Source organism: Streptomyces sp. NPDC048417 (assembly GCF_040651615.1).
Taxonomy (GTDB): domain Bacteria; phylum Actinomycetota; class Actinomycetes; order Streptomycetales; family Streptomycetaceae; genus Streptomyces.
Window position 1 is genome coordinate 1 of the sequence record NZ_JBEZKI010000032.1, and the last position, 114,257, is coordinate 114,257.

Annotated in this window: 99 protein-coding genes, 1 tRNA gene and 1 pseudogene (1 of these 101 running past the window's edge); 61 read left to right on the plus strand and 40 right to left on the minus strand. The window is 71.2% G+C overall.

The features are described from left to right. Positions 1–178 precede the first annotated feature (178 nt). The gene (locus tag AB0D59_RS39310; RefSeq protein ID WP_362575844.1) at positions 179–2,464 is read right to left on the minus strand and encodes a transglycosylase domain-containing protein; all 2,286 of its coding nucleotides are present in this window, start codon (positions 2,462–2,464) and stop codon (positions 179–181) included. Positions 2,465–3,047: 583 nt separating this feature from the next. Here AB0D59_RS39310 and wblA point away from each other — a divergent pair. Continuing rightward, positions 3,048–3,386 carry a transcriptional regulator WblA gene (wblA, locus tag AB0D59_RS39315; protein ID WP_067046754.1) on the plus strand — a complete coding sequence of 113 codons (339 nt, stop codon included), beginning with the start codon at positions 3,048–3,050 and terminating at the stop codon, positions 3,384–3,386. A 224-nt stretch (positions 3,387–3,610) separates the two neighbouring features. Here the strand turns inward: wblA and AB0D59_RS39320 are convergent, their stop codons facing one another. Together AB0D59_RS39320 and AB0D59_RS39325 are read right to left on the minus strand one after the other, a co-directional pair. Beyond that, the gene (locus tag AB0D59_RS39320; RefSeq protein WP_362575846.1) at positions 3,611–5,140 is read right to left on the minus strand and encodes an ArsA family ATPase; all 1,530 of its coding nucleotides are present in this window, start codon (positions 5,138–5,140) and stop codon (positions 3,611–3,613) included. Further along, a complete protein-coding gene (locus tag AB0D59_RS39325; RefSeq protein ID WP_362575848.1) occupies positions 5,137–6,114 on the minus strand; it encodes an ArsA-related P-loop ATPase in 978 nt (325 codons plus the stop codon). Before AB0D59_RS39325 ends, AB0D59_RS39320 begins: the two co-directional genes overlap by 4 nt. A gap of 152 nt (positions 6,115–6,266) precedes the next feature. On the opposite strand from AB0D59_RS39325, the gene AB0D59_RS39330 reads away from it, so the two are divergent. From AB0D59_RS39330 to AB0D59_RS39345, 4 genes are all read left to right on the plus strand, one after another. Next, the gene (locus tag AB0D59_RS39330; protein ID WP_019992579.1) at positions 6,267–6,425 is read left to right on the plus strand and encodes a DUF4177 domain-containing protein; all 159 of its coding nucleotides are present in this window, start codon (positions 6,267–6,269) and stop codon (positions 6,423–6,425) included. After that, positions 6,422–6,889, plus strand: a complete 468-nt coding sequence (locus AB0D59_RS39335) for a RidA family protein (RefSeq protein WP_362575850.1) — start codon at positions 6,422–6,424, stop codon at positions 6,887–6,889. Before AB0D59_RS39330 ends, AB0D59_RS39335 begins: the two co-directional genes overlap by 4 nt. Before the next feature lie 151 nt (positions 6,890–7,040). Beyond that, positions 7,041–7,916, plus strand: a complete 876-nt coding sequence (locus AB0D59_RS39340) for an NUDIX hydrolase (protein WP_362575852.1) — start codon at positions 7,041–7,043, stop codon at positions 7,914–7,916. 2 nt (positions 7,917–7,918) lie between these two features. Next, a complete protein-coding gene (locus AB0D59_RS39345) occupies positions 7,919–8,749 on the plus strand; it encodes an MBL fold metallo-hydrolase (RefSeq protein ID WP_362575853.1) in 831 nt (276 codons plus the stop codon). Between the two features lie 38 nt (positions 8,750–8,787). Here the strand turns inward: AB0D59_RS39345 and AB0D59_RS39350 are convergent, their stop codons facing one another. Both AB0D59_RS39350 and AB0D59_RS39355 read right to left on the minus strand, forming a co-directional pair. Continuing rightward, entirely contained in the window at positions 8,788–9,618 is an 831-nt protein-coding gene (locus AB0D59_RS39350) for a nucleotidyltransferase domain-containing protein (protein WP_362575855.1), read from the minus strand. A 131-nt stretch (positions 9,619–9,749) separates the two neighbouring features. Next, complete coding sequence (locus AB0D59_RS39355) at positions 9,750–10,424, minus strand: Crp/Fnr family transcriptional regulator (protein ID WP_018547939.1); 675 nt, start codon at positions 10,422–10,424, stop codon at positions 9,750–9,752. Positions 10,425–10,676: 252 nt separating this feature from the next. Here AB0D59_RS39355 and nth point away from each other — a divergent pair, with 252 nt between their 5' ends. The 3 genes from nth to AB0D59_RS39370 all read left to right on the plus strand — a co-directional run bounded on the left by nth (position 10,677) and on the right by AB0D59_RS39370 (position 13,765). Further along, a complete protein-coding gene (gene nth, locus AB0D59_RS39360; RefSeq protein ID WP_362575857.1) occupies positions 10,677–11,747 on the plus strand; it encodes an endonuclease III in 1,071 nt (356 codons plus the stop codon). 97 nt (positions 11,748–11,844) lie between these two features. After that, positions 11,845–12,552, plus strand: coding sequence for a CoA pyrophosphatase (locus AB0D59_RS39365; RefSeq protein WP_362575859.1), 708 nt, complete (start codon positions 11,845–11,847; stop codon positions 12,550–12,552). Positions 12,553–12,565: 13 nt separating this feature from the next. Then, positions 12,566–13,765: a MarP family serine protease gene (locus AB0D59_RS39370; protein WP_362575860.1), complete on the plus strand. Its 1,200-nt coding sequence runs from the start codon at positions 12,566–12,568 to the stop codon at positions 13,763–13,765. A gap of 4 nt (positions 13,766–13,769) precedes the next feature. Here the strand turns inward: AB0D59_RS39370 and AB0D59_RS39375 are convergent, their stop codons facing one another. The 6 genes from AB0D59_RS39375 to AB0D59_RS39400 form a co-directional block, all read right to left on the minus strand. Further along, positions 13,770–13,949 carry a hypothetical protein gene (locus AB0D59_RS39375; RefSeq protein ID WP_351713367.1) on the minus strand — a complete coding sequence of 60 codons (180 nt, stop codon included), beginning with the start codon at positions 13,947–13,949 and terminating at the stop codon, positions 13,770–13,772. A gap of 127 nt (positions 13,950–14,076) precedes the next feature. Next, a complete protein-coding gene (locus AB0D59_RS39380; protein WP_362575862.1) occupies positions 14,077–14,997 on the minus strand; it encodes an alpha/beta hydrolase in 921 nt (306 codons plus the stop codon). Then, complete coding sequence (locus tag AB0D59_RS39385; protein ID WP_360492386.1) at positions 14,994–15,479, minus strand: phage holin family protein; 486 nt, start codon at positions 15,477–15,479, stop codon at positions 14,994–14,996. The genes AB0D59_RS39380 and AB0D59_RS39385 overlap by 4 nt, the downstream gene beginning before the upstream one ends. A 134-nt stretch (positions 15,480–15,613) precedes the next feature. Continuing rightward, a complete protein-coding gene (gene nhaA / locus AB0D59_RS39390) occupies positions 15,614–17,002 on the minus strand; it encodes a Na+/H+ antiporter NhaA (protein WP_362575864.1) in 1,389 nt (462 codons plus the stop codon). 190 nt (positions 17,003–17,192) lie between these two features. Beyond that, positions 17,193–19,151: an acetate--CoA ligase gene (acs, locus tag AB0D59_RS39395; RefSeq protein ID WP_362575866.1), complete on the minus strand. Its 1,959-nt coding sequence runs from the start codon at positions 19,149–19,151 to the stop codon at positions 17,193–17,195. 172 nt (positions 19,152–19,323) lie between these two features. Beyond that, a complete protein-coding gene (locus tag AB0D59_RS39400) occupies positions 19,324–21,759 on the minus strand; it encodes a SulP family inorganic anion transporter (RefSeq protein WP_362575868.1) in 2,436 nt (811 codons plus the stop codon). Positions 21,760–22,097: 338 nt separating this feature from the next. Here AB0D59_RS39400 and AB0D59_RS39405 point away from each other — a divergent pair, with 338 nt between their 5' ends. After that, complete coding sequence (locus tag AB0D59_RS39405; protein ID WP_362575869.1) at positions 22,098–23,360, plus strand: hypothetical protein; 1,263 nt, start codon at positions 22,098–22,100, stop codon at positions 23,358–23,360. A gap of 46 nt (positions 23,361–23,406) precedes the next feature. On the opposite strand, the gene AB0D59_RS39410 is transcribed toward AB0D59_RS39405, so the two are convergent. Further along, positions 23,407–24,393 (minus strand): ATP-binding protein, encoded by a 987-nt coding sequence (locus AB0D59_RS39410; RefSeq protein ID WP_362575871.1) that lies wholly within the window; start codon positions 24,391–24,393, stop codon positions 23,407–23,409. Positions 24,394–24,488: 95 nt separating this feature from the next. On the opposite strand from AB0D59_RS39410, the gene AB0D59_RS39415 reads away from it, so the two are divergent. Then, entirely contained in the window at positions 24,489–25,310 is an 822-nt protein-coding gene (locus tag AB0D59_RS39415) for an oxidoreductase (RefSeq protein ID WP_362575872.1), read from the plus strand. Positions 25,311–25,707: 397 nt separating this feature from the next. Here the strand turns inward: AB0D59_RS39415 and AB0D59_RS39420 are convergent, their stop codons facing one another. Continuing rightward, a complete protein-coding gene (locus tag AB0D59_RS39420; RefSeq protein ID WP_362575874.1) occupies positions 25,708–26,532 on the minus strand; it encodes an HAD-IB family hydrolase in 825 nt (274 codons plus the stop codon). A gap of 583 nt (positions 26,533–27,115) precedes the next feature. Between AB0D59_RS39420 and ssd the strand changes: the two genes are divergently transcribed. From ssd to AB0D59_RS39455, 7 genes are all read left to right on the plus strand, one after another. Beyond that, positions 27,116–28,210, plus strand: coding sequence for a septum site-determining protein Ssd (gene ssd / locus AB0D59_RS39425; RefSeq protein ID WP_362575876.1), 1,095 nt, complete (start codon positions 27,116–27,118; stop codon positions 28,208–28,210). Then, positions 28,207–29,388, plus strand: coding sequence for a TadA family conjugal transfer-associated ATPase (locus tag AB0D59_RS39430; protein WP_362575878.1), 1,182 nt, complete (start codon positions 28,207–28,209; stop codon positions 29,386–29,388). Before ssd ends, AB0D59_RS39430 begins: the two co-directional genes overlap by 4 nt. Before the next feature lie 152 nt (positions 29,389–29,540). Continuing rightward, positions 29,541–30,392, plus strand: a complete 852-nt coding sequence (locus AB0D59_RS39435) for a type II secretion system F family protein (protein WP_362575880.1) — start codon at positions 29,541–29,543, stop codon at positions 30,390–30,392. Next, complete coding sequence (locus AB0D59_RS39440; protein WP_362575882.1) at positions 30,389–31,168, plus strand: type II secretion system F family protein; 780 nt, start codon at positions 30,389–30,391, stop codon at positions 31,166–31,168. Before AB0D59_RS39435 ends, AB0D59_RS39440 begins: the two co-directional genes overlap by 4 nt. 66 nt (positions 31,169–31,234) lie before the next feature. Next, positions 31,235–31,414, plus strand: a complete 180-nt coding sequence (locus AB0D59_RS39445) for a DUF4244 domain-containing protein (RefSeq protein ID WP_362575884.1) — start codon at positions 31,235–31,237, stop codon at positions 31,412–31,414. A gap of 28 nt (positions 31,415–31,442) precedes the next feature. Further along, positions 31,443–31,763 (plus strand): TadE family type IV pilus minor pilin, encoded by a 321-nt coding sequence (locus AB0D59_RS39450; RefSeq protein ID WP_362575886.1) that lies wholly within the window; start codon positions 31,443–31,445, stop codon positions 31,761–31,763. After that, positions 31,760–32,146: an Rv3654c family TadE-like protein gene (locus AB0D59_RS39455; RefSeq protein ID WP_362575888.1), complete on the plus strand. Its 387-nt coding sequence runs from the start codon at positions 31,760–31,762 to the stop codon at positions 32,144–32,146. The genes AB0D59_RS39450 and AB0D59_RS39455 overlap by 4 nt, the downstream gene beginning before the upstream one ends. Here AB0D59_RS39455 and AB0D59_RS39460 read toward each other — a convergent pair. After that, a complete protein-coding gene (locus AB0D59_RS39460) occupies positions 32,097–34,565 on the minus strand; it encodes a DEAD/DEAH box helicase (RefSeq protein WP_362575889.1) in 2,469 nt (822 codons plus the stop codon). The genes AB0D59_RS39455 and AB0D59_RS39460 overlap by 50 nt on opposite strands. Before the next feature lie 83 nt (positions 34,566–34,648). Between AB0D59_RS39460 and bldG the strand changes: the two genes are divergently transcribed. The 11 genes from bldG (at position 34,649) to AB0D59_RS39515 (ending at position 51,768) form a co-directional block, all read left to right on the plus strand. Beyond that, positions 34,649–34,990: an anti-sigma factor antagonist BldG gene (gene bldG, locus AB0D59_RS39465; protein WP_010986038.1), complete on the plus strand. Its 342-nt coding sequence runs from the start codon at positions 34,649–34,651 to the stop codon at positions 34,988–34,990. A 239-nt stretch (positions 34,991–35,229) separates the two neighbouring features. After that, positions 35,230–35,664 carry an ATP-binding protein gene (locus AB0D59_RS39470; protein ID WP_362575890.1) on the plus strand — a complete coding sequence of 145 codons (435 nt, stop codon included), beginning with the start codon at positions 35,230–35,232 and terminating at the stop codon, positions 35,662–35,664. Positions 35,665–35,991: 327 nt separating this feature from the next. After that, positions 35,992–38,400, plus strand: a complete 2,409-nt coding sequence (locus tag AB0D59_RS39475) for a sodium-translocating pyrophosphatase (RefSeq protein WP_362575892.1) — start codon at positions 35,992–35,994, stop codon at positions 38,398–38,400. Between the two features lie 306 nt (positions 38,401–38,706). Continuing rightward, positions 38,707–39,315, plus strand: a complete 609-nt coding sequence (locus AB0D59_RS39480; protein ID WP_362575894.1) for a small secreted protein — start codon at positions 38,707–38,709, stop codon at positions 39,313–39,315. A 333-nt stretch (positions 39,316–39,648) separates the two neighbouring features. Beyond that, positions 39,649–41,178, plus strand: coding sequence for a class I SAM-dependent methyltransferase (locus AB0D59_RS39485; RefSeq protein ID WP_362575896.1), 1,530 nt, complete (start codon positions 39,649–39,651; stop codon positions 41,176–41,178). 468 nt (positions 41,179–41,646) lie between these two features. Next, a complete protein-coding gene (locus tag AB0D59_RS39490; protein ID WP_362575898.1) occupies positions 41,647–41,844 on the plus strand; it encodes a hypothetical protein in 198 nt (65 codons plus the stop codon). Between the two features lie 255 nt (positions 41,845–42,099). Next, positions 42,100–44,922 carry a type I DNA topoisomerase gene (gene topA, locus AB0D59_RS39495; protein WP_362575900.1) on the plus strand — a complete coding sequence of 941 codons (2,823 nt, stop codon included), beginning with the start codon at positions 42,100–42,102 and terminating at the stop codon, positions 44,920–44,922. A 180-nt stretch (positions 44,923–45,102) separates the two neighbouring features. Beyond that, the gene (tmk, locus tag AB0D59_RS39500) at positions 45,103–48,390 is read left to right on the plus strand and encodes a dTMP kinase (RefSeq protein WP_362575902.1); all 3,288 of its coding nucleotides are present in this window, start codon (positions 45,103–45,105) and stop codon (positions 48,388–48,390) included. 253 nt (positions 48,391–48,643) lie between these two features. Next, positions 48,644–49,849: a DNA polymerase III subunit delta' gene (locus AB0D59_RS39505; RefSeq protein WP_362575904.1), complete on the plus strand. Its 1,206-nt coding sequence runs from the start codon at positions 48,644–48,646 to the stop codon at positions 49,847–49,849. Between the two features lie 107 nt (positions 49,850–49,956). Next, positions 49,957–51,588: an alpha/beta hydrolase gene (locus tag AB0D59_RS39510; RefSeq protein WP_362575906.1), complete on the plus strand. Its 1,632-nt coding sequence runs from the start codon at positions 49,957–49,959 to the stop codon at positions 51,586–51,588. Between the two features lie 106 nt (positions 51,589–51,694). Then, positions 51,695–51,768 (plus strand) — tRNA-Thr (locus AB0D59_RS39515). Positions 51,769–52,037: 269 nt separating this feature from the next. Here the strand turns inward: AB0D59_RS39515 and AB0D59_RS39520 are convergent. Together AB0D59_RS39520 and AB0D59_RS39525 are read right to left on the minus strand one after the other, a co-directional pair. Further along, positions 52,038–52,997 carry a D-2-hydroxyacid dehydrogenase family protein gene (locus tag AB0D59_RS39520; RefSeq protein ID WP_362575908.1) on the minus strand — a complete coding sequence of 320 codons (960 nt, stop codon included), beginning with the start codon at positions 52,995–52,997 and terminating at the stop codon, positions 52,038–52,040. Between the two features lie 243 nt (positions 52,998–53,240). Then, the gene (locus AB0D59_RS39525; protein WP_362575910.1) at positions 53,241–54,188 is read right to left on the minus strand and encodes a hypothetical protein; all 948 of its coding nucleotides are present in this window, start codon (positions 54,186–54,188) and stop codon (positions 53,241–53,243) included. Positions 54,189–54,605: 417 nt separating this feature from the next. Between AB0D59_RS39525 and AB0D59_RS39530 the strand changes: the two genes are divergently transcribed. Beyond that, positions 54,606–55,499, plus strand: a complete 894-nt coding sequence (locus AB0D59_RS39530) for a glycosyltransferase (RefSeq protein WP_362575912.1) — start codon at positions 54,606–54,608, stop codon at positions 55,497–55,499. A gap of 398 nt (positions 55,500–55,897) precedes the next feature. Further along, the gene (locus AB0D59_RS39535) at positions 55,898–59,170 is read left to right on the plus strand and encodes a BTAD domain-containing putative transcriptional regulator (protein ID WP_362575914.1); all 3,273 of its coding nucleotides are present in this window, start codon (positions 55,898–55,900) and stop codon (positions 59,168–59,170) included. Here AB0D59_RS39535 and AB0D59_RS39540 read toward each other — a convergent pair whose 3' ends face one another. Beyond that, a complete protein-coding gene (locus AB0D59_RS39540) occupies positions 59,171–60,859 on the minus strand; it encodes a bifunctional 3'-5' exonuclease/DNA polymerase (protein ID WP_362575916.1) in 1,689 nt (562 codons plus the stop codon). 66 nt (positions 60,860–60,925) lie between these two features. After that, complete coding sequence (locus tag AB0D59_RS39545; protein ID WP_362575918.1) at positions 60,926–61,705, minus strand: Clp protease N-terminal domain-containing protein; 780 nt, start codon at positions 61,703–61,705, stop codon at positions 60,926–60,928. A gap of 144 nt (positions 61,706–61,849) precedes the next feature. Here AB0D59_RS39545 and AB0D59_RS39550 point away from each other — a divergent pair, with 144 nt between their 5' ends. Further along, positions 61,850–62,980: a DUF2786 domain-containing protein gene (locus tag AB0D59_RS39550; RefSeq protein ID WP_362575919.1), complete on the plus strand. Its 1,131-nt coding sequence runs from the start codon at positions 61,850–61,852 to the stop codon at positions 62,978–62,980. Between the two features lie 245 nt (positions 62,981–63,225). Here the strand turns inward: AB0D59_RS39550 and AB0D59_RS39555 are convergent, their stop codons facing one another. The 4 genes and pseudogenes from AB0D59_RS39555 to AB0D59_RS39570 form a co-directional block, all read right to left on the minus strand. Beyond that, on the minus strand, positions 63,226–63,750 hold the full coding sequence (locus AB0D59_RS39555; RefSeq protein ID WP_362575921.1) for a DUF4232 domain-containing protein: 525 nt from the start codon (positions 63,748–63,750) through the stop codon (positions 63,226–63,228). A gap of 173 nt (positions 63,751–63,923) precedes the next feature. Then, positions 63,924–64,400, minus strand: coding sequence for a hypothetical protein (locus tag AB0D59_RS39560; RefSeq protein WP_362575923.1), 477 nt, complete (start codon positions 64,398–64,400; stop codon positions 63,924–63,926). 228 nt (positions 64,401–64,628) lie between these two features. Beyond that, positions 64,629–64,934, minus strand: a complete 306-nt coding sequence (gene rpsN / locus AB0D59_RS39565; RefSeq protein WP_362575925.1) for a 30S ribosomal protein S14 — start codon at positions 64,932–64,934, stop codon at positions 64,629–64,631. Between the two features lie 18 nt (positions 64,935–64,952). Next, positions 64,953–65,123 (minus strand): annotated as a pseudogene (locus AB0D59_RS39570) (bL28 family ribosomal protein); the annotation flags it as partial. A 44-nt stretch (positions 65,124–65,167) separates the two neighbouring features. On the opposite strand from AB0D59_RS39570, the gene AB0D59_RS39575 reads away from it, so the two are divergent. Next, complete coding sequence (locus AB0D59_RS39575; RefSeq protein ID WP_362575927.1) at positions 65,168–65,689, plus strand: SRPBCC domain-containing protein; 522 nt, start codon at positions 65,168–65,170, stop codon at positions 65,687–65,689. Positions 65,690–65,819: 130 nt separating this feature from the next. After that, positions 65,820–66,089 carry a DUF397 domain-containing protein gene (locus AB0D59_RS39580; protein ID WP_351712088.1) on the plus strand — a complete coding sequence of 90 codons (270 nt, stop codon included), beginning with the start codon at positions 65,820–65,822 and terminating at the stop codon, positions 66,087–66,089. Between the two features lie 90 nt (positions 66,090–66,179). On the opposite strand, the gene AB0D59_RS39585 is transcribed toward AB0D59_RS39580, so the two are convergent. After that, positions 66,180–66,659 carry an ATP-binding protein gene (locus AB0D59_RS39585; protein ID WP_362575929.1) on the minus strand — a complete coding sequence of 160 codons (480 nt, stop codon included), beginning with the start codon at positions 66,657–66,659 and terminating at the stop codon, positions 66,180–66,182. A gap of 354 nt (positions 66,660–67,013) precedes the next feature. Between AB0D59_RS39585 and AB0D59_RS39590 the strand changes: the two genes are divergently transcribed. The 3 genes from AB0D59_RS39590 to AB0D59_RS39600 all read left to right on the plus strand — a co-directional run bounded on the left by AB0D59_RS39590 (position 67,014) and on the right by AB0D59_RS39600 (position 70,179). Beyond that, positions 67,014–67,838 (plus strand): helix-turn-helix transcriptional regulator, encoded by an 825-nt coding sequence (locus AB0D59_RS39590; RefSeq protein WP_362576054.1) that lies wholly within the window; start codon positions 67,014–67,016, stop codon positions 67,836–67,838. 170 nt (positions 67,839–68,008) lie between these two features. Further along, entirely contained in the window at positions 68,009–69,469 is a 1,461-nt protein-coding gene (locus AB0D59_RS39595; RefSeq protein ID WP_362575931.1) for an aldehyde dehydrogenase family protein, read from the plus strand. Between the two features lie 173 nt (positions 69,470–69,642). After that, complete coding sequence (locus tag AB0D59_RS39600) at positions 69,643–70,179, plus strand: DinB family protein (protein WP_362575933.1); 537 nt, start codon at positions 69,643–69,645, stop codon at positions 70,177–70,179. Positions 70,180–70,185: 6 nt separating this feature from the next. Here AB0D59_RS39600 and AB0D59_RS39605 read toward each other — a convergent pair whose 3' ends face one another. Then, positions 70,186–71,595 carry a glutamate decarboxylase gene (locus AB0D59_RS39605; RefSeq protein ID WP_362575935.1) on the minus strand — a complete coding sequence of 470 codons (1,410 nt, stop codon included), beginning with the start codon at positions 71,593–71,595 and terminating at the stop codon, positions 70,186–70,188. Between the two features lie 32 nt (positions 71,596–71,627). Then, a complete protein-coding gene (locus AB0D59_RS39610) occupies positions 71,628–72,914 on the minus strand; it encodes an ion channel protein (protein WP_362575937.1) in 1,287 nt (428 codons plus the stop codon). 129 nt (positions 72,915–73,043) lie between these two features. Between AB0D59_RS39610 and AB0D59_RS39615 the strand changes: the two genes are divergently transcribed. After that, positions 73,044–73,805, plus strand: coding sequence for a MerR family transcriptional regulator (locus AB0D59_RS39615; protein ID WP_362575939.1), 762 nt, complete (start codon positions 73,044–73,046; stop codon positions 73,803–73,805). A gap of 57 nt (positions 73,806–73,862) precedes the next feature. On the opposite strand, the gene AB0D59_RS39620 is transcribed toward AB0D59_RS39615, so the two are convergent. Further along, positions 73,863–74,237, minus strand: a complete 375-nt coding sequence (locus AB0D59_RS39620) for a YbjQ family protein (protein ID WP_362575941.1) — start codon at positions 74,235–74,237, stop codon at positions 73,863–73,865. A 138-nt stretch (positions 74,238–74,375) separates the two neighbouring features. Between AB0D59_RS39620 and AB0D59_RS39625 the strand changes: the two genes are divergently transcribed. Then, complete coding sequence (locus AB0D59_RS39625) at positions 74,376–75,350, plus strand: VTT domain-containing protein (protein WP_362575943.1); 975 nt, start codon at positions 74,376–74,378, stop codon at positions 75,348–75,350. A 131-nt stretch (positions 75,351–75,481) separates the two neighbouring features. Here AB0D59_RS39625 and AB0D59_RS39630 read toward each other — a convergent pair whose 3' ends face one another. Together AB0D59_RS39630 and AB0D59_RS39635 are read right to left on the minus strand one after the other, a co-directional pair. After that, complete coding sequence (locus AB0D59_RS39630) at positions 75,482–77,137, minus strand: threonine/serine exporter family protein (RefSeq protein WP_362575945.1); 1,656 nt, start codon at positions 77,135–77,137, stop codon at positions 75,482–75,484. Positions 77,138–77,289: 152 nt separating this feature from the next. Continuing rightward, a complete protein-coding gene (locus AB0D59_RS39635; RefSeq protein ID WP_362575947.1) occupies positions 77,290–77,781 on the minus strand; it encodes an inorganic diphosphatase in 492 nt (163 codons plus the stop codon). Positions 77,782–77,905: 124 nt separating this feature from the next. On the opposite strand from AB0D59_RS39635, the gene dacB reads away from it, so the two are divergent. The 6 genes from dacB to folE all read left to right on the plus strand — a co-directional run bounded on the left by dacB (position 77,906) and on the right by folE (position 85,664). Then, positions 77,906–79,504 carry a D-alanyl-D-alanine carboxypeptidase/D-alanyl-D-alanine-endopeptidase gene (dacB, locus tag AB0D59_RS39640; protein WP_362575949.1) on the plus strand — a complete coding sequence of 533 codons (1,599 nt, stop codon included), beginning with the start codon at positions 77,906–77,908 and terminating at the stop codon, positions 79,502–79,504. 142 nt (positions 79,505–79,646) lie between these two features. Then, entirely contained in the window at positions 79,647–80,780 is a 1,134-nt protein-coding gene (locus AB0D59_RS39645) for a zinc-dependent metalloprotease (protein ID WP_362575951.1), read from the plus strand. 191 nt (positions 80,781–80,971) lie between these two features. Beyond that, positions 80,972–82,066 (plus strand): tRNA lysidine(34) synthetase TilS, encoded by a 1,095-nt coding sequence (tilS, locus tag AB0D59_RS39650; protein ID WP_362575953.1) that lies wholly within the window; start codon positions 80,972–80,974, stop codon positions 82,064–82,066. A 49-nt stretch (positions 82,067–82,115) separates the two neighbouring features. Further along, entirely contained in the window at positions 82,116–82,676 is a 561-nt protein-coding gene (gene hpt, locus AB0D59_RS39655; protein WP_351747268.1) for a hypoxanthine phosphoribosyltransferase, read from the plus strand. Between the two features lie 207 nt (positions 82,677–82,883). Further along, a complete protein-coding gene (gene ftsH, locus AB0D59_RS39660) occupies positions 82,884–84,923 on the plus strand; it encodes an ATP-dependent zinc metalloprotease FtsH (protein WP_362575955.1) in 2,040 nt (679 codons plus the stop codon). A 135-nt stretch (positions 84,924–85,058) separates the two neighbouring features. Beyond that, positions 85,059–85,664, plus strand: coding sequence for a GTP cyclohydrolase I FolE (gene folE / locus AB0D59_RS39665; protein WP_362575957.1), 606 nt, complete (start codon positions 85,059–85,061; stop codon positions 85,662–85,664). A gap of 17 nt (positions 85,665–85,681) precedes the next feature. Here folE and AB0D59_RS39670 read toward each other — a convergent pair whose 3' ends face one another. The 6 genes from AB0D59_RS39670 to AB0D59_RS39695 all read right to left on the minus strand — a co-directional run bounded on the left by AB0D59_RS39670 (position 85,682) and on the right by AB0D59_RS39695 (position 90,870). Then, positions 85,682–86,170: a DUF3180 domain-containing protein gene (locus tag AB0D59_RS39670; RefSeq protein ID WP_362575959.1), complete on the minus strand. Its 489-nt coding sequence runs from the start codon at positions 86,168–86,170 to the stop codon at positions 85,682–85,684. A 52-nt stretch (positions 86,171–86,222) separates the two neighbouring features. Next, on the minus strand, positions 86,223–86,834 hold the full coding sequence (gene folK, locus AB0D59_RS39675) for a 2-amino-4-hydroxy-6-hydroxymethyldihydropteridine diphosphokinase (RefSeq protein ID WP_362575961.1): 612 nt from the start codon (positions 86,832–86,834) through the stop codon (positions 86,223–86,225). After that, a complete protein-coding gene (gene folB, locus AB0D59_RS39680) occupies positions 86,831–87,190 on the minus strand; it encodes a dihydroneopterin aldolase (RefSeq protein WP_351712124.1) in 360 nt (119 codons plus the stop codon). Before folB ends, folK begins: the two co-directional genes overlap by 4 nt. 257 nt (positions 87,191–87,447) lie before the next feature. Next, positions 87,448–87,951, minus strand: a complete 504-nt coding sequence (locus tag AB0D59_RS39685) for a nuclear transport factor 2 family protein (protein WP_362575963.1) — start codon at positions 87,949–87,951, stop codon at positions 87,448–87,450. After that, positions 87,948–88,946, minus strand: a complete 999-nt coding sequence (folP, locus tag AB0D59_RS39690; RefSeq protein ID WP_362575965.1) for a dihydropteroate synthase — start codon at positions 88,944–88,946, stop codon at positions 87,948–87,950. Before folP ends, AB0D59_RS39685 begins: the two co-directional genes overlap by 4 nt. Positions 88,947–89,058: 112 nt before the next feature. Next, positions 89,059–90,870: a phosphatidylglycerol lysyltransferase domain-containing protein gene (locus AB0D59_RS39695; protein ID WP_362575967.1), complete on the minus strand. Its 1,812-nt coding sequence runs from the start codon at positions 90,868–90,870 to the stop codon at positions 89,059–89,061. A gap of 224 nt (positions 90,871–91,094) precedes the next feature. On the opposite strand from AB0D59_RS39695, the gene AB0D59_RS39700 reads away from it, so the two are divergent. Next, a complete protein-coding gene (locus tag AB0D59_RS39700; protein ID WP_362575969.1) occupies positions 91,095–92,213 on the plus strand; it encodes an alpha/beta hydrolase-fold protein in 1,119 nt (372 codons plus the stop codon). 97 nt (positions 92,214–92,310) lie between these two features. Further along, positions 92,311–93,498: a hypothetical protein gene (locus AB0D59_RS39705; protein ID WP_362575971.1), complete on the plus strand. Its 1,188-nt coding sequence runs from the start codon at positions 92,311–92,313 to the stop codon at positions 93,496–93,498. 168 nt (positions 93,499–93,666) lie between these two features. Here AB0D59_RS39705 and AB0D59_RS39710 read toward each other — a convergent pair whose 3' ends face one another. Together AB0D59_RS39710 and AB0D59_RS39715 are read right to left on the minus strand one after the other, a co-directional pair. Then, a complete protein-coding gene (locus AB0D59_RS39710; RefSeq protein ID WP_362575973.1) occupies positions 93,667–94,995 on the minus strand; it encodes a PH domain-containing protein in 1,329 nt (442 codons plus the stop codon). Continuing rightward, positions 94,992–95,495, minus strand: coding sequence for a PH domain-containing protein (locus AB0D59_RS39715; RefSeq protein ID WP_362575975.1), 504 nt, complete (start codon positions 95,493–95,495; stop codon positions 94,992–94,994). The genes AB0D59_RS39710 and AB0D59_RS39715 overlap by 4 nt, the downstream gene beginning before the upstream one ends. A gap of 31 nt (positions 95,496–95,526) precedes the next feature. Between AB0D59_RS39715 and AB0D59_RS39720 the strand changes: the two genes are divergently transcribed. After that, positions 95,527–96,678 (plus strand): NADH-quinone oxidoreductase subunit D, encoded by a 1,152-nt coding sequence (locus AB0D59_RS39720; RefSeq protein WP_362575976.1) that lies wholly within the window; start codon positions 95,527–95,529, stop codon positions 96,676–96,678. A gap of 127 nt (positions 96,679–96,805) precedes the next feature. Here AB0D59_RS39720 and AB0D59_RS39725 read toward each other — a convergent pair whose 3' ends face one another. Then, positions 96,806–97,828, minus strand: coding sequence for an SAM-dependent methyltransferase (locus tag AB0D59_RS39725; protein WP_362575978.1), 1,023 nt, complete (start codon positions 97,826–97,828; stop codon positions 96,806–96,808). Between the two features lie 118 nt (positions 97,829–97,946). Here AB0D59_RS39725 and AB0D59_RS39730 point away from each other — a divergent pair, with 118 nt between their 5' ends. After that, on the plus strand, positions 97,947–99,152 hold the full coding sequence (locus AB0D59_RS39730; RefSeq protein WP_362575980.1) for a sensor histidine kinase: 1,206 nt from the start codon (positions 97,947–97,949) through the stop codon (positions 99,150–99,152). Between the two features lie 87 nt (positions 99,153–99,239). Continuing rightward, positions 99,240–99,914 carry a response regulator transcription factor gene (locus AB0D59_RS39735; RefSeq protein ID WP_362575982.1) on the plus strand — a complete coding sequence of 225 codons (675 nt, stop codon included), beginning with the start codon at positions 99,240–99,242 and terminating at the stop codon, positions 99,912–99,914. Between the two features lie 36 nt (positions 99,915–99,950). Here AB0D59_RS39735 and AB0D59_RS39740 read toward each other — a convergent pair whose 3' ends face one another. Next, positions 99,951–101,051 (minus strand): DUF5937 family protein, encoded by a 1,101-nt coding sequence (locus AB0D59_RS39740; protein ID WP_362575984.1) that lies wholly within the window; start codon positions 101,049–101,051, stop codon positions 99,951–99,953. Between the two features lie 100 nt (positions 101,052–101,151). On the opposite strand from AB0D59_RS39740, the gene AB0D59_RS39745 reads away from it, so the two are divergent. Further along, entirely contained in the window at positions 101,152–101,358 is a 207-nt protein-coding gene (locus AB0D59_RS39745; RefSeq protein WP_362575985.1) for a hypothetical protein, read from the plus strand. A gap of 116 nt (positions 101,359–101,474) precedes the next feature. On the opposite strand, the gene AB0D59_RS39750 is transcribed toward AB0D59_RS39745, so the two are convergent. Next, positions 101,475–102,653 (minus strand): beta-eliminating lyase-related protein, encoded by a 1,179-nt coding sequence (locus tag AB0D59_RS39750; protein WP_362575987.1) that lies wholly within the window; start codon positions 102,651–102,653, stop codon positions 101,475–101,477. Between the two features lie 198 nt (positions 102,654–102,851). Between AB0D59_RS39750 and AB0D59_RS39755 the strand changes: the two genes are divergently transcribed. The 10 genes from AB0D59_RS39755 to AB0D59_RS39800 all read left to right on the plus strand — a co-directional run bounded on the left by AB0D59_RS39755 (position 102,852) and on the right by AB0D59_RS39800 (position 111,291). After that, entirely contained in the window at positions 102,852–103,790 is a 939-nt protein-coding gene (locus AB0D59_RS39755; RefSeq protein WP_351748853.1) for a DUF2520 domain-containing protein, read from the plus strand. Next, positions 103,787–104,788: a pantoate--beta-alanine ligase gene (panC, locus tag AB0D59_RS39760; protein ID WP_362575989.1), complete on the plus strand. Its 1,002-nt coding sequence runs from the start codon at positions 103,787–103,789 to the stop codon at positions 104,786–104,788. Before AB0D59_RS39755 ends, panC begins: the two co-directional genes overlap by 4 nt. Then, positions 104,785–106,506, plus strand: a complete 1,722-nt coding sequence (locus tag AB0D59_RS39765; protein ID WP_362575990.1) for an L-aspartate oxidase — start codon at positions 104,785–104,787, stop codon at positions 106,504–106,506. Before panC ends, AB0D59_RS39765 begins: the two co-directional genes overlap by 4 nt. 5 nt (positions 106,507–106,511) lie before the next feature. Continuing rightward, on the plus strand, positions 106,512–107,489 hold the full coding sequence (nadC, locus tag AB0D59_RS39770; protein WP_362575992.1) for a carboxylating nicotinate-nucleotide diphosphorylase: 978 nt from the start codon (positions 106,512–106,514) through the stop codon (positions 107,487–107,489). A 4-nt stretch (positions 107,490–107,493) separates the two neighbouring features. Beyond that, positions 107,494–108,291 carry a type III pantothenate kinase gene (locus AB0D59_RS39775; RefSeq protein ID WP_362575994.1) on the plus strand — a complete coding sequence of 266 codons (798 nt, stop codon included), beginning with the start codon at positions 107,494–107,496 and terminating at the stop codon, positions 108,289–108,291. A gap of 142 nt (positions 108,292–108,433) precedes the next feature. After that, complete coding sequence (locus AB0D59_RS39780) at positions 108,434–109,051, plus strand: hypothetical protein (protein ID WP_362576056.1); 618 nt, start codon at positions 108,434–108,436, stop codon at positions 109,049–109,051. A gap of 298 nt (positions 109,052–109,349) precedes the next feature. Further along, positions 109,350–109,541 carry a hypothetical protein gene (locus AB0D59_RS39785; RefSeq protein ID WP_362575996.1) on the plus strand — a complete coding sequence of 64 codons (192 nt, stop codon included), beginning with the start codon at positions 109,350–109,352 and terminating at the stop codon, positions 109,539–109,541. 155 nt (positions 109,542–109,696) lie between these two features. Further along, on the plus strand, positions 109,697–110,134 hold the full coding sequence (locus AB0D59_RS39790; RefSeq protein ID WP_362575998.1) for a BlaI/MecI/CopY family transcriptional regulator: 438 nt from the start codon (positions 109,697–109,699) through the stop codon (positions 110,132–110,134). A gap of 9 nt (positions 110,135–110,143) precedes the next feature. Next, the gene (locus AB0D59_RS39795; protein WP_351712168.1) at positions 110,144–110,677 is read left to right on the plus strand and encodes an amino-acid N-acetyltransferase; all 534 of its coding nucleotides are present in this window, start codon (positions 110,144–110,146) and stop codon (positions 110,675–110,677) included. Positions 110,678–110,955: 278 nt separating this feature from the next. Then, positions 110,956–111,291, plus strand: coding sequence for an Lsr2 family protein (locus AB0D59_RS39800; protein ID WP_351748637.1), 336 nt, complete (start codon positions 110,956–110,958; stop codon positions 111,289–111,291). Here AB0D59_RS39800 and AB0D59_RS39805 read toward each other — a convergent pair. Next, positions 111,270–112,034: an SCO3374 family protein gene (locus tag AB0D59_RS39805; RefSeq protein ID WP_362576000.1), complete on the minus strand. Its 765-nt coding sequence runs from the start codon at positions 112,032–112,034 to the stop codon at positions 111,270–111,272. The genes AB0D59_RS39800 and AB0D59_RS39805 overlap by 22 nt on opposite strands. Positions 112,035–112,464: 430 nt before the next feature. On the opposite strand from AB0D59_RS39805, the gene AB0D59_RS39810 reads away from it, so the two are divergent. Next, positions 112,465–114,257, plus strand: the 5' portion of a protein-coding gene (locus tag AB0D59_RS39810; RefSeq protein ID WP_362576002.1) for an ATP-dependent Clp protease ATP-binding subunit. 733 nt of this gene lie beyond the right edge of the window; only the first 1,793 of its 2,526 coding nucleotides appear in the window; its start codon is at positions 112,465–112,467; the stop codon falls past the right edge of the window.

Genomic DNA, 114,257 nt, shown 5'->3' on the forward strand with positions numbered 1-114,257 from the left:
GGTGGGCGGGGTGCCCTCGCGGCGTGCGGCCCCTGGGCCCGGTGGGGTCCGGCGTCTCCCCGGGGGGGGCCGCACCTCTGCGAGAGAGGTGCGGCCCCGCCGTCGTACCGATAGGAATGCCTGCAGGAATGCCAGCAGTAAAGCCAGTAGGGAATCCGGTAGGAAAGGAAGAGGCAGGTCAGCCTCTGCCTCCTCCGTTCCCGTTGTTCCCGCCGTTCTCGTTGCCCTGGATGAAGCCGTCGGGGAAGGAGAAGGTCGGGGTCGGGGTGGTGGTGCCCGCGGTGGTCCCGCCGTCCGTCGTGCCGGCGTCGCCCGTGCCGCCGCCGATCAGACCGCCGATCAGGCCGCCCGTGTCGTCGCCGTGGCCGTTTCCGTTGCCCTTGCCGTGGTCGTCCTGGTCCGGGATGTCGATGAGGTTGAACGACTCGGACTGCTTGCCCTGCAGGGCGCCGGTCATGGCGTCCTTCCAGATCGGGCCGGGCGTGTCGGCGCCGTAGACCTCGCTGTGGTAGACGCCGCCGATGGTGATGTTGGTCATCTCGATGTTCTGCTTGGCGCTGCCGACCCAGACCGCGCCCGCGAGGTTGGGCGTGTAGCCGACGAACCAGGCGTTCTTGCGGGCGTCCGTCGTACCGGTCTTGCCGGCGCTCTCGCGGTCGTCCAGGCCGGCCTCCTGACCGGTACCGGAGTCGACCACTCCGCGCAGCAGGGTGTTGATGGTGTCGGCGGTCTTCTCGCTCATCGCCCGCGAGCAGGTCGACTTGGGCACGGCCAGGGACTTCTGCTCGTTGCCGACCTTCTGAGTGATCGACTCGATGGCGACCGGCGTGCAGTACATACCGCGGTCCGCGAAGGTGGCGTACGCGCTCGCCATGGTCAGCGGGGAGAGGCCGATCGCGCCGAGGGCGATGGACGGGGTCTGCGGGAGCTTCGAGCCGTCGCCCTGGTGGACGTGGAGCGCGTCGGTCATCTTGACCACCGGGCACAGGCCGATGTCGGAGATCAGCTGGACGAAGTAGGTGTTGATGGACTTCGCCATCGCCTTCTTCATCTGGTACGGCCCGACCTCGGACTCGTTCTCGTTCTCGACCTGCTCGTTCTCCGTGTTGACCCACTGCTTGCCGTCGCACTGCTGGACGGGGCTCGGGTAGTTCATCTTGTACGGCGCCGAGTACTCCTGCGTCGCCGCCTTGCCGCCCTCGATGGCGGCCGCGGCCACGAACGGCTTGAACGTCGAACCCGTCGGGAAGCCGTAGTTGGAGCCGCCGTAGTCCCGGTCGACCGAGAAGTTGTACTCGGTCTCGTTCTTGTTGTAGCCGTACGGCTTCGACTGGCCCATCCCCAGGATCTTGCCCGTGCCGGGCTCCACGAGGGTGGCGGCCGCGGCGACCGAGTCGGCCTTGTAGACGTGGTCCTTGATCGAGGTCTGCACCGAGTCCTGGGCCTGCGGGTCCAGGGTGGTGCGGATGGTCAGGCCGCCCTGGTTCCAGAGCTTGGCGCGTGCCTCGCGGGTCTTGCCGAAGGTCGGGTCGGTGAGGAAGACGTTCTCGACGTACTTGCAGAAGAACCCGGCGCCCTTGGCGGCGGTGATGCAGCCGTTCTTGGGCTGGGTGACATGCAGACCGAGCGGCGCTTCCTTGGCCTTGTCGGCCTCCGCCTGGGAGATGTCGCCGAGTTGGGCCATGCGCTCCAGCACGACGTTGCGCCGCTTGGTGGCCTCGGCCTCGTCGTTGACCGGGTCGTAGCGGCTGGGCGACTGCACGATGCCGGCCAGCAGGGCCGACTGCTGGAGGTTGAGGTTCTTGGCGTGCTGGGAGAAGTAGCGCTGGGAGGCGGCCTCGATGCCGTAGGCCTGCTCGCCGAAGAAGGTGATGTTCAGGTAGTTCTCGAGGATCTTCTTCTTGCCGAGCTTCTCCTCCAGCTGGATCGCGTACTTCAGCTCCTTGACCTTGCGGCCGAGGGTCTGCTGGGTGGCCTCGGCGACCTTGGTGGGGTCGTCACCGGCCTCCTCGATGAAGTAGTTCTTCACCAACTGCTGGGTGAGTGTGGAGGCGCCCTGGGCGACCCCGCCGCTCACCGCGTTCTTGTTCAGCGCGCGCAGGACGCCCTTCAGGTCGATGGCGCCGTGCTGGTAGTAGCGCGAGTCCTCGATCGCGACGATCGCCTTCTGCATGTACGGCGAGATCTCCTTGAGGTCCACCACCGTGCGGTCACGGGAGTAGACCTGGGCGATCTGGTTGCCCTTGCTGTCGAGGATCCTGGTCCGCTGGCTGAGCTGCGGGCTCTTCAGGTTGGCGGGGATGTCGTCGAAGCCCTGGACCGAACCCTTGGCCGCGAGGCCCAGGGCGCCGGCCGCGGGCAGCGCGATGCCCGCCATCACGGCTCCCGCGAGCACACTGACACCGAGGAACTTGGCGGCCTGCTGCGTGGCCGACAGACCACCGCCCGAGCGCTTCTTTGGCATGGGGGCAGCCTAATCCGTGGGGATGAGCATTCCGCGTGAGCGGGCGGCTCTCGGGATGTTCGAGTGCCGGATCGTGACATAGAGGGCGACGCGACCAGAACACGGGCTGGGCCGCGGCCCGACCCGCCTGTCGGCATGGCTGCGCCTCGCCGACGGCACGACGACATGAACGGCCTACCTTGCCATTCGCCGGACACGCGCGCAGGCCTTGGCCTAAGCTGCTCTCAACTGTCACAGCAGTGCGGCCACGTATCAATACGTCCGGCGACCCCGAATCGTTCCGGAACCCGCCCACTTTTTTTCGGGTGATGTGTTGATGGCGTGTCCGAATCCGCCTCGTGTGTCATCCAGCGTCCGTTGTGGCGCACCACGGCTGTCCCGGTTTGCCGGGATGATCACGTATGTCGCCAGCTCACTCCCGCGGGTGATCTGCCGCTTACCCATAGTCCGTTCGGGCCATTCGAGATTGGGCCCGAAGGGGGTGTTGCGCTGTGCCCACCTTCCGTAACGTCCTCAACTGGCGGCGGTGAATATGCCGCTGCCGCCGTGGGGGAGCCTCGATTCGGGAGAGGACGGCGCCGGTATGGGCTGGGTAACCGACTGGAGTGCGCAGGCTGCCTGCCGCACTACCGATCCGGATGAACTGTTCGTTCAAGGAGCAGCGCAGAACAGGGCCAAGGCGGTGTGCACCGGGTGTCCGGTACGCACGGAATGCCTCGCCGATGCGCTGGACAATCGCGTCGAGTTCGGCGTGTGGGGAGGAATGACCGAGCGGGAGCGCCGCGCACTGCTGCGCAGGCGGCCCACCGTGACCTCCTGGCGCAGGCTCCTGGAGACAGCACGCTCGGAGTACGAGCGGGGGACCGGCATCGTCCCCCTCGACAGCGACGAGGTGTACGAGCACTACGCGGCGGTGAGCTGAATCACCCGCCGCACCACCGACTGAACCACCCGCCGAACCTGCCGAGGGCATACGCCCTCCGGAGACTGGGCGGGCATGCGACTACGGGCCTGTGGCCGACTGACTACGGGCCTGTGACTACAAGCCCGTGACCGACCACCGGCATGACCGACCACCGGCATGCGGCGACGGGCCATGGCCGACTACCGGCTCCGTCGTCATGCACGGCCGACTACGGCATACAACTACGGGAGTTCGGGCCGGCCGGCCGCGAGCCGGTCGCCGATGTCCCGCAGTCCCGCGAGGTCGTGCACATCGCCGGGCAGCGCGGCCACTTCCACCACGGCCACCTCGGGGTGGCGCGCGGTGAAGCGGTCACGTGTGCGCTGCTCGCGGGAGAGCAGCTGCATGCGCTCGGCGTGCAGCCTCAGCAGGCTTGCCGTGAGCTGGTCGACGGTGCGGTCCGGGTTACCGGAGGAGTCGGGCTCGGACGCGTCGGGCCCGGGCTGGGACGAGGGGGATTCGCCTGCCTGGGGTGCCTGGGGCGTCGTCGTCGCGTCGAGTCCGGACGAGGGGGAGCCGTCGGACTCGGACTCGGACGCGGATGATTCAGAACTGCCGTACGTGTCGGGAGAGTTACGAAGTCCAGCTTTCCCGCCACCCTGATCCACAATGCGGGGCTCCTCAAGATTTTCCGCGACCTCAAGGTTTTCTGCGACCTCAAGGTTTTCCGCGGCGGCGAGAGCACGCTCGGCGGACAGCCGGTCGGCGCCGCTGCCGTGGACGCGGTTGAGGACCAGACCGACCAGCGGCATGTCCTCCGCGGCCAGCCGCTCCACGAAGTACGCGGCCTCACGCAGCGCGTCCCGCTCCGGAGCCGCCACCACCAGGAACGCCGTACCGGGCGCCTGAAGCAGCTTGTACGTCGCGTCCGCGCGCGTGCGGAACCCGCCGAACGTCGTGTCCATCGCGGCCACGAACGTCTGGACGTCCTTCAGCAGTTGCCCGCCGAGCAGCTTGCCCAGCGTGCCGGTCATCATCGACATGCCGACGTTCAGGAAGGCCATGCCCGCCCGGCCGCCCAGTTTCGCCGGCGCGGTGAGCAGACGGATCAGTTTGCCGTCCAGGAAGGAGCCCAGCCGCTTCGGCGCGTCCAGGAAGTCCAGCGCGGAGCGGGAGGGCGGGGTGTCGACGACGATCAAGTCCCACTCGTCCCGGGCCCGCAGCTGGCCCAGCTTCTCCATCGCCATGTACTCCTGCGTGCCCGCGAAGCCCGCCGAGAGCGACTGGTAGAAGGGGTTGGCCAGGATGGCGGCCGCCCGCTCGGCGTCCGCGTGCGCCTCGACGACCTCGTCGAAGGTGCGCTTCATGTCGAGCATCATGGCGTGTAGTTCGCCGCCGGCCCGGCGCCCACCGGCCTCGGCCGAGTCGCTCGCCCGCCGCCCGCCCTCCTTGGCCGAGTCGCCGTGCGGTGCCCCTGCTCGGTCCTCCGTGCCCTTCACCTTCCGTGGCACGTTGTCGAGCGAGTCGATGCCCATGGACTGTGCCAGCCGCTTGGCCGGGTCGATGGTGAGCACGACCACCTTGCGGCCGCGCTCGGCCGCCCGCAGCCCCAACGCCGCCGCGGTCGTCGTCTTCCCGACCCCGCCCGAGCCGCAGCACACCACGATCCGGGTGTTCGGGTCGTCGAGCAGCGCGTCGACGTCGAGCGCGGGCGCGTGGGCCAGCCGGCGCGTACCGTCCTGCGTCGGCTCCGAGTCCGGGTCCGAAGTCATGACATCCCCTGTTTCCGCAGCTCGGTGGCGAGTTCGTACAGGCCCGCCAGGTCCATCCCCTCGGCGAGCAGCGGCAGTTCGTGCCGCGGCAGGTCCAGCTCGGCGAGGACCGCGCGCTGCTCGTGCTCCAGCGCGTACCGCTCGGCGTACTCGTTGGCCTGTGCGAGCAGCGGGTCCACCAGCTGCCCGGCCTTCCCGCCGCGCCGCGCTCCGCCCAGCCCCGCGGCCGACAGCGCCTGCGCCACGGCGGTGCGCGGCACCGTCCGTACGAGTTCCAGATCGGCGGCGTCCAACACCTCCGGCCGGACCATGTTCACGATGACCCGGCCCACCGGCAGCCGTGCGGCGCGCAGTTCGGCGATGCCGTCGGCGGTCTCCTGGACCGGCATCTCCTCCAGGAGGGTGACCAGGTGCACGGCCGTCTCCTTGGACTTCAGCACCCGCATCACGGCCTGCGCCTGATTGTGTATCGGGCCGATCTTGGCGAGCCCGGCCACCTCGTCGTTCACGTTCAGGAAGCGGGTGATGCGGCCGGTCGGCGGGGCGTCCATGACGACGTAGTCGTAGATGAAGCGGCCGGCCTTGTCCTTCCTGCGCACCGCCTCGCACGCCTTGCCGGTCAGGAGGACGTCTCTCAGCCCCGGCGCGACGGTGGTGGCGAAGTCGATCGCGCCGAGCTTCTTCAGGGCCCGGCCGGCCCCGCCGAGCTTGTAGAACATCTGGAGGTAGTCCAGAAGGGCCAGTTCGGGATCGATGGCCAGCGCATAGACCTCACCACCCCCCGGCGCGACCGCGATCTTCCGCTCCTCGTAGGGCAACGCCTCCGTCTCGAAGAGCTGGGCGATGCCCTGCCGACCCTCGACCTCTACGAGAAGCGTCCGCTTCCCCTCGGTCGCGAGGGACAGCGCGAGTGCGGCGGCGACCGTCGTCTTTCCGGTCCCGCCCTTGCCGCTGACGACCTGGAGCCTGCTCACATCTTCGAGACTAACCAGTCGGCCGGACACTCACGCGGGAGGCTGTGGACAACCGTGCGTGCGGTCGGCCGCCGAGGCCGGTGGCAGCCGGTCGTGACCTGCACGGCGGTCGGCCACGTGTCCCGTCCGTCACAGCGGATACAGTCGGCCCCATGACCAAGTGGGAATACGCAACCGTGCCGCTGCTCGTCCATGCCACGAAGCAGATTCTGGACACCTGGGGCGAGGACGGCTGGGAGCTCGTCCAGGTCGTGCCCGGGCCCAACAACCCCGAACAGCTCGTGGCCTACCTGAAGCGGGAGAAGCCGTGACGAGCGCCGTCGAGGCCAAGCTGGCCGAACTCGGTCTTTCGCTGCCGGCGGTCGTCCCGCCCCTCGCCGCCTACCAGCCGGCCGTCCGGTCGGGTGCGTACGTCTACACCTCCGGCCAGCTGCCGATGGTGGACGGCAAGCTCCCGGTCACCGGCAAGGTCGGCGCCGAGGTCACCGCGGAGGAGGCCAAGGAACTGGCCCGCACCTGCGCGCTGAACGCCCTGGCCGCCGTGAAGTCCGTCGCCGGTGACCTGGACCGCATCGCGCGGGTGGTGAAGGTCGTCGGCTTCGTCGCCTCCGCGACCGACTTCACCGGCCAGCCCGGCGTGATCAACGGCGCCAGCGAGCTGCTCGGCGAGGTCCTCGGCGACAAGGGCGTGCACGCGCGCAGCGCGGTGGGCGTCGCGGTGCTGCCGCTGGACGCACCGGTCGAGGTCGAGGTCCAGGTCGAACTGCTGCCGTAACCGCATCCGGCTGTTGCCGAAAACGGCATCCGGCTGCCGCCGTGGCCGCATCGGGCTGCCGCCGCGACCGCGTCCGGCCTGTCCCCGTGGCACCTCCGGGTGCCCCGGAGCCCCTCTCGAACATTCGCTCCCCACGGGATAGCCTCCGGTAATGGCCGATGGACAGTGGTATCCCCCGGAGTGGCCGGACCGCATCCGCGCGCACGCGGAGGGCACCCTCGTACTGGTGTCCCCGAAGCGCGCGGCGACCGTCCTGCTCCTGAAGGACACCCCTGGCGGTCCCGTCGTCCACATGCTGCGCAGACGCGCCTCCATGGCCTTCGCCGGAGGCGCGTACGCGTATCCCGGCGGCGGTGTCGATCCGCGTGACGACGACCACCAGGTCCGCTGGGCAGGCCCCACGCGCGCGTGGTGGGCGCAGCGGCTCGGCGTCGACGAGGCGGCCGCCCAGGCGATCGTCTGCGCGGCCGTGCGGGAGACGTACGAGGAGGCCGGCGTCCTGCTCGCGGGCCCGGCCGCCGACGCCGTGGTCGGGGACACCACCGGGGACGACTGGGAGGCCGACCGCGCGGCTCTGGTCGCCCGTGACCTGTCCTTCGCCCAGTTCCTGGACCGGCGGGGCCTGGTCCTCCGCTCGGACCTGCTGGGCGCCTGGACACGCTGGATCACCCCTGAGTTCGAGACCCGCCGCTACGACACCTGGTTCTTCGTCGCCGCCCTCCCGGAGGGCCAGCGCACCCGGAACGCCTCCACGGAGGCCGACCGTACGGTGTGGATCCGCCCGGCGGAGGCGGCCGCCGGCTACGACAAGGGCGAACTGCTGATGATGCCGCCCACCATCGCGACCCTGCGCCAGCTGACGCCGTACGCCACGGCCGCCGAGACGCTCGCGGCGGCGCCCGCGCGGGACATGACGCCGGTGCTGGCCCGCGCCCGCCTGGAGGGCAGCGAGATCGTCCTGACCTGGCCGGGCCACGACGAGTTCACCAAGCGCATACCGACCGACCTGACGACCGGGGGAGCCTGAGCATGACGAACGCAGCAGCTCTGCCCGGCCAGCCGCGCGGCGGGGTCCTCTCAGGACCCGCCACCGCGCGGGCGGTCAACGTGCTGGCCCCCAACGCCTCCGTGATGACCCTGGACGGCACCAACACCTGGATCGTCGCCGAGCCCGACTCCGACCTGGCCGTGGTGATCGACCCCGGTCCGCTGGACGACGGCCACCTCAAGAACGTCGTCGACACGGCCGAGAAGGCCGGCAAGCGCATCGCGCTCACCCTCCTGACCCACGGCCACCCCGACCACGCCGAGGGCGCCGTCCGCTTCGCCGAGCTCACCCGCACGCGCGTGCGTGCCCTCGACCCGGCGCTGCGCCTGGGCGACGAGGGACTGGCGGCCAGCGACGTGATCACGACCGGCGGCCTGGAGCTCCGGGTCGTACCCACACCCGGCCACACCGCCGACTCCCTCAGCTTCCACCTCCCGGCCGACCGGGCGATCCTGACCGGCGACACCATCCTGGGGCGCGGCACGACGGTCGTGGCCCATCCGGACGGCCGTCTGGGCGACTACCTGGACTCGCTACGACGGCTGCGCTCCCTGACCGTCGACGACGGCGTCCACACGGTCCTGCCGGGCCACGGACCCGTCCTGGAGGACGCCCAGGGCGTCGTCGAGTTCTATCTGGCCCACCGCGCCCACCGGCTCGCCCAGGTCGAGACGGCCGTGGAGAACGGCCACCGCGGCCCGGCCGAGGTCGTCGCCCACGTCTACGCGGACGTGGACCGCTCCCTGTGGCTGGCCGCGGAGCTGTCGGTACGGGCCCAGCTGGACTACCTCGGCGAGCACGGGCTGATCTAACCGCAGCCCGGCACTTGGGCCTCGACCTGGACCTGGACCTACTCCCAGCCCTCGGGCCTGGGGGTCTTCGCGCCGTGCACGCGCGCGTACTCGTCCGCGAGCCACGGGCCCAGGTCGTCGACATACGTCCGCAGCACCGCGCGGTCGCCGATCGGCTCGTACCCCAACCCGGCGGCGCGGCGCAGCTGCTCGGACCGCTCCGGGTAGTAGTCGGCGAACGCCTCGGCCATCTCCCGCAGATCGCTGGTCCAGCCGTTCCAGCGGGGCATGACGAGGGTGAAGCCGGTGCGCACGAGATGCCGGGACATGAAGCGCACCAGGGGCCGCAGAGCCTCCTCGCTGTCGCCCGCGGCCGCGATCCGCTGCCGCCAGCGAGGCAGGTACCGGGCCAGGTCGCCGTTGGTCTCGCGGGCGAGCAGGGAGTCGGGGCGGTAGCGGGGCAGGAACTCGGCGAGGTCCTCGCCGAGCAGCGGGGTGCACAGGCAGGCCACGAACCAGCCGATGTCGTACCGCTCCAGATCGCTGAGCACGCGCGTGCGGGAGTAGAGCAGGGTCCCGACCCCGTCGATCTCCGGGAACTCCTTGTCGACGGCCTCGCCGAGGGCACCGGCCGCGTCCCGGTCGGCGCCGGTCGGCTCCGCGCGCAGGACGGCCACCAGATCCAGGTCGCTGCGCCCCACGCGCGCGGTGCCGCGCGGGATCGACCCGTAGAGGTAGGCGCTGTCCAGCCCGCCCCCGAAGACGTCCAGGAGCCGGTCGCGGGCGGCGGCGACCACGGGGCGGAAAACGTGCGGCACGCGCGCGTGCGAGCCCTCGCGCTCGATGAAGCCCTGGGGGTCGAGACCGCGGGACCCGACTGTTTCAGGCATGGGAAACCAAATATCAGCCCGTTGGGCGCTTGAGGACGAGGCCCCAGGCCGATGACGCGGGGGTCTGGGGGATCCGGGGGCGGTAGCCCCCAGAAACCGGCGCCTGCCGAGACGCGCCTGCCGAGACGCGCCTACCGGGACCGCTTCGCCAGCCGCTCGACGTCCAGCAGGATCACGGCCCGCGCCTCCAGACGCAGCCAGCCACGCTGGGCGAAGTCCGCCAGCGCCTTGTTCACGGTCTCGCGGGACGCGCCGACCAACTGGGCCAGCTCCTCCTGCGTGAGGTCGTGGACGACGTGGATGCCCTCCTCGGACTGCACGCCGAAGCGGCGCGACAGGTCCAGCAGGGCGCGTGCGACCCGGCCCGGTACGTCGGAGAAGACCAGGTCGGACATGGCGTCGTTGGTCTTGCGCAGCCGGCGGGCGACGGCGCGCAGCAGGGCGGTGGCCACCTCCGGGCGGGCGTTCAGCCAGGGCTGGAGGTCGCCGTGGCCCAGGCCCAGCAGCTTGACCTCGGTCAGCGCGGTCGCCGTCGCCGTACGCGGGCCCGGGTCGAACAGCGACAGCTCGCCGATCAGTTCGCCGGGGCCGACGACGGCGAGCATGTTCTCGCGGCCGTCGGGGGAGGTGCGGTGGAGCTTGACCTTGCCCTCGGTGACGACATAGAGCCGGTCGCCCGGGTCGCCCTCGTGGAACAGGGAGTCGCCACGTGCGAGGGTCACCTCACTCATGGAGGCACGCAGCTCCGCGGACTGCTCGTCATCGAGCGCCGCGAAGAGCGGGTTGCGCCGCAGAACGTCGTCCACGAGTTCTCTCCTTGTCGACCTGCTCAGGGGATCTTGCTCCCCGTTGGTACCAGGGGACCGTGCTCCCCATTTTGCCGGACGATTCAAACAGTGTGATCTGTCACAAGGATGCCGCACAGGTGTCCCGAGGTAAGCGGCAGGGGTCCAATCGGGGGCTGATCTTCCGGGTCCGGGGCGGATGTCGGTGCCGGGCTCTAGGCTGGCCGGGTGTCCAAATCGCCGGTGAGAGCACAGGCCAAGGGGGCTGGGCGGGTGGTTGTACGTCGTGATTCCGCTGTGGGCGAACAGGGGTCCGATGCTGCCCCTGGCGAGCCGAAAAAGGCGACAAAAGCGGCAGAGGCCGTAAAGAAGGTCGCTGCCGCGAAGGCTCCGACCGCGACGAAGAAGGCGGCGCAGAAGAAGGCCGTGGCGAAGAAGGCCGTGGCGAAGAAGACGGCACCGGCGAAGACCACGGCAGGGCAGACCGCTTCGAAGCGGCCCGCGTCCAAGGCCGCCGCGTCCAGGAAGGCCGCTGCCGAGAAGCCGCAGGCGGCCTGGAAGCCCGAGTCGCACACCGCCCTGGTCCGCCGTGCCCGCCGGATCGACCGCGAGCTCGCCGAGGTGTATCCCTACGCCCACCCCGAGCTGGACTTCGAGAACCCCTTCCAGCTCCTGGTCGCCACGGTGCTCTCCGCCCAGACCACCGACCTGCGCGTCAACCAGACCACCCCGACGCTGTTCGCGAAGTACCCCACCCCCGAGGAGCTGGCCGAGGCCAACCCGGAGGAGGTCGAGGAGATCCTCCGGCCGTGCGGTTTCTTCCGGGCCAAGACCAAGTCGGTGATAGGGCTCTCCAAGGGCCTGGTGGAGTCGTTCGGCGGCGAGGTCCCGGGGCGGCTCGAAGACCTCGTCAAACTGCCCGGCGTCGGCCGGAAGACCGCCTTCGTCGTGCTGGGCAACGCCTTCGGGCGCCCCGGCATCACCGTGGACACACACTTCCAGCGCCTGGTCCGCCGCTGGCGGTGGACCGCGGAGACCGACCCCGACAAGATCGAGGCGACCGTCGGCGCGCTGTTCCCCAAGAGCGAGTGGACCGACCTTTCGCACCACGTGATCTGGCACGGCCGCCGGATGTGCCACGCCCGCAAGCCCGCCTGTGGGGTCTGTCCCATCGCGCCGCTCTGCCCGGCCTACGGCGAGGGCGAGACGGACCCGGAGAAGGCGAAGAAGCTGCTCAAGTACGAGAAGGGCGGCTTCCCCGGCCAGCGCCTCAACCCGCCGCAGGCTTATCTGGACGCGGGTGGCAGGCCGGCGCCGCCGCTGGGCGCGGCATCAGGGACATGACCTAGGGATCTTCTGAGGGGCGAGAAACGGAACGATCAAGGAGTCTTCGGGCGTTGGAACGGGCAGGCGGGGGCAGCAGGGCAGGACGGGGGATGCCATGACACAGGGCGGCAAGGCGCACACGGGGGATCCGCGCGCGGGCGTGGCGCTCAGCAAGGACGGACTGCCGGAGTGGCTGGACCCGGTGGTGCGGGCCGCCGAGACGGTCCAGCCGGTCCAGCTGAGCCGCTTCCTGCCGCCGGAGAACGGCGCGGGACGGCAGTCGGCCGTGCTGATCCTGTTCGGCGAGGGCGAGCAGGGGCAGGAGCTGCTGCTCATGGAGCGGGCCGGTAGCTTGCGCTCGCACGCCGGGCAGCCCTCGTTCCCCGGTGGCGCCCTCGACCCCGAGGACGGCGACCCGAAGGCCGACGGGCCGCTGCGGGCCGCTCTCCGCGAGGCCGAGGAGGAGACCGGGCTCGATCCGGCCGGCGTCCAGCTGTTCGGGGTGCTGCCCAGGCTGTACATCCCGGTGAGCCACTTCGTGGTCACCCCGGTGCTGGGCTGGTGGCGCGAGCCGAGCCCGGTGGGGGTGGTGGATCCGAACGAGACGGCGAGGGTCTTCACGGTCCCCGTGGCGGATCTCACGAATCCGGCCAACCGGGCCACCGCCGTGCACCCCAGCGGCCATCGAGGTCCGGCATTCCTGGTCGAATCGACCTTGGTGTGGGGGTTCACGGCCGGGGTGATCGACCGGCTGCTGCACTACGCGGGATGGGAGCGCTCCTGGGACCGCGAGAAGCTGGTCCCGCTCGACTGGCGGTCATGACAGGGTGTCCACCGTGAATGTGCTGGACATCCTGTTGCTGGTCGCCGCCGTGTGGTTCGCGATCGTCGGCTACCGCCAGGGATTCGTCGTCGGCATCCTGTCGGTGATCGGCTTCCTGGGCGGCGGACTCGTCGCCGTCTACGTCCTGCCGGTGATCTGGGACGCGGTGACCGACAACGCCGAGGTGAGCACGACCGCCGCGGTGGTCGCCGTGGTCGTCGTCATCGTCTGCGCCTCGGTCGGCCAGGCCCTGACCACGCATCTGGGCAACAAGCTGCGCCGGTACATCACCTGGTCCCCGGCCCGCGCCCTGGACGCCACCGGCGGCGCGCTGGTCAACGTGCTGGCGATGCTGCTGGTCGCCTGGCTGATCGGCTCCGCGCTCGCGGGCACCACGCTGCCGACGCTCGGCAAGGAGGTCCGTAACTCCAAGGTGCTCCTCGGGGTGTCCAGAGCGCTGCCCAACCAGGCCGACACCTGGTTCGCGGACTTCTCCACGGTCCTCGCGCAGAACGGCTTCCCGCAGGTCTTCAGCCCCTTCGCCAACGAGCCGATCACCGATGTCTCGCCGCCCGACCCCGCCCTCGCGAACAGCGCGGTGGCCACCATCGCCAAGCAGTCCATCGTCAAGGTGACGGGCACCGCGCAGAGCTGCGGCAAGATCCTTGAGGGCACCGGCTTCGTCTTCGCCGACCGCCGTGTCATGACCAACGCGCACGTGGTCGGCGGCGTCGACGAACCCACCGTCCAGATCGGCGGCGAGGGCCGCAAGTACGACGCCAAGGTCGTCCTCTACGACTGGCAGCGCGACATCGCCGTACTCGATGTGCCGGACCTGCCGGCGAAGGCCCTGAAGTTCTCCGCCGCGGACGCGGCGACCAGCGACAGCGCGATCGTCGCCGGGTTCCCGGAGAACGGGTCCTACGACGTCCGTGCCGCCCGCGTGCGCGGCCGTATCACCGCCAACGGCCCGGACATCTACCACCGAGGCACCGTCCGCCGTGACGTCTACTCGCTGTACGCGACCGTCCGCCAGGGCAACTCCGGCGGCCCGCTGCTCACGCCCAAGGGCCAGGTGTACGGGGTCGTCTTCGCGAAGTCACTGGACGACGCCGACACCGGGTACGCCCTCACGGCCGACGAGATCCAGGCGGACATCGCCCGGGGCCGTACCGCGAATCAGCAGGTCGGGACCGACAGCTGCGCACTGTGAGGGATCATGCGCGGGTATGGCGCAGACGGACCGAGACCCAGCGGGCCCGGCGGCGCAGGATGTGCGGAATCCCCACCCTGAGGTCCGTGCCCGGCAGCTGCGGGGCGGCTCCTCGATGGGAGTTCAGACCGCCTGTCGTACGGCGGTTGCGGGGTGCGTCACTGTAGTCGTGCGTCCAGCCCATACCCCGACGTCTGCCCCCGCCCCAAGGTCGATAACCTCCGGCGTGGCCCTCAATCGGCCTATGCGCGGGGCATGTGGCCGTTCGTAGAACAGGTGTACAGATCCGGATACCGGGCGCATCGGCGCGGTCACCGATCGGGCTCGGGGTCTTTCAGCCAGTTGACCAGTTCGGTGGAGAACGCGGCCGGGTCCTCCTCGTGCGGGAAGTGCCCGAGCCCGTCGAACAGCCGCCAGCGGTACGGGGCTTCGACGTACTCGCCGGAGCCGGCCGCGCTGCGGGTGCGGGCCACCGGGTCCAGGGAACCGTGCAGATGCAGCGTCGGGACGCGCACCGGGCGCTTCATCCGGCGGTTGAACTGGATGCCGTCCGGGCGGGCCAGCGAGCGCACCAGCCAGCGGTACGGCTCGATCGAGCAGTGCGCGGTGGAGGGGATGCACATGGCCCGCTGATACGTCTCCACCGCCTCGTCGTCCGGCAGCCGGGGGCCTGACCAGTCCCGGATCAGCCGGCCGACCAGCGCGCCGTCGTCGGCGATGAGCTGCCGCTCGGGGACCCACGGCCGCTGGAAGCCCCAGATGTAGGAGGCGGCGGCGGACTGCCGGCGGTCCCGGAGCATCGCGGAACGCCAGCGCCGCGGGTGCGGCATGGACACCACCGCGAGCCGTCGTACCAGCTTGGGGCGCATCGCGGCCGCGGTCCACGCCAGATAGCCGCCCAGGTCGTGGCCGACCAGCGCGGCGTCCGGCTCGCCGAGGGAGCGGATGACGCCGGTGATGTCGAGGGCGAGGTTGGCCGGGTCGTAGCCGCGCGGGGTCCGGTCGCTGCCGCCGACGCCCCTGAGGTCCATGGCGACGGCCCGGAAGCCCGCGTCGGCGAGCGCGACCAGCTGGTGCCGCCAGGCCCACCAGAACTCCGGGAAGCCGTGCACCAGCATGACCAGCGGGCCGTCGCCGAGCTCGGCGATGTGGAAGCGGGCGCCGTTCGCTGCGACGTCCCGGTGGGTCCAGGGGCCTTCGAGTCGTACGGCCGAGGGGGCGGGATCGCTCATGACGACGAGCGTCCCACAGCCTCGATGGCCGGCACGTCGTCCCTGGGGAGCGCCGGACGCGGATGCGGCTTGGCGTTCTGCAGTACGCCCGCCGTCTCCTTCACCGACGCGGCGACCTTCTGCGGGCCCTGGCCCTTCTTGGCCTTCTTCGCGAACACCACGCCGATCAGCGCGAGGGCGACGGCCACCAGGACGTTCGCCGCGAAGGAGAGCAGGAAGCAGATCGCGAGATTCCAGTGGCTCCAGGTCCGAATGCCGTACGCCAGCGCGAAGTTGAGCATCGGCAGGGAGAACAGCAGGAGCACACCGGCCGCCGAGAAGGCGCCGCCGCTCGTCGCGCCCCGCTTGACGTCCTGCTTCAGCTGGGCCTTGGCCAGCGCGATCTCGTCGTGCACCAGCGCCGACATCTCGGCCGTGGCCGAGGCGAACAACTGGCCGATGCTGCGTTCGGCACCGACCGGGCTGCCGTCGGGTGCGCTCATCGCGGTCTCCCTCTGCGTACTTGTCATCGTCTTTTGTACCGTCTCGTCAGATCATGCCGGACGGTTGCCCTGCGCGCCTGCCCCGCCCACCACTTCGGCACGCGCGTCTTGCCCGCTGGGGCCCTGGCCGGCCCCTACCGGGTGGCCTGCCCGGCCTTCTCGGCGGCTATTCGGCGGTGTTCGGCGGCCTTGCGGTCGTAGATCTCCGCCATCCGCAGGTGGTACGCCGGGTCGTCCTGCTCGTAGACGTCCGGGATGCCGTCGAGGTCCTCGTCCCGCTCCTCGGCCTCGACCAGCCGCCGGTAGCGGGTGTTGCGTATCTTCAGCAGCACCGTGGCGCACAGGGCCGCGATCAGCGAGCCGGTGAGTACGGCGGCCTTGACCTCGTCGGTGAGCACGGCGTCGCCGGCGAAGGCGAGTTCGCCGATGAGCAGCGACACGGTGAAGCCGATACCGGCGAGCGAGGCGACCGCGAAGAGGTCGCCCCAGGCGAGATCCTCGCTGAGCGAGGCCCGGGTGAAGCGGGCGGTCAGCCAGGTCCCGCCGAATATCCCGACCGTCTTGCCGACCACCAGCCCGAGCACCACCCCGAGCGTCTCGGGCTTGCCGAACACGTCCCCGAGCGCCCCTCCGGACACCTTCACGCCCGCGCTGAAGAGCGCGAACAGGGGCACGGCGAGCCCCGCCGACAACGGCCGCAGCAGATGCTCGATGTGCTCGCCGGGGGAGTGTTCCTCACCCTTGCGGGTGGTGCAGCGCAGCATCAGGCCCATGGCGACACCGGCGATGGTCGCGTGCACGCCGCTGTTGTACATCAGCGCCCAGATGACGAGCGCGAGCGGCACGTACACGTACCAGCCGCGTACGCCCTTCCTCAGCAGCAGCCAGAAGACGGCGAGGCCCAGGACCGCGCCGCCGAGCGCGGCGAAGTCGATCCGGGCGGTGAAGAAGACCGCGATGATCAGGATCGCGAACAGGTCGTCGACGACCGCGAGGGTGAGCAGGAAGGCGCGCAGGGCGCCCGGCAGGGAGGTGCCGATGACGGCCAGCACGGCCAGCGCGAAGGCGATGTCGGTGGCCGTGGGCACCGCCCAGCCCTGGGTGGAGCCGCCGCCGACGAGGTTGGTGAGGGTGTAGACGAGCGCCGGTACGGCCATGCCGCACAGCGCGGCGACCACCGGCAGCACGGCCGCCTTGGGGTCGCGCAGATCGCCGGCCACCAGCTCGCGCTTGAGCTCGATGCCGGCGACGAAGAAGAAGACCGCGAGCAGGCCGTCGGCGGCCCAGTGGGCGACGGAGAGGTTCAGGCCGAGGGCACCGGGGCCGAGGTGGAAGTCGCCGACGCTCTCGTAGCTGTGGTGCAGCGCCGGTATGTTCGCCCAGATCAGCGCGGCCACCGCGGCGATCAGCAGCAGCACGCCGCCGACGGTCTCGGTCCGCAGCGCGTCCGCGACGAAGGTCCGCTCGGGCAGCGAGAGCCGGCCGAGGACCTTGCGGGCGGGGGTGATGCGGGGCGCGGACACGGGGACCTCCGGTCGGTGGGCAGGACGGGACTACTTGCCGACCAGACTTCCCGGCACACCTTGAGGAACACGCTACTTTGCTTAGTTTACCTAAGGTGTGATGGGAGTTGCCAGGTAAGTCTCACGGTAGGGGCAAAAAGGGCGCCCGGCGCGTTTCGCGCCGGGCGCCCTTCGGGACCGTCGGTCGGGGTCAGTCCTCGCTCGGCGCCGCCGGGAGCTTCGCCTGGATGAGGTCCATGACCGTCGAGTCCGTCAGCGTCGTCACGTCACCGAGCTGGCGGTTCTCGGCGACATCGCGCAGCAGCCGGCGCATGATCTTGCCGGAGCGGGTCTTCGGCAGCTCCGCCACCGGCAGCACCCGCTTGGGCTTGGCGATCGGGCCGAGCGTGGCGCCGACGTGGTTGCGCAGCTCGTTGACGAGGCCCTCGTCCTCGGCGTTCGCCGTGCCGCGCAGGATCACGAAGGCGACGATCGCCTGCCCGGTCGTCTCGTCCGCCGCGCCGACCACGGCCGCCTCGGCGACCGACGGGTGCGACACCAGCGCCGACTCCACCTCGGTCGTCGAGATGTTGTGCCCGGAGACCAGCATGACGTCGTCCACCCGGCCGAGCAGCCAGATGTCGCCGTCGTCGTCCTTCTTCGCCCCGTCACCGGCGAAGTACTTGCCCTCGAAACGCGACCAGTACGTGTCCAGGAACCGCTGGTCGTCGCCCCAGATCGTGCGCAGCATCGACGGCCACGGCTCGGTCAGCACCAGGTAGCCGCCACCGCCGTTGGGCACCTCGCGCGCCTCGTCGTCCACCACTGTGGCCGAGATGCCGGGCAGCGGGGTCTGCGCGGAACCGGGCTTGGTCGCGGTGGCACCCGGCAGCGGCGAGATCATCATCGCGCCGGTCTCGGTCTGCCACCAGGTGTCCACGATGGGGGTCCGGTCGGCGCCGATGTGCTTGCGGTACCAGATCCAGGCCTCGGGGTTGATCGGCTCACCCACGGAACCCAGCACCCGCAGGCTGCTCAGGTCGAACTTCGCGGGGATGTCGTCGCCCCACTTCATGAACGTGCGGATCGCGGTCGGCGCCGTGTACAGGATCGTCACCCCGTACTTCTGCACGATCTCCCAGAACCGGCCCTGGTGCGGGGTGTCCGGGGTGCCCTCGTACATCACCTGCGTCGCGCCGTTGGCCAGCGGCCCGTACACGATGTACGAGTGGCCGGTCACCCAGCCGACGTCGGCCGTGCACCAGTACACGTCCGTCTCCGGCTTGAGGTCGAACACCGCCCAGTGCGTGTAGGACGCCTGGGTGAGGTAGCCGCCCGAGGTGTGCAGGATGCCCTTCGGCTTCCCCGTCGTACCGGACGTGTACAGGATGAACAGCGGGTGCTCGGCGTCGAAGGCCTCGGGCGTGTGCTCGGCCGACTGCCGCTCCACGACCTCGTGCCACCACACGTCCCGCGTGTCGTCCCAGGCCACTTCCTGCCCGGTGCGCCGGACGACCAGCACATGCTCGACGTTGCCGGCCTTGCCGACCGCCTCGTCCACGGCCGGCTTGAGCGCGGACGGCTTGCCGCGCCGGTAGCCCCCGTCGGAGGTGATGACCACCTTGGCGTCGGCGTCCTGGATACGGGTGGCGAGCGCGTCCGCCGAGAAGCCGCCGAAGACCACGGAGTGCGCGGCGCCGATCCGGGCGCAGGCGAGCATCGCGACCGCCGTCTCCGGGATCATCGGCATGTAGACCGCGACCCGGTCGCCCTTGCGGACGCCCAGCTCCAGCAGGGCGTTCGCCGCCTTGGAGACCTCGTCCTTCAGCTCGGCGTAGGTGATCGCACGGCTGTCGCCGGGCTCGCCCTCGAAGTGGATGGCGACCCGGTCGCCGTTGCCGGCTTCCACATGCCGGTCCACGCAGTTGTACGCGACATTGAGCTCGCCGTCCTTGAACCACTTCGCGAACGGCGGGTTCGACCAGTCCAGCGTCTCGGTCGGCTCCTTGGCCCAGGTCAGCCGGCGGGCCTGCTCGGCCCAGAAGCCGAGCCTGTCAGCCTTGGCCTGTTCGTACGCCTCGGCCGTGACATTGGCGTTCTCGGCCAGGTCAGCGGGCGGCGCGAAGCGTCGCTCCTCCCTCAAGAGGTTGGCCAGGCTTTCGTTGCTCACGACATCTCCCTTTCCAAGGGTGTCCGTTGTGTCCCGGGCCACAGCTCATCAGACCTGGGGGTCCGGTGACAAGGGCCGTCGGGAAATGGTTTAGACCTGTCGGGTACGGCAGGACGTGCGGGCCCGCCGGTGCCGGCCTGGACGGCGCCGACAGGCCCCCGCCGCCCCTTCCTCAGGCCGGGCTGCGCAGCTCTTCCGCGCCCGGTACCCCCTCGAACACCTCTCCCTCTTCTTCGCCTCCGGCCCGGCGCAGCAGATACGCCTGCGCCTCGCCCACATGGAAGTACATCCCATGCAGCTCCAGCTCACCGGCTGCCAGCGCCCGCGCCACCGAGTCGTGCGCCCGCAGATGCTCCAGCTGCTGGACCACATTGGTCAGGCAGAGCCGCTCCGTCATGTCCGCCGCCGCCCGCCCGGCCAGCCGGACCCCCGGCCAGCCGCGGTCGGCCAGCCGTGTCAGGCTCGGCAGCCCGTGCCGCAGCCAGCGTCCGAGCGGACTCGTGCCGCCCTCGGCCCCGGAACTCAGCAGCGACTGCATCGCCCCGCACCCGGAGTGGCCGCACACCGTGATGGACCGCACCTTCAGCACGTCCACCGCGTACTCGATCGCCGCCGACACCGAGTCGTCGCCGTTCTCCTCACCCGGAAGGGGGACCAGATTGCCGACGTTGCGGACCACGAACAGGTCACCCGGACCACTGGAGGTGATCATCGATGTGACGAGCCGGGAGTCGGCGCAGGTCAGGAAGAGCTGCGACGGCCGCTGCCCCTCGCGCGCCAGCCGGGCCAGCTCCTCCCGCACCAGGGGCGCGGTGTCGCGCTGGAACGCGCTGATCCCACGGGCGAGTTCATGGCCCGCACCGTCCGCCCTGCCGCCGCCCCAGCGGACGAGTCCCGACCTGACGAGGTCCGGTCTCTGGACGAGGTCCGGTTCCTGGGTGAGGCCCGGTCCCTGGCCGTGACTCGCACGACGCTCGCGACCGTCCTCGTCCTCCGGTCCTCCGCCGTACTCCGCTGAGCGCACGCCCACCCGGCAGCCGGTCAGCTCGGCGGAGCCGCCCTGCGCGGTGTGGGCCCTGCGCCAGTCCCGCAGTGACTCGTACGCCGCGTGGTCCATGAACGAACCGGCCAACTCCACCACGGCGTGGGCGCCTTGGGGTACGAGATGCAGGGCTCTGCTGAGCCGGGGCACGGCGAGGAACGTCAGCTGGCCTCTTACATGTACGCGATGGACTCCCCCCTTCTCTTCATGGGTGATGCGGGTGCGGGCGAGGCGGTGCAGGGCGACGGCGACGGCCATGGCGACCCCGAGGAGCACGCCCTCCAGGACGCCGAGGATCACCACGCCAAGTGTGGTGACGACATACACCGCGACTTCACGGTGGCGGGTCACCGTGCGGATGTGGTGCAGGGACACCATCTGGATGCCGACGGCCATCACCAGGGCGGCGAGCGAGGCGAGCGGGATGAGATCCAGGACCGGGACCATCAGCAGCGCGGCGACTACTACGAAAACGCCGTGCAGCATCGTGGAGTTCCGGCTGACGGCACCGGATTGCACATTCGCCGAACTGCGCACCGCGACCCCCGCGACCGGCAGTCCGCCGAGCGCCCCGGAGACGATGTTGGCGGCGCCCTGACCGAGCAGTTCGCGGTCCAGGCCGGACCGGCCGACCCGGGACTGGGGTCCGGGGCGGCCGGCCAGCATCTTGTCCACGGCGACCGCGCCGAGGAGCGACTGCACACTGCACACCAGCGTGGTGGTGAGCAGGGCGGCGACGATGCCGAGCGCCGGCCCCTCGGGCAGCCCCGCCAGGGCGTGGCTGCTCCAGGACGGCAGGTCGACCCGGGGCAGGGCGAGCCCGGTGAGCGCGGCGGTCGCGGTGGCACCGGCGACGGCGACCAGGGCCGCCGGGACCGTACGCAGCAGACGGCCCGCTCGGCCGGGGATCCGGGGCCAGCCGAACAGCAGGGCCAGGGTCAGCGCGCTCATCGTCACGGCGGCCGGGTGCAGGTTGGCCAACTGGGCTGGCAGCGCCCGGACATTGGCGAGGACCGAGCTCTGCGGGTTGCCGCCGAGGACGATGTGCAGCTGGGCGACGGCGATGGTGACACCGATGCCGGCGAGCATGCCGTGCACCACGGCCGGGCTGACGGCGAGCGCAGTGCGGGCCACGCGCAGGCAGCCCAGGCCCAGCTGGGCCAGTCCGGCGAGGACGGTGATGCCGCAGGTGGTCCGCCAGCCGTAACGGTGGATCAGGTCGGCGGTGACCACGGTGAGCCCGGCGGCCGGGCCGCTGACCTGGAGCGGGCAGCCTCCGAGCCGCCCGGCGACCAGTCCGCCGACGGCCGCCGCGACCAGCCCGGCCTGGAGCGGGGCTCCGGTGGCGAGGGCGATTCCGAGGGACAGCGGCAGGGCGATCAGGAACACCGAGACGGACGCGGACAGGTCGGCGCCCTCGACCCGGAAGCGGCGGCGCGGGGGCTTGGGCGGGCTCGGTGACCGGTCGGCGCCCTTGGCGGGCTGGGGATTTGTGGCTTCGGCCCGAGCTCCGGCCTGGGCCAGGCCGAGGCTCTCGGGGTGGGTGGGTACGCAGGCTGATGACATGTTTCCCGTCTCCTCCGGGGCAGCGCGGTCGCGGATCAGGGGGTCCCCTCGCCAGTGGGCTGGGGCTCGGTCGCGGCCGTGGGTCACGGCGTGCAGTGGCGGGATGAATCAACAATCGGTAAACGAATCGTAATGCAGAGTAAAGGTCAAGCATGGATTTTCTGCGCAAATGGGGCACCTCTTCACCTCCATGGGTGAAGTGAGCAGTTCATCGGCTTGTCGTATTAATCCCTCTCTCGGTCCTATGCGACCTTGACGGCGCTGTCGGCACATACCCGGCACACCGCCATAAACGCCGTGATCGGCGTTCGCCGAGAGAAGGAAGAAGGTGGGCGGAATTGGCCGCCACCCAGAGAATTGCCGTCGGCGCCGTGACCGCCGCGGCCTGTGCCGCGTCGCTGGCGGGCTGCGCGACCGGCACCAACTCCGAGGAAGGGGCGCCCGGGCCGCAGAAGGGAGCGCCGGCGCCCCAGAGCGTGGTCCGTCTGATCGGGGACGGTTCCACCGCGTACACCGGGGCGCAGCCGCACCTGCCCCGGCCGGAGAAGCTCCAGCCCGGTGAGAAGCCCCCGCAGTTCGTGGTGTTCTCGTGGGACGGCGCGGGCGAGGACAGCCAGAAGCTGTTCTCGCACTTCCGCAAGGTCTCCAAGGAGAACAACGCGACCATGACGTACTTCCTCAGCGGCGTCTACATGCTGCCCGAGGAGAAACGTGACCTCTACCGGCCCCCGCAGCACTCGCCCGGCCGCTCCGAGATCGGCTTCAACGACGAGCAGGGCATCTCCGACACCGTCAGGCAGCTGCGGCTGGCCTGGCTGGAGGGCAACGAGATCGGCACCCACTTCAACGGGCACTTCTGCGGCCCCGACGGGGGTGTCGGCGAGTGGTCGGTGGCGGAGTGGAAGAGCGAGATCGCCCAGGCCAAGCAGTTCGTGAAGAACTGGAAGACCAACACGGGCATGAAGAACGCCGCACCGCTGCCCTTCGACTACGACAAGGAACTCATCGGCGCCCGCACCCCCTGCCTGGAGGGACAGAAGAACTTCATGAAGGCGGCGAGCCAGCTGGGCTTCCGCTACGACACCAGCGGTGTCAACGACCAGGTCTGGCCCAAGAGGAAGGAGGGGCTGTGGGACCTGTCGATGCAGCTCGTCCCCTTCCCCGGCCACTCCTTCGAGCAGCTGACCATGGACTACAACTTCATGGTCAACCAGTCAGGCACCTCGACCCAGGGTGACCCCGACAAGTACGACTACTGGGGCGACCAGATGCGTGACGGGCTGCTCCAGGGTTTCAACCGGGCCTACAACGGCAACCGCGCGCCGCTCGTCATCGGCAACCACTTCGAGTCGTGGAACGGCGGAACCTACATGCGGGCCATCGACGAGGTCGTCGAGAACGTCTGCAACAAGCCCGAGGTGCGCTGTGTCTCCTTCCATCAGCTGGCCGACTGGCTGGACGCCCAGGACCCGCAGGTCCTGGCGAGACTGCGCACCCTGAACGTGGGCGAGACCCCGCGTCAGGGCTGGGCGTCCTTCCTCTCCGGCCGTCCCGCCCCGGCACCGAAGGGGGTGCCCGGGGCGCCGGCGGTCAAGCAGTAGGCGGTGGGCGGGAGTCGGCGCCCCGCCGGCGGAGTGCCCACCTCCGTCAGACGGGCGCCGCCACTCCCTCGCCGAGCACGAAGCCGGGGTCGATCTGAGCCGCCAGGTCGGCCCCGGTGCGCTCGTTGCCCCACGACTGGGCGTTCTTCAGGTGGAAGTGGACCATCTGCCGGGTGTACCGCTCCCAGTCCCGCAGCTCGTACGTCGCGTCGGTGGCGACCTTGAGGGTGTGCAGGGCGCGGGAGTTGGCGTCCTCCAGGAGCTCGAACCGGGGCGGGCGGCCCTTCTCCATGGCGCGCACCCAGTCCGAGTGCCCGACCGTGACCAGCAGGTCGTCCCCGACCTCCGCGCGAAGGAAGTCGACGTCGTCCTGCCCCTGCACCTTGTTGCCGACGACCTTCAGCACGACGCCGAAGTCCCGCGCGTACTCCTTGTACTGGCGATAGACGGAGACCCCCTTCCGGGTCGGCTCGGCGACGAGGAACGTGATGTCGAAGCGGGTGAACATGCCCGAGGCGAAGGAGTCCGAGCCCGCCGTCATGTCGACCACGACGTACTCGTCGGGACCGTCGACGAGGTGGTTCAGGAACAGCTCCACGGCTCCCGTCTTGGAGTGGTAGCAGGAGACCCCCAGGTCGGCGTCCGTGAAGGGCCCGGTGACCATCAAACGGACGGCCCCGCCGTCGAGTTCCACCGGGCGCGCACAGGCGTCGTACACCGGATTGGGCTCCCGGACCCGGACCAGCCGCGAGCCCTCGCCGGGCGGGGTGGTCTTGATCATCGTCGCGGCGGAGGCGATGCGCGGGTTGTTGCCGCGCAGGTAGTCCTTGATCAGGGAGAGCCGCTCGCCCAGCGCGGGCAGCGCCGCCGACTCCGTCTCGTCGAGGCCGAGCGCGGGGCCCAGGTGCTGGTTGATGTCGGCGTCGACGGCGACGACCGGCGCGCCGGCGGCCGCGAGGTGGCGGATGAACAGGGAGGAGAGCGTGGTCTTGCCGCTGCCGCCCTTCCCGACGAAAGCAATTTTCATGTTCACGAAGAGTAGTCGTGCGATAGCTGTATGTGTCAGGTGAAGTGAAGAAGACCACTCCTTCGTGGAGTGGCGGCCAGCGGGTGCGTAGGGTCGTACTCATGAGTACGTCACGTGCGACCGCCGATCCGCTCGCGGCCCTGGGCTCGCTGCCCGGTGTGGCCGAGTCCGTGGAGTCCGTGCGCAAGGCCGTGGACCGGGTCTACGGGCACCGGGTCATGCGGCGCCGCAGCAACGCCGTCACCTCCGAGGCCGCGCTGCGCGGCGCCCGGGGCAGTGCGGCGCTGTCCGGCGCCGACTGGGCACTGGAGGAGGTCCGGCGGCGCTCCGACTTCGGTGGTGACGACGCGCGCGTGGTGGGTGCGGCCCTGCGGCTGACCGCCGAGGCGGGCCAACTGCTGTCCATCTGGCGGCAGTCACCGCTGCGCGTGCTGGCCCGGCTGCACTTGGTGGCGGCCGCGACCGGCGCCGATGAGGTGGGTCGGCCGCGCCGGGCCGGTGAAGACGTCGACGAGCCGCTGATCGAGCTGCCGCTGCCGGACGCCGACGAGGTGTCGGGGCGCCTCGACGGGCTCTCCGAGCTGATCATCGCGGGGAGTTCCGCGCCGGCGCTGGTGACGGCCGCCGTGGTGCACGGCGAGCTGCTCGCGCTGCGGCCCTTCACCTCGAACAACGGGCTGGTCGCGCGCGCGGCCGAGCGGATCGTGCTGATCGGCAGCGGCCTGGACCCCAAGTCGGTCTGCCCCGCCGAGGTCGGCCACGCCGAACTGGGCCGCGCCTCCTATCTGGCAGCCCTGGACGGGTACGTCTCGGGTACTCCGGAGGGCATGGCGGCCTGGATCGCGCACTGCGGCCGCGCGGTGGAGCTCGGCGCGCGGGAGTCGACCGCGGTGTGCGAGGCGTTGCAGCGCGGGGCGGCGTAAAGCCACTGGGCGGCCGGACGGCCACCGAAACGGGTTGCGGCGGTACGAGTCCTCGTACCGCCGCTGGCATGTTCACCGGGTTACCAGGCGTCCTCGAAATGTCGCCCATCAGGTCGGGTACTTTGCCCGTCACCTGGTGCGGCTGGCCCGTAATCGACGGGTCGACGTCGCGTGGGTGCCCGGTGTCCATGCTGGGTCCGTGGGGCCAGATGCGTTTTAAAGGTGATCCTCTCGGATGTCCTTCGGTCTCGCGGGCCGCTAACCCCTTTGTACTGCAAGCCCGGAGCAAGCGGAACCCCTGCCTGCAGTTCTTTACTTTTAGGTTCAAAGACAAGCTAAGTGGCGCTAAAGGGGCGCTGTTAGGTCGAACGGGTGAAAGAGGGAGTGGTGTGCCGGTTCAGGCGACCGAGTTCCGGCGCCGGCTCGCGTACCAGACCAGGCCCGCGGTGGCGGCGGCCGCTCCTATCGCGGCCGCGGCGACCAGGGCCGGGCGCGGCGGTGCGGAGATCCGCTGCTTGAGCCGGACCGGACGGTGGAAGTCCAGGATCGGCCAGCCGCGCCCGAGTGCCTCGCGGCGCAGCGCCCGGTCGGGGTTCACCACGTGCGGATGCCCGACGGCCTGGAGCATCGGCAGGTCGGTCGCCGAGTCGCTGTACGCGTAGCAGCGGTCGAGGTCGTACCCCTCGGAGGCGGCCAGCTCCCGGACCGCTTCGGCCTTCGTCGGACCGTAGGCGTAGTACTCCACCTCGCCGGTGTAGCAGCCGTCGTCGCCGACGACCATGCGGGTGGCCACCACCCGGTCGGCGCCCAGCAGTTCGCCGATCGGCTCGACCACCTCGGCGCCCGAGGTGGACACGATGACGACGTCCCGGCCGGCCCGGTGATGGGCCTCGATGAGGGAGGCGGCCTCGTCGTAGATGATCGGGTCGATCAGGTCGTGCAGGGTCTCGGCGACGATCTCCTTGACCTGCTGGACATTCCAGCCACGGACCAGACCGGACAGGTACGCGCGCGTGCGCTCCATCTGGTCGTGGTCCATACCGCCGACCAGGAACACGAACTGGGAGTACGCGTTGCGCAGGACCGCCCGGCGGTTGATCAGACCGCCTTGGTAGAACGACTTGCTGAAGGTGAGCGTGCTCGACTTCGCAATGACCGTCTTGTCCAGGTCAAAGAAGGCCGCTGTGCGGGGCAAGGAGTGGTTTTCCACGCCCCCGAGCATAGGCGCCCACCATTCGGCGTAAGGTGGGGCGCGTGGGTTTGCCTGAGAGGCCTCTCGGGTACACCATGGAAGTCACGGATCGTTCGCGACCGTGCTAACCCGGTCCGGCTCCTCCCCCCCCGAGTCGGCCGTGGAGACGACCCCCACTCTCCCCCCCGGTGGGGGTCGTCGCATGTCCGGACGGGTTTTTCCTCTCTTCTCCGAGTCCTGAGATCTTGGTCGGGCGGCTGCTGCCGTCCCTTTCGCATGCCCATGATCCGTCACGCTGGGTAGTCGTGACGCTGCTCTGTGGAAGTCGCCCAGAGCCCAGAACGGGACTCACCGGTATGGGTGACAGCGATATTCACAACCATCGGGTTGTCCACAGTTTTGGACCAAGATCCACACGATTTCCGGGTTCGCTGCACCGTGATTCCAGCGCGCTCCGGCGGCGGCGAGTTCATGGCCGGTTCCGATTGCCGGGCGCCAATGGCCGGTTTCTGTCGGCCGTGCATATGGAGGCCGCTTGCCGGTTCTTCACACGTATGGGAATCGCGTGGCCCCGGAGGCCGCGCGCAAGAACGCAGCCAAGGGGGAAGCTCACGTGGCCGGAACTGTCACCCATGAATCACCGTCCGCCGCCCCGGGACGGCCCGGACGCCCGATGATCGTCACCGAGGACGCCGATCTCCTCGACGACCTGTTGCGCCTGTGCGCGGCGGCCGGCGCGAAACCCGAGGTCCACCACGGGGTACCGGAACGCGGCGGCTGGGAGTCCGCCCCGCTCGTCCTGGTCGGCGACGACGTCGCGCGCCGGGTGCGTGGGGCCGCGCGCCGACGCGGGGTGGTGCTGGTCGGCCAGGACCAGGACGACCCCGATGTATGGAAACGCGCCGTGGAGATCGGCGCCGACCATGTCCTGATGCTGCCCGACGGCGAGCAGTGGCTGGTGGACCGGATCGCCGACGTCGTCGAGGGTGTGGGCCGCCCGGCTCTCACCGTCGGGGTGATCGGCGGCCGGGGCGGGGCCGGCGCCTCCACGCTGGCCTGCGCGCTCGCCGTCACCTCCGCGAGGGAGGGACTGCGCACCCTCCTCGTGGACGCGGATCCACTGGGTGGCGGAATCGACGTACTCCTCGGCGCCGAGACGGCCGAGGGCCTGCGCTGGCCCGCGTTCGCCGCCTCGCGCGGGCGGCTCGGCAGCGGCGCCCTGGAGGAGTCACTGCCGGAACTGCACTCGCTGCGGATCCTCAGCTGGGACCGCGGCGACAGCGTGGCCATCCCGCCGCCCGCCGTCCGCGCGGTGCTCGCCGCCGTCCGCAGGCGGGGCGGCACGGTCGTCGTCGACCTGCCGCGGCGCCTGGACGACGAGGTCGCCGAGGTCCTCACCCAGCTCGACCTCGCCGTCCTGGTGGTTCCCGCCGAACTCCGCGCGATCGCGGCGGCGGGCCGGGTGGCGGCCACCGTCGGCATGGTCGTGCGCGATCTGCGGGTGGCGGTACGAGGCCCGTACGCGCCGGGACTGGACGACCGCGAGGTGGCCCGGCTGCTCGGCCTGCCGCTGGCCGGCGAAGTGCCCGTCGAACCGGGCCTGTCCCGCCCTCACCGGAAACCACCGGGTGCCGCCGCCCGTGGACCGCTGGCCCGCTTCTGCAAGGGCTTCTGGGAGCGCACGCTCGTCGAGGCGGGTGGCGTATGAGGCCCGGCACCGTGGGCGCGGACGGCCCGGCCCTGCTCGACGGGGTCCGGCGCTGGCTGGCCGAGAGCGGCGCCGAACCGACCCCCGCGCGCGTGGCGCAGGCGCTGCGCGCACAGGGCCGGGTGCTCGGCGACGCCGAAGTCCTCGGCGCGGCCGAGCGACTGCGCTCCGAACTGGTCGGCAGCGGCCCTCTGGAACCCCTGCTCGCCGATCCCACGGTCACCGACGTCCTGGTGTCCGCCCCGGACCGGGTCTGGGTGGACCGCGGTGGCGGCCTGGAACTGACCCCGGTCACCTTCCCGGACGCGGCGGCCGTACGGCGCCTCGCGCAGCGACTGGCCGCGGTGGCCGGCCGGCGCCTGGACGACGCACGTCCCTGGGCGGACGCCAGGCTGCCCGACGGCACCCGCCTGCACGCGGTCCTGCCCCCGGTGGCGGTCGGCTGCACCTGTCTGTCCCTCAGGGTGGTGCGGCCGCGGGCGTTCACGCTCGACGAACTGGTGGCGGCCCGGACCGTGCCACCGGGCGGCGACCGGATCCTGCGCGCGCTCCTGGAGGCCCGGCTCTCGTTCCTGGTCAGCGGCGGCACCGGCACCGGCAAGACGACCCTGCTGAGCGCGCTGCTCGGCCTGGTGGGTCCGGGGGAGCGGATCGTGCTCGCCGAGGACTCGGCGGAGCTCAGGCCCGAACACCCGCACGTCGTACGGCTGGAGACCAGACCCGCCAACCAGGAGGGCGCAGGCCTGGTCACCCTGGAGGACCTGGTTCGCCAGGCGCTGCGGATGCGTCCCGACCGGCTGGTCGTCGGCGAGGTGCGCGGCCCCGAGGTCGTACACCTGCTGGCCGCGCTCAACACCGGGCACGAGGGCGGCTGCGGCACGGTGCACGCCAACGCGGCGGCGGACGTCCCGGCCCGCCTGGAGGCGCTCGGTACGGCCGCCGGGCTCGACCGGGCCGCCCTGCACAGCCAGTTGGCGGCCGCGCTGTCGGTGGTGCTGCACCTGGTACGGGACCGCACGGGCCGACGGCGGATCGCCGAGGTGCATGTGCTGGAGCGGGACCCCTCGGGGCTGGTGCGGACGGTACCGGCACTGCGCTGGGGTGCGGAGGCCTTCGCGCGCGAGCCGGGGTGGGAGCGGCTGCGGGGGCTGCTGCGAAGTGACGCCAGTGGTCTCTGAGCCTGAAGTGATCTGAGTCATCTGTGGGCTCGAAGTGACCGACTGGTCCGTGGGTCCGAAGCGGCCGAGTCACCCGGTCCGCGGTGGCTGAGTCGCGATCCGAAGTGACCTGAATGGTCTGCGAGTTGGAAGGGGTTTGTGTGATGGGTGGGATGACGGTCGGTGTGGCCGTGACATGCGGCGGGATCATGGCGTGGCTCCTCGCCGAACGGCAGTGCGAGGTACGGCGGGCGCGGCTGTTGCTCGCCGGAGGCGGGTCGGTGGCCGCCGGACCGCCCTCCTGGGAGCGGACGATCGGGGAGTTGCGGCGCCTGTGCGGCCGATGGCGGAGTGAGTGGTGGGCCCTGACCGTCGGCATCGCGCTGGCCCTCCTCGCCGCCTCGGTGCTTCCGGTCCTCGCGGGGGCGGCCGGGATGCCGGTGCTGCGCAGGCTGCGGCTGGCCCGGCAGGCTGTGCGGGTCCGGCAGGCCCACGCCGACGCGGTGATCGCGCTGTGCGGGGCGCTTGCCGGTGAGGTGCGCGCGGGACGGCAGCCCGGTGAGGCGCTGCTGCGGGCCGCCCGGGACTCCGGCGGGCTGGGCGAGGCCCAGGCGACCGTGGTCGCGGCGGCACGCTTCGGCGGGGACGTGCCGGGCGCGCTCGCTACGGCCGCACGCCAGCCGGGCGCCGACGGCCTGCTGGGGCTCGCGGCCTGCTGGCGGGTGGCCGTCGACCAGGGTGCCGGGCTCGCGGCCGGCCTCGACCGCCTGGACGCGGCCCTGCGCGCCGAACGGGACCAGCGCGCCGACCTGCGTGCCCAGTTGTCCGGCGCCCGGGCCACCGCGGTGCTGCTTGCCGCACTGCCCGCCCTCGGCCTCCTGCTCGGCTCGGCCATGGGCGCCGACCCGCTGCGCGTACTGCTGCACACCGGGGCCGGGCTGGGCTGCCTGGTCGCCGGAGCGGTGTTCGAGGGCGCCGGGATCTGGTGGGCGGCCCGGATCGTGCGGGGAGCTGAGGCGGCATGAGCGCGGAAGTTGTCCACAGGCTGGGGGTGACGGTCGCGGTGCTGCTGGCCCTGGGCTGGTCGGCGTGGCGACTGGAGCGGGCCAGGCGCAGGCGCTGGGCCCGACGCAGGGTGGGCGAACTGCTGGCTCTGGAGATGCCGGAGCGGCGGTCCGACGTCGGCGGTGCCGTCCGCGGGTGGCTGCCGGCGGTCGGTGTGGTGTGCGGCGGCTGGGTGCTGGTCGGTGGGGTCGTCGGAGTGCTGCTCGGGCTGGGCGTCGCCCTGGGGCTGTGGCAGTGGCGGCGCCGAGAGGGGGACGCGGGACGGGCGGCGCAGGCCGAGGCGTCCCGGGCCGCTCGCCAACTTCCGCTCGCCTCCGACCTGCTGGCCGCCTGCATCGCAGCCGGGGCGGGCCCGGTGGTAGCCGCCCAGGCCGTCGGCGAGGCGCTCGGCGGACCCGTCGGAGAAGGGCTTGCGCGGGGTGCGGCGGAGGTCCGGCTGGGCGGTGAACCCGCCGAGGCCTGGCGGCGGTTGGCGGCCTTGCCGGGTGCCGCCGCCCTCGCCCGGCTGCTGGAGCGCGCGGACGAGTCCGGGCTGCCGGCGGCCACCCCGGTCGCGCGGCTTGCCGCGGACGCCCGCGCGGAGTGGGCGAGAAGCGCGACCACGCGGGCGCGGCGGGCGGCCGTGCTGATCTCCGCGCCGGTGGGGCTGTGTTTCCTGCCCGCGTTCATCGCGGTCGGGGTCCTGCCCGTGGTGATCGGGCTGGCGGGCGGGGTCCTGCGAGGGGGTGGTGGATGACCGGGGGCGACAACGGGCCGTCAACAGGAACTGATCACTGAATTCAAGACATTCAAGGGAGTCGAGATGTACCAGAAGATGCGGAAGTTGCTGCGCGGGGACGCGGGAATGGTCACGTCCGAGTACGCGATGGGGATCATCGCCGCCGTCGGGTTCGCGGCGGTCCTCTACGCGGTCGTGACGAGCGGGCAGGTCAGTGCGGAGCTCCAGGCCATCGTGAAACGAGCCCTCAGTGCGCGGATGTGAGCAAGGGCGCGGGACGGACCGCGGGTTCGTGACGGCGGAGGCGGCCGTGGTCCTGCCGGTGCTGGTGGCGTTCACGATGGCGCTGGTGTGGGGGCTGCTCGTGGTGGCCGCCCAGATCCGGTGCGTGGACGCCGCCCGCACCGGGGCGCGGGCCGCCGCGCGGCAGGACGCCGAGGACGCGGTGGTCGCCGTGACGAAGCAGGCCGCGCCGGACGGGGCGACGGTCACGATCGGCCGGGAGGGCGACCAGGTGCGGGTGACGGTGGTGGCGAGGCCGCCGGTGCTGGGCGGGCTGCCGTTCCAGGTACGGGAGTCGGCGGTCGCGCTGGCGGAGGAGGCGGGGCCGTGAGACGCCGGTATTCGGATCGCGGGTCGGCCACCGTCTGGAGCGTCGGCGCGATCGGCGTCCTCTGCGTGGTGTTCGGCGTGGTGCTCGGGCTGGGGCAGGTTGTCGTGGTCCGGCACCGCGCGGCCGGGGGTGCCGACATGGCGGCCCTCGCGGCCGCGGATCACTGGGCCGAGGGGACCACCGCGGCCTGCGCCCGGGCGGACCGGGTGGCGCGGGCTCAGGGTGCACGGCTGACGCGGTGCGTGATCGTGGGAGACGTCTCGGATGTGACGGCTGCGTCGGGTGGTGGGCCGTTCACGGCGGAGGTCCGGGCCAGAGCGGGCCCCACTGCCGCTAGCCCTCCGCCGGCTTCTCCTCCGGCGCCCCCTTCAGCAGCACCGTGAGGAGCCGCACCGCCCCCCGTTTGTGCAACGGATCGTTTCCGTTCCCGCACTTGGGCGACTGGATGCAGGAGGGGCACCCCGCGTCGCACTCGCACGCGGCGATCGCCTCCCGTGTGGCCGTGAGCCACGCGCGGGCCGTGTGGAACGCGCGCTCCGCGAAGCCCGCGCCGCCCGGGTGGCCGTCGTAGACGAAGACCGTCGGCAGCAGCGTGTCGGGGTGCAGGGGGATCGACACGCCGCCGATGTCCCAGCGGTCGCAGGTCGCGAAGAGCGGGAGCAGGCCGATGGAGGCGTGTTCGGCGGCGTGCAGGGCGCCGCCGAGGATCTCCGGGTTGATCCGGGCCTCGTCGAGCTGGTCCTCGGTGACGGTCCACCACACCGCGCGGGTGCGCAGTGTCCGAGGAGGGAGATCGAGTTTCGTCTCGCCCAGCACCTCGCCGGTGATGAGCCGGCGGCGGAGGAAGGAGACCACCTGGTTGGTGACCTCGACGGAGCCGTAGCAGAGGCGGCCGTCGCCCCAGGGGACCTCGATGTCGGTCTCCAGGACGGAGATGGCCGTGGTGTCGCGGGCGACCGTGGAGTACGGCGGCTCCGCCTGTTCGACCAGCGCGACCGAGTCCTCCAGGTCCAGGGAGCGCACGAGGTACGTGCGGCCCTGGTGCAGGTGGACCGCGCCCTCGTGGACCGTGGAGTGCGCGGCGCTCGCGTCCACCGTGCCGAGCAGCCGCCCCGTGCCCTCTTCGACGACCTGCACCGGGCGGCCGCCCTCGCCGCGGATGTCGGTCAGCTCGGCGGCCCGCTCCCGCCGGGTCCAGTGCCACGCCTTGGTACGGCGGCGCAGCAGCTTCGCGGCCTCCAGCTGCGGCAGCAGGTCCTCGCAGGCGGGACCGAACAGGTCGAGGTCGTCGTCGGTGAGCGGGATCTCGGCCGCGGCGGCGCACAGGTGCGGGGCGAGGACATACGGGTTGTCGGGGTCGAGGACCGTCGATTCCACCGGTTGGTCGAACAGGGCCTCGGGATGATGGACGAGGAACGTGTCCAGCGGGTCGTCGCGGGCCACCAGGACCGCGAGGGCGCCCTTCCCGGAGCGGCCCGCGCGACCCGCCTGCTGCCACACAGAGGCCCTCGTACCCGGGTACCCGGCGATCAGTACGGCATCCAGCCCGGAGACGTCCACGCCCAGCTCCAGGGCCGTGGTGGCGGCAAGCCCGAGGAGCTCCCCGGAGTGCAGCGCGCGTTCCAGGGCGCGCCGTTCCTCGGGGAGGTAGCCGCCGCGATAGGCCGCGACACGCCGGGCGAGGGAACGGTCTACCTCGGCGAGCCGTTCCTGGGCGATGAGGGCGATCAGCTCGGCGCCGCGCCGGGAGCGCACGAAGGCCACCGACCGCACGCCCTGCACGGCGAGGTCGGTCAGCAGGTCGGCGGTCTCGGCGGTGGCGGTACGGCGGACCGGGGCGCCCTTCTCGCCGTGCAGCTCGGTCAGCGGCGGCTCCCAGAGGGCGAAGACCAGCTCGCCGCGTGGGGAGGCGTCCTCGGCGATCTCCACGACCGGCAGCCCGGTGAGACGGCGGGCGGCGACGGCCGGCTCGGCGGCGGTCGCGGAGGCCAGCAGGAAGACCGGGGAGGCGCCGTAGCGGGCGCACAGGCGGCGCAGCCGGCGCAGCACCTGGGCGACGTGCGAGCCGAAGACGCCCCGGTAGGTGTGGCACTCGTCGATGACGACGTACTTCAGCGACTTCAGGAAGGAGGACCAGCGGGCGTGCCCGGGAAGTATCCCGCGGTGCAGCATGTCCGGGTTGGTGAGCACGTAGTTGGCGTACTGGCGGATCCACTCCCGCTCCTCGTACGGGGTGTCGCCGTCGTACACCGCGGGCCGTACGGCGTTACCCAGCGGTTGTGAAAGTTCCTTCACCGATCGGCACTGATCTGCCGCCAGTGCCTTGGTGGGAGCCAGGTAGAGGGCGGTGGCGCCGCGGCCGTTGGGTGATTCGGAACCGTCCAGGAGGGTGGAGAGGACCGGCACGAGATAGGCCAGGGACTTGCCGGAGGCGGTGCCGGTGGCGACCACCACCGAGTCGCCGTCCAGGGCGTGCTCGGCGGCCAGCGCCTGGTGTTCCCAGGGATGCTCGATGCCGCCCGCCTGCACGGCCGCGACAACCTCCGAACGAATCCGGTCAGGCCAGACGGCATGCCGACCCGCTCGCGGGGGCAAGTGCTCCGTATGAGTGATGCGCGAAGCCCGGCTCGGCCCGGAGGCGAGCCGGTCCAGGACCGTGCCCGGAGAGAACCCGGACGCGGCCGGAACCGAGGGTCGATCGGATCGGTGATTTATGGCCATCGGGACCGAGTGTGTCACTGGCGTGACGGACAATGGGGCCAAGGCGTCGTGCACGCCTGCCGGTAAGTGATTGAATGCCATCGCGGCTGGCGTACCGTCCCGGGGGCCGCAAGCCGAGGTGTCCCAAGGGGCGACCCGCTCGATAGCAAGGTGCTGGAGGATCCGTGGACCTGTCCCTGTCGACCCGTACCGTCGGCGATCGTACGGTCGTCGAGGTCGGTGGCGAAATCGACGTATATACCGCGCCCAAGCTGCGCGAGCAGCTGGTCGAGCTGGTGAACGACGGGAATTTCCACCTCGTCGTTGACATGGAGGGCGTGGATTTCCTCGACTCCACCGGGCTCGGCGTACTGGTCGGCGGCCTGAAGCGGGTGCGAGCCCATGAGGGCTCGCTGCGCCTGGTCTGCAACCAGGAGCGCATTCTGAAGATCTTCCGAATCACCGGTCTCACCAAGGTGTTCCCGATCCACACCTCGGTCGAGGAAGCGGTGGCGGCCACCGACTGACCCGGGCCGGCCGACGGCTTCCGGACCGCCGATCGGTCCGCGCCGTCCGGCCGGCCTTCGACACGGGCTCGTACAGAGCAGTACGCATGCCCGTGTCGCCCCCCGCCCGCTCGGGCCCGCGTGCCCGTGCCGGCAGCCGTTCACGGGTCGCAGGCCCGCGGCGGACGCAATTCATCGGGGGGGCCGGGTTTTCGGCGATCCGGCCCCCTACCGCACGCCCGTAGTTCCGAGGGGGACGTATGGCCACCGTTGAACTCCGCTTCAGCGCGCTGCCCGAGCACGTCCGCACCGCCCGACTGGTGGCGGCGGCGGTGGCACGCAGGGCCGGAGTGGACGAGGCCGTCCTGGACGAGGTCCGGCTGGCCGTCGGCGAGGCCTGTTCCCGCGCTGTTGGTCTGCACCAGAGCGCCGGCATCACCGAGCCGGTGCGGGTGGCGCTGATCGAGGACGAGAAACAGTTCTCCATCGAGGTCGGCGACGAGGCACCCCGTTCCGCCCCCGTCGACCGGGCGACCGGTGCGGCGCCGGACGCGGACGTGGAGGCCGAGGAGGACGAGATGGGCCTCGCGGTCATCAGTGGTCTCGTCGACGACGTGGAGGTCACCGCCGGGGAGCACGGCGGCCTGATCCGCATGACCTGGCCGACCATCCCGCCCGGAGTCGCGCTCACCTGAGAGTCACCCGATCATGAGCAGGGCCCTGCTGAGCAGGGCCCTTCTTCTTATTTTCCGGCGAATGTCATCCGGTCGCCGAATTCGTGAAAGAATTCACGATCAATGATCCGGTGGATCGCCCGATAATTGGATCAAGCGCCGAATAGGCCAATGGTGATCGTCAATGCTTTTAGAGCGTTACCACTTTCGGGTTCGTCGGCGTGACCTCGATCATCTGCTGAAGAGCACGAGAAGGCCAATTCCGCTTACCGTCCCCTGTTTAGATCACTCGTGGGTACCTACAATCCGTCCACATCTTGAGCTCAGCCCAAGCGTCAAGGAGGACGAATGGCGGGGCTTTCTACCCCTCATCAGTTGGGTCACCCCACAACCCTCGCGGCCGCGGTCCTGACCGACGACAACCGGGTCCTGGTAGCGGTGATCGCCGTCGTGGCGCTGGCCGCGCTCGTGGTCGCCTGGATCCTGGTGCGCCAGGTGCTCGCGGCCGGCGAGGGCACCGACAGCATGAAGAAGATCGCGGCGGCGGTCCAGGAAGGCGCGAACGCCTATCTGGGCCGGCAGCTGCGCACCCTCGGCGTATTCGCCGTCGTGGTGTTCTTCCTGCTCCTACTGCTGCCTGCGGACGACTGGAATCAGCGCGCCGGCCGGTCGATCTTCTTCTTGATCGGCGCGGCCTTCTCGGCGACCACCGGTTATATCGGCATGTGGCTCGCCGTGCGCAGCAATGTGCGCGTCGCCGCGGCCGCCCGGGAAGCCACCCCGGCGGCAGGCGAACCGGAAAAGGATCTCACCGCCGTCTCGCACAAAGCCATGAAGATCGCTTTCCGCACAGGCGGCGTGGTCGGCATGTTCACGGTGGGGCTCGGCCTGCTCGGCGCCTCCTGTGTGGTGCTGGTGTACGCGGCCGACGCGCCGAAGGTGCTCGAAGGATTCGGCCTCGGTGCCGCCCTGATCGCCATGTTCATGCGTGTCGGCGGCGGCATCTTCACCAAGGCCGCCGACGTCGGCGCCGACCTGGTCGGCAAGGTCGAACAGGGCATTCCGGAGGACGACCCGCGCAATGCCGCGACCATCGCCGACAACGTGGGCGACAACGTCGGCGACTGCGCGGGCATGGCGGCCGACCTCTTCGAGTCCTACGCGGTGACCCTGGTCGCCGCGCTGATCCTCGGCAAGGCGGCCTTCGGGGACGCGGGTCTCGCCTTCCCGCTCCTGGTGCCGGCCATCGGTGTGCTCACCGCCATGATCGGCATCTTCGCGGTCGCCCCGCGCCGCAGCGACCGCAGCGGCATGAGCGCCATCAACCGCGGCTTCTTCATCTCCGCGGTGATCTCGCTCGCACTGGTCGCGATCGCGGTCTTCGTGTACCTGCCGGGGAAGTACGCCGACCTCGACGGCATCTCCGACGCGGCCATCAGGGCCAAGGACGGCGACCCGCGGATCCTCGCGCTGGTCGCGGTCGCCATCGGCATCCTGCTGGCGGCCGTCATCCAGCAGTTGACCGGCTACTTCACCGAGACCAACCGGCGTCCGGTCATGGACATCGGCAAGTCCTCGCTGACCGGCCCGGCCACCGTGGTCCTCGCCGGCATCTCGATCGGCCTCGAATCGGCCGTCTACACCGCCCTGTTGATCGGCCTCGGCGTCTACGGGGCGTTCCTGCTCGGCGGTACGTCGATCATGCTGGCGCTGTTCGCGGTGGCGCTGGCCGGCACCGGCCTGCTCACCACGGTCGGTGTGATCGTCGCCATGGACACCTTCGGGCCGGTCTCGGACAACGCGCAGGGCATCGCCGAGATGTCCGGCGACGTCCAGGGCGCGGGCGCGCAGGTACTCACCAACCTGGACGCCGTCGGCAACACCACCAAGGCCATCACCAAGGGCATCGCCATCGCCACCGCCGTCCTCGCGGCGTCGGCGCTCTTCGGGTCGTACCGGGACGCGATCACCACGAACGTGCAGGACGTGGGGGTGAAACTGACCGGTACGGGTGCTCCGTTGACCCTGTCGATGGACATCTCGCAGCCCAACAACCTCGTCGGCCTCATCGCCGGCGCGGCGGTCGTCTTCCTCTTCTCCGGACTCGCCATCAACGCGGTGTCGAGGTCGGCGGGTTCGGTGGTCTACGAGGTGCGGCGGCAGTTCCGCGAGCACCCCGGGATCATGGACTACACGGAGACGCCCGAGTACGGCAAGGTCGTCGACATCTGCACCAAGGACGCCCTGCGGGAGCTGGCCACGCCGGGACTGCTCGCCGTGATGGCGCCCATCTTCATCGGGTTCACGCTCGGCGTCGGGGCCCTCGGCTCCTATCTCGCCGGCGCGATCGGCGCGGGCACCCTGATGGCCGTCTTCCTGGCCAACTCCGGCGGTGCCTGGGACAACGCCAAGAAACTCGTGGAGGACGGCCACCACGGCGGCAAGGGCAGCGAGGCCCACGCCGCCACGGTGATCGGCGACACCGTCGGCGACCCCTTCAAGGACACCGCGGGACCCGCGATCAACCCGCTGCTCAAGGTCATGAACCTGGTCTCGCTGCTCATCGCACCAGCGGTGATCAAGTTCTCGTACGGCCATGACAAGAGCATCGGCATCCGGATCCTGATCGCGGTCCTCGCGCTGGTCGTGATCGTCGGCGCGGTGTACATCTCCAAGCGGCGCGGTATCACCGTCGGCGACGACGAGGACAGCGCCGAACGCGTGGCCAACTCGGCCGATCCAGCGGTGGTTTCGTAAGCGGTCTTACGACGGCCGCCAGGGCTCTCGCGAGGGGGCTCGGCCAACGAGCGGGCGGATGGCGTGTACTGACACGCCGTCCGCCCGTTTCGTGTGCCAGGGGCGCCCGCCGGTTCTCGTGCGCGGCCGGGCGCGGTCGTGCGCTCCGGGTCCGGGCGTGCCGGGTGTGCCCGTCGTCTCGTCGTGAGCCTTCTCTCCCAGGTGCAAATTCACCTAAAAGCATACTTAGTGGACGCCGTCCATGGGGGTGCTGTCCGTGCGCCGTGTAGATTCCGGGGGCCGAGAGCCATTGAAGGGACCTATCCGGTGAACAAGAAGCTCGCGGCCGCACTGTCCGGCGGTGCGGTACTGGTAGTGGCGCTGTCCGGGTGCAGCAGCAACAAGGGCACCGACCCGAAGCTGATCGCCTGGGCGAAGACCGTGTGCGACGCGGTGCCGGCGCAGGACGCGAAGATCAAGGCGGCCAACGAGGCCATCGCTCAGACGGCCTCGGACACCACGAGTTCGCCCGCGACCATCCAGAAGACCGACTCCCAGGCCTTCCAGGACATGTCCGACGGCTACAAGGCGCTCGCCACGGCCATCGGCAGCGCCGGCGCGCCCCCCGGGATCGACGACGGCGCCAAGCGCCAGCAGGACGTCGTCAAGAACCTCAACAGCCTCTCCGCGTCCTATGCCGACCTGAAGAAGAAGGTCGACGGGCTCAACACGAAGAACCAGGCGAAGTTCGCCTCCGGTCTGCACGACGTCGCCTCCCAGATGGCGGACCTGGAGACGCAGAACAAGAGCGGCACCGCGGCGCTGCAGGCCCTGGAGCAGGGCGAGGTCAAGAACGCGATCGCCGAGCAGGCCAGCTGCAAGAAGGTCTCCGTGACGACGTCGGCTTCGGCGTCGGCCTCGTCGACCACGAGCTGACGGCACGAGTCGGCGTCCGCCGCGGAAGTCCGAGGTCCGCTGCGGAGGCCCGGTGTCTGCCGCGGAGATCCGGCGATCGCTCCGGAAGCCGGAAGCCGGAAGCCGGAAGTCCGAAGCTGCGGGGCCGGAAGGTGCGGGGTTGGAACCCCGGAAGCCGGAAGCTGCGGGGCTGGAAGCCGCAGGGCCGGAAGCCCGGAAGCCGGAAGCCGAGGGCCCCGGTGACCGTTTCGGGCGCCCGGAGCCGCAGGGCGCGTCCCCACGGGCCGACGGGTGCCGGCAAGGGCCCCGGCCGCCGCGAGCTGCGGCGGTGTCCGCAAGGGGGCGCGGGCCACAATGGAGGGCGTGACTGACTCCGGCCTCGCCACCCTGCCCGCTTCCGACCGCCCCGACGTCGCCGCCCGGCTGCGCACCGCCCTGCTGGGCGCCTCCTTCACCGCCGACGGGCTCCTGGAACTGCTCGGCGCGCCCGCGTACGCGGCGCTGGCCCGCAGTGAGACGGTGCCTGCGCTCCGGGCCACCCGCGGGGACACACCGCTGGAGACGCTCGTCCGGCTGTTCCTGCTCCAGCAGCCCGTGCCGCACGCGCGCGTGGCGGACATGCTGCCCGTCGACGACCTTCTGGGGAGCGGCTGGCTGACCCGCGCGGGCGGCGACGAGGTCGCGGCCACCGTGGACGTACGGCCGTACGGCGGGCCCGACGGCGAGGACTGGTTCATCGTCTCCGACCTCGGCTGCGCGGTCGGCGGCGCCGGCGGCATCGGGCAGCGCCACGAGGGTGTCGTCCTGGGCGTCGGCGGCGCGTCCACGACGCTGGCCGGCATCACCGTCCGCACGCCTGTCTCGGCCGCCCTCGACCTCGGCACCGGCTCCGGAATCCAGGCTCTGCACGCCGCCCAGCACGCCACGCGCGTGACGGCGATCGACCTCAACCCGCGCGCGCTGCACATCACGGCGCTCACGCTGGCGCTGTCCGGCGCCCCGGCGGCCGACCTGCGCGAGGGCTCGCTGTTCGAGCCCGTCAAAGAGGAGGAGACGTACGACCTCATCGTGTCCAACCCGCCGTTCGTGATCTCGCCGGATGCCCGGCTGACGTACCGGGACGGCGGGATGAGCGGGGACGATCTGTGCCGCTCGCTCGTTCAACAGGCCGGGGAGCGGCTGACCGAGGGCGGGTTCGCGCAGTTCCTCGCCAACTGGCAGCACGTCGCGGGGGAGGACTGGCAGGACAGGGTCAGGTCGTGGGTGCCGCGCGGGTGCGACGCGTGGATCGTGCAGCGCGAGGTGCAGGACGTCAACCAGTACGCCGAGCTGTGGCTCCGGGACTCCGGCGACCACCGCGGGGACACGGCGGAGTACCAGGCGCGGTACGACGCGTGGCTCGACGAGTTCGAGGCGCGCAAGGTCAAGGGGGTGGGATTCGGCTGGATCACGTTGCGGAAAACCGGGGCCAACGTGCCCTCGGTCACGGTGGAGGAATGGCCGCATCCGATCGAACAGCCGCTCGGCGAGACGATCCGCGCCCACTTCGACCGCCTCGACTATCTCCGTGAGCACGACGACGCGGATCTGCTCGAAGGCCACTTCAGGCTCGCCGTCGAGGTGGTCCAGGAGCAGGTCGGGCTGCCCGGCGCCGAGGACCCGGAGCACGTGGTGCTGCGCCAGCACCGCGGGATGCGCCGCGCGACCAAGGTGGACACGGTCGGCGCCGGGTTCGCAGGGGTGTGCGACGGCTCGCTGAGTGCGGGGCGGATTCTCGACGCCATCGCCCAGCTGATGGGCGAGGACCCGGTGTTGCTCCGCGACCGCACGCCCGCACAGATCCGGCTGCTGGTGGAACAGGGGTTCCTGGAGCCGACGGGCTGACGAACGGGGAGGCCGGACCGGGAGGCCGCGCCGGCGGAGGGTGTGGGTTCCGTTGCGCGCCGGGGCGTGCCCGGTCTGCCTACCGATCCGCGGGACGCAGCGAGCCTGTCGTCCGGCCCGGACGCAGCGAGTCGGCCGTCCTGCCCCGGGAGACATCGAGCCGGTCATCCGGCCCGGTCTGCGCGGCTGCCCTGCCCTGCCCCGCCCGCCCCACCCCGGCCGGGACGCGTCGCCCTCGGCGGGGCGCTGCCCGGCCGTTCCGGCCGTCCCCGGAACACGCCGGGAAAGGAAAAGGGCCGGAAAAATGTGGCCAGAATGTTCACCTCGTAGCCAGTCGATCGTATGTTCGAAACGATGCCAGTGTCTCGTTCACCTCGATTTCGCGTGTCCGCCTCCCACCCGCCGTCCGCCCGTGTCAGTCTCCCGGCGCTGGGCAGTCACGGACGGCAGGGAAGGGGCGCACGGGCCATGGAGAGCGGACCGGCGATCTTCGCAGGGGCGGTGTTCGCCCTGTTCGGAGGCGCACTGCTGGTGTGGACCGGCATCCGGGTCCGGCGTGGTGAACCCGTCGCCCAGGGTGTGAGTCAGGTCGCATCGGCGACCCTCGCAAGCCTCGCCGCGGTGATCGCGCTGGGCCTCGCGGCGTACTGCCTGACCCGCCTCTGACGATGCCGTTCCGGTAATCGGAGCATCACGCTCCGGACAGGGCCGAGAGAGCGGCCGGGGACTCCGGGCGGCAGGAATGGCGGTAGTCGGGTTACCGTTCGAGTGGCCGTTGTGAGCTTTTCCCGTTTGACACGGGGGCGGGATGTACCGTCACACTCCGCAGCGTCACCAAGTGAGCGGGTATCCGTGCCCGTGCCACGACCCCGGGAGCAAGGCCTGGGGAGGCCCCAGCGTCGACCGGAGAGAAGAGCGAAGTTGTCCCCGACCAGCGAGACCGCACAGGGCGGCCGCCGACTCGTCATCGTCGAGTCGCCTGCCAAGGCGAAGACGATCAAGGGCTATCTGGGCCCCGGATACGTCGTCGAAGCGAGCGTCGGGCACATCCGTGACCTTCCCAACGGCGCCGCGGAGGTGCCCGAGAAGTACACCGGCGAGGTCCGGCGCCTCGGCGTGGACGTCGAGCACGACTTCGAGCCGATCTATGTCGTCAACGCCGACAAGAGGGCGCAGGTCAAGAAGCTCAAGGACCTGCTGAAGGACTCCGACGAACTCTTCCTCGCCACCGATGAGGACCGCGAGGGCGAGGCCATCGCGTGGCACCTCCTGGAAGTCCTCAAGCCCAAGGTCCCGGTCAAGCGGATGGTCTTCCACGAGATCACCAAGGACGCGATCCGCGAGGCCGTCGCCAATCCGCGCGACCTGAACCAGCGCATGGTCGACGCCCAGGAGACCCGCCGCATCCTCGACCGCCTCTACGGCTACGAGGTCTCGCCGGTCCTGTGGAAGAAGGTCATGCCGCGCCTGTCGGCCGGCCGTGTCCAGTCCGTCGCGACCCGGCTCGTGGTCGAGCGGGAACGCGACCGCATCGCCTTCCGGTCCGCCGACTACTGGGACCTGACGGGCACCTTCGCGACCGGCCGCGCGGGCGACCCGTCGGACCCGTCCTCGCTCGTCGCCCGCCTGCAGGCCGTCGACGGCAGGCGCGTCGCCCAGGGCCGTGACTTCGACTCGCTCGGGCAGCTCAAGACCGCGAACACCCTCCACCTCGACGAGGCGAACGCGCGCGCCCTCGCCGCCGCCCTGGAGAACACCCGGTTCGCGGTCCGCTCGGTCGAGTCCAAGCCGTACCGCCGCTCGCCGTACGCCCCGTTCCGTACGACGACCCTCCAGCAGGAGGCCAGCCGCAAGCTCGGCTTCGGCGCGAAGGCCACCATGCAGGTGGCCCAGAAGCTGTACGAGAACGGCTACATCACGTACATGCGTACGGACTCCACGACGCTGAGCGACACCGCGATCGCGGCCGCCCGTGCCCAGGTCACGCAGCTGTACGGCGCCGACTACCTGCCCTCGTCCCCCCGTGTGTACGCCGGGAAGGTCAAGAACGCCCAGGAGGCGCACGAGGCGATCCGCCCCTCGGGTGATCGTTTCCGCACCCCTGCGGAGACCGGGCTGACCGGCGACCAGTTCAGGCTCTACGAGCTGATCTGGAAGCGGACCGTCGCCTCGCAGATGAAGGACGCGACCGGTAACAGCGTCACCGTGAAGATCGCCGGCACCGCCGCCGACGGCCGGGACGTCGAGTTCAGCGCCTCCGGAAAGACGATCACCTTCCACGGCTTCCTCAAGGCCTATGTCGAGGGCGCCGACGACCCGAACGCCGAGCTGGACGACCGCGAGCGCCGGCTGCCCCAGGTCGCCGAGGGCGACGCGCTCTCCGCCGAGGAGATCACGGTCGACGGGCACTCCACCAAGCCCCCGGCCCGCTACACCGAGGCCTCGCTGGTCAAGGAGCTGGAAGAGCGCGAGATCGGCCGCCCGTCGACGTACGCGTCGATCATCGGCACGATCCTCGACCGCGGCTATGTCTTCAAGAAGGGCACGGCCCTCGTGCCGTCCTTCCTGTCCTTCGCCGTGGTCAACCTGCTGGAGAAGCACTTCGGCCGGCTGGTCGACTACGACTTCACCGCCAGGATGGAGGACGACCTCGACCGCATCGCCGCCGGTCAGGCCCAGGCGGTGCCGTGGCTGCGGCGCTTCTACTTCGGTGAGGGCGCGGCCACCGGCGGCGCGGCCGACGCGGGCAACGGCGACGGCGACCACCTCGGCGGCCTCAAGGAGCTGGTGACCGACCTGGGCGCGATCGACGCGCGCGAGGTGTCGTCGTTCCCGGTGGGCAACGACATCGTGCTGCGGGTCGGCCGCTACGGCCCCTACGTCGAGCGCGGCGAGAAGGACTCCGAGGGCCACCAGCGCGCGGACGTGCCGGAGGACCTGGCGCCCGACGAGCTGTCCGTCGAGCTCGCGGAGGAGCTGCTCGCCAAGCCGAGCGGCGACTTCGAGCTGGGCGCCGACCCGGAGACGGGCCACCAGATCATCGCCCGTGACGGCCGCTACGGCCCGTACGTCACCGAGGTGCTCCCCGAGGGCACCCCGAAGACCGGCAAGAACGCGGTCAAGCCGCGTACGGCGTCGCTCTTCAAGACCATGTCCCTGGACACGGTCACCCTGGCGGACGCCCTCAAGCTGATGTCGCTGCCGCGTGTCGTCGGCGCCGACGCCGAGGGCCAGGAGATCACCGCGCAGAACGGGCGCTACGGGCCGTACCTGAAGAAGGGCACGGACTCGCGTTCGCTCACCTCCGAGGACCAGCTCTTCACGATCACCCTCGAAGAGGCGCTGGCGATCTACGCCCAGCCCAAGCAGCGGGGCCGGGCCGCCGCCAAGCCGCCGCTGAAGGAGCTGGGCACGGACCCGGTCAGCGAGAAGCCGGTCGTGGTGAAGGACGGCCGCTTCGGGCCGTACGTCACCGACGGGGAGACCAACGCGACCCTGCGCTCCGGCGACAGCGTCGAGGAGATCACCCCGGAGCGCGGTTTCGAACTGCTCGCCGAGAAGCGGGCCAAGGCGCCCGCCAAGAAGACGGCGAAGAAGGCGCCCGCGAAGAAGACGGCGACCGCCAAGAAGGCCGCGCCCGCGAAGAAGACGGCCGCGAAGAAGACCGCCGCCAAGACGACGACGGCCGCGAAGAAGACGGCCGCCAAGAAGGCGACGGCTTCGAAGGCGGCCGCGGAGGACTGAGTCACCCTCAGGTACTCATACCGGCTGCACCGGTTCATATCGGCCAGGCCGTTTCATACCGGCCACACCGGTTCACACCGCCTTCGCAATGCGAACGCCCCGGCATCAACTTGGTGTCGGGGCGTGCGTAGCTGTGGACGGTCGCGGCGGCCTGTCGGTGGCTGCCGATAGGCTGAAAGCATGACGCCAGCCGAGCAGCCAACGGCCCCCCAGACAGAACCGGACGACGCACTGGTAGCGGATTCCCGCGAACGCGCCGTCCGCTCGCTGCTGCGCCGACCCGAGCTGAGGCGGTTGTGGAGCGCCCAGCTAGTCAGCGGCGTCGGCGACACGCTGGCGCTCCTCGTGCTTGTCGTGCTCACGCTCCAGGCGGCGATCGCGCAGGGTTCGTTCGGCGGCGGCTACCGCGGTGTGGCGTTCGCGGTGGCGATCGTCTTCGGGGTGCGCATTCTGGCCACCCTGCTCTTCGGCGCGGTTCTGCTGGGCCCGCTGTCCACGCTGACCGCCGAGGACGGCCCGCTGGACCGCCGCTGGACCATGGTCGGCGCCGACGGCCTGCGTGCGGCCCTGCTGATCGTCGCGCCCCTGTGGATCGACTGGACACCGGAGAACGCCCCGGCGGTGCTTCTGGTGACGGCCTTCGTCACCGGCATCGCCGAGCGCTTCTGGACGGTCTGCCGGGAAAGCGCGGCCCCCGCGCTGTTGCCCGCCCCGCCTCCGGAGGGCGCGACGGTACGACCGCTGCCGGACCATCTGGACGCACTGCGCCGCCTGTCGCTGCGTACGACCTTCCTGGCGGTCCCGCTCGCGGCCGCCGCGCTCGCCGTCGCCTCTCTGATCAACAACCTGCTGGGCACGGGCATCGAGTGGTTCGCCCAGCACCAGGCGGCCCTCGGGTCGTACGTGGCGGCGGGCCTGTTCGCCGCCTCCCTCTCGGTGCTGGTCTACCTGGAGGTGCCCGGCACGCGCACCCCGCGCGCGCGGTCGCCGCTGGAGGGCCTGCGCCGCCCCAAGGCCGGCACCGGCATCGACCGGGGCCGTACCGGCGCTATCCCGCTGCTCGTGACGGCCTGCGCCGCCGTCGCCGGTGCCCTCTCCGCCGCGGTCGCCGTTTCCGTGCTGCACGCCAAGGACCTGGGCGGCGGCCCGGTCCTGTATGGCCTGCTGGTGCTCGCGCTGACCGGCGGGGTCGCCATCGGTATCCGTACGGCGCCCGCACTGCTGGCGACGCTCTCCCGCCGCCGACTGCTCTCGCTGGCGATCGCCTTCACCGGCATCGCGCTGCTGGCCGGCGGCCTGGTCCCGGACGTCACCACCGTGCTGCTGATCGTCGCCCTGGCCGGTATCGGCGCGGGCGTGGCCGCCAACACCGGGCACACCCTGCTCGACCAGGAGACCGAGGACTACCGCAAGGCCCGCACCACCGAGCATCTGCACGCGGTGGTCCGGGTCGCCATAGCGCTCGGCGCGGTGATCGCGCCCGTGGTGGCCGCGCTGATCGGGCCGCACCGGATGGAGAACGGCAAGTTCGTGTTCGCGCACGGCGGCGCCGCGTTCACCCTGATGCTGGTCGGGGCGCTGCTGCTGCCGGTGGCCGCGCTGGTGCTGGCCAAGGTCGACGACCGCGCGGGCGTACCGCTCCGCCACGACCTGCGGGACGCGCTGCTCGGCGGCGACGACCCGGCGCAGGCGCCCACGACCAACGGCTTCTTCATCGCCCTGGAGGGCGGTGACGGTGCCGGGAAGTCCACCCAGGCCGTGGCCCTCGCCGAGTGGATCCGGGCCAAGGGCCACGAGGTCGTCCTCACCCGTGAGCCGGGCGCCACCCCGGTCGGCAAGCGGCTGCGCTCGATCCTCCTCGACGTCTCGTCGGCCGGTCTGTCGCACCGCGCGGAGGCGCTGCTGTACGCCGCCGACCGCGCGGAGCACGTCGACACCGTCGTCCGGCCCGCCCTGGAGCGCGGCGCGATCGTCATCTCCGACCGGTACATCGACTCCTCCGTCGCCTATCAGGGGGCCGGCCGCGACCTGTCCCCGACCGAGGTCGCCCGTATCAACCGCTGGGCGACCGACGGACTGGTCCCGCACCTGACGGTCCTGCTGGACGTGCAGCCGGAGACCGCCCGCGAGCGGTTCACCGAGGCACCCGACCGGCTGGAGTCGGAGCCCGCCGAGTTCCACGCGCGCGTACGGGCCGGTTTCCTGACGCTGGCCGCCTCCGACCCCGGCCGTTACCTGGTCGTCGACGCCGGCCAGGAACCCGAGTCGGTGACCACCGTCATCCGGGCCCGGCTCGACACGGTGCTGCCGCTGTCCGAGGCCGAGGTCAAGGCCGCCGAGGAGGCCCGCAAGGCCGCCGAGGAGGAGGCCCGCCGGAAGGCGGAGGAAGAGGCCGCGCGCAAGGCCGAGGAGGAGCGCCTGGAGCGGGAGCGCCAGGAGCAGCTCGCCAAGCTGCGCGCCGAGGAGGAGGAGCGCAAGCGCCGCGAGCTGGAGGAGGCGCAGCGCCGCGAGGCCGAACGGCAGGCGGAGGAGGCCCGGCTGCGCGCCGAGGAGGCCCGCAGGCGTGCCGAGGAGGAGCAGGCCCGGCTGCTCGCCGAGGAGAAGGCCCGCGCGGAGGCGGAGGCCCGCCGCCAGGCCGAGGAGGCGCGACGCCGCCAGCAGGCCGAGGAGGAGGCCCGGCTGCACGCCGAGGCCGAGGAACGGCGCCTGGACAAGCAGCGCAAGGCCGAGGAGGCTCTGCTCAAGGCCGAGCAGGCGCGGCGCGCCGCGGCGGACGCGGCGGCCGCGGCCGACGCGTCCGCCCGGGAGTCGTCCGCGCCGCGACCGACGGCGCCCGGTGTCACACCGGAGGCGACGACCATGCCGACGCCGGTGGTGCGGCCGGACGACGAGCCGCCGGTCGCGCCGAGGCGCGCGGTGGACGACACGACGGTGCTGCGGCCGGTCCGTGCGGACCGCGAGCCCACGCCCCGCGAGTCCGAGTCGGAGGTGACGGCGCAGCTGCCGCAGCCGCCGGCGGGTGCGGCCGACGAGACGGCGGTGCTGCCTCCGGTGGTGCCGGGGGCCGCGGACGAGACGGCGGTGCTGCCCTCCGTGGCGCCGGGCGCGGCGGACGAGACGGCCGTGCTGCCTCCGGTGGGTGCGGCCGACGAGACCGCCGTACTGCCTCCCGTGCGCGACGACGCCACCGCTCCCGCCGACGCCCCGGCGGACCGGATGCCGCCCGGCTTCTTCCGGGACGAGCGGACGGACGGGCCGGGCGGGAACCCCGACGGCTCCGAGGGCCGTACGCGCGAGCTGCCGCAGGTCGACGACGACGGCGCGGCCCGGCGACAGCGCCCTCGGCCCGACTGGGCCGAGGAGACCCCGCTGGACGACCTGCCGTCGCTGGCGGACGAGCTGCTGGGGTCGTACGAGGAGGAGGCCGACGACGAGCGGGGCCGTCGGGGTCGCGGGCGGCGCGGCTGACCCGTCCCGGGCCGCAGACGCTCGTACGGGGGTGGTGCGGGTCGGGGTGCCGGCCGGTGCCGCCCCCGTTGCTGTCGGCGCGGGGGCCGTCGGTGCGGGTTCGCAGGCGCGGTGCCCGTCACGCGGTGCCCGTCGGTGCGGAACCCGTTGTCAGTGGGCGCCCGCACAATGGAGTCCGGGCCACGGAAATGGTGGACTCGGGATCAGGTCTCAGAGATCAGGACGCGTGACGGACGAAAGGGCGGCGTGACCCATGAGCGTGTGGGACGACCTCGTCGGGCAGGAACGGGTGAGCGAGGTGCTCACCGCCGCCGCCCGGGACGCCGACGCCCTGGTCACCGCCGCCGCGGCTGACCAGCCGCTGCCGGAGACGTCGAAGATGACGCACGCCTGGCTGTTCACGGGCCCGCCCGGTGCCGGCCGGAACCAGACGGCGCGGGCCTTCGCCGCCGCCCTTCAGTGCGTGAGCCCCGACCGCGCCCTCGGCGGAGCCCCTGGCTGCGGCTTCTGCGACGGCTGCCACACCGCGCTGATCGGCACCCACGCGGACGTCGCCGCGGTCGCCGCCGTCGGCTCCGAGATCCTGGTCAAGGACATGCGCGACACGGTCCGCAAGTCCTACACGTCTCCAGCGACCGGTCGCTGGCAGATCATCCTCGTCGAGGACGCCGAGCGGCTGAACGAAAAGTCGGCCAACGCCGTCCTCAAGGCCGTCGAGGAGCCGGCCCCCCGCACGGTCTGGCTGCTCTGCGCGCCGTCGATCGAGGACGTGCTGCCCACGATCCGCTCCCGCTGCCGTCACCTGAATCTCAGCACCCCCTCGGTGGCGGCGGTCGCCGACATGCTCGTACGGCGCGAGGGCATCGAGCCCCAGGTGGCCGCGGCGGTCGCCCGCGCCACCCAGGGGCACGTCGACCGGGCCCGCCGACTGGCCACCGACCCGGCCGCCCGTGAGCGCCGTGCCGCCGTGCTGAAGCTGCCGCTGCGGCTGGACGAGATCGGCGCGTGCCTGAAGGCCGCCCAGGAGCTGGTCGACGCGGCGGCCGAGGACGCCAAGCAGCTCGCCGAGGAGGTGGACGGCAAGGAGACCGAGGAGCTGAAGGCGGCGCTCGGCGCCGCCCAGGGCGGACGGCTGCTGCGCGGCACGGCGGGCGTGATGAAGGACCTGGAGGACATGCAGAAACGCCGTCGTACCAGGACCCAGCGGGACAGCCTCGACGTCGCCCTCACCGACCTCACCGGCTTCTACCGCGACGTCCTCGCCCTCCAGCTGGGGTCCAGGGTCGCGATCGCCAACGCGGACGCCGAGGACGCCCTGGAGCGGCTGGCCCGCGCCGGCTCGCCCGAGTCAACCCTCCGCCGGATCGAGGCGATCGCCGGCTGCCGGGACGCCCTCGACCGCAATGTGGCGCCGCTGCTGGCGGTGGAGGCGATGACGATGGCACTCAGAGCGGGCTGAGCGTCGTACCGGGGGATCGGCGTTCACGTCGTTGACCGGGGTCACCCGTACGAGCCACAGTCAACACGCACCGCACGTAGATCATCTCTCAGCGTTACGCTCGATTGATGCACATCAGGCGAACCCTCCGCCGTACCCGGATCCGCACCCGTTCCCAGACGCGTACCCGGACCCGGACTCGCACCAGCGCCCTGACCGCGGCGGCTCTGCTGTCGGCCGCCGCCCTGCTCGTCTCCGCGTGCTCCTCCCCGCAAAGCGCGTCGACTTCGGCCTCGGCCGGCGTCGCCCAGCTGGCCGCGCTGCCCCGTTCGACCCCGTCCGCGCTGGCGCCGTACTACGACCAGAAGCTCAGCTGGCGCAGCTGCGGCGTCCCTGGCTTCCAGTGCGCGACGATGAAGGCCCCGCTCGACTACGCCAAGCCCGGCGCGGGTGACGTGCGGCTGGCGGTCGCCCGGAAGAAGGCGACCGGCAAGGCTAAGCCGCTCGGTTCGCTGCTGGTCAACCCGGGCGGACCGGGCGGCTCGGCGGTGGACTACCTCCAGCAGTACGCCGGTATCGGCTACCCCTCGCAGGTGACGGCACGCTACGACATGGTGGCGATGGACCCGCGTGGAGTCGCCCGCAGCGAGCCCGTCGAGTGCCTCGACGGATCGCAGATGGACACGTACACCGAGACCGACGTGACGCCCGACGACCGGAAGGAGACGGCCGAACTGGTCGGGGAGTACAAGAAGTTCGCGGAGGCGTGCGGGACGCACTCGGCGGAACTGCTGCGCCATGTCTCCACCGCCGACTCGGCGCGCGACATGGACATCCTGCGGGCGGTGCTCGGCGACCCGAAGCTGAACTACGTGGGGGCCTCGTACGGCACCTTCCTCGGCGCGACCTACGCGGGGCTGTTCCCGGAGCGGGTCGGACGGATGGTCCTGGACGGCGCGATGGACCCCTCCCTGTCCGCGCGCCGGATGAACCTGGAGCAGACGGCGGGGTTCGAGACGGCGTTCCAGTCCTTCGCGAAGGACTGCGCGAAGCGCACCGACTGCCCGCTGGGCGCGAAGGGCAGTACGCCGACGCAGATCGCGGACAACCTCAGCGCGTTCTTCCGGAAGCTCGACGCGCACCCGATCCCGACCGGCGACGCGGACGGCCGCCGGCTCACCGAGTCCCTCGGCACGACCGGTGTGATCGCGGCGATGTACGACCAGGCGGAGTGGGAACAGCTGCGCGACGCGCTGCACGCGGCGTTGAAGCAGAACGACGGCGCGGGCCTGCTCGCCCTCTCCGACAGCTACTACGAGCGCGATCCCGACGGCCACTACTCGAACCTGATGTTCGCCAACGCCGCGGTGAACTGCCTGGACCTGCCGCCCGCCTTCACCGGCCCCGAGCAGGTCGAGAAGGCGCTGCCCGAGTTCGAGAAGGCGTCGCCGGTGTTCGGGGCCAACCTGGCGTGGGCCTCGCTGAACTGCACGTACTGGCCGGTGCGGGCCGCGGGGGAGCCGCATCGCATCGAGGCGAAGGGCGCCGCGCCGATCGTTGTGGTCGGCACCACCCGGGACCCGGCGACGCCGTACCCCTGGGCCCGGTCCCTGGCCCGCCAGCTCACCTCGGCCCGTCTCCTCACCTACGTCGGCGACGGCCACACCGCATACGGCCGGGGCAGCGCCTGTATCGACTCGGCGATCGACACCTACCTCCTCAAGGACACCCCGCCGACGAAGGGAAGGCGCTGCTCATAGGCCCTGCCCACGCCCCGGGGCCCCGCTGCCGGGGCGTGTCCAGAGCACCCTCGGAAACTGTGTAGACTTACCGACGTCGCCGATCGCACCATAGTGCGGGCGACGCGCCGCCTTAGCTCAGATGGCCAGAGCAACGCACTCGTAATGCGTAGGTCTCGGGTTCGAATCCCGAAGGCGGCTCTGTGGAAGCCTCAGGACTCACTCGCCGTGACCTGGGGCTTTTGCTCTTATCGGATGCGACGTCGACGCTGAGCGCGTGCCGCCTTCCTGCCTCTCGTCTCACTTGTGGTCTGAAGTGGTCTCCCATGCGGCGCATCGCGTCCTCGGAGAGATGCGACCGGCCTCCGTCGTGGTGTGCGTGGAGGTGCTGCCAGGCGGTGACGTGGTGGTCCGGCGTGGGCCGGTAGGGAGCCCGGCGGGGGTACGGCCGCCGGGGGCACCACGGCACGTCAGCCGAGGACCCGGACCGGGGCGCCGTCGAGGTAGGCCTGGATGTCCTCCACGGCCTGGCCGTAGTAGCGCTCGTAGTTGGCGCGGGACACATAGCCGAGATGCGGGGTGGCGAGCAGTCGCGGCGCGGTGCGCATCGGGTGGTCGGCGGGCAGGGGTTCCATGTCGAAGACGTCGACGCCGGCTCCGGCGATACGGCCCTCGTGCAGCACGGCGAGCAGGGCGTCCTGGTCGACGATGGCGGCCCGCGAGGTGTTGATCAGATAGGCGGTGGGCTTGAGCAGGGCGAGTTCCGGGGCGCCGATCAGGCCCCGGGTCCGGTCGCCCAGCGCGAGATGGACGGAGACGAAGTCGCTGTTCGTCAGCAACTCCTCCTTGGAGGCGGCGAGTTCGACGCCGACCTCATCCGCGCGTTCCTCGGTGAGGTGCTGGCTCCAGGCAGTGACCTTCATGCCGAAGGCCAGCCCGACCTGGGCCACCCGGCTGCCGATCTTGCCCAGCCCGAGCAGGCCGAGTGTGCGGCCGTCCAGGTCGGCGCCGACGGTGGACTGCCAGGGGCCGCCGTTGCGCAGGGCGTTGTTCTCCTGGACGATGCCGCGAGCGAGGCCGAGCAGCAGGGCCCAGGTGAGCTCGAGCGGCGGTGTCGAGGAGCTCTGGGTGCCGCACACCGTGACGCCGGCCGCCTGCGCGGCCGCGTAGTCGATCACCGAGTTGCGCATACCGGAGGCGATCAGCAGTTTCAGGCGGGACAGCCGGTTCAGCAGCGAGGCCGGGAAGGGCACCCGCTCGCGCAAGGTGACCACGAAGTCGAAGTCGGCGAGGGCCGCGGCGAGTTCGTCCTCGCTGGCGAAGTGCTCGGTGAAGGAGACGACCTCCACCCGGTCGCCCAGCGTCGACCAGTCGGTGTACGTGCTCGCCACGTTCTGGAAGTCGTCGAGTACGGCGCAGCGGAATCGCATGTCGGTTCTCCCAGGTGTTCTCGCTGTCTGGGCACGAGCGCGCGCCCAGTCCGGGATCGCCCGGCAGCACGATCCTGCCCTGGTCGATCACGGCACCGCGGAACGGGTCGTCCATCGGGCCGAGATGGCCACCGAGGGCCGAATGCCGGGCCGGCGTGATCATGTCCGGGCGGCGCGCAGGCCACCGTACGGGGGTTTTCCCGTTCCGGGCAGCTTCGGTCAGAGGTCGGGTCAGAGATCGGGTCAGAGGTCGGTCGGTGCGGAGTTCCTGAGTTCTGGGAGGCGTTGGGCCAGGCGGTTGCCGAGGGCGGCATGGCGGAACTGGTAGGTGCGGCCCAGTTGGATGAGGACGTCCCGAGTGTGGAGGGCGTCCAGGTAGGTTCCGATGCGCCAGGGGAGACGGCCGTGGAGGGCGTGCCAGGCGTGGCTGACCGTCACCGGGATGGAGGTGGTGTGGCAGGAGGCCAGGATCCAGCCGATGGCCAGGCCGAAGAGGACGCCGTGGTGGAGGTGGAGGACCAGGACGGTCTTGCCGTCGCGGTTCAGGAGCCGGTCGCCGAAGCCGTAGACCACCGCGGCGGCGCCGGCCGTCTCCAGGAGTGTGGCGCTGAGGACGCAGCCCACCAGGACGCGGCGATCACTGGTGAGTGAACCGCGGGCGCTCGCGGAGTCGCCGTCCGGCCGGTGCTGGTTGTACCAGAGGAGCAGTCCGGCGAGATCCCGATCGGCACGCCGAGGCAGAGACCGAAGACGACGATCAGCGTGGTGCCGTAGCTCCAGCCGAACTGGCTGGTGAGGAACATCCCGGCCGGACATCCGATGCGTAGGAGCCGAGGTCCGCGCCGTACTGTCCGGCCGCCGCCCGCGGCAGACCGGTCGGCGCCGGTCCGTCATGGGGGCGGCGACCACCCGGTGGTCCTGTCCGGCCGGCCCTGTCCGGGCGGACAGGACCAGGGGGAGCAGCACCCCGGAGTCCAGGCCGCGGCGGACGGCCTCATGGACCCAGATCAGGTTCAGGGTGTCCTTGCGCTCGTGGGCCAGGATCTCGTCCGGTCCGGCGGCTCCGGGGGTGGGGCCGCTCTGCGGTGCCAGGACCGCGTAGGCCGTGTACGCCAGGCTGAGCAGTGCGACCGCGGTGGCCGGTCGGCGTTCCGGCTCGGCGACGCGGAGGGCCGCGCAAGAGATCAACATCAATGACAGGCGAGTCAGTTTCGGCGCTCTGGACCACCGTCCGCGTAACCGACGCAGATGTCTTCGCACGGTCCGTCCCCCGTTCGTGTCCTGTCGTTCATGTCCTTGCTGACATGTGGTCATGTCCTGTGATGTCGTGTCTTGCGTGACGTCGTCATGTTCCGTCGTCATGTCCCATTCCCGGCGGGAAGCGCGAATCCCCCGGTTCCGGCAGGTGAATCGAACAAGGAGTTCTGGAACGGGTGTTCGTGGAGGGGAACTTATGGTCGGCGAAAATGGTCGATCAAATGATTGTCAAAGCCGACACAAAGTGGGCCCATGCCCGGAGCCTTGGCGTATCTGGGGCAACATCCTGGTGAACGGTGAGTGTCTCGTGGTCAGGCGCGGGCTCCGCCTTCGGTCGGATGGGGTGAGGGCATGGCTCAGCCGAGGCTCGCGGTTGCCGTGGTGACCATGGGGAACCGGCCCGATGAAGTCGACGCCCTGCTCAGGTCCGTCGCCAAGCAGGACCTCGCCCCCGACCGCATCGTGATCGTCGGCAACGGCTGCCGGCTCCCCGAGTTCGCCCGCCGCCTCGACCTGCCCGGCGAGGTCACCACCGTCGACGTGGAGGAGAACCTCGGCTGCCCCGGCGGCCGCAACATCGCCCTCGCCCGGCTGCGGGCGTACGGCGACGTGGACGTCGTCGTCGAACTGGACGACGACGGGGTGCTCGTCGACGTCGAGGCGCTCCGGCAGGTCCGGGATCTGTTCGCCGCCGACCCCCGCCTCGGCATCGTCGGCTTCCGCATCGCGGACGAACGGGGTGAGACCCAGCGGCGGCACGTGCCACGCGTCGGCAACGCCGACCCGATGCGCGGGGGTTACGTCACCGGCTTCCTCGGCGGGGGGCACGCCCTGCGCATGGCCATGCTCACGGAGACCGGCGACTGGCCCGCCGAGTTCTTCTTCGCGCACGAGGAGACCGACCTGGCCTGGCGGGCCGCCGACGCCGGCTGGAAGATCCTCTACGCACCCGAGCTGCTCCTCCAGCACCCCCGGACCTCGCCGGCCCGGCATGCCGTCTACTTCCGGGTGACCGCCCGCAACCGGGTCTGGCTGACCCGCCGTCGGCTGCCCCTGCCGCTGATCCCGGTCCACCTGACGGTGTGGACGCTGATCACCCTCCTGCGCACCCGTTCGACGGGCGGGCTGCTTGCCTGGTTCGGGGGCTTCGTGGAGGGGATGCGTGAACCTGCCGGCGAGCGCCGGCCCATGCGCTGGCGCACGGTCTGGCGCCTCACCCGGCTCGGCCGCCCGCCCGTCATCTGAGTCCGGGGGCCGCCGGAGACGGGACGAGGGTCCCGGTCGTTCACCTCCGCCGACCGGGACCCTCTCGCGTCCCCGGATCCAGGCCTGCGGCGACACTCCCCCGAGTTGCGCGGTATACACGCGCGCCGTCGGGCCCGGTCCGATGCGAAGATCACATCAGGGTTCGCCAACGGATCGCTAACATATGGCCAGCGGTTCCTCCGGAGGTCACCAACCGGTCGGCGTGAAGGCGTCGTACGAGGCCGGGAGCAGGCCGGCAATCCTGCGGATTCCGGCTCGGACGGCACGGAGAAGGTGGCGGGAATTCGTTCTCGACGGGATCGGATTCCGCCAGGAGCCGGGTACCGGCGGGCATCCCCGCCGTGCAGCGCGGTCGGCCATGACCGTGCGGGAAGGCGATGGGCGGAGTGATGCGGCGGTACGAGCTGCGGTTCGGACTGCTGGGACCTCCGGTGCTGTATCTCCCCGGCGGCGAGGTCCGGCCCATCGGCAGCCCCAAGGTGCGCGCACTGCTGGCCGCGCTGCTGCTGGAGGCCGGGCGGGTCGTCTCCGTCGAGTCGGTCAAGGACGCGCTGTGGGGCGGGGCGCCCCCGGTGTCCGCGCAGGCCTCGCTGCACAACCACGTCACCCGACTGCGCCGGCTCCTCGACGACCCGGAGCGGCTGCGCGCCGTACCGCCCGGGTATCTGCTGCGCGTCGACGACGGTGAGCTGGACGTCGGCGTGTTCGACACGCGGGTGGCGCGGGCGCGCGCGGCGCACGGGCGCCGGGAGTGGGCGCCGGTGCTGCGCGCCTGCGCCGACGCGCTCGCGCTCTGGCGCGGCAGCCCGCTCTGCGGCCTCCCCGCCGACTTCGGCGGCTATGCCTTCGTGCAGCGCCTGGAGGAGGCCCGGCTGCTTCTGCTGGAGTGGCGCTACGACGCGGAGCTTGCCCTCGGCGGGCCGCGACTGGGGGGCGTCGTACCCGAGTTGGCGGCGCTGGTCGCGGAGTACCCGCTCCGTGAGGCCTACCACCGCCAGCTGATGCTCGCCCTCCACCGCACCGGCCGCCAGGCCGAGGCCCTCGCCATCCACCGCGACCTGCGCAACCGCCTGCTCGAGGAACTCGGCGTCGAGCCAGGGGCGTCGGTACGCGAGGCCCATGTGCAGGTGCTGCGGGGGAGTGGCGGGGCGGGGGGAGGGGAGTCGTACGGGGATGTGACTGACGCGGGTGTGCCGTTCGACGGGGTGCGTGAAACTGGTGCTGGTGCTGGTGCTGGTGCTGGTGCTGGTGCTGGTGCTGGTGCTGGTGCTGGTGCTGGTGCTGGTGCTGGTGCTGGTGCTGGTGAAGGCGCGTCGTGGCTGGTTGCGCAGCTCCCCGCGCCCCTTGGGGGCGCGTCAGGGGACCGTCAGTCGGCGGACGAGGACGCTGGCGCCGGTGCGGGGTACGACCCGGCTGAGGAGCGGCCCGCCGGTCCCGGTTCTACGCGCGGCGACTCCCGGGCGCCCCGGCCCGCTCAACTTCCCCCACCCCCGGCCTACTTCACCGGACGCACCGCTGTCCGTGAAGAACTGGGCGGTGCTCTCACCTCGGCGCCCACGCCGGCCGTCGCCGTCGTCAGCGGCATGGCCGGCGTCGGCAAGAGCGCACTCGCGCTGCATGTCGCCCATCGGCTGCGCGAACGCTTCCCTGACGGCCAGCTCTACGTCAACCTGCACGGCGCCACCCTTGGCGTACCCCCGCTCGCCCCCGCCCAGGCACTCGCCGCGCTGCTGCGGGACCTCGGCGCCGACCCCCGGCACATCCCCGAACACCCGGACGCTGCGGCCGCGTTGCTGCGCTCGCTGCTCGCGCCGACCCGCACCCTGCTGCTGTTCGACGACGCCGCGAACGCCGCCCAGGTGCGGCCGCTGCTCCCCGGTGGCCCCAGCTGCGCGGTGATCGTCACCAGCCGTTCGCCGCTCACCGCGCTCGACGGTGCCCGCCGGTTCGCGCTCGGACCGCTGACCGGCGAGGACAGCGCGGCCCTGCTGCGCACGGTCAGCGGGCGGGACGAGATCGACGCCGGTCACCCGCTCGTCGGCCTCACCGGTCGGCTGCCGCTCGCCCTGCGGGTGGTCGCCGCCCGGCTGGCCGCCCGCCGCGCCCTCACTCCCGAGGTGCTGGCCGGTCAACTCGCCGCCACCGAGGGCAGGTTGCAGCACCTCGAATACGACGACCTGAGCGTTCGGCGCTCCCTCGCGGTCGCCCATGACGCCCTCGCCGCCTCCGACCGGGCACCCGACCGCGACGCCGCCCTCGCCCTGCGTCACATCGGCGCGCTGGACCTGCCCACCTACGGCGCCCCCCTGATCGCCCGCCTCACCGGCACCGACGCGCGCCGCGCCGAGGCCGCCCTGGACCGGCTGGTCGACGTGGCCCTCCTGGAGGAGACCGCCTACGGCCGCTACACCCCGCACGACCTGGTACGGGACTTCGCACGGGAGCTGGCCGACGGGGCCGACGGGACCGGCCGGGCCGACGGGACCGGACGGACTGGGCGGGCCGACCGCACCGAGGCCGCACTCACCGCCCTGCGCTGGTTCGCCGCCGTCGCCGAACTCGCCCTCGTCGCGATCCTCGAACCCGGATTCGAACAGGGCGACCGGCTCCGGCCCACCGCCGCCCAGCCCGCCGAACACCAGCCGTACACCGCTGCCTTGCCCCCCTTCGAGTGTGCCGAGCATGCCTTCGCCTGGGGCGATCTGGAGCTGGAGAACATCGTCGCCCTGGTGGAGCGGTACGCCGACACCGCCGACCCGCGGATCAGCGGCCACCTCTCCACGCTCGTCCGGCTGCTCTTCCCCTATGTCCTGCGCAGCGGCCGGGTCGCCGAGATGGAGGTGCTCGGCACGGCCGGTCTGGCCGCCGCCCGGCGCCTGGGCGACGAGCCCGCCGAGGCCTACGCCCTGGGCGACCTCGCCGGGCTGCACTTCCTGACCGGCCGCCAGCGGGAGGCCCTCGCCCTGATCGACCAGGCCCTCGCCGTCTGGCGGCGGCTGGACGTGGTGTCCTGGATCCGGCGCTGCCTGAACAACCGGGGGCTGCTCCTCGAGGGGCTCGGACGGTACGACGAGTCGGGCGAGGCGCTGCGGCAGAGCCTGGAGTACTCCCGGCAGCTGAACGACCCCTACGGCGAGGCCGTCACCCACAGCCACCTCGGCAACCTCTACGAGCACACCGACCCCCGCGCCGCCATCGAGCAGCACCGGCGCTCACTGGCGATCGGGGACGCCATCGGCGCGGTCATCGTGCAGCACTCGGCGCACTGCAACATCGGCTACGCCCATCTCGCCCTCGGCGAACCGGCGGCCGCCGCCACGCACTTCGAGGAGAGCCTGCGCATCCTCGGCCGCCACGGCGACTGGCACGGCGAGTCCCAGACCCGGCTCGGTCTGGTCCGTGCCCTGCGCGAGCTCGGCCGCACCGACCGTGCCCACCACGAGTGCGCCGAACTCCTGCAGCGCGCCGATGGCCGCGCCGACCGCTACAGCGGCGGTCTGGCCCGCCACCAGCTCGGTCTGCTCCTGCGCGAGCAGGGGCGCACGACCGAGGCGTACGACGTCTGGCGCGCCGCCCTGGCCGCCCTGGACGGCACCGACGAGCCCGACGTCCTCGTGGAGCTGCGTGAGCTGCTGGCGGGCGGTGACTGATCACTTCGCGTCGGCATAGCACTCCACCACCGCCGTCGTGAACGGGAAACGGACCGGCGTCTCCCCGAACGTCAGCCGTCCCGCCAGGTCGGCCGCTTCCCTGATCGCCGCCACGACCGCCCCGGTCTCCTCCTCGGGACAGTGCACGATCACCTCGTCGTGCTGGAAGAAGACCAGCTCGGCCGCCAGGTCCGCGCAGGTCCGGCGCAGCGCCGCGAGCATCAGCAGAGCCCAGTCGGCGGCGCTGCCCTGGACGACGAAGTTGCGGGCGAAGCGGCCTCTGGCACGGGAGTTGGTGGACGCGTAGCCCGGTACCCAGCCGTCTGCCGCAGGCTCCTCCGCTTCCTGCTGGGGCATGCCCGCCTCCTCCGCGCCGTCGCCCGCACCGGCTGCCGGCGGACAGGTCCGGCCCAGCCAGGTCCGCACCAGCCGGCCCTCCTCGCCGGCCCGCGCCGCGTCGTCGACGTAGGCCACCGCCCGGGGGAAACGGCGTCTGAGCGCGGCCAGGTTCTTCAGGCCGTCGCCGGAGGTCTGGCCGTAGACCGCGCCCAGGACGGCGAGCTTGGCCTGTCCGCGGTCGCCGGAGAAGGCGCGGTCGGAGACGGACTGGTAGAGGTCGGTTTCCCGCCCCGCGACCTCCATCAGCCCGGGGTCGCGAGAGATCGCCGCGAGCACCCGCGGCTCCATCTGGTCGGCGTCGGCGACCACCAGCCGCCAGCCGGGGTCGGCGACCGCGGCCCGCCGGATCACCTTGGGGATCTGCAGCGCGCCCCCGCCGTTGGTCACCCAGCGTCCGGTGACCGTGCCGCCCGCCTGGAACTCGGGCCGGAACCGGCCGTCGCGTACCCAGTCCTGGAGCCAGGTCCAGCCGTGCGCCACCCAGATCCGGTACAGCTTCTTGTATTCGAGGAGCGGTTTCACCGCCGGGTGGTCGATGCCGGAGAGCTCCCAGCGGCGGGTGGACTTCACCTTGATCCCGGCCTGGGCGAAGGCCTTGACCACATCGGCGGGCAGGTCCGGGCGCACCCGCCTGCCGAACGCGGCCGACACCTCGTCCGCCAGCTCGGCCAGTCGGCGGGGCTCACCGCCGCCCGCGTACCGCTCGCCGAGCAGTTCCCGCAGCACCTCGCGGTGGTCCTCGGCGCTCCAGGGCAGGCCCGCGCGGTTCATCTCGGCGGCGATCAGCATCCCCGCCGACTCCGCGGCCGTCAGCAGCCGCATCCGGTCCGGGCGTTCGGCCCGGTCGTGGCGGCGCTGCTGCTCGGCGTAGACCGCGAGGAGTTCGTCGAGCGTCAGGCGGGCGGTGCCCTGCGGCTCGAACAGCGGGGACTGCGCGCCCGGTTCGGCCGAGCGCTGTGGTGGATCGGGCGGAACGGGGCCGCCGCGGAGGCGGGCCAGGGCGGCGGCGGCCGAGTGCGGCTCACCGGACCGTCCCTCGTGGCCCAGCAGGAGGGTTTCGGCGTCCTCGATGTCGTAGCACCGCTCTACTCGCACCCCCGTGGCGAGCAGACGCGGGTAGACCTCGGCGGTCGACCGCCACACCCAGCGCGTGACCTCCGGGCGGCCCCTGACCGCCCCGGCGAGATCGGACTCCCGCCGCACCGGCCCGGCGGGCAGCCCGTCCGGACCGAGGGGGGCGACATCCACGCCGCCGTCCTCGGCCGGAGCGAGAGCCCACCGGTCGGTCATGCTGCGAGTGTGGCATCCGGCACTGACAATGGGTCTGACCTGGGGATGTAGCGTCTCGACGGAGTTTCAGCCAGCCTCGCCCTCCCGCGCCTCCGCCGCTGCGCCCGCGGCCTCCGCCGCCGCGTTCTTCTGTTCCAGCAGCAGTCCCAGCACCTTGTGCATGTACTCCTCGGTCGCGGGCTTGGTGATGCCCAGTTCGCTGAGGACGCCCTCGCCGTTCTCGTGTTCCAGGAGGGCCAGCAGCAGGTGTTCGGTGCCGATGTAGTTGTGGCCGAGGCGCAGGGCCTCGCGGAAGGTGAGTTCGAGGGCCTTCTTGGCCTCCGGGCCGTAGGGGACGAGATCGGGGACGTTCTCGGCGGCAGGCGGGAGCGCGGCCGTCGCCCCCTGGCGCACTGCGTCCAGCAGGACGCCCTGCGCGATGATCGCCTTCGCCGCGATGCCGTCCGGCTCGGAGAGGAGGCCGAGGACCAGGTGCTCGGGGCGGCCCTCGGGGTTGCGTGCCGCGACCGCCTCGTTGTGGGCCGCCATGACCACGTTCTTCGCGCGCAAGGTGTAGCGGCTGAAGCCCTGGCTGGGGTCGAGGTCGGCCGACTCTTTGGGCACGAAGCGCTTCTGTGCCGCCTGCCGGGTCACGCCCATGCTCTTGCCGATCTCGGTCCAGGACGCGCCCGAGCGCCGGGCCTGGTCGACGAAGTGGCCGATCAGGTGGTCGGCCACGTCGCCCAGGTGATCGGCGGCGATCACCGCGTCCTGGAGCTGGTCGAGGGGTTCGGGGTGAACCGTCTTGATCGCCGCGATGAGGTCGTCGAGGCGTACGGATGCCGTGATGTTCGGGTTGCTCGCCATGTGTCAACCGTAGGTTGACACCCCAGCACTGTCAACCCTCGGTTGACATGCTTGGCCATTGTGACGGCGGGAAGCGCCGGACAGTTGTCCACAGGCTGTGGACGACCTCCGACGGCTGTCGGTGGCGCGTGGCACGATCGACGTGTGACCAGCAGCCAGCCCACCACCGTCGACCGAGCCTTCCAGAGCGCCCTGTACGACGGCACCGACTCCGGCCTCGACACGGGCGCGTCCCTCCTCGCGGCCGATTCCGCCGCGGACGCGGAACTCGCGCGCCGGGGCCGGGAGTTCGTCGCGGCGGCCTGGCGGCGCGGCTGGCAGCCCGCCGACGTCGTACGGCTGGTGCGGCGCGAGTTGGACGACCCGCACGTCCGGCTGGCTGCCGCGCTGATCCGGGCGCAGGCGCCGGACGACCGGCAGCGCGGCCCCCGCTGGCAGTCGCAGCTGGACGCGCTGCCGGACGGGCACGCACGCGCGGGTGACCGTTTCTCGCACGCCACCGCCGTCCTGGAGCTGTACCGGTTGCTGCTGCGGCTGCCCTCCCTGGAGCCCCTCGACGAGTCCGGGCCCCCCGCGGACCCGCACCGGCCGGAGTCCCGCATGCACACCCGGATCCGCGCGCTGCTCGCCAAGGCCGAGGCGACCGGCTTCCCGGAGGAGGCGGAGGCGCTCAGCGCCAAGGCGCAGGAGCTGATGGCCCGGCACAGCGTGGACGAGGCGCTGCTCGCGGTGGGGGCAGCCGCGCCGGACGCGCCCGGAGCCTGCCGGATCGGGGTCGAGCCGCCGTACGAGCAGGCCAAGGCGGTGCTGCTGGACGCGGTCGCCACGGCCAACCACTGCCGGGCGGTGTGGAACGAGCCGCTGGCCTTCTCCACGGTCGTCGGCTTCGAGGCGGACCTGGAGGCGGTCGAGCTGCTCTACACCTCACTGCTGGTGCAGGCCACGCACGCGATGGCGAAGGCGGAGGCGGCGCAGCGGGCGGGCGGCCGGAAGCGGACGAAGACCTTCCGGCAGTCCTTCCTGGCGGCGTACGCCCACCGGGTCGGTGACCGGCTGGCGGCCGCCGCGCGGGCGGCCGTCACCGAGACCGAGGCGCCCCAGGACCTGCTGCCGGTCCTGGCCGGCAGGGAGATGGCCGTGACCGACCACATGGAGCGGATGTTCCCGGAGACCACCACGACCCGCCTGCGCGGGGTGACCGACGAGGCGGGTTGGACGGAGGGCACGAGAGCAGCGGACCGGGCCCAGGTCCACTCACGCTCCCGACTGCCCTAGGCCCAACGCGCGATCCGGTCCGGCCGCGTCCGCCCGATGCGCGATCCGGCCCGGCCGGGACCGCTCAATGCGCGATCCGGCCCGGCCGGGACCGCTCAATGCGCGATCCGGCCCGGCCGGGACCGCTCAATGCGCGATCCGGCCCGGCCGGGACCGCTCAACGCGCGATCCGGCCCGACCCGGTCCGGCTCAACGCGCGATCCGGCCCGATCCGATCCGGTCCGGCCCCGTCCGGTCGCCCGGAATCAGTCCCCCGCCTGCTGGAACGCCCCCACCGTCGCGTTCGGCTTGTCCGCGGAGCCCTTGCCCGCCACCGGCCCGTACTTCCAGGGGAAGCTCTCCGTCGCGTCGCTCCCCGGCAGGGACACCGTCACCGACGTGGCCGCGAGGCTCGCCTTGTCGCCGTCCTTGCCGCGCACGTAGCTGATCGAGAACGTCGCGGAGTCGCCCTTGGCGAGCTTGAGCTTCTCGGACTTCGCGCCCGACAGGGTGGCCAGCGTCGCGGAGGTGCCGCCCGCCTTCAGCGTGACGCCGGCGAAGCCGTCCAGCGTGCACGGCGCGCTCTGGTTCGTGATGCTCACCGGCACCTCGCCGGTGTCACCCGCGGCCGGCGCGACACTCGCGGAGCCGACCTGGACGGAGACCTTGCCGACTTCGCAGGCCGAGCTGTTCTTGCCGCTGGCGCCGGCGTTGCCGGCGTTGCCGTCGTCGCAGGCGGTCAGGGCGAGGGCGGCGGCGAGGGCGGTGACGGTGAGCGGAATGGCGCGCATGAGCAGATCCCCATCGAGGTCGTGGCGGTGTCCCAGCATCATCACGCCCCTGCCGGGGTCCCGCGCGCCCGCCCCCGCCTCCGACCGCTTCGCGCCGTTACGTTCACCGGTCGGCGCGGGTCGGTGAAAGTACGCCCCAGCCGCCGAATACGCTCCGATTGCCCGTATTGCCCCTACTGTCCAAGGCTTGCTGTCGGCAGCCCGGACGGCAGCTTGCCGCCCGCCGCCTTGGTGTAGGTCTCCTCGCCGGATTTTCCGGACCAGGTGACCTTCATGCCGCTCTTGCTGACCGAGTCGACCATTCCGGTGACACGGTCCTTGCTGCCGCCCGTGCAGGTGAGGTGGATCATCCGCATCCCGGCCTCCTCGCCGGCGGTTCCGCTGCACACGGACCCGCCGGTCTCGAAGAGCCCGGCCTGCTTGCCGGTGATCACAAGGGCGACGATCTTGCCACCGCTCGTGGTGATCCAACTGCCCTGCAGCGCGTCGGACGAGGCCGTGGCGCCGTCCGATCCGGACGTGGCGGTCGCGGCCGTGCCCGACGAGGTGGCCGAGGAGTCGCCGGACCCGCCGGAACTGCCTGAGTCGCCGCCGCCGCTGCACGCGGCCAGCGCAAGCGCGCCCACCAGCGCCGCCGCGGCGGCGGCCACGATCCGCACCCCCGGCCGCGCGGCCGATGCGCCACGCGCCGCGGCCCCGGCGGAAGCCGTCTTCGTGTGCGCCGCAGCAGCAGTTGCAGCCGAAGCCGCGACCGAAGCCGCAGCCGTCTCCGTGTGCGTCGTAGCCGTACTCGCCATAGCCGTGGTCACCGCAACGCTCCCAAGCTCTAGGGGGTCGGCCGCCCGTTCGCCCGAACGACAGCGGCAAGCTACCAGGAGTCACCAGGAGGACTTGCGGACGCCAGGTAGGTATCCGCTGTGAGCCTGCTCCCGCAGATTCACGCGGGACAGACCGAAAGTGCGGAAGCAGCCGCGCGGGCGGCCGTCCATCTGGTCGCGGTTGCGTACGCGCGTGGCGCTCGCGTCGCGCGGCTGCCTGCGCAGCTCACGCTGGGCGGCGAGCCGCTCGGCCTCGGTGCCGGCCGACCGCGGGAGGATTCCCTTCAGTTCGGCCCGGCGGCCGGCGTGCCGGGCGACGCTCTCCTGCCGCCGCTCGTTCTTCGCGATCTTGCTCTTCTTCGCCATATCGGTGCCTCGCCCCCGTCAGACCTTCACGCCCCGCGCGCGGATGCGTGCCACGGCCGCCGTCACGCCGATCGTGTCGACCGTCTTCACGGCACGGGCGCTCAGCCGAAGCCGTACGTGCCGGTTCTCGTCCGGCAGCCACTACCGCCTGGTCTGGATGTCGGGGTCGAAGCGGCGGGAGGTCCGCCGGCAGCAGCCACGGCACGCAACGAACTCCAGGAGTTCTGCCCCCCATGCCCCGCGCGACCGACCGCGAGCCGGTGAAGGACCGTCCCGATCCGCTGGAGCAGGCGGGCGTGACCTACCATCCGCGTGGAGCGGTTCCTTCCGCATCCGCCCGCGAAGGTTGTCGCGCCCTCGCGGAGCCCGATCCGCTCGTGCAGGGGCAGATGCAGAGGGCCGGGAACTTCGTCCTGAGGTCGGTCACCGGCACCGGGCGACCTCGGCCCCGCGTCCCGACACCGCTCTCGGGCGTCGTCGACGTGCAGGTTCTCGCCCGCGACCCGGAGCGGAGGCGGTCCGTCCAGTGGGCCGATCCCGATCCGGCCAATCTCGCTCACTGGAACATCACATGGACGTTGGAACACCAGGGCCGCGGTACGCGTCTCTTCCTAGTGCATGAGGGGTTGGATCCGGACGACCCGGCGCAGGTGATGGCGCGCAAGAACATGGACGGGGACCGGCCGGTCGCATGTCTGCGCAGCTCCGGGGCAGACGCAGGAGCAGCTTGGGTAAAGCGGGCGTCAAAGCTGTAACCGGAGGCACACTCCGCGTGCACGTGCATCTGCTCATGCATCTGCACGTGAACAGGGTTATGATCCGGGTCAGTTGACCACGGCATCAATGGTCACATCAGCCAGTTAGTGCACCACCGGGGAGCGACCTGTGGACCTCGACGTTGACGGCGTGTACGGGGGGTTTGACGTGTACAACGGCATGGCTGCGACGCAGCTGGACGGAGTGGCCTGGCAGAAGAGCAGGCACAGCAACTCGCAGGGTTCCTGCGTCGAGTTCGCGCGGTTGCCGGGCGGTGACGTGGCGGTCCGCAACTCGCGCTTCCCGGACGGCCCCGCGCTCGTCTACACCCGCGCGGAGATCGAGGCGATGCTTCTCGGCGTCAAGGACGGCGAGTTCGATCACCTGATAGTGAGCTGAGGCCGGGCGCATCAGGAGAAACCCGGCGCATTCGCCGCAGAGCGCACGGTAACGCGCGTAGAAACCCGGCGTCCGAAGGCGCCGGGTTTCCTATTCGGTGGGCTGGAGCCGGAACAGGGCCCACACGACCTTGCCGCTGAGGGTGCCCGCCAGTGGGTGCCAGCCCCAGCCGTCACTGAAGGAGTCGACCAGGAAGAGCCCGCGGCCGGACTCCGCCGAGAAGTCGTCGGAGTCTCCGGGGGCGGGGGTGGCGTGGCTCGGGTCGCGCACCGCGCACACCAGCCGCTCGGTCCACCGCATCAGGTGCAGCCGCACGGCCGGCGCCTGCGGCGCGACGGGGTGCTCGGACTCACCGGGCATCGCGTGCCGCAGGGCGTTGGTGACGAGCTCCGAGACGACGAGGCAGATGTCGTCGAAGCGCTCGCCGACGTCCCACTGGTCGAGCGTTCTCCGGGTGAACAGCCGGGCCTCGCGCACCGCTTCGTAGCGGGCCGGCAGGGCGCAGGAGGCGGCGTCGGACACGGCCGCGGGATCAAGCGGCGGAAGGCCCTGCCGTAATGGCTTGAGCATGGTCGATCCATTCGTCCCCATGCGAGGCACTCCCGGGAATTCGCGGTCGTTGCGATGCAGCGGTGGCGCGGGACCATGGTTTCGGATGCGCACAGCAGATGCAAGGGCAGATGCACGTGCACGCGACCGAATTGGACCCTCCCGTACCGCTTGTTGGTCATTTTTTCCGCCAACTTGCAGCCGATGGCTCACTACCTGCTTGCAACTTCCTGTGCTTAAACTTTGGCCGCTTTCCGTTTCCGTAACCGGACGAGTACTGCTCGAAGTGTTTTAGTGGCAGACTGCGGGCCCTGAAGACGGTTGGGGAGGCTGGCGAACGTGAGCGCGGGAGAGCCCGGATCGGTGGTGCGGCGAATGCTGCTCGGCTCGCAACTCAGGCGGCTGCGTGAGGCCCGGGGCATCACCCGCGAGGCGGCGGGGTACTCGATCCGTGCTTCCGAATCGAAGATCAGCCGTATGGAGCTGGGTCGGGTGAGCTTCAAGACGAGGGACGTGGAAGACCTGCTGACGCTGTACGGCATCACCGACGAGGCCGAGCGCGAACAGCTCGTCTCCCTCGCCCGGGAGGCCAACGTGGCGGGCTGGTGGCACAGTTACTCGGACGTCCTGCCGACCTGGTTCCCCACCTATGTCGGCCTGGAGGGCGCGGCACATCTCATCCGCGCGTACGAGGTGCAGTTCGTGCACGGCCTCCTCCAGACCGAGGAGTACGCGCGCGCGGTGGTGCGGCGCGGCATGAAGGGGGCCAGTGAGGACGATGTCGAGCGCCGGGTCACCCTGCGCATGGAGCGGCAGAAGTACCTGGTGGCCGAAAACGCCCCGGACTTCCACATCGTCCTCGACGAGGCCGCACTGCGCCGGCCCTACGGCAGCCGTGAGGTGATGCGGGGTCAGCTCCAGTATCTCGTCGAGATCTCCGAGCGGTCCAACGTACGGCTCCAGATCATGCCGTTCAGCTTTGGCGGCCACTCCGGGGAGGGCGGCTCCTTCACGGTCCTGAGCTTCCCGGAGTCCGACCTGTCCGACGTGGTCTACCTGGAGCAGCTCACCAGCGCCCTCTACCTCGACAAGCGCGAGGACGTCGCCCAGTACGAGCAGGCGCTCAAGGAGCTCCAGCAGGACAGCCCCGGACCGGACGAGAGCCGGGACCTGCTGCGCGGACTGCTCCAGCTCTCCTGAACCCCGCACAGGGATTTCCCTCGGCCTTGCCGGGAGATGCCGGTAGATCGCCGAACTGGTGTCCCAACTCCCCTGTCACGCAAGTACGATGACGCGTGATCAGACCGTGATGTGGATGTGGATCGGGTGTCTGCATCGACTGCCGACGCAGCAGGGGATCGAGGGATCACATGTCGTCCTACTTCACCGACCTGGCCCAGCAGTACATCGACGGTGAGTGGCGCCCGGGGACCGGTTCCTGGGACATCATCGACTTCAACCCGTACGACGGGGAGAAGCTCGCGTCGATCACCATAGCCGCGGTCGAGGAGATAGATCAGGCCTACCAGGCCGCCGCACGCGCCCAGAAGCAGTGGGCCGCCACCAATCCCTACGCCCGCCGTGCCGTCTTCGAGAAGGCTCTGCGCCTCATCGAGGAGCGCGAGGCGGAGATCTCCGAGGCGATCATCGCCGAGCTCGGCGGCACCCGTCTGAAGGCCGCCTTCGAGCTGCACCTCGCCAAGGAGTTCCTGCGCGAGTCGATCCAGTGGTCGCTGCGCCCCGAGGGCCGGATCATGCCCTCCCCGGTGGACGGCAAGGAGAACCGCGTCTACCGCGTGCCGGTCGGTGTCGTGGGCGTGATCAGCCCCTTCAACTTCCCCTTCCTGCTGTCGATCAAGTCGGTCGCCCCGGCGCTCGCGCTCGGCAACGCCGTGGTCCTCAAGCCGCACCAGAACACCCCGATCGTCGGCGGCACCCTGGTCGCGAAGCTCTTCGAGGACGCGGGCCTGCCGGGCGGCCTGCTCAACGTCGTCGTCACCGACATCGCGGAGATCGGCGACGCCTTCATCGAGCACCCGATCCCCAAGGTCATCTCCTTCACCGGCTCCGACAAGGTCGGCCGGCACGTGGCCACCGTCTGCGCCTCGCACTTCAAGCGCTCGGTGCTCGAACTGGGCGGCAACAGCGCGATCGTGGTCCTCGACGACGCCGACATCGACTACGCGGTCGACGCGGCGGTCTTCAGCCGGTACGTCCACCAGGGCCAGGTCTGCATGGCCGCCAACCGCGTGCTCGTCGACCGCTCGATCGCCGACGAGTTCACCGAGAAGTTCGTCGCCAAGGTGAAGACCCTCAAGGCCGGCGACCCGAGCGACCCGGCGACCGTCATCGGCCCGCTGATCAACTCCCAGCAGGCGGAGTCGATCTCGGCCACGGTCGAGCAGGCCATCGCCGAGGGCGCGACGGCCCTGTTGCACGGCACGACCACCGACAACCTGGTCGAGCCCTCGGTCCTCACCGACGTCCCGGCCGACTCCGACCTGCTCCGGCAGGAGGTCTTCGGCCCGGTCGCCTTCCTCATCCCGTTCGACGGCGAGGAGGAGGCCGTACGTCTCGTCAACGACACCCCGTACGGCCTCAGCGGCGCGGTCCACACCGGTGACATAGAGCGGGGCGTGTCCTTCGCCAAGCAGATCGACACCGGCATGTTCCACGTCAACGACGGCACCGTCCACGACGAGCCCGTCGTCCCCTTCGGCGGCGAGAAGCACTCCGGCCTCGGCCGCCTCAACGGCGAGACCACCGTGGACTCCTTCACCACCCTGAAGTGGATCTCGGTCCAGCACGGCCGGAGCGGCTTCCCGTTCTAGCCGGTCGAAAGAGCCGGTTGAAAGAGCCGGTCGAAAGAGCCGACCGAAAGAGTCGGTCGAAGAAAGCCCTCGACGAGACCCTCACCCCGGGCCCTTTAGGACGCGATCTGTCCTAAAGGGCCCGTAGCTTCGTCGGTGTCAGGGCAACACGATCCGAGGAAAGGCTGCCGGTCATGGTCACTCACGTTTCCGCCGAAGCACAGGGCGACGAGCGCGGAGCACTGCTCTCCTTCATCGAGGAGCAGCGCGGCGGCATCCGCCGGGCACTGCTCGGCCTGACCGACGAGCAGGCGGCGAGCAGGCCCAGCGCCAGCGAGCTGTCCCTGTCGGGCCTGCTCAAGCATGTCGCCGAGGTCGAGCAGAGCTGGATCGCCCGCGCCAAGCAGGAGCCGCCCGCGATCGCTCGCGACCAGTCGAACTGGCACGAGACCTTCCAGCTGGTCGGCGACGAGACGGTGGCCTCGCAGCTCGCCTACTGGGAGGAGGTCGCCGCCGAGACGGAGAAGTTCATCCGTTCCGTCCCCAGCCTCGACGACGCCTTCCCGCTCCCGCAGGCCCCTTGGTTTCCTGAGGGCAGCGTCTCCATGCGCTGGGTCTGCCTCCACCTGATCCGCGAACTCGCCCGGCACGCGGGCCACGCCGACATCGTCCGCGAGTCCCTGGACGGGAAGACGGCGTTCGAACTCGTGGCCCTGGAAAAGGCCTCCTAGCGACTGCTAGTGGTGGAAGCTGGTGGCCGCGTCCTTGTCCCTGATCAACGGATGCGGCTGCCGGCGCAGTTCGGGCAGCAGCCGGGCCAGGTCCTCCAGGAACAGCTCGGCCAGGTCCTTGGAGAAGCCGTTGCGGCACACCACTCGCAGCACGGACAGGTCCTCCCGGTTCGCCGGGAAGGTGTACGCCGGCACCAGCCAGCCGCTCTCGCGCAGCCGCCGGGAGACGTCGAAGACGTCGTACGACGTCACGTGGTCGGCGGTGGTGAAGGCGAACACGGGCAACTCGTCGCCCCGGGTGAGGAGCCGGAAGTCGCCGAGCGCCTCGACACGTGCGGCGAGCCCCGTCGCCACGTCCCGCGAGGCCTGCTGCACCGCGCGGTAGCCGTCCCGGCCGAGGCGCAGGAACGTGTAGTACTGCGCGACCACCTGGGCGCCGGGGCGGGAGAAGTTGAGGGCGAAGGTGGGCATGTCGCCGCCCAGGTAGTTGACCCGGAAGACCAGCTCCTCGGGCAGCGCCTCCTTGTCGCGCCACAGCGCCCAGCCGACGCCCGGGTAGACCAGGCCGTACTTGTGCCCCGAAGTGTTGATCGACGCCACCCGCGGGAGGCGGAAGTCCCACACCAGGTCCTCGTCGAGGAAGGGCGCGATCATCGCGCCGGACGCGCCGTCGACATGGACCGGGATGTCGAGGCCGGTGCGCTCCTGGAGGGCGTCCAGGGCGGCGCAGAGGTCGGCGATCGGCTCGTACGACCCGTCGAAGGTGGAGCCGAGGACGCCGACCACCCCGATGGTGTTCTCGTCGCACAGCTCGGCGGCGCCCTGCGGATCCAGGTGGTAGCGGTCGCCCTCCATGGGCACGAACCGGGGTTCCACCTCCCAGAAGTTGCAGAACTTCTCCCAGCAGACCTGGACGTTGATGCCCATGATCAGGTTCGGCCGGGCGGCGCCGGGATAGCGGTCGGCGTTGCGCTGCGCCCAGCGGCGCTTCATCGCCAGCCCGGCCAGCATGCAGGCCTCGCTGGAGCCCGTCGTCGAGCATCCGATGGTGCCGGCCGGATCCGGCGCGTTCCACAGGTCGGCGAGCATCGCCACACAGCGCTGCTCCAGCTCGGCGGTGCGCGGGTACTCGTCCTTGTCGATCATGTTCTTGTCGTCGCACTCCGCCATCAGGACCCCGGCCTGCGGTTCCATCCAGGTGGTGACGAACGTCGCCAGATTCAGCCGGGCGTTGCCGTCCAGCATCAGCTCGTCGTGAACCAGCTGGTAGGCGGTCGAGGGCGGCAGCGGTCCGGCCGGCAGCCGGTGCGTGGGCGGGGCCTCGGTCATGCCGGCGACCGGGTTCGCCTCACCGAAGAACGGGTTGACGGACATGGAGCGCTCGCGGTGCTTCCCGGATCCTTTGTGGAGCGGCATGACAGGTGCCTCCTAGAGCAGTTTCACAAGGTTCAGTGCAGGGCCGTGCCGTCCGCCCGCAGTTGCATCTTCGGCCGTCCGGTCACCAGCAGCCAGGCGGGCAGCGACGCGATGCACAGCAGGGCGAGGATCGTCGGCGAGGCCACGAGCACGGCGGCCGTGAACAGGCTCACCCAGCCCTGTCTGGTGATCGCCAACAGCATGCCCAGCACGCCTGCCGCCACGCCCACCGAGGGCTGGACGGCGGGCACCAGGACGTGGGCGCACAACCCGAGGGCCGCGCCGATGAAAACCGACGGAAAGATCCGGCCACCGCGGAAGCCGCAGGCGCCGGCCACCAGCAGCGCGGCCAGCTTGACGACCGTCATCACCGCGTACTGTCCCGCCGACCAGCCCGCCGGGTTCTTCGCCAGTTCCGCGACCTCGTCCAGCCCCTTGAAGAGCGTCAGATGGCCGCCCAGCGCGCCCAGGAGGCCCAGAATCACACCGCCGGCCGGCAGGGCCACCATGGGGTGCCCGAGGCGCCGGAAGGCCCCGTGGACGTACGGCAAGGCGTAGACGGCGAGCATGCCGAGCAGCGCGGCCACGGGGGCGATCACCAGAGCCGCCAGCAGTTCGGTCCAGCGCAGCCGGCCGACCGCGGGCAGCCCGAGGTCCAGGGCCGGACGGGCCACCAGGGCCGTCGTCATCGCTCCCGCTCCCGCGGCCATCAGCGGCCCGAAGAGGTTGTCCCACAACGCCCCCTTCAGCTGCTTCCCGGCCAGTGCCTCGGAGATCACCAGGGCCGCCGCCACCGGCGTACCGAACAGCGCGCCGAGGGTCGCCGCGTCGGCCAGCGCGGGCCACAGCGAGCCCGGCAGCCGGGGCATCGCGAGGCGTCCCAGCCACAGCGCCAGCCCCACGTTCACGGCGATGATCGGGTTCTCGGGGCCGAGACTCGGCCCGCCCGCCAGCATCAGTACGGTCGCCAGCAGCAGCCCCGGCAGGACGACGGGGGGCAGCGCCACCGCCTCCAGGCCCAGGGTGGCCGGATCGGGCCCCGCGTGGCCGGGCACCTTCCACACCACCAGCCCGACGGCGAAACCGGTCGCGGTCAGCATCACCAGCATCCACAGCACCGAGTACCGCCCGATGCCGAGCGCGTCCGGCAGGTTGTTCCAGAGCACGTGCTGCAACCGCTCCGCCAGCGAACTCACCAGCAGGTACAACAGGCTGCTGCCGACCCCGACGACCAGTGCGGGCAGGATCAGCGGCAGCAGGGCACGCGCGGGGGCCGAGGGCGGGGTGGGCGGCGCCTGCCGCGCGGTGTCCTGGGCCACGGCCCCACCATAAGCGGGCAAAACAGACACAACATCCTGAGGGAAACGGGCGCCGTGCGGCCCCGAACCCAAAGGACTTGCACCTCACGTGACGTGAGGACCCAAGGTGGAGCACGGAAAGGAGCGGAAGTGAGCTACTCCGTAGGACAGGTCGCCGGATTCGCCGGCGTCACCGTGCGTACCCTGCACCACTACGACGAGATCGGCCTGCTGGTCCCGGGCGAGCGCAGCCCCGCCGGACACCGGCGTTACGGCGACACCGACCTCGACCGGCTGCAGCGGATCCTGTTCTACCGGGAGCTCGGCTTCCCGCTCGACGAGGTCGCGGCGCTGCTCGACGATCCGGACGCGGACCCGCGCGCGCAGCTGCGCCGCCGGCACGAACTGCTGACCGCCCGGATCGAGCAGCTGCGGAAGATGGCCGCGGCCGTGGAGCACGCCATGGAGGCACGCAGAATGGGCATCAACCTCACGCCCGAGGAACGCTTCGAGGTATTCGGCGACAAGGACCCCGAGCAGTACGCCGAGGAGGCCGAACAGCGCTGGGGCGGCACCGACGCCTACGCCGAGTCGCAGCGCCGGGCCGCCCGCTACACCAAGGCCGACTGGCAGCGCATGAAGGCCGAGGTCGACGACTGGGGCGAGCGTTACGCCGCCCTGGTGAACCAGGCCGAGCCGCCGACCGGCGCACGGGCCATGGACATGGCCGAGGAACACCGGCGGCACATCTCGGCCTGGTTCTACGACTGCCCGTACGAGATGCACCGCTGTCTCGCCGGGATGTACGTGTCCGACGAGCGCTTCAAGGCGTTCTACGACTCGATGGCCCCGGGCCTGGCCGAACACCTGAAGGGGGCGATCGAGGCGAACGCGGCGCGGCACACGACGTGACCCGGAGGTTGTCTGTGCCCGTCTGTGCCCGCCTTCTGTCTTTCTGCGCCTGTCTAGCTAGGCCTTGTCGAGTTTGTCGACGACGACGGCCGTGCCGTACGCGCACACCTCGGTCCCCGCGTCGGCCGCCTCGGTCACATCGAACCGGAAGGCCAGCACGGCGTTGGCGCCACGCGCGCGTGCCTGTTCCACCAGCCGTTCCATCGCCTGCGTGCGGGTCTGGACGAGCGTCTTCGTCAGCCCCTTCAGCTCACCGCCGATCATCGACTTCAGACCCGCGCCGATCTGACTGCCCAGGTGCCGGGAGCGCACGGTCAGCCCGAAGACCTCGCCGATGACCTCCCGCACCCGGTACCCGGGAACGTCGTTCGTTGTGACCACCAGCACATCGGGCTGGGGCCCCTGACCGCCGCCGAATTCTTCGATACCCATGTCCACAGCTATTCCCCAGGGGGCGCACAGTGCATCCTGGATCCACCGGTGGAACCTGGGGTGGACACATTGCGTTGATAGCTTTGTGCGGCCGCACAAGGAACCCGCAGTGCCTTCACCCCACAGGAGCCCGGAACCGTGATGACGCAAGCCCTCGGCCCGAGCTGGATGGATCCGAACCAACTTCTCGACTCGTTCGGCATCTGGGGCCTGCTCCTGGTGGTCTTCGCCGAGTCCGGCCTGCTGATCGGCTTCTTCCTGCCGGGTGACTCCCTCCTGTTCACCTGCGGCCTGCTGATCACCTCGAATCAGCTGAACTTCCCCCTGTGGGGCGCCATCGCCCTGATCTGCGTCGCCGCGATCCTCGGCGACCAGGCGGGCTACATGTTCGGCAAGAAGGTCGGCCCGTCGCTCTTCAACCGGCCGAACTCCCGTCTCTTCAAGCGGGAGAACGTCGAGAAGGCGCACGAGTTCTTCGAGAAGCACGGCCCGAAGTCCCTGATCCTGGCCCGCTTCGTGCCGGTGATCCGCACGTTCACGCCGATCATCGCCGGCGTCAGCGGCATGGCCTACCGCTCGTTCCTGGTGTTCAACGTCATCGGCGGTGTCCTCTGGGGCGCCGGTGTCACCCTGCTCGGCTCCTGGCTCGGCAAGATCGACGTCGTCAAGAACAACATCGAGGCGATCCTGATCCTGATCGTCCTCGTCTCGGTGATCCCGATCATCATCGAGTTCCTGCGGGCCCGCGCGAAGAGCAAGAAGGCGACGCCGGCGGAGCAGCCGCTCCAGCAGCACCCCGCCCCGCCGATGATGGACGACGCGACGACCCAGCTCCGCAGGATCGCCGCGACGTACCCTGAGCAGCAGTACGGCCAGCAGCAGCCGCAGCCCCAGCAGCAATACGGCCAGCAGCAGCCTCCGCAGCAGCAGTACGGCCAGCCCCAGCAGCCTCAGCCCCAGCAGCAGTACGGCCAGCAGCAGCCTCAGCAGCAGTACGGCCAGCCCCAGCAGCCCTACCAGCAGCAGCCGTACTACGGCGAGCCCGACTACAGCCAGAACGGCTACGAACGGCAGCAGAACCCGTACAACGAGGACCACTACCGAGCGCCGTGAGGCAACGCGCCTCTTGGGGGCGCGGGGCTGTATCGATATGCGGCTGCCGCCGCGGGCGCGACAAGCCACAACGCACCCGCACCCGCCGACGCACCACATCGGCCCCTGCTGTCGGCCCCCGCTGACGGCTCTCAGAACCCCCGCGTCCGCTTCGCGGCCCGCCGCTTCCCCGCCGAACCGACCCGCAGCCCCAGCCGCGAGATCTCCGACCCCAGATTGACCCCGATGGCGATGGCCATGGCGAGCGACGCCGCCTTGGCCAGCGACACCAGCCCCTTGTCGACCTCGTTCTGGGCCATCGACAGCAGCCCGAAGTAGGTCGCCGACCCCGGCAGCAACGGCCCGATCGCCGCGGTCGTGTACGGCAGCGCGGAAGCGAACCGGTACCGCGACAGCAACTGCCCGAACAGCCCCACCAGCCCGGCCGCCGCGGCCGTGGAGGCGACCGGCGAGATCCCCCCGGCGTAGTGCATCGCGCCGTAGACGCACCACGCCACCCCGCCGTTGAGGGTCACGGCCAGCACGGTGGACCGTTCCTGCTGGAGCAGCACCGCGAAGGTCAGGGACAGCACCATCGACGCGGTGATCTGCAGCAGCGGCCGATCGGAGGTGGTCAGCGCCGTGTCGGGGTTGAGCCGGCCGCCCAGCTTCACGCCGAAGTACAGGACCGTCAGCACCCCGATGACGATGCCGACGAAGAAGTACATGACCTCCAGCAGGCGCGCGGAGGCGGTGATGTAGAAGCCGGTGAGCCCGTCCTGGACGCCCGCGACGAGGGCCCGCCCGGGCAGCAGCGCGAACAGTCCACCGGTGACGACGGCGGACGCCGCGACATCGATGTGAGCGAGCGCGAACGCCACCCCGATCGCGGCCGGCGGCATCGCGGCGATCATGAACTGGTAGAACTCCGGCAGCCCCCGCCCCGCGCACAGCCACGCCAGCCGGTCGCCGAGCATCGCGCCGATCGCGGCCGCCACGAACACCAGGTAGTCACCGCCGACGAGCACCGAGGCAGCCCCGGCGAGCAGTCCGCTCGCGCCGGTCAGCGCCCAGCCGGGGTACGGGTGCCGGTTGCGGCGGATCTCCGCGAGCCGCCGGTAGGCCTCCTCCAGGGAGACATGGGTCTCGGGGTCGGTGAGGTCGTCCACGAGCCGGAAGACGGCGGCCAGACGCGTGTAGTCGGTCCCGCGCCGCCGTACCGTCCGGGACGCCGTCACCGGGTCCTCGACGAGGGAGGGCTGGTAGGAGATCGCCAGCAGCGTGAAGGTGACGTTCGGCTCGCACCGGTCGAGTCCGTACGACCGGCAGACCGCGAACATCGCGGCCTCCACGTCCTCCGCGCCCTCGCCGCCCGCCAGCAGCAACTCCCCGATACGCAGCGTCAGGTCGAGCACACGGGGAACGGCCGGCCCGCCCTCCTCGGCCTTCTGCACCGGCTCCGGCGCCGGCCGCTCGGTCACCGGCATGCGCAGCATCGTGCGCATCCGGTCCTGCCAGGGCGCGTCCTTGACGAGATTGACCGCGGGGAATCCGGAGGCGGGTGTGAAGGCGGGCGGGGCGTCCAGGGCGCTGTAGGTGCTCGGCATGCTGAACGCCGAGCCCTCCGGCTCGCCGGTCACCGGCTGTGGCGTCGCCAGCCCCTCCGGCACCACGAACTCGGACGTGGTCTCGGGCTCGACGCCGGCCTCCGGGACCGCGATGCCCGCCGGAACGGCGAACTCGGACGTGATCTCCGGGTCGTACCGCGCCTCGTCCGACCGGGGCTTGCGGTCCTCCTCCTCCGTCACCGTAGTAACGCTCCCATTAGCGACAACTTCACGTACGCCTCAGTATGCGCGTGACCACACAGCGGCCACCAAAAACCTGCCCGCGCGAGCCGGCCGACACGAAAAACGGGCCTCACGCGTGCGTGCGGCCCGTTTCCCGTGCGCGGACTGGATCAGTGACCGCCGTGCTCCTTGAAGCGCTTGTACGACCGCTCGATCTCCACCTCGGCGTCGGTGCGGCCCACCCAGTTGGCGCCCTCGACGGACTTGCCGGGCTCCAGGTCCTTGTAGACCTCGAAGAAGTGCTGGATCTCCAGGCGGTCGAACTCCGACACGTGGTGGATGTCGCGCAGGTGCTCCACGCGCGGGTCGGTGGCCGGGACGCACAGCAGCTTGTCGTCGCCGCCGGCCTCGTCGGTCATCCGGAACATGCCGATCGCGCGGCACTTGATGAGGCAGCCCGGGAACGTCGGCTCGTCGAGAATGACCAGCGCGTCCAGCGGGTCGCCGTCCTCGCCGAGGGTGTTCTCGACGAAGCCGTAGTCGGTCGGGTAGGCGGTCGAGGTGAAGAGACGACGGTCCAGGCGGATCCGACCGGTCTCGTGGTCCACCTCGTACTTGTTCCGCGAACCCTTCGGGATCTCGATCGTGACGTCGAACTCCACCGGTGACTCCTCCATGATCAACACATAGTTCTGGTGGTTAAGTGTCCCTCACGCAGGTGTGTGATCGCGAAAGGGGCTGGTGGTCGTGCCAGAGCTGAGGCCTTGGCAGTCCGCGAAACCGCGTGTGCGGACGATCGCGGATGCCGTGCGACCGCGTCTGGTACGCGTGGTGACCGCCACGAAACCGCAGTTCACGCGGTTGACGCGGGCAGTGGGACCGCAGTTGGCGCGCATCGGGCGCGCGACCGGACCCGGTCCGGCCACCCTGGTCCGCCCCCCTCGTCCTCGGACCTTCAGGACCTGGCAGTACACCGCGGGCGCCGCCACGGCCGGGCTCGCGCTGGCCGCCGGTGCGGTGACCGCGGCGGGCCCCTGGGACGCCGACGGTCAGCGTACGGCCGAGCGGAACCGCGCCGCCGCCCTGGAACACACGGGTGGCGCAGACCACGGTTCCGGCATCGCCGCGGGAGAACCCACCCCCGCGCCCAGCGCCGGATCCGTCCTGACGGGCCTGGGCGCCGCCATGAACACCGTGAAGTCGGCGCCGAGCGGGGAGCCCGCCGGAATCGCCGGAACGGCCGTCACGGACCTCCTGGGGCCCCTTCTGGACGCCTCGGCGCTCGGCGGCACCCGCACCGCCGTGGTCGTCGACGTGGCCACCGGTGCGCGCCTCTATGGCGCCGGCGCCGACACCGCCCTCACCCCCGCCTCCACCACCAAGATCGCCACCGCCGTCGCCGCCCTCTCCGCGCTCGGCCCCGACCACCGCATCACCACGCGCGTGGCCCTCGAACCCGGCACCAGGGAGGTCGTCCTGGTCGGCGGCGGCGACCCCACCCTGACCGCCCGCAAGGACACGGGCGGCTGGGCCAGTTTGCGCACCCTCGCCACCGAGACGGCGAGATCGCTGACCGCGCGGGGCATCAAACAGATCACGCTCTCGTACGACACCACGCTCTACAGCGGCCCCGACCTGCACCCGATCGGCGTCAACGACAACCTCGCGCGCGTGAGCCCCCTCATGGTCGACGAGGCCCGCACCGGCGCCTCCACCAACGGCCCGGCGATCCGGGTGAGCGACCCGGCGGCCGACGCGGCACGCAAGTTCGCCGGCTTCCTGACCGACGCCGGCATCAAGACCTCGTCGCCAGGCACCTCCAAGGCGAGCAGCCGGGCCGACACCCTCGCCACCGTCTCCTCGCCGCCGCTGTCCGCGATCGTCGAGCGCATGCTGACCAACAGCGACAACGACATCGCCGAGGCCCTGGCCCGCCAGACCGCGCTCGCGAGCGGCAAGCTGGCCAGCTTCGACGGGGGAGCGGCCGCGATCGACGCCCAACTCGCCAAGCTGGGACTGCCGATGACCGGTGCCTCCTTCCACGACGGCAGCGGCCTGAACCGTGACGACCGGCTGACGGCGAACCTGCTCACGGCCCTGCTCGTCAAGGCCGCCGACGCGGACCGGCCGGACCTGCGCGCGGTCCTCACCGGCCTGCCCGTGGCCGGCTTCACGGGCACCCTGAGCACGCGTTACACGGACGGCGCAGCAGGCGTCGTACGTGCCAAGACCGGCACCCTGACCGGGGTCAACACCCTGGCGGGCACACTCGTCGACAAGGACGGCCGCCTGCTGGCGTTCGCCTTCCTCGCGGCGGGCACGACGAGTCCGCAGGAGGCCCAGGACGCACTGGACCGGACGGCGACGGCGTTGGCGGGCCTGTGAACCACCGAGCTCCGCGTCTGCGGCGGACCGCCCGCCTCGGCCGACGCAGGCACCACCAACCCCGCCCACTGCACAAAACAGCCGCACCTCCACCAACCTCCACGGCCTGCCCCAAGTGGGAGCACTAACGTACGGTTGACGCATGACGAGCATCGGTGGCGCTGCTTCTTCTGGGATGGTCGACTGGAATCTCGCGGTGGCGACCGCGACCCGGCTCGTGCGGCCGGGCCCCGAGGTGAGCCGCGACGAGGCCCGGGCCATCGTCGCGGAGCTGCGGCGGCACGCGAAGGCCTCGGAGGAACACGTCCGGGGCTTCACTCGTATGGGCAACGACGACATCCACGACACCCCCGTCCTGGTGGTGGACCGCCCGGGCTGGGTGAAGGCGAACGTCGCCGGGTTCCGTGAACTCCTCAAGCCGCTGCTGGACAAGATGCAGGAGCGGCGGTCCGGCAGCCCGGGCGGCGCGGTCCTGGGCGCGGTCGGCGGCAAGGTCACCGGAGTGGAACTCGGCATGCTGCTGTCGTTCCTGTCGTCCCGGGTGCTCGGTCAGTACGAGACCTTCGCCCCCGCCTCCCGCGACCTCCCGGCGGACGAGCACGGCGGCGGACGGCTGCTGCTCGTCGCCCCGAACATCGTCCACGTGGAGCGCGAACTCGACGTACAGCCCCATGACTTCCGTCTGTGGGTGTGCCTGCACGAGGAGACGCACCGCACCCAGTTCTCGGCGGTGCCCTGGCTGCGCGCCCATCTCGAGGGCGAGATCCAGGCGTTCCTGTCGGAGACCGACGTCGACCCGATGACCGTCCTCGAACGCGTCCGGGACGCCGCCCAGTCGCTCGCCGGGAGCCGCCCCGAGGCCGAGGAGGACGACGGCGGGCGGTCGTTCGTCGAACTCGTGCAGACCCCGGCCCAGCGCGAGATCCTCGGCCGGCTCACCGCCGTCATGTCCCTCCTGGAGGGCCATGCCGACTTCGTCATGGACGGGGTCGGACCGGCGGTCGTACCGACCGTCGCCGAGATCCGCGAGAAGTTCCAGCAGCGGCGTGCCAAGGGTGCCTCCCGGCTGGACATGACTTTGCGCAAGCTGCTCGGCCTGGATGCCAAACTCCGGCAGTACCGGGACGGCGAGAGGTTCGTGCGGGCCGTCGTCGAACAGGTCGGCATGGACGGCTTCAACCGGGTGTGGACCTCCCCGAACACGCTGCCGACCAAGGCCGAGATCGCCAAACCGGCGGACTGGGTCGCACGGGTGCATCGCAAGGCCGAGTCGTGAACCGACGCAGGTGTGGTGAATCGGATCCTGCCCACGGCAGGCGAACGCCCCTCCAATCACCCGTCCGAGGGACCGTGAGCGATGGGTAGGCGTGCGATGCTCGGGGAACGGCCCGTTTCTGTCACCATCGACACACTCTGAGTGACCGATCTCGGGTTCACCCCCCGAAAACTTCATGAAGGGAACCGGACATGGGTCCCCATCCTGCGGTCGCGGCGATACGCCTGGCGGTCCGCCGCGTCCTCCACGACATCCTCACCGACACCAGCCGATGCAGCCGTACCACCGGTGAGCGCGCCGGTGGGCGCATCGTCGCGCGCCTGACGCGCCCCGTCGGAGACATCCCGGAACAGTCACCGAACGAGCGGCCCCCCTCCCCGCTCGTCCTCGTGGCGTGCTCCGGAGGCGCCGACTCGATGGCGCTCGCCTCCGCCCTCGCCTTCGAGGCCCCCAAACTCGGCGTCCGCGCGGGCGGCATCACCGTCGACCACGGCCTGCAGCCCGGCTCCGACCTGCGGGCCGAAGAGGTCGTCCTGCGGCTGCGTGAACTCGGCCTGCATCCGGCCGAGTCGATCACCGTGACCGTCGGCCGCGACGGCGGGCCCGAGGCAGCCGCCCGGGACGCCCGCTACGCCGCCCTGGACGCCGCCGCCGAGCGGCACGGCGCCACCGCGGTCCTGCTCGGCCACACCAGAGACGACCAGGCCGAAACCGTCCTGCTCGGCCTCGCCCGCGGCTCGGGCATTCGCTCCCTGTCCGGAATGGCCGCGGTCTCGGGGGCCGACGGCCGTTACCGCCGCCCGTTCCTCCAGCTGGACCGGCAGACCGCCCGCAAGGCCTGCATGGTCCAGTCCCTGCCGGTCTGGGACGACCCGCACAACGCGGACCCGGCCTACACCCGCTCCCGGCTCCGTCACGAGGGCCTGCCCGCCCTGGAGAAAGCCCTGGGCAAGGGTGTCGTCGAGGCCCTCGCCCGTACCGCCCAGCTCTCCCGTGACGACGCCGACGCCCTGGATACCTGGGCCAGCCAGGCGGAGGCCTCCGTACGGGACGCCGCGGGTCTGCTGGAATGCGCCAAGCTCTACGCCCTGCCACCCGCCGTCCGCCGCCGGATCCTGCGCCGCGCGGCCATCGAGGCGGGCGCACCGGCCGGTTCGCTCTTCGCCCGGCACATCGAGGAAGTCGACCGGCTGATCACCGGCTGGCGCGGCCAGGGAGCCATCAATCTCCCCGGCAAGGTCGTGGCCCAGCGCCAGGGTGGCAGACTGGTGATCCGGCAAGGCTGATTCCGTACCCCCCGGGGTCCGGGCTCCGCCGGTGGGACGACCGAAAGTGATGCGGGTGGACGCGAAAGACATGGGTGCCGACCTCCAACGGGTACTCATCACCAAGGAAGAGATCGACGCGAAGCTGGCCGAGCTGGCCGCGAAGATCGACGCGGAGTACGCGGGCAAGGACCTGCTCATCGTCGGCGTCCTCAAGGGCGCCGTGATGGTCATGGCAGACCTCGCCCGGGCGCTGTCCACCCCCGTCACCATGGACTGGATGGCCGTGTCCTCCTACGGCGCGGGCACCCAGTCCTCCGGTGTGGTGCGGATCCTCAAGGACCTCGACACCGACATCAAGGGCCGGCACGTCCTGATCGTCGAGGACATCATCGACTCCGGACTGACCCTGTCCTGGCTGATCAACAACCTCGGCTCCCGCGAGCCCGAGACCCTGAAGATCTGCACCCTGCTGCGCAAGCCGGACGCGGCCAAGGTGGCCATCGACGTCGAGTGGGTCGGGTTCGACATTCCCAACGAGTTCGTCGTCGGCTACGGCCTCGACTACGCCGAGAAGTACCGCAATCTTCCATTCGTCGGTACGCTCGCGCCTCACGTCTACGGCGGCTGAACCCCGGTTGATACGCCGGAGGGTCCACTTGCGTAAGACGATCGGGAACCCCAGCGGGTTTCTCGCCGTTGGAGCATGCAGAGACGGGTTTGCCAGCCGTCCGAGCCGCTCCGTGCGGCTTTGGGCACTCGTGCTGGGGTACCGTCAGAAGAACTGTCTTATCAAACTCACTATGGCAGGAGGGACGGGGCGACACGCTCCGTATGGATGGACGTGAAGCGATACTTCCGTGGGCCGGTCATGTGGATCGTGCTGGCCGTCCTTGCCGTGGTCGTGTTGATGCAGGTCGTCGGCTCGTCCGGCGGCTACAAGACGGTAGACACCGGCCAAGTCGTGGCGGCGATCAACAACAACAAGGTGGAATCGGCGAAGCTGACCACCGGTGACGAGCAGACCATCAAGGTCACGCTCAAGAACGGCGAGAAGGTCGACGGCAGCTCGAAGATCCAGGCGAGCTACATCGGCGACCAGGGCGTGACCATCGCCAACACCCTGCAGACCAAGTTCCAGGACAAGCAGATCCCCGACGGTTACACCGTCTCGCCGACCAAGCAGAACGCTTTCGTCGGTGTCCTGCTCTCCCTGCTCCCCTTCGTCCTCATCGTGGTCGTCTTCCTGTTCCTGATGAATCAGATGCAGGGCGGCGGCTCCCGGGTCATGAACTTCGGCAAGTCCAAGGCGAAGCTCATCACCAAGGACACCCCGAAGACGACGTTCGCGGACGTCGCGGGCTGTGACGAGGCCGTCGAGGAGCTCCACGAGATCAAGGAATTCCTCCAGGAGCCGGCCAAGTTCCAGGCGGTCGGCGCCAAGATCCCCAAGGGCGTGCTCCTCTACGGCCGTCCCGGCACCGGCAAGACGCTGCTCGCGCGCGCCGTCGCCGGCGAGGCGGGGGTGCCCTTCTACTCGATCTCCGGTTCCGACTTCGTCGAGATGTTCGTCGGTGTCGGTGCCTCCCGGGTCCGCGACCTCTTCGAGCAGGCCAAGGCGAACGCCCCGGCGATCGTCTTCGTCGACGAGATCGACGCGGTCGGCCGCCATCGCGGCGCCGGCCTCGGCGGCGGTCACGACGAGCGCGAGCAGACCCTGAACCAGCTGCTCGTCGAGATGGACGGCTTCGACGTCAAGGGCGGTGTGATTCTCATCGCTGCGACGAACCGGCCCGACATCCTCGACCCGGCGCTGCTGCGCCCGGGCCGTTTCGACCGCCAGATCGCGGTCGACCCGCCGGACCTGCTGGGCCGTCTGGAGATCCTCAAGGTCCACCAGAAGGGCAAGCCGGTCGCGCCCGACGTCGACCTCGCGGCGGTCGCCCGCCGCACGCCGGGCTTCACCGGCGCGGACCTGTCGAACGTGCTGAACGAGGCGGCGCTGCTCACGGCCCGCAGCGACCGCAAGCTCATCGACAACCAGATGCTCGACGAGGCGATCGACCGTGTGGTCGCGGGCCCGCAGAAGCGGACCCGGATCATGTCGGACAAGGAGAAGAAGACCACCGCGTACCACGAGGGCGGCCACGCCCTGGTCGCGGCGGCCTCCCCGAACTCCGACCCGGTCCACAAGATCACGATCTTGTCCCGCGGTCGTGCCCTCGGCTACACGATGGTGCTGCCGGACGAGGACAAGTACTCGACCACGCGCAACGAGATGCTCGACCAGCTCGCGTACATGATGGGCGGCCGGGCGGCCGAGGAACTGGTCTTCCACGACCCGACCACCGGTGCGGCGAACGACATCGAGAAGGCCACGGCCACCGCCCGCGCGATGGTCACGCAGTACGGCATGACCGAGCGTCTCGGCGCGATCAAGTTCGGCGGCGACAACACCGAGCCCTTCCTCGGCCGTGAGATGTCCCACCAGCGCGACTACTCGGAAGAGGTCGCCGCCCTGGTGGACGAGGAAGTCAAGAAGCTCATCGAGAACGCTCACAACGAAGCCTGGGAGATCCTGGTCGAGAACCGCGACGTCCTCGACAACCTGGTGCTCCAGCTCCTGGAGAAGGAGACCCTGGGCAAGGAGGAGATCGCCGAGATCTTCGCGGGGCTCCACAAGCGGCCCGCGCGGCCCGCGTGGACGGGCTCCTCCCGCCGTACGCCGTCCACCCGTCCGCCGGTGCTCTCCCCCAGGGAGCTCGCACTGACCAACGGGGCGAACGGCGCGACACCGGCGATCAGCACCGCGAAGTCCACGGCGGCCGAGTCCGCCCCGGCGGTCGAGAAGGCCCCGGAGGACCGTCCCGAGAGCTGACTCACACCGGTCTCGCCTGGCTCGGAATGGATGCCGCGCCCCTCAGGATCTAGCCTGGGGGGCGCGGCTTTTCGGTATGCCCGCAGATGAGGCGCGTGACCCACAGGCGCCCTCCCTAAGGAACGAGGCACCCAGATGACCGACCCCGTGACCCTGGACGGCGAGGGCACCATCGGTGAATTCGACGAGAAACGCGCCGAGAACGCCGTACGCGAACTCCTGATCGCGGTAGGCGAGGACCCCGACCGTGAAGGGCTCCGGGAGACTCCGGCGCGGGTGGCGCGGGCATACCGCGAGCTGCTGGCCGGGAACCACCAGCAGCCCGAAGAGGTCCTGACGACGACGTTCGACCTGGGGCACGACGAGATGGTCCTGGTCAAGGACATCGAGATCGTCAGCCTGTGCGAGCACCACATGCTGCCGTTCCACGGCGTCGCCCATGTCGGCTACATCCCGGCGGAGACCGGCAAGATCACGGGTTTGTCCAAGCTCGCGCGCCTGGTCGAGGTGTTCGCCCGTCGTCTGCAGGTGCAGGAACGTCTCACCACCCAGATCGCCGACTCCCTGATGCGGATCCTGGAGGCCCGGGGTGTGATCGTCGTCGTCGAGGCGGAGCACATGTGCATGTCGGTCCGTGGGATCCGCAAGCCAGGCGCCAAGACGACGACCTCGGCGGTCCGCGGCCAGCTCCGGGACGCCACGACCCGCGCCGAGGCGATGAGCCTGATACTGGCGCGCTGACCTTCCCCGTGCGGGGCTCAGGCGACGGGCTCGGCCCCGCTGTGGTGGTTGTCGTCGTCCTCCGGGAGCTTGCACACCCGTTCCAGGAACATCGCCGCCGCTATCACACCGATGCCGGCGACCACCGAGAAGGCAGCGTAGAGAGCCTGGTCGCGGCGGGCGGGGAGGTCGAGGAGCTCCAGCAGGAAGACGCCCGTGCCGCCGTACATGCCGGCGACCAGGGCCGCGACCAGGGCGCTGGCCTGGCCGAAGACGACCGCGCGGGCGGCCATCAGGGGGTCGACTCCCTTGGCGCCCGGGCGACGCTCGCGCTGGGCCCGGAGGCGGGCGCGCATGGAGAGCGCCGTGGCGAGCAGGACCACGGCGATCAGGGCGAGGACGATCGGGGCGGCCACCGGCACACTGGGCAGGGTCCCCACCGAGTTCCACAGGCGGGCTCCCGCCCACGACAGCACCCCGGCCACGACGAACACGCCGGCCAGCACCCTGATCCGCAGCTCTTTCACTGTGTTCCTTCAGCTCCCCCGCGCAGAGATGTGGTCGTGTCGACCTTAACGACTACTCGGGCAGTCGGAGTTCCAGGTCCGCACGTGCTTCCACACCGTGCCGGGTGACGACCGCCAGCAAGTCGGCGATCGTGCCGCGGCCGGGCAGCTGAGCCTCGGGATCGACGTCGTACCAGGGCGCCAGCACGAAGGCGCGCTCGTGGGCCCGCGGGTGCGGAAGGGTGAGCTGCGGATCGTCGGAGACGACGTCCGCGTACGCGACGATGTCGACGTCCAGGGTGCGCGGGCCCCAGTGCTCGTCCCGCACCCGGTTGAACGCCTCCTCCACCGCGTGCGCCCGCTCCAGCAGCGAGGACGGCGGGAGGGTGGTCTTCAGCACCACGACCGCGTTGTAGTACGTCGGCTGGCTGCCGGGCTCGACGCCCCACGGCTCCGTCTCGTACACCGGCGACACGGCCTTGATGCGAACGCCCGGGGTGTCCTCCAGGGCGTCGATGGCGCCCTGGAGGGTCTCCAGGCGGTTGCCGAGATTGGAGCCGAGGGCGACCACGGCGCGTTTGGGGTTGGAGAGGGTGGTGTCGGCGGCGTCGACCTGCTCGACGACGGAGGCGGGCACCGGCTGGACGGTCGGGTCGCTGGGACCCCGCAGAGAGGATGCGGTCATACTCGGCTCCGGGTGATGGTGACGGTGACGTCGTCGAAGGGGACGGAGATGGGCGCGTCCGGCTTGTGGACCTGGACCTCGACCTCTCTTACCCCCTCGTGCTTGAGGCAGACCTGCGCGATCCGCTCGGCGAGCGTCTCGATCAGGTTCACCGGCTCCCCCTCGACCACGGCGACGACCTCTTCGGCCACCACGCCGTAGTGCACGGTCTTCGTCAGGTCGTCGTCGGCCGCCGCCGGCCGGGTGTCCAGGCCAAGGACGAGGTCCACGAGGAAGGTCTGGCCCTCCTCGCGCTCCTTGGGGAAGACACCGTGGTGCCCGCGGGCCTTCAGGCCGCGCAGCGCGACACGATCCACGCGAATCACTCCTGCAATCGTCGGTAACGGCGAGGTCGCATCATGTGCGGGCGATCGACCGGCCTCAGACGAATCTACCTGCGGACACTGACAGAGCCAGGGCACGGGGCGGCGGCCCGCGCCGGGGCCGCCAGGGTTCATCGCGCGTTTTCCCTGGAGAACCCGGCGGCTCACGGGCCGGTAGCCGGACCTACCGGCGAGTTCGTGATTCCAGCCACTTCTTGCGCCACGCGGACCGCGCGGGCCGGCGCGGTCGCTCAGGAGGGCGTGTCGTCGTCCTCGTCCTCGTCGGTCTCGGACAGCACCGGGGAGGCGTGGTGGGACCAGAGCTTCCAGCCGTCCGGGGTGCGCCGGAACACGTTCGTGGCGACGACCAGCTGACCCACCAGCGGACCGAGCTCCTGCCCGCCCGCGGGGGCCGGGCCGCCGCTGAGGATGTTCTCCGTGCAGGTCACCAGGGCGGTGTCGCCGGTGACGGAGACATGCACGTCGGTGAGGAAGAACTGGATGTAGTCGGTGTTCGCCATGATCAGCGCGTACGACCGCAGGACCTCGCCGCGGCCGGTCAGCACCGGCCAGCCCGGGTGCACGCAGGAGACCACGCCGCTGTCCGCCGGGTCGTGGTACTCCTCGTCGACGCCCAGGTCGGCGGGGGTGAGCCAGAGGCCGGACACCGCCTCGAAATCGGCGCGCTCCAGTGCCTCGTAGAAGGCGGTGTTGGCGGCCTCGACCTGCTCGACGTCGGTGTGGGGGGCGCTCACCGGGCTCCCTCTGCGCGGCGGGGAGGGTTCTGCGAGATCTGCGACGCCTGCGAGGTCTGAGAGGCCTGCGCGGGTTGTGAGGCGTTCGCGGGCTGCGAGGCCTGTGAGGCGTGCGCGCCCGGCGCGTCCGGTCCCGTGCGCGCCCCCTCTATGGCGCGCGCGACCCGTACCGCGTCCGCGGTGGCGCGCACCTCGTGCACGCGCACTGCCCACGCGCCGGCGTGCGCCGCGAGCGCGGAGACGGCGGCCGTCGCCGCGTCGCGCTCCCTGGCCGGCGGGGGCGCCCCCTCGGGCCCGGCCAGGACCCGGCCGAGGAACCGCTTGCGGGAGGCGGCGACGAGTACCGGGTGCCCGAGGGCGTGCAGCCGGTCGAGGTGGGCCAGAAGGGTCAGGTCGTGCTCGGAGTCCTTGGAGAAGCCGAGGCCGGGGTCGACGACGATGCGGTCGGGGGAGATGCCGCCGGCCAGGACGGCGTCCACGCGCGCGTGCAGTTCGTCGAGGACTTCGGCGACGACGTCCTCGTACACGCCCCGGACGTTGCCGCCCTCCAGGAAGCCGCGCCAGTGCATGACGACGAACGGGGCGCCCGACTCGGCGACGACGGGGATCATGTCGGGGTCGGCGAGGCCGCCGCTGACGTCGTTGACGAGGGCCGCGCCGGCGGCGAGGGCCTGCTGGGCGACACGGGAGCGCATGGTGTCGACGGAGACGACGACGCCCTCGGAGGCGAGGCCGCGGACGACGGGAATGACACGGCGCAGCTCCTCGTCCTCGTCTACACGGGTGGCGCCGGGGCGGGTGGACTCACCGCCGACGTCGACGAGGTCGGCGCCCTCGGTGACGAGGTCGAGGCCGTGCTTGACGGCGATCGTCGTGTCGAACCAGCGGCCGCCGTCGGAGAAGGAGTCGGGGGTGACGTTCACGACCCCCATGACCGCGCACCGGTCCCATGCCGGAAGCCCTGCCACCTGGCCACGTCCGCTGTGGTTGCTCATACGTTCAGCGTAGGCCCAGGAAACGGCGGCCCCGCCGTGCGGCCTTCGAGTGGGCCCGAGCGGAGCCCGCAGGCTGGAGGGGGAGGGGCGTCCGCTCGGGCCGGTCATCGGGTCAGGCCGCTCGTATGCCCTGTTCGGCGACGCCGTGGGCGCAGGGGCGGGCGGCCGGGGTGGTGCGGCGCAGGAAGCGCGGCAGCGGGAGGGCGAGATTGACGAAGCCCTCGGCCTGCATCGCGGCGAGGCCGATCCGCGGGAGGTCGCCGGAGGCCCGGTAGACCACGAAGCGCGGCTCCCAGCGCGGCTGGAACTTGGCGTTGAACTTGTACAGCGACTCGATCTGGAACCAGCGCGACAGGAAGACCAGCAGCCCGCGCCAGGCGCGCAGCACCGGGCCCGCGCCGATCTTCTCGCCCCGCGCGAGCGCCGAGCGGAACATGGCGAAGTTGAGCGAGACCCGGGTGATGCCGAGCTTCGGGGCGGCCTGGAGGGCGGCCACGATGAGCAGTTCGTTCATCCCGGGGTCGGCCGCGCGGTCGCGGCGCATCAGGTCGAGGGAGACACCGTCGGCGCCCCAGGGCACGAAGTGCAGGATCGCCTTGAGGTCGCCGTAGGGACCGGGCTGGTCGTCCGCCTTGTGGGCGGTGGCGATCAGGCAGTCGCCGTCGGCGGGGTCGCCGATGCGGCCCAGGGCCATCGAGAAGCCGCGCTCGGTGTCGGTGCCGCGCCAGTCCTCCGCCGCCCGGCGGATGCGGTCCAGCTCGGCCTCGCCGAGGTCACGGATGCGCCGCACCCGGGTTTCGTAGCCGGCCCGCTCGATGCGCTTGACCATCTGGCGCACGTTGCGCATCGCGCGTCCGGCGAGCGAGAAATCCGCTACGTCCACCACCGCCTCGTCGCCCAGTTCGAGGGCGTCCAGGCCGGTCTCCCGGGTCCACACCTCACCGCCCGTCTCCGAGCAGCCCATCACGGCGGGGGTCCAGGAGTGGGCCTTGGCCTCGTCCATGAAGCGTTCGATGGCGCCGGGCCAGGCCTCGACGTCGCCGATCGGGTCGCCGCTGGCGAGCATCACGCCGGAGACCACGCGGTAGGTGACCGCCGCCTTGCCGCTGGGTGAGAAGACCACCGCCTTGTCGCGGCGGAGCGCGAAGTGGCCGAGGGAGTCGCGGGCGCCGTGCTTCTCGAGCAGTGCGCGCAGCTGGGCCTCGTCCTCCTCGGTGAGGTGCGCGGCGGGGTGTTCGGGGCGGAAGGCGAGGTAGATGGTGGTGACCGCGGTGATCAGGCCGAGGGCGCCGAGCGAGAAGGCGACCGTCCAGGAGGTCGATCCCTCGTAGTCGACGGGGCCTTCGAAGCCGAACAGGCCGTACAGGACGTGCGTGATGCGGTCGGCAAGGCTCGGGTCGCCGATCGTGCGCTTCGGGTGGGCGCTGACGATGACCAGCCCGAGGGCGAGCGAACCGGCGCTCATGAGCACGAAGTTGGCGAGCGCGCGCCACCGGCTGCGCGGGTCCGGCAGTGCCTTGAACTCGTCGCGGTGGAGCACCAGGGGCACGAACAGCGCCAGCGAGATCAGGGCTCCGATGACCGAGTGCCGGTACACGAACTGCGACACCGCGCCGGCCGGCAGGAGCGCGACCGCGGCCCGCCACGCCCGGCGCTTGCGCCGCTTGAGCCCGTGCGCGAGCAGCAGCAACAGCACGCCGGCGCTGAGCGAGAGCGCGGCGGCGAACGGCCCCATCGACCCGGGCAGCACCTCGGCCATGGCGTGCATACGGCTGTGCCGGAAGCGCGGGAACACACCCGCGGCGATGTCCAGGACGCCTACGACCGCGCACGCCCTGCCGACCAGAGCGGGGACCGCCTCAGGGCGCGGACCACGGACTATGCGCCGCGCCCGGCTTGATCGGCTCGGAACCCCGCCCGACATTTCCGCATCTATCCTGACAGACATCGCATCCCGTAGTTCTGCGAGAGACCTTGAATCCGGGCCCGATTCGGGCATCCGGCGACATTGCGCCCTCTAGGACGGTGTCTTGGGGGGAGAGGTTCACTCCCCATCGGAAAGCCGGGTCAAAGGCCAAGGAAAGACCGGGGCAAGCCTCGCTGAAAGCGGCGGTCGCCACGGGGGAAAGCGCAGGCAGGAAGTACCTCATGGGTCTCACGAGCGATAAAACACTGGCATTGGCGGTCTTGTCCGCCCTACTCCTGTTCATCGGCACGGTGTGGCTGTGGCCCCGGCTGGCCCGCCGCAACTGGCGGGCCGTCAGCGGTCGCGTCGGTCTTTTGCTGGCCACCCAGACGGCGCTCTTCGCGTGTCTCGGGATAGCGGCCAACCAGGCTTTCGGTTTCTACGCCAGTTGGGCCGACCTGTTCGGCAGGGAGACGGACCAGGGTGTCGTCATCGACCATGCGGCGGGCGGCGGTCCGCTCCAGGTGGTCGCCACCTCCCGCGTGCACGGCGCGGGCGGTTCGCGGCCGGGGACGGCCGGTCAGATCCAGCAGGTCGACATCGTCGGCCGTACGACCCGCATCACCACGCCCGCCTACGTGTACCTGCCGCCGGAGTACTTCCAGCCGCAGTACCGCACCCGCACGTTCCCGGCGGCGGTCGTCCTCACCGGCTACCCGGGGACCGCGCGGGCGCTCGTCGACAAACTGCACTACCCGCGCACGGCACAGCAGTTGGCCAAGGACGGGCGGATGCAGCCGATGATCCTGGTGATGCTGCGGCCCACGGTCGCACCGCCCCGGGACACCGAGTGCGTGGACGTCCCGCGGGGCCCGCAGGCCGAGACCTTCTTCGCCAAGGACCTGCCCGACGCCGTGACCGCGCACTACAGGGTCGGCAAAAAACCGGGAAGCTGGGGGATCATCGGCGACTCGACCGGCGGCTACTGCGCGCTCAAGCTCGCGATGCACCACCCCGGCGTGTACGCGGCCGGCGCAGGCCTCTCCGCGTACTACAAGGCGCCCGTCGACCCCACGACCGGTGATCTCTTCCAGGGCGAGGGAAGACTCCGCGACCGCGCGAACCTCTGGTGGCTCCTCGGGCACGAACCCGCTCCGGCCACGTCCCTGCTGGTCACCAGCAGTAAAATCGGAGAAACCAACTACAAGGACACGCTGAAATTCATCGCGCGCGTGCAGGCCACGAACCGGACCCGGATCTCGTCGATCATCCTCGACAGCGGCGGCCACAACTTCAATACCTGGCGCCGCGAGATCCCCGCGACGCTCCAGTGGATCAGCGGCCGATTGATCGATCACTGACCCCGGCCTCCGGCGATGCCCTGTGAAGACTTCGTTGTCGCCGTGTTTTTACGGCCCGTGGCACCACGATTCGCCTACGCGCGGTAAGTTTCTGGCCATGCCACGTGGACGTCACCGTCATTCCCCGCCTTTGCACAGGCTGTTGCCTCCCTCGGCGATCGCCGGTGTCTCCCTCGTCTGCGCGCTGGGCCCCTGGTTGTTCTCCCAACCGACGGCGCTGCGCACGCTGGCCGCGATAGCCGCGGCGACCGCGGCCGTCGGTGCCGCCGTGATGCGCCGCTGGGACACCGAGGCGGGCAAGCAGGTGGCCGACCTGTCACGCGCGCGTGCGAGCGACGAGTGGCGCCACGAGGAGCGGATCGCCGAGCTGGAGACCGACCTCGAGGAGTCGCGGGAACTGCGCGCCAAGCTGGAACAGCGGCTGCGCGCGAAGCGGGCGGAGCTGGCGGGACTGCGCAACGAGCACGCGTCCCTGCTGCGCCGCTACGCCACGGCCGAGACCGAGCGCGCGAGCGCCCTGGAGGGCCGCCGCCTGCTGGAGATCGAGGCCACCACGCCGTCGAACGCGCTGCCGGCCGCCCAGACCGCCGAGGAGGCGGACGGGCCCGACGCGGTTGTCGAGGAAGGTGAGGGGCTGGAGGTCGAGGAGTCGACTCCCGCGGTCTTCTCGCCGGAGGGTTCCAAGCTGTTCCTGCGGGCCAAGGTGGCATTGGCCCGCTTCGACGAGGGCGACGCCCCGGCGGCCGAGGCCGACACCGGCACCGAGGGCGCGACGGAGACGGCCGCCGCACTCGAGACGCCGAAGAGCGAGTCCGCACCGGAGGACGAGGAACAGGGGCAGCCCGAGGCGGTCGACGGGCATACGCGCGCGGCCGCCGTCACCACCGCCGAGCCGGCGGACACCATCCAGGCGCCGGCGGAGCAGGACGCCCCCACCACGACGGCACCGTCCGTCAACTCCGTCAAGCCCACCGGGCACTTCACGGTGCCGACCGCGGTGGCCGTGCTGCCGGCCGCCCCCATCCCGCGTCCGCTGGTCACCGGCGGGTTCGACTTCTTCGGCACCCAGAAGGACCCGACGGCCGGCGGGCTGGAGTCCATGCACAACGAGGACCTCGCGGACGTCGTCGGCCAGGAGGCGCTCGCGCTCCACAAGGCGGAGGCCGAGGCCGAGTTCAAGCCCGCCGACCCGGAGACCCGGGGCGTCGGCCAGGTCATCGACCTGACCGCGCACGACGAGACCGAGCAGATCAACATCGGGGGCCTGCGCAGCGCCGCCTCCTGAGCATCATCGGAATCCCGCGCCGATCCTGGGCCGGGGCACCCGCCGGGTGCCCCGGCCCAGGCGTTCCCCGGCCCGCCCTCGGGCCGCCGCGCCGCCCTCGGGCCGCCGCGCCGCCCTCGGGCCGCCGTGTCGCCAGAGGGCCGTCGCGCCGCCCCTCTCGGGCCGTGCTCAGGCCATCCAGCGGTCCGGGCGCGCCGACCGCCGCCCCGTCCGGGACCGCTCGGCCTGCTCCCGCAGCAGCGAGGCGGCCGCCTCCACGTCCCGCAGACGGGCCGTCACGGTCTTGTCGGCCCCCGTGTCCACATGAACGTCCGCGAGCCGCCACAGCCGCTCCCAGGGCCCCTGCGTCAGCCGCACGCTCTGGACCTTGGCGTGCGGGACCAGCGCCAGGCGCCGGCGCAGCAGCCCGTGCCGCGCGGCGAACACGGTGTCCGTGACCGCGAGCCCGTACCCGCGCGACCACAACGGCACGCACCAGCCGGCCCGCCGGGGCGGCCGCGACAGCTCACCGGGCACCGTCACACCGGGCAGCACGCGCGCCACGACCGACTCGGCGACCGCGCGCGGGGCGACCGGCACCAGCACCGAGTTCGCCGACCCGGCCACGTCCAGCTCCACCCGCACCCAGCGCAGCGGCCGCCACAGCAGCGGCTCCACGATCCGCACGGTCTGCACCCGCCCGGGCGGCACCGTCTCGTGCGTCCGGTCGAGCAGCCCGTGGTCGATACGCAGCCCGTCCGGGGACTCCCCGACCGTCCAGTCGTACTCCCCGACGAACCTCCCCACACTGGTCGTGGCCGCCGCGCCGAGCAGCGGCAGGGCGGTGGCGAGCACCGTCCACACGCTGTGCGTGGCCAGCCACAGCAACGGCGGTACGACGAGGGCGGCGGCCAGGGAGCCCCAGGTGGCGCCCGTCAGCACGAGGGAGAGCGCGAGCTTGCCGGGGGGCACGCGCATCAGCTCGTGCGCCGGAGCCTCGCCGACTTCGCGCGCCGTCTCGGGTGCGAATCCGGCGGCGCGCGCCAGGAGTTCCGCGCGGAGCGCCCGCGCCTCGCCCTGCCCCAGGAAGGCCAGCTCGTCCTTCTTGTCGGTACCGACGACATCGATGCGCAACTTGGCGACGCCCGCCACGCGCGCGAGGAGCGGCTGGGTCACGTCGACGGCCTGGATCCGCTCCAGCCGGATGTGCGCGGTGCGCCGGAACAACAGGCCGGTGCGTATGCGCAGTTCGCTGTCGGTCACCGCGAAGTAGGTGAACCACCAGGTCAGGAAGCCGTACAGCGCGCCCGCCGTGACCAGGACGGCGAGTCCGCCCAGGAGCATGGTCGTGGTCAGCTTCGTCAGCTGCTCCTGGGCCTGGTTCGGGTCGTGCACCGCCCAGCCGGTGAGCACCGCGACCGGCGCCCACGCCCGCCGGAACGGCGTCACGGGATGCAGCCGGCGCTCGCCCACGGCCTTGCCGGAGCGTATGGCGCCGGCCGCGCCGGGCGTGGTCACAGGCCCGCCGATCGGGCCTCGCCGAGCTCGGTGAGCCGGTCGCGCAGCCGTTCCGCCTCGGCCGGGTCGAGGCCAGGGATGGCCGCGTCGGTGGCCGCGGCCGCGGTGTGCAGCTGCACGCTCGCCAGGCCGAAGTACCGCTCGACGGGCCCCGAGGTCACCTCGACCAGCTGCATCCGCCCGTATGGCACCACGGTCTCCTCGCGCCACAGCACACCACGGCTGATCAGCAGGTCGTCGGCGCGCTCGGCATACCGCCAGGAGCGCCAGTTGCGGCCGAGCAGCACCCAGCCCCAGGCCGTCGCGGCCAGCGGCAGGAGCGCGAAGGCCGCCCACACCGGACCCGCGAGCAGACCCGTCAGCAGGCCCACGGCGAGCGTGAGCAGCCCCAGCCACACCACCAGCAGCAGCCGGCGCATCCGCAGCAGGCCGGGCGGCAGCCCTGCCCACACCGGTTCGGTCTCCGTCGCCCCGGCGCCGGCCGGGCTCCCCGTCTCCATAAGGTCAGCGTACGTACGAGAGACTGGGTCCATGACTCCTACGACGGAGACCACGGTCGGCATCGGCGGCGCCGCGGAGAGTACCGACATGGTGCTCAACATCGGCCCCCAGCACCCCTCCACGCACGGCGTGCTGCGGCTGAAGCTCGTGCTGGACGGCGAGCGGATCGTCTCCGCCGAGCCGGTGATCGGCTACATGCACCGCGGCGCGGAGAAGCTCTTCGAGGCGCGCGACTACCGGCAGATCATCATGCTCGCCAACCGCCACGACTGGCTGTCGGCCTTCTCCAACGAGCTGGGCGTGGTCCTCGCCGTCGAGCGCATGCTCGGCATGGAGGTGCCCGTCCGCGCGGTGTGGACGCGCACCCTGCTGGCCGAGCTGAACCGAGTGCTCAACCATCTGATGTTCCTCGGCTCCTACCCGCTGGAGCTGGGCGGGATCACCCCGGTCTTCCATGCCTTCCGCGAGCGCGAGGAGCTCCAGAACGTCATGGAGGAGGTCTCCGGCGGGCGCATGCACTACATGTTCAACCGCGTCGGCGGCCTCAAGGAGGACCTCCCGGCCGACTGGACCGTACGCGCGCGTGCCGCCGTTTCCGCCGTCCGCTCCCGCATGGACGTCTTCGACGGCCTGGTCCTCGGCAACGAGATCTTCCGCGGGCGCACCCGGGGCGTGGGCACCCTCGCGCCGGAGGCCGTGCACGCGTACGGCGTGAGCGGCCCCATCGCGCGCGCCTCGGGCGTCGACTTCGACCTGCGCCGCGACGAGCCGTATCTGGCCTACGGCGAGCTCCAGGACACCCTCCGGGTGGTCACCCGGACCGAGGGGGACTGCCTGGCCCGCTTCGAGTGCCTCCTGGAGCAGACCCACAACGCCCTGGACCTGGCCGACGCCTGCCTGGACCGGGTCGCCGAGCTGCCGCCGGGACCGATCAACCAGCGGCTTCCCAAGGTCCTCAAGGCGCCAGAGGGCCACACCTACGCCTGGACCGAGAACCCCCTCGGCATCAACGGCTACTACCTCGTCAGCAAGGGCGAGAAGACCCCGTACCGGCTGAAGCTGCGCTCGGCGTCGTTCAACAACATCCAGGCGCTGATGGAGCTGCTGCCGGGGACGCTGGTGGCGGACATGGTCGCGATTCTGGGGTCGATGTTCTTCGTGGTGGGGGACATCGACAAGTAGGGCACGGGTCGTGGGGCACCGGGCGCGGGGCGTGCGCACGGGCGCGGCGTGTGTTTGGCGTGCGGTCGTGCGCGCCGGGCGTTCGGCGTGAGGCGCGGGGTTGTACGGCGTGCGCGCCGGGCGTGAGTCAGAGCAGCGGGTTCTCGATGCCGACCGGTTGCAGCAGCCAGCCGAAGTCGCCGAGGCCGCCGGGGGCCGTGAGTTCGGCGGCCTCGCCGGCGCTCGCGAGGGCGCGTACGTAGGTGGCGGGGTGCGTGGAGGCGAGCGTGAGCGAGGGGCGTGCGCCGATGAGGCCAAGGGCGCGCAGAGCGACGCGTTGTGTGCAGAAGAGTGCTTCGGGGAGGCCGTACGCCGTGTCGAGCGCCGTGCACGCGTCCAGCGCGACGTGCGCCGTGATGTCGCACGACCCGTCCGGGACGGGCGCTGTCGCGCGCCCCTCGCGGAAGCCGGTGAGCGTGCCGAACAGAGGGCGTGTGTCCACGGTGTGCGCGTAGTCCACGGCCACCGCGAGCCCCTCCCGCACACAGGTGACGGCGTCCGCCCACGCCCGGTCCCGGGGCAGTCCGATCTCCGCGCGCAGCCCCGGCTCGGCGCCCAGCGGCCACCACCGCGCGAGCCACTCCGCGTCCACGCCCGAAACCCGCTCGCCGAGCAGTTCGGTGCCGTCGCGCCGGACGCGCACCAGCCGGGGTACACCTGCCGAGTCCACCTCGGCGACGTCGACCGGGACGTTGTCGAGCCATTCGTTGGCGAAGAGCAGGCCGGTGACCGTGCGCGGCAGCTCGGTCAGCCAGGTGATGCGGTCGGGCAGGCCGGGCGGGCGGGCGGCGACCTCGACGGCGCAGGCACGCGTGCGTGCCGCCACGTCGGCGGGCAGCGCGGCGAGCACGCCGGTGACCAGCTCGCCGCGGCCGGCGCCCATGTCGACGAAGTCCAGCGTCTCGGGGCGCCCCAGTGCCTCGTCGACCCGGCACAGCAGTTCGGCCACGGCCTCGGCGAACAGCCGCGAGGCGTGGACCGACGTACGGAAGTGCCCGGCCGGTCCCTCCGGGCGGCGGTAGAAGCCGCCGGGGCCGTACAGGGCCGCCTCGGTGGCCGCACGCCAGCCACGGGCGTCGTCGGCCGTCTCTCGCGTCGCCTCATCCGTCACCGGGCCAGACTAGGCGTACAGGTGATCACCTTCTCCACCTTGCGGAGTACGTGTGCGGAACAGGGATCGGCCCTCCGGTTGACCCCTGCACCTATCACGCTTCCCTACTCTGGGTTACGTGCAGCGCCTCTATGACTTCCTCCGCAGGAACCCGACATGGGTCGACAGCTTCTGGGCCGTCGTCCTGCTCGGGGTTTCCTGCGTGAGCGTCGTGAACCTCAGCGGGGCGCCCGGGCACCACGGTTCGACCGCCGCCATGCTGGCCGTGTCCGTCGTCATGGCCGTGGTGGTCGCACTGCGCCGCCGTTTCCCGGAGCCGATGCTGGTGCTGGCCGCCGCGACCGGCCTGGCCCAGCTGATCCTGAACGTCGAGACGACGGTCGCCAACTTCGCCATGCTGGTGATCGTCTGCACGGTCGCCGCGGTCGGCGAGCACTGGGCGTCCCGGTTCGCCCTCTACGCGGGGCTGTGCGCGGCGCCGCTGGCGCAGATCCGGTGGCCGCAGGAGAGGACGAGTCTGCTGGGGCACCTGGCGATCGTGGTGTTCCAGACGGTGCCGTTCGTGCTCGCCTGGGTGCTCGGCGACTCCATGCGGACCCGCCGCGCCTACTTCGCACAGCTGGAGGAGCGCGCCGCCCGGCTGGAGAAGGAGCGCGAGGCGCAGGCCAAGGTCGCGGTCGCTGCCGAGCGCGCCCGGATCGCGCGCGAGCTGCACGACGTGGTCGCGCACAACGTGTCGGTGATGGTGGTCCAGGCCGACGGTGCCGCCTACGTCCTCGACGCGGCCCCCGACCAGGCCAAGAAGGCCCTGGAGACGATCTCCTCCACCGGCCGCCAGGCCCTCGCCGAGATGCGCCGCCTGCTCGGCGTGCTGCGCACCGGCGAGCACAAGGAGGTCGGCGAGTACGTTCCGCAGCCCGACGTCGGGCAGATCGACGAGCTCATCGAGCAGTGCCGCAGCTCCGGCCTGCCCGTCGACTTCAAGGTCGAGGGCACCCCGCGCCCGCTGCCCAGCGGCGTCGAGCTGACGGCGTACCGGATCGTGCAGGAGGCGCTCACCAACACCCGCAAGCACGGCGGCCCCAACACGGGCGCCAGCGTGCGGCTGGTCTACTTCGACGACGGACTCGGCCTGCTGGTCGAGGACGACGGCAAGGGCGCCCCGCACGAGATGTACGAGGAGGGCGGCGCGGACGGGCAGGGGCACGGTCTGATCGGCATGCGCGAGCGGGTCGGCATGGTCGGCGGCACCCTCGACGCCGGCCCCCGTCCTGGCGGAGGATTCCGCATCAGTGCTCTGCTGCCCCTCAAACCGGCGCATTGACACGGACGCACGCCCCCGGTTGACACCTGTCACGCCCCCCGGGGCACCCCCGCAACAAGCCGATGAACGGAAACGGAAGAGGACCCGATGACGATCCGCGTGATGCTCGTCGACGACCAGGTGCTGCTACGCACCGGGTTCCGGATGGTGCTCGCGGCGCAGCCGGACATGGAGGTCGTCGCGGAGGCGGGCGACGGCGTCGAGGCCCTCCAGGTGCTGAAGTCCGCCGACGTGGACGTCGTGCTGATGGACGTGCGCATGCCCAAGCTGGACGGGGTGGAGACCACCCGCCGCATCTGCTCGGAGCCCGACCCGCCCAAGGTGCTCATCCTGACCACCTTCGACCTCGACGAGTACGCCTTCTCGGGGCTGAAGGCGGGCGCCTCCGGCTTCATGCTCAAGGACGTGCCGCCGGGTGAACTGCTGGCCGCCATCCGCTCCGTGCACAGCGGCGACGCCGTCGTCGCTCCCTCCACCACCCGGCGCCTGCTCGACCGCTTCGCGCCGATGCTTCCCTCCGCCGGCAAGGAGTCCCAGCACCAGGAGCTGAACCGGCTCACCGACCGTGAGCGCGAGGTCATGGTGCTGGTCGCGCAGGGCCTGTCGAACGGCGAGATCGCGAGCCGGCTGGTGCTCTCCGAGGCGACCGTGAAGACCCACGTGGGCCGCATCCTGACCAAGCTCGGGCTGCGCGACCGAGTGCAGGTGGTCGTCCTGGCCTACGAGACCGGCCTGGTCCGCGCGGGCGGCGGGCACGGCTGACCCACGCGCGCGTGGCCGACGCACGGCCCGCGCGCCCTAGCGGAGTATCCCTTCCAGGAAGTCGCTGCCGAGGCGGGCGACGACCGTGACGTCCAGCTGGTGCAGTACGTACCGGCCGCGGCGGCGCGTCGTGACGAGGCCCGCCTTCTTGAGCACGCCCAGGTGCCGGGACACCTCGGGTGCCGACAGGCCGTGCACCTGCGCCAGCTCGCTGGTGGTGTACGCGCTGCGCGCCAGGTACCGGCACAGCCGCATCCGGACGGGATGGGACAGCGCCGCCATCCGCAGCGTGAGAGCCTCCACCGACGCCGGTGCGGCGAGCTCCGGCGAGCCGACCGGATAGTGCAGCACCGGCTGCCAGCCATGGCGGTGCAGGACCATCAGGTGCGGCCAGCCGAGGCTGGTGGGCACCAGCAGCAGGCCGTCGGCCTCGGCCACGGCGTGGCCGTCGGTCAGCTTGTCCACGGTGATCCGTGCGCCCGCCTCGTCGAGTGTCACGACCGGCGAGACCGCCGCGAGCGCCTCGGCCAGCCCCTTGCGGCGCAGCAGCTCCGTCTTGTGCCGGGCGTCCGCCGCCAGCTGGTGGCGCAGCCGCGACCAGGCCTCGTCGAAGAACGCCTCGGCGCAGTCCTCCAGGAACCGGCGAAGCCACGCGCGCACACTCGGCGGATCGTCGAGCAGCCGCTGCGCGAACCGGACCTGCTGCGGACCGCGTGAGGCGGCCACCTCCAGCGCCCTGCGGCGCCCCACCGGATCCGACAGGAGGGCCGGCGCCCGCGTGTCGTAGGAGAGCACGCACGTGAACTCCAGAGCCGCGTCCACGAACTGGTCGTCCGTCAGCTTGTCCAGCTGGCCGAGCTCCTCGGTCAGCGTGCCGCCCGGGACGGCGCCGGGAACGGCCGCGTACGGCAGGAACAGGTCCGAGAACGTCGACCGCCACAGAAAGTCCGCCTCGCACATCCGGTCGGCCAGATGCGGCTCCATCCGGGCGGTCACGCCGGTCACCCAGCCCTGGAGGCCGGGATGGTGCCCCGGTTCGGACAGCGCGTGCAGCGCCATGCCGAGCTCGGCCAGGGGCGAGGGCACGACGGCGACCCTCTCCGGCCGCAGCCCCGTTATGTCGATACGCACGCTCATGTCCCCATCGTGCACCCCGCCACCGACAACGCCTCCTTCGATTGACGGGCGCCGTCAATCGACGCGACGGCGGCACGGCGGGCGCGCAGGCTGGGGAGCCATGAGCATCGTCCAGCAGTACTTCCTCGACACCTACCGCGCTCAGCAGCACGGGGAGCCCGCGCCGCCCGCGCCCGGCGCGCACGACATGCGCGTGGCGCGCGAGGCACATGAGTACCGACGTTTCCGCGCCGTCGTCGCGGGTCGGCCGGCGCGGGGGCGGATCCGGGGGGCTCTGGTGCGGTGGGTGCGCCCGCGCGCGTGGTGAGGGCGTGCGCCGGTCGCCCACGGGGTGCCAGGTGCCTTGCGACGGCGAGTGCGGGTCGTGCGTGGTTGCTCGCGCACGTCCCCGCACCTCTGAACGGGCGTTCCGGAACGGGGCCTCTAGGGCAACCGTGCCACGAAGTCCGCGACCGCCGCCCGCACATCCGCCGCCGTCCACTCAAGGCCCGCCGCCGTCACGGTCACCTCGGTCGTGGCCAGCCCCGGTCCCTTGGCCTCCCAGGGGCCGTTGAACAGGTAGGTGCCGGTCTCCTCCGCCTGGCGCACCGCCGCCTCCAGCAGCACCTCGCCGTCGTACGGCAGCCAGACCTGGAACTGGTGGGTGTGCGGTTCCTCGGGGAAGACGCGCGCCCAGGGAAGGCCCGCCTGGGCGAAGCCCTCGCGCAGCGCCGCGGCCACCACGCGCGCGTGCCGTACGAAGTCCGGCAGGCGGGGCAGCTCGCGCTCCAGGCCGGCCAGGGCCGCGAGCGCGGTCGGGAACTGCTGGAAGACCGTCCCGCCGTACCGGTGCCGCCAGGTCTTCGCCTCCTCGACCAGAGACTTCGGGCCGGCCAGCGCGGCGCCGCCGAATCCTTCGAGGGACTTGTAGAACGACACGTAGACGCTGTCCGCCAAGTCCGCGATCTCCTGCAGGGGGCGCCCGAAGTGGACGGTCGACTCCCACAGGCGCGCGCCGTCGAAGTGCACCACCGCGTCGCGCTCCCGCGCCGCCTCCACGACCTCCGTGAGCTCCTCCCAGGAAGGCAGCACGTAACCGGCGTCCCTGAGGGGAAGCTCCAGCATCAGTGCCCCGAAGGGCTCCTCGAAGTCGCGTATCTCCTGGGCCGTGGGCAGCCGGGGCTCAGCGGTGACGCGCACCGGGCGCAGGCCGGCGACCTCGCGGAAGGCGTCGCGTTCGTGGACCTCGGGGTGGGCGAGGGCGTGCAGGGCGACCGTGGGGTTGCCGGTGCGGGCCGCCCAGCAGCGCAGAGCCACCTGCTGGGCCATCGTGCCGGTCGGGAAGAACGCGGCGGCCTCGGTGCCCAGCAGGGCGGCGACGCGCGCCTCCAGGGCCTCGACGACTCCGTTGCCGTAGACGTCCCCGGGTTCGTCCAGGTCGTACACCTCGGGTGCCGCTTCCTGGAGCCGCGCGAGCCGTTCGCGCAGCGAGGCGCGGCCGCCCACGCGCGCGAGGACGCGTTCGGCCTTCCGGTAGGCGGCGGTGCGCCGCTCCCGCATCCGCTGTTCCGCCGATCCGGGTTCGTTCGGTTGGTCGTCCTGGGTGGTCGCCGTATCGCTCATGCCCTGGATGATGCCGTCACGCGGCACCGGCCGGCCTCGCATTTTCCGCCCCGGAGGCGGTCCGCAGGGACGCCCGGGGCGATGTGACCGGTCACCCACAGCCTGTGGACAGCCAACTTGGGCCGAACCCGATAGCGTTAACATGACGAGAAATCGTCCGGTACCCAGAGCGGACTGGAACGGGAAGGCCACCGTCGCGTGAGTACAGTCCAACAGCCAGACCCCAGTGACCGCCCCGCGCGGCTCACCGTCGGCGTCGTCGGCGCCGGTCGGGTGGGCCCCGCGCTCGCCGCGTCCCTGCAGCTCGCCGGGCACCGCCCGGTGGCCGTCTCCGGTGTCTCCGACGCCTCCCGGCGGCGCGCCGAGGCGATGCTGCCCGACATCCCGCTGGTACCCCCCGCCGAGGTCCTCCAGCGTGCCGACCTGGTGCTCCTGACCGTCCCCGACGACGCCCTGCCCGGCCTGGTCGCCGGCCTCGCCGAGACCGGCGCCGTACGGCCGGGCCAGCTGCTCGTGCACACCTCCGGGCGATACGGCGCCAAGGTCCTGGACCCGGCCCTGCGTGCGGGCGCGCTGCCGCTGGCCCTGCACCCGGCCATGACGTTCACCGGGACACCGGTGGACGTCCAGCGGCTCGCGGGCTGCTCGTTCGGGGTGACCGCGCCCGAGGAGCTGCGGCTGGCCGCCGAGGCACTCGTCATCGAGATGGGCGGCGAGCCGGAGTGGATCTCCGAGGAGAACCGCCCGCTCTACCACGCGGCCCTCGCCCTCGGCGCCAACCACCTGGTCACCCTGGTCGCCCAGTCCATGGAACTGCTCCGCACGGCCGGTGTCGAGGCCCCCGACCGGATGCTCGGCCCGCTGCTCGGCGCCGCCTTGGACAACGCCCTGCGCTCCGGCGACGCGGCGCTGACCGGGCCGGTCGCGCGCGGGGACGCGGGCACCGTCGCCGCGCACGTCACGGAGCTGCGCCGGCACGCACCGCAGGCCGTCGACGGCTATCTGGCGATGGCCCGCGCCACGGCCGACCGGGCGCTCGCCCAGGGTCTGCTGAAGCCGGAACTCGCCGAGGACCTCCTCGGCGTCCTCGCCGGCGGCACGAACGGCACCCACGGCACCGAGGGGAACACCCGATGAGCACCGCCCTGCTGCGCACCGCCGACGAGCTGCACGCGCGCGTGCGGCACGGCCGCCGTGCCGTCGTGATGACCATGGGCGCCCTGCACGAGGGCCACGCCACGCTGATCCGGAGCGCGCGCGAGATCGCCGGCCCGGACGGCGAGGTCGTCGTCACCGTCTTCGTCAACCCGCTGCAGTTCGGGGCAGGTGAGGACCTCGACCGCTACCCGCGCACTCTGGACGCCGACCTGAAGATCGCCGAACAGGCGGGCGCGGACGCCGTGTTCGCCCCGTCGGCCGAGGAGGTCTACCCGGGCGGCCAGCCCCAGGCGCGGGTCACCGCGGGGCCGATGGGCACGCTTCTGGAGGGCGCCTCGCGGCCCGGGCACTTCGACGGCGTCCTCACCATCGTCGCCAAGCTGCTGCACCTCACCCGCCCCGACGCGGCCCTGTTCGGGCAGAAGGACGCCCAGCAGCTGGCCGTCATCCGGCGCATGGTGCGGGACCTGAACTTCGGCATCGAGATCGTCGGCGTGCCGACGGTGCGCGAGGCCGACGGGCTCGCGCTCTCCAGCCGCAACCGCTATCTGTCGGCCGACGAGCGCCGCACGGCGCTCACGCTGTCGCGCGCGCTGTTCGCCGGACGCGACCGGCACGCGGCGCAGGAGGCGTTGCGGGCGCGGGCGCGAGAGGTGCCGTCCACGCGGGCGCGCGCCGAGGCGCTCAGCGCCATAGGGGAGTCCCGCGCGGCCGCCGACGCGCATGCCGTCGCCAAGGCCGTGCCGAACGCCGCCGCTGCCGTCCGCGCGGCCGCGCGGACGGTCCTGGACGAGGCCGTCCACTACGACCCGCCGCTCGCACTGGACTACCTCGCCCTGGTCGACCCCTCCGACTTCACCGAGATCGACGACGACTTCACCGGAGAGGCTGTCCTCGCCGTCGCCGCCCGGGTCGGGACGACCCGGCTGATCGACAACATCCCGCTCACCTTCGCCGCTCCCGGAGCCGCCTCGTGACCAGCACAGGCATACGACTGCACGCACCCGCCCCCGGGTGGTCCATCGACGCGGACGTGGTGGTGGTCGGGTCCGGCGTCGCCGGCCTGACCGCCGCCCTGCGCTGCGAGGCCGCCGGACTGACCACGGTCGTCGTCACCAAGGCGCTCCTCGACGACGGCTCCACCCGCTGGGCCCAGGGCGGCATCGCGGCGGCGCTGGGCGAGGGCGACACCCCCGAACAGCACCTGGACGACACCCTGGTCGCGGGCGCGGGCATGTGCGACGAGGGCGCCGTACGGATCCTCGTCACCGAGGGCCCCGACGCGGTACGGCGGCTGATCTCGACCGGGGCCCACTTCGACACCGACGCGGACGGCGACATCGAGCTCACGCGCGAGGGCGGCCACCACCGGCGTCGGATCGTGCACGCGGGCGGGGACGCGACCGGCGCGGAGGTCTCGCGCGCGCTGGTGGAAGCGGCTCGCGCGCGGGGCGTGCGGATGATCGAGAACGCGCTGGTGCTCGACCTGCTGACCGACGCCGAGGGGCGCACAGCGGGTGTGACCCTGCACGTGATGGGCGAGGGCCAGCACGACGGCGTGGGCGCCGTGCACGCCCCCGCGGTCGTCCTCGCCACCGGCGGCATGGGTCAGGTCTTCTCCGCGACCACCAACCCGTCGGTGTCCACCGGCGACGGCGTGGCGCTCGCGCTGCGCGCCGGCGCGGAGGTCTCCGACCTCGAATTCGTCCAGTTCCACCCGACCGTGCTGTTCCTCGGCGCCGACGCGGAGGGCCAGCAGCCGCTGGTCTCCGAGGCGGTGCGCGGGGAGGGCGCGCACCTGGTCGACGCGGACGGCGTGCGCTTCATGGTCGGCCAGCACGAGCTGGCCGAGCTCGCGCCCCGGGACATCGTCGCCAAGGGCATCATGCGGCGCATGCAGGAGCAGGACGCCGAGCACATGTTCCTGGACGCCCGCCACTTCGGCGCCGACATGTGGGAACACCGCTTCCCGACGATCCTGGGCGCCTGCCGGGCGCACGGCATCGACCCGGTCACCGAGCCCATCCCGATAGCACCGGCCGCGCACTACGCCTCCGGGGGCGTGCGCACCGACGCGCGCGGGCGCACGACCGTGCGCGGGCTGTACGCGTGCGGCGAGGTCGCGTGCACCGGCGTGCACGGCGCGAACCGGCTGGCCTCCAATTCCCTCCTGGAGGGCCTGGTCTACGCCGAGCGCATCGCCGCGGACATCACCGCGCGGCACGCGGAGAACCGCCTCCACGCGCGTGTGCCCGTCCCGGTCCCGCACCCCGACAAGCCCGCGCACCCGCTGCAGGCCCCCGAGGCGCGGTTCGCGATCCAGCGGATCATGACCGAGGGCGCCGGTGTGCTGCGCTCCGAGGAGTCCCTGGCCAGGGCCGCCGAGCAGCTCCAGCGCCTGCACACCGAGGCCCGTGACGCGCTCGCCGAGAACGGCAAGACCGCCGAGCCCGGTGTCGACACCTGGGAGGCCACCAACCTCCTGTGCGTCGCGCGGGTGCTCGTCGAGGCGGCCCGGCGCCGCCAGGAGACCCGCGGCTGCCACTGGCGCGAGGACCACGCCGACCGCGACGACACCGCGTGGCGCCGCCACATCGTCGTACGGCTGAATCCGGACCGCACGCTGGCCGTGAGCACCACCGACACCGCAGACTTCCCCCCGACCCGGCCGCACCAGCCACCCCAGGAGCAGTGACAGACGTGAGCACCAACGACCTTCCCCTCGCCGACGGCGGAGGCTGCGGCGACGGCTGTGCCTGTGGCGCCGAGGGCGACGAGGAGTACCTGGAGTGCGGGCTCGACCCCGCGCTCGCCGAACTCCTCGCCGCCGCCGGACTCGACCCCGTGGAGGTCGAGGACATCGCCAACGTGGCCATCCAGGAGGACCTGGACAACGGCGTGGACGTGACGACCGTCGCGACGATCCCCGAGGAGGCCGTGGCGACCGCCGACTTCGTCGCGCGCGAGGCGGGCGTCGTCGCGGGGCTGCGGGTCGCCGAGGCCGTGGTCTCCGTGGTCTGCACGGACGAGTTCGAGGTCGAGCGGCACGTCGAGGACGGCGACCGGGTCGAGGCCGGACAGCCGCTGCTGTCGATCACCACCCGCACCCGCGACCTGCTCACCGCCGAGCGCAGCGCGCTCAACATCCTGAACCGCCTCTCCGGCATCGCGACCGCCACGCGCGCGTGGGCGGACGCGCTGGAGGGCACCACCACGCGCGTGCGGGACACCCGGAAGACCACTCCGGGGCTGCGCTCCCTGGAGAAGTTCGCGGTGCGCTGCGGCGGTGGCGTCAACCACCGGATGTCGCTCTCCGACGCGGCCCTGGTCAAGGACAACCACGTGGTCGCCGCCGGCGGCGTCGAGCAGGCCTTCAAAGCGGTCCGCGAGGCCTTCCCGGACCTGGCGATCGAGGTCGAGGTCGACACCCTGCACCAGTTGCGCGAGGCCGTCGACGCGGGCGCCGACCTGATCCTGCTGGACAACTTCACGCCGGGGGAGTGCGAGGAGGCCGTGGCGATCGTGCACGGGCGCGCACTCCTGGAGGCGTCCGGGCGGCTCACCCTGGACAACGCGCGGGCGTACGCCGACACCGGCGTGGACTTCCTGGCCGTCGGCGCCCTCACCCACTCCTCGCCGATCCTGGACATCGGCCTGGATCTGCGCGAGGCGGAGTGATCCCATGCTCCTCACGATCGACGTCGGCAACACGCACACCGTCCTCGGGCTCTTCGACGGCGAGGACATCGTCGAGCACTGGCGCATCTCCACGGACGCGCGCCGTACCGCCGACGAGTTGGCGGTGCTCCTCCAGGGGCTGATGGGCATGCACCCGCTGCTCGGTGACGAACTCGGCGAGGGCATCGACGGGATCGCGATCTGCGCGACCGTGCCGTCCGTGCTGCACGAACTGCGCGAGGTCACGCGGCGGTACTACGGCGATGTGCCGGCCATTCTGGTGGAGCCCGGTGTGAAGACCGGGGTGCCGGTCCTGACCGACAACCCCAAGGAGGTCGGCGCGGACCGGATCATCAACGCGGTCGCCGCCGTCGAGCTGTTCGGCGGGCCGGCGATCGTCGTCGACTTCGGTACGGCCACGACCTTCGACGCGGTGTCCGCGCGCGGGGAGTACGTCGGCGGTGTGATCGCCCCCGGTATCGAGATCTCCGTGGAAGCGCTGGGCGTCAAGGGCGCGCAGCTGCGGAAGATCGAGGTGGCGCGGCCCCGGAGCGTGATCGGCAAGAACACGGTGGAAGCCATGCAGTCGGGCATCGTGTACGGCTTCGCCGGACAGGTCGACGGAGTGGTCGGCCGGATGGCACGGGAGCTGGCGGACGATCCGGACGACGTGACGGTGATCGCGACGGGCGGGCTGGCGCCGATGGTGCTGGGGGAGTCCTCGGTGATCGACGAGCACGAGCCGTGGCTGACGCTGGTCGGGCTGCGGCTGGTGTACGAGCGGAACGTGTCGCGGATGTGAGGCGACGGGGGCCGGGGGTGCGCGCGACGGGCGGCGGCCAGGTGGGTGGCCCCGTCGCGCCACACCCTGCCCCCTATGTCGAGTTTGTCTGATTTACGCGTATCTTCGGTCCATGCCCACGCCATACGGATCCCGCGGCGGCATGGCGTTCGGTGCGGAGGAGCTGCGTGTGCTCCGCCGTGCTCTCGCCCTTGCCCTTCACCCTGGTCCCGCCTCCGCCGAGGACATCAAGGACTGTCATCGGCTCGCCGAGTCGTTCGACGAGGCGATGCGTGAGGGGGCCCGGCTGCGTGCCTTCCTGGTGGCCGATCTCGTCCGCTACCGCGCGGCCCTGCCGGGGACCGTCGCCGGTTATCTCGCCCTCCTGGAGGAGGCGCTGGGTGCCGGACACCGACCCACCCCGGACGACCTCGCCGCGCTGCGGGCACTGCGCGGGAACCCCGGAGCCGCCACGCTGCTCCACCGTTGCCAGGAGCTCGCGGAGCGTGATGTGCGGGCCCGGCTCGCACAGGGTGCCCGCAAGGTGCCCGCACCGGCTGTTCCGGCGTCCAGGGTCCGTCTGACGGCCCTGCCGGGCGGTGCGGCCAAGGAGCCGGAGAGGAAGCCGAAGGAGAAGCCCGCCGAGCGGCCCGCCCCGCAGCCCGCGGCCCCCGAGCCCGTAGCGCCGAAGCGGCCCATTCCGACCCCGGGCGAGGTCTTCCCCCGGCGTCGGCCCACCCCGCCGCCCGCCGGCTCACAACAGCGGCTCGCCGCCGGCTGAGCGGGCCGCCGGGCGGCCGGCAGAGCGTCCGACCCAGCGGCCGGCAGAGCATCCGACCGGACGACGGCACGCCAAGAGGCAGACCCGAACAGCCGGCCGAGCAGCAGGCCGAAACGGCAGACCGAGCAGCAGACCGAACGGCAGACCGGGCGGCCCGCCAGCGGGCCGCCCGGCAGCCCGGTCTGCTGCTCGGCGGCACCGGGCCGAGCCGCCCGGGAAAACGGCAGCTCGCGCGCATTGCGCGACGCTTCGCCCACCCCGCCCCTTTCGCCCGGTCTCCCGTGGCTACTCTGGACGCATGGACTATGTCTCCGCGCTCCTGCCCCCGGTCGTCATGGCCGTTTTCTTCATCGGTCTGGTCCGGGTGATCGTGAAGACCCAGGGCGGCGCCGCCAAGGCCAAGGAGGACGCCGCCGTGGACGCCGCCCTCGCGCGCGCCGCGCGCGGAGAGAGCGCCCCGCAGGCCTCCGCCCCGAGCGGCGACGCCTGATCGCGGACCGCACCCCCGGGCGTACGACGTGCCGCACGGCGACAGCCTGCCTTCCGAGTCCTGCGCCCTTTTTGTTCGCCTTTGTCAACGAAAGTGCACGTCCGGCACGCCATTGGCGGGATCTCCCACTATTGTTCTGAGTTGTGCCTCGCCCATTGGGAGAACTCGAAGACGCGGTCATGACGCGGGTGTGGAAGTGGAACCGCCCGGTGACCGTTCGGGAAGTCCTGGAAGACCTCCAGCAGGAACGGTCCATCGCGTACACCACCGTGATGACCGTTTTGGACAATCTCCATCAGAAGGGCTGGGTGCGGCGGGAGGCCGAAGGGCGTGCCTATCGATATGAGGCCGTCTCCACCCGGGCCGCCTACGCCGCTGCCCTCATGAACGACGCGTGGTCCCAGAGCGACAACCCGGCCGCGGCTCTCGTCGCCTTCTTCGGGATGATGAGCGACGAACAGCGTCAGGCTCTGCGGGACGCCGTGCGGATCGTGCAGGGTCCGGATAGGCCGGAACAGCAGGAAGAACGCGAAGGCCGGGAAGCCCCGCAAGAGGAGAACCCCGGCTCCATGGCGGACCGCGGCGGGCGATAGCGTCCGCTCATGTCAGCGATGCGCCCCGAAGTCACCGCAAAAGCCATCACCGTCCGGCGGGCCAGGACCGGCGATGTCCCGGCGGTGCGTCGGCTCCTTGACGCGTACGTCCGTGACCGCATCCTCCTCGACAAGGCCACGGTGATGCTTTACGAGGACATCCAGGAGTTCTGGGTCGCGGAACGCGACGACAACGCCGAGGTGGTCGGCTGCGGCGCACTGCACGTGATGTGGGAAGACCTCGCCGAAGTGCGCACTCTCGCGGTGAAGCCGGGCCTCAAGGGCGCTGGCGTCGGCCATCAGTTGCTGGAGAAGTTGCTGGAGACCGCGCGTTGGCTCGGTGTTCGCCGAGTTTTCTGCCTGACCTTCGAAGTCGAGTTCTTCGGCAAGCACGGCTTCGTGGAGATCGGCGAGACGCCCGTGGACACCGATGTCTACGCGGAGCTGTTGCGTTCCTATGACGAGGGTGTCGCGGAGTTCCTCGGACTCGAACGAGTGAAACCGAACACCTTGGGCAACAGCCGGATGCTTCTGCATCTGTGATCGCCGAGAGGGATCGCGGCGGACAAGAGGCATCGGGGCGGAGTTGGCAGGAGATCGGACCGCTATTCCGGGCATCCCGCCTTGCCCAGGTGCCCTATGTCCGAAACGCGCATGTTTCCGGACGGGAGCGGGCCCCTCGGTCTCTCCCAGGGGTTTGTGTTTTTCACGCAAAAGCGGTTTGCTTTCCGACGTACTGCAGTACTGCATATAACAAGGGGCGGCGAAACGGCGGACGCCGCAGACCCCCGGCCCTCAAGTTATCGATGAAAGGAAATCCGGTGGCACAGAAGGTTCAGGTCCTTCTTGTCGACGACCTCGACGGCGGCGAGGCGGACGAGACCGTGACGTTCGCGCTGGACGGCAAGACGTACGAGATCGATCTCACGACCGCCAATGCGGACAAGCTGCGCGGCCTTCTCGACGCCTATGTCAAGGGCGGTCGTCGTACCGGTGGCCGTGCTTCGGGCGGACGTGGAAAGGCCCGTGCGGCTGCCGGCGGCAGCCAGGACACCGCGCAGATTCGCGCGTGGGCAAAGGAGAACGGCTACGAGGTCAACGACCGCGGCCGTGTTCCGGCGACGATTCGCCAGGCCTACGAGGACGCCAACAGCTGACTGTCCTCCGACCGGCGGCCCACACGCCACAACCGGATCCGGTGGCACTCGGTGGCCACCGTGTCCACCAGCCGTACGAGATCGGGGGCGCCCCCAACGCCCCCCATGGCCGACCCCGTCGACAGCGTCGACAGTCTCGGCAGCGAGTCCTCGAGCTCGCATCCCGACTCGGGGGGCCGCAACCAGACGGCGGCCCCCTGCACGGCTGCCCGGGGTTCCACCGGCTCGACGGGGCCCTCGACGGCTTCGGAAAGCGATCGGGTCCCGGTGGGGACCGGCTCGGGTCGCACCGGAGCGTCCATCCGGCCGTGCGCGCCCAGCGCCCGCAGGTCCAGTGCCAGCGCGCCCCACTCCAGCCAGTCCAGCAGCCCCGGCAGCTCCTCCGCGCTGCCCGCGGCCACCAGCAGCCGCATCCGGTCGCCCCGGAGCGCCACCGGAGAGCCCGACCCCAGATGCCTGAGCGCCTTCGCGCCCGCCGGGGCCGGTACGTCCAGCACGTCGAAACGCACGCCTGTGACCAGCCGCAGCGGTTCTCCGGGCGTCTCGGGCACTGTCGTCCAGCCCAGATCGTTCTCGTACCAGTGCCGGAGCCGGGCCGCCCGCCCGTCCGGCCCGACAGCGCGACCGGGACCCGGTGCGAGGACGCAACCGGAATCGGACGCGACGGCGGAATCGACACCGCGACCGAGTGGACGACGGGGGTGAGGGACCGTTGAAGCGGCCAGAGGGACTGTGCCAGCCATGCCAAGTGAAACCGTCGCAAGCCCGCCAGAGTTACGCTGGGTGTGCGTGCGAATGCGTAGCGTGCCGGAAAAGAGGGCCTGTGGAGGTCCGGAGGGACGCAAGGTTGTTCGCCCATAGCGGAGGGACCGGGGGCATACGGCATGGACTGTCAGTCCGGACGGGTAAGACATCCCTAGTGGGAGGGGGCGACACGCAGGCGAGGCCGTCTCACGTTCGCCATCGGCGTACTGACGGAAGGGGTAACTGCCTGGCCTGCGGGAACATCGTCTCGCACCATCGGGTTGGAGCAGATGTCGGCGTTCGGGGTCAGGAGGCCATCGACGGTGTCGGCAGTTGGAATGAGCGGTCCCCGCTTGCGGGACTAAGCTGCGGAAGGACAGAGAGGGGAAGTTCCCCCCACTGCCTGACCGCTCTGAGGAGCGATTAACGATGTTCGAGAGGTTCACCGACCGCGCGCGGCGGGTTGTCGTCCTGGCTCAGGAAGAAGCCCGGATGCTCAACCACAACTACATCGGCACCGAGCACATCCTCCTGGGCCTGATCCACGAGGGTGAGGGTGTCGCCGCCAAGGCCCTTGAGAGCCTCGGGATTTCGCTCGAGGCGGTCCGCCAGCAGGTGGAGGAGATCATCGGGCAGGGGCAGCAGGCCCCGTCCGGGCACATCCCCTTCACCCCCCGTGCCAAGAAGGTCCTGGAGCTGTCGCTCCGCGAGGCCCTTCAGCTGGGCCACAACTACATCGGCACGGAGCACATCCTGCTCGGCCTGATCCGTGAGGGCGAGGGCGTCGCCGCCCAGGTCCTGGTCAAGCTGGGCGCTGATCTCAACCGGGTGCGGCAGCAGGTCATCCAGCTGCTCTCCGGTTACCAGGGCAAGGAGACCGCCACCGCCGGCGGCCCTGCCGAGGGCACTCCCTCGACGTCCCTGGTCCTTGACCAGTTCGGCCGGAACCTCACCCAGGCCGCTCGTGAGTCCAAGCTCGACCCGGTCATCGGGCGCGAGAAGGAGATCGAGCGGGTCATGCAGGTGCTGTCCCGCCGTACCAAGAACAACCCGGTCCTGATCGGTGAGCCCGGCGTCGGCAAGACCGCCGTCGTCGAGGGCCTCGCCCAGGCCATCGTCAAGGGCGAGGTGCCCGAGACCCTCAAGGACAAGCACCTCTACACCCTGGACCTCGGCGCCCTGGTCGCCGGCTCCCGCTACCGCGGTGACTTCGAGGAGCGCCTGAAGAAGGTGCTCAAGGAGATCCGCACCCGCGGTGACATCATCCTGTTCATCGACGAGCTGCACACGCTGGTCGGTGCGGGTGCCGCCGAGGGCGCCATCGACGCGGCTTCGATCCTGAAGCCGATGCTGGCCCGCGGTGAGCTGCAGACCATCGGTGCCACCACCCTGGACGAGTACCGCAAGCACCTGGAGAAGGACGCGGCCCTGGAGCGCCGTTTCCAGCCCATCCAGGTCGCCGAGCCGTCCCTGCCGCACACGATCGAGATCCTCAAGGGTCTGCGTGACCGGTACGAGGCCCACCACCGGGTCTCCATCACGGACGAGGCGCTGGTCCAGGCGGCCACCCTGGCCGACCGCTACATCTCGGACCGCTTCCTGCCGGACAAGGCGATCGACCTGATCGACGAGGCCGGTTCCCGGATGCGCATCCGCCGGATGACCGCTCCGCCGGACCTGCGCGAGTTCGACGAGAAGATCGCCGGCGTCCGCCGGGACAAGGAGTCCGCGATCGACTCGCAGGACTTCGAGAAGGCCGCCTCCCTCCGCGACAAGGAGAAGCAGCTCCTGGCCGCCAAGGCCAAGCGGGAGAAGGAGTGGAAGGCCGGCGACATGGACGTCGTCGCCGAGGTCGACGGCGAGCTGATCGCCGAGGTGCTGGCCACGGCCACGGGCATCCCGGTCTTCAAGCTCACCGAGGAGGAGTCCTCGCGTCTGCTGCGCATGGAGGACGAGCTCCACAAGCGGGTCATCGGCCAGGTCGACGCCGTCAAGGCGCTGTCGAAGGCGATCCGCCGTACGCGTGCCGGTCTGAAGGACCCGAAGCGTCCCGGTGGCTCGTTCATCTTCGCCGGCCCGTCCGGTGTCGGTAAGACCGAGCTGTCCAAGGCCCTCGCCGAGTTCCTCTTCGGTGACGAGGACGCGCTGATCTCCCTCGACATGTCGGAGTTCAGCGAGAAGCACACGGTGTCGCGTCTCTTCGGTTCGCCCCCCGGCTACGT

What these genes read in the sequence shown, in the direction of transcription:
- AB0D59_RS39510 (WP_362575906.1), top strand. Translation starts at nt 49,957, where the DNA reads ATGCACATCAGGCGAACCCTCCGCCGTACCCGGATCCGCACCCGTTCC.
- AB0D59_RS39340 (WP_362575852.1), top strand. Translation starts at nt 7,041, where the DNA reads ATGGCCGATGGACAGTGGTATCCCCCGGAGTGGCCGGACCGCATCCGC.
- AB0D59_RS39785 (WP_362575996.1), top strand. Translation starts at nt 109,350, where the DNA reads ATGGACTATGTCTCCGCGCTCCTGCCCCCGGTCGTCATGGCCGTTTTC.
- AB0D59_RS39415 (WP_362575872.1), top strand. Translation starts at nt 24,489, where the DNA reads ATGAGTACGTCACGTGCGACCGCCGATCCGCTCGCGGCCCTGGGCTCG.
- AB0D59_RS39445 (WP_362575884.1), top strand. Translation starts at nt 31,235, where the DNA reads ATGTACCAGAAGATGCGGAAGTTGCTGCGCGGGGACGCGGGAATGGTC.
- folK (WP_362575961.1), bottom strand. Translation starts at nt 86,834, where the DNA reads ATGACCGCATCCTCTCTGCGGGGTCCCAGCGACCCGACCGTCCAGCCG.
- AB0D59_RS39720 (WP_362575976.1), top strand. Translation starts at nt 95,527, where the DNA reads ATGACTCCTACGACGGAGACCACGGTCGGCATCGGCGGCGCCGCGGAG.
- AB0D59_RS39485 (WP_362575896.1), top strand. Translation starts at nt 39,649, where the DNA reads ATGGAGGGCGTGACTGACTCCGGCCTCGCCACCCTGCCCGCTTCCGAC.
- AB0D59_RS39705 (WP_362575971.1), top strand. Translation starts at nt 92,311, where the DNA reads ATGCCACGTGGACGTCACCGTCATTCCCCGCCTTTGCACAGGCTGTTG.
- AB0D59_RS39475 (WP_362575892.1), top strand. Translation starts at nt 35,992, where the DNA reads ATGGCGGGGCTTTCTACCCCTCATCAGTTGGGTCACCCCACAACCCTC.
- tmk (WP_362575902.1), top strand. Translation starts at nt 45,103, where the DNA reads ATGACGCCAGCCGAGCAGCCAACGGCCCCCCAGACAGAACCGGACGAC.
- AB0D59_RS39375 (WP_351713367.1), bottom strand. Translation starts at nt 13,949, where the DNA reads ATGGGCTGGACGCACGACTACAGTGACGCACCCCGCAACCGCCGTACG.
- AB0D59_RS39605 (WP_362575935.1), bottom strand. Translation starts at nt 71,595, where the DNA reads ATGCCGCTCCACAAAGGATCCGGGAAGCACCGCGAGCGCTCCATGTCC.
- AB0D59_RS39695 (WP_362575967.1), bottom strand. Translation starts at nt 90,870, where the DNA reads ATGTCGGGCGGGGTTCCGAGCCGATCAAGCCGGGCGCGGCGCATAGTC.
- AB0D59_RS39715 (WP_362575975.1), bottom strand. Translation starts at nt 95,495, where the DNA reads ATGGAGACGGGGAGCCCGGCCGGCGCCGGGGCGACGGAGACCGAACCG.
- AB0D59_RS39460 (WP_362575889.1), bottom strand. Translation starts at nt 34,565, where the DNA reads ATGGCATTCAATCACTTACCGGCAGGCGTGCACGACGCCTTGGCCCCA.
- AB0D59_RS39440 (WP_362575882.1), top strand. Translation starts at nt 30,389, where the DNA reads ATGAGCGCGGAAGTTGTCCACAGGCTGGGGGTGACGGTCGCGGTGCTG.
- AB0D59_RS39535 (WP_362575914.1), top strand. Translation starts at nt 55,898, where the DNA reads ATGGGCGGAGTGATGCGGCGGTACGAGCTGCGGTTCGGACTGCTGGGA.
- AB0D59_RS39435 (WP_362575880.1), top strand. Translation starts at nt 29,541, where the DNA reads ATGACGGTCGGTGTGGCCGTGACATGCGGCGGGATCATGGCGTGGCTC.
- AB0D59_RS39420 (WP_362575874.1), bottom strand. Translation starts at nt 26,532, where the DNA reads ATGCTCGGGGGCGTGGAAAACCACTCCTTGCCCCGCACAGCGGCCTTC.
- AB0D59_RS39310 (WP_362575844.1), bottom strand. Translation starts at nt 2,464, where the DNA reads ATGCCAAAGAAGCGCTCGGGCGGTGGTCTGTCGGCCACGCAGCAGGCC.
- ftsH (WP_362575955.1), top strand. Translation starts at nt 82,884, where the DNA reads ATGGACGTGAAGCGATACTTCCGTGGGCCGGTCATGTGGATCGTGCTG.
- AB0D59_RS39365 (WP_362575859.1), top strand. Translation starts at nt 11,845, where the DNA reads ATGACACAGGGCGGCAAGGCGCACACGGGGGATCCGCGCGCGGGCGTG.
- AB0D59_RS39505 (WP_362575904.1), top strand. Translation starts at nt 48,644, where the DNA reads ATGAGCGTGTGGGACGACCTCGTCGGGCAGGAACGGGTGAGCGAGGTG.
- AB0D59_RS39775 (WP_362575994.1), top strand. Translation starts at nt 107,494, where the DNA reads ATGCTCCTCACGATCGACGTCGGCAACACGCACACCGTCCTCGGGCTC.
- AB0D59_RS39645 (WP_362575951.1), top strand. Translation starts at nt 79,647, where the DNA reads ATGACGAGCATCGGTGGCGCTGCTTCTTCTGGGATGGTCGACTGGAAT.
- AB0D59_RS39320 (WP_362575846.1), bottom strand. Translation starts at nt 5,140, where the DNA reads ATGACTTCGGACCCGGACTCGGAGCCGACGCAGGACGGTACGCGCCGG.
- AB0D59_RS39750 (WP_362575987.1), bottom strand. Translation starts at nt 102,653, where the DNA reads ATGAGCGATACGGCGACCACCCAGGACGACCAACCGAACGAACCCGGA.
- folE (WP_362575957.1), top strand. Translation starts at nt 85,059, where the DNA reads ATGACCGACCCCGTGACCCTGGACGGCGAGGGCACCATCGGTGAATTC.
- AB0D59_RS39735 (WP_362575982.1), top strand. Translation starts at nt 99,240, where the DNA reads ATGACGATCCGCGTGATGCTCGTCGACGACCAGGTGCTGCTACGCACC.
- hpt (WP_351747268.1), top strand. Translation starts at nt 82,116, where the DNA reads ATGCGGGTGGACGCGAAAGACATGGGTGCCGACCTCCAACGGGTACTC.
- AB0D59_RS39430 (WP_362575878.1), top strand. Translation starts at nt 28,207, where the DNA reads ATGAGGCCCGGCACCGTGGGCGCGGACGGCCCGGCCCTGCTCGACGGG.
- AB0D59_RS39795 (WP_351712168.1), top strand. Translation starts at nt 110,144, where the DNA reads ATGTCAGCGATGCGCCCCGAAGTCACCGCAAAAGCCATCACCGTCCGG.
- AB0D59_RS39345 (WP_362575853.1), top strand. Translation starts at nt 7,919, where the DNA reads ATGACGAACGCAGCAGCTCTGCCCGGCCAGCCGCGCGGCGGGGTCCTC.
- AB0D59_RS39745 (WP_362575985.1), top strand. Translation starts at nt 101,152, where the DNA reads ATGAGCATCGTCCAGCAGTACTTCCTCGACACCTACCGCGCTCAGCAG.
- AB0D59_RS39530 (WP_362575912.1), top strand. Translation starts at nt 54,606, where the DNA reads ATGGCTCAGCCGAGGCTCGCGGTTGCCGTGGTGACCATGGGGAACCGG.
- AB0D59_RS39600 (WP_362575933.1), top strand. Translation starts at nt 69,643, where the DNA reads ATGGTCACTCACGTTTCCGCCGAAGCACAGGGCGACGAGCGCGGAGCA.
- AB0D59_RS39545 (WP_362575918.1), bottom strand. Translation starts at nt 61,705, where the DNA reads ATGGCGAGCAACCCGAACATCACGGCATCCGTACGCCTCGACGACCTC.
- AB0D59_RS39575 (WP_362575927.1), top strand. Translation starts at nt 65,168, where the DNA reads ATGCCCCGCGCGACCGACCGCGAGCCGGTGAAGGACCGTCCCGATCCG.
- folP (WP_362575965.1), bottom strand. Translation starts at nt 88,946, where the DNA reads ATGAGCAACCACAGCGGACGTGGCCAGGTGGCAGGGCTTCCGGCATGG.
- AB0D59_RS39470 (WP_362575890.1), top strand. Translation starts at nt 35,230, where the DNA reads ATGGCCACCGTTGAACTCCGCTTCAGCGCGCTGCCCGAGCACGTCCGC.
- AB0D59_RS39700 (WP_362575969.1), top strand. Translation starts at nt 91,095, where the DNA reads ATGGGTCTCACGAGCGATAAAACACTGGCATTGGCGGTCTTGTCCGCC.
- AB0D59_RS39385 (WP_360492386.1), bottom strand. Translation starts at nt 15,479, where the DNA reads ATGAGCGCACCCGACGGCAGCCCGGTCGGTGCCGAACGCAGCATCGGC.
- tilS (WP_362575953.1), top strand. Translation starts at nt 80,972, where the DNA reads ATGGGTCCCCATCCTGCGGTCGCGGCGATACGCCTGGCGGTCCGCCGC.
- AB0D59_RS39400 (WP_362575868.1), bottom strand. Translation starts at nt 21,759, where the DNA reads ATGTCATCAGCCTGCGTACCCACCCACCCCGAGAGCCTCGGCCTGGCC.
- AB0D59_RS39620 (WP_362575941.1), bottom strand. Translation starts at nt 74,237, where the DNA reads ATGGGTATCGAAGAATTCGGCGGCGGTCAGGGGCCCCAGCCCGATGTG.
- rpsN (WP_362575925.1), bottom strand. Translation starts at nt 64,934, where the DNA reads ATGGCGAAGAAGAGCAAGATCGCGAAGAACGAGCGGCGGCAGGAGAGC.
- AB0D59_RS39350 (WP_362575855.1), bottom strand. Translation starts at nt 9,618, where the DNA reads ATGCCTGAAACAGTCGGGTCCCGCGGTCTCGACCCCCAGGGCTTCATC.
- AB0D59_RS39525 (WP_362575910.1), bottom strand. Translation starts at nt 54,188, where the DNA reads ATGTTGATCTCTTGCGCGGCCCTCCGCGTCGCCGAGCCGGAACGCCGA.
- AB0D59_RS39590 (WP_362576054.1), top strand. Translation starts at nt 67,014, where the DNA reads ATGCTGCTCGGCTCGCAACTCAGGCGGCTGCGTGAGGCCCGGGGCATC.
- AB0D59_RS39540 (WP_362575916.1), bottom strand. Translation starts at nt 60,859, where the DNA reads ATGACCGACCGGTGGGCTCTCGCTCCGGCCGAGGACGGCGGCGTGGAT.
- AB0D59_RS39555 (WP_362575921.1), bottom strand. Translation starts at nt 63,750, where the DNA reads ATGCGCGCCATTCCGCTCACCGTCACCGCCCTCGCCGCCGCCCTCGCC.
- AB0D59_RS39780 (WP_362576056.1), top strand. Translation starts at nt 108,434, where the DNA reads ATGGCGTTCGGTGCGGAGGAGCTGCGTGTGCTCCGCCGTGCTCTCGCC.
- AB0D59_RS39595 (WP_362575931.1), top strand. Translation starts at nt 68,009, where the DNA reads ATGTCGTCCTACTTCACCGACCTGGCCCAGCAGTACATCGACGGTGAG.
- AB0D59_RS39585 (WP_362575929.1), bottom strand. Translation starts at nt 66,659, where the DNA reads ATGCTCAAGCCATTACGGCAGGGCCTTCCGCCGCTTGATCCCGCGGCC.
- AB0D59_RS39805 (WP_362576000.1), bottom strand. Translation starts at nt 112,034, where the DNA reads ATGGCTGGCACAGTCCCTCTGGCCGCTTCAACGGTCCCTCACCCCCGT.
- panC (WP_362575989.1), top strand. Translation starts at nt 103,787, where the DNA reads ATGAGCACCGCCCTGCTGCGCACCGCCGACGAGCTGCACGCGCGCGTG.
- AB0D59_RS39380 (WP_362575862.1), bottom strand. Translation starts at nt 14,997, where the DNA reads ATGAGCGATCCCGCCCCCTCGGCCGTACGACTCGAAGGCCCCTGGACC.
- AB0D59_RS39330 (WP_019992579.1), top strand. Translation starts at nt 6,267, where the DNA reads ATGACCAAGTGGGAATACGCAACCGTGCCGCTGCTCGTCCATGCCACG.
- AB0D59_RS39740 (WP_362575984.1), bottom strand. Translation starts at nt 101,051, where the DNA reads ATGAGCGTGCGTATCGACATAACGGGGCTGCGGCCGGAGAGGGTCGCC.
- AB0D59_RS39490 (WP_362575898.1), top strand. Translation starts at nt 41,647, where the DNA reads ATGGAGAGCGGACCGGCGATCTTCGCAGGGGCGGTGTTCGCCCTGTTC.
- wblA (WP_067046754.1), top strand. Translation starts at nt 3,048, where the DNA reads ATGGGCTGGGTAACCGACTGGAGTGCGCAGGCTGCCTGCCGCACTACC.
- AB0D59_RS39520 (WP_362575908.1), bottom strand. Translation starts at nt 52,997, where the DNA reads ATGCGATTCCGCTGCGCCGTACTCGACGACTTCCAGAACGTGGCGAGC.